The 115,343-nt window shown below is 40.3% G+C and carries 116 protein-coding genes and 1 pseudogene (1 of these 117 running past the window's edge); 68 read left to right on the top strand and 49 right to left on the bottom strand.

Features of this window, described 5'->3' with window-relative positions; genetic code table 11:
- Positions 1–1,100: the 5' portion of an ABC transporter ATP-binding protein/permease gene (locus tag KME09_20240; GenBank protein ID MBW4536272.1), read on the bottom strand. Its footprint begins 649 nt before the window's first position; only the first 1,100 of its 1,749 coding nucleotides appear in the window; the start codon lies at positions 1,098–1,100; its stop codon lies beyond the left edge, outside the window.
- An 82-nt stretch (positions 1,101–1,182) separates the two neighbouring features.
- Positions 1,183–2,325 (bottom strand): citrate synthase, encoded by a 1,143-nt coding sequence (locus tag KME09_20235; GenBank protein MBW4536271.1) that lies wholly within the window; start codon positions 2,323–2,325, stop codon positions 1,183–1,185.
- A 539-nt stretch (positions 2,326–2,864) separates the two neighbouring features.
- Between KME09_20235 and hemL the strand changes: the two genes are divergently transcribed.
- Entirely contained in the window at positions 2,865–4,166 is a 1,302-nt protein-coding gene (gene hemL, locus KME09_20230; protein MBW4536270.1) for a glutamate-1-semialdehyde 2,1-aminomutase, read from the top strand.
- Positions 4,167–4,212: 46 nt separating this feature from the next.
- Here the strand turns inward: hemL and KME09_20225 are convergent.
- Positions 4,213–5,181 (bottom strand): annotated as a pseudogene (locus tag KME09_20225) (trypsin-like serine protease).
- Positions 5,182–5,387: 206 nt separating this feature from the next.
- Between KME09_20225 and pdxH the strand changes: the two are divergent.
- From pdxH to KME09_20180, 9 genes are all read left to right on the top strand, one after another.
- The gene (pdxH, locus tag KME09_20220) at positions 5,388–6,035 is read left to right on the top strand and encodes a pyridoxamine 5'-phosphate oxidase (protein ID MBW4536269.1); all 648 of its coding nucleotides are present in this window, start codon (positions 5,388–5,390) and stop codon (positions 6,033–6,035) included.
- A gap of 281 nt (positions 6,036–6,316) precedes the next feature.
- A complete protein-coding gene (gene fetB / locus KME09_20215) occupies positions 6,317–7,093 on the top strand; it encodes an iron export ABC transporter permease subunit FetB (GenBank protein MBW4536268.1) in 777 nt (258 codons plus the stop codon).
- A gap of 101 nt (positions 7,094–7,194) precedes the next feature.
- Entirely contained in the window at positions 7,195–7,842 is a 648-nt protein-coding gene (tsaB, locus tag KME09_20210) for a tRNA (adenosine(37)-N6)-threonylcarbamoyltransferase complex dimerization subunit type 1 TsaB (protein MBW4536267.1), read from the top strand.
- Positions 7,843–7,944: 102 nt separating this feature from the next.
- Entirely contained in the window at positions 7,945–8,508 is a 564-nt protein-coding gene (locus tag KME09_20205; GenBank protein MBW4536266.1) for a hemerythrin HHE cation-binding protein, read from the top strand.
- Positions 8,509–8,979: 471 nt separating this feature from the next.
- Complete coding sequence (locus KME09_20200; GenBank protein MBW4536265.1) at positions 8,980–10,269, top strand: insulinase family protein; 1,290 nt, start codon at positions 8,980–8,982, stop codon at positions 10,267–10,269.
- 43 nt (positions 10,270–10,312) lie between these two features.
- Positions 10,313–10,603 (top strand): hypothetical protein, encoded by a 291-nt coding sequence (locus tag KME09_20195; GenBank protein MBW4536264.1) that lies wholly within the window; start codon positions 10,313–10,315, stop codon positions 10,601–10,603.
- 190 nt (positions 10,604–10,793) lie between these two features.
- Positions 10,794–11,228, top strand: a complete 435-nt coding sequence (locus KME09_20190; GenBank protein MBW4536263.1) for a hypothetical protein — start codon at positions 10,794–10,796, stop codon at positions 11,226–11,228.
- A gap of 119 nt (positions 11,229–11,347) precedes the next feature.
- On the top strand, positions 11,348–11,437 hold the full coding sequence (gene petN, locus KME09_20185) for a cytochrome b6-f complex subunit PetN (protein ID MBW4536262.1): 90 nt from the start codon (positions 11,348–11,350) through the stop codon (positions 11,435–11,437).
- A 2-nt stretch (positions 11,438–11,439) separates the two neighbouring features.
- The gene (locus KME09_20180) at positions 11,440–11,580 is read left to right on the top strand and encodes a hypothetical protein (protein MBW4536261.1); all 141 of its coding nucleotides are present in this window, start codon (positions 11,440–11,442) and stop codon (positions 11,578–11,580) included.
- A 281-nt stretch (positions 11,581–11,861) separates the two neighbouring features.
- Here the strand turns inward: KME09_20180 and KME09_20175 are convergent, their stop codons facing one another.
- The 5 genes from KME09_20175 to aspS form a co-directional block, all read right to left on the bottom strand.
- A complete protein-coding gene (locus KME09_20175) occupies positions 11,862–13,253 on the bottom strand; it encodes an anthranilate synthase component I (protein ID MBW4536260.1) in 1,392 nt (463 codons plus the stop codon).
- Between the two features lie 102 nt (positions 13,254–13,355).
- A complete protein-coding gene (locus tag KME09_20170; GenBank protein MBW4536259.1) occupies positions 13,356–14,315 on the bottom strand; it encodes an energy-coupling factor transporter transmembrane protein EcfT in 960 nt (319 codons plus the stop codon).
- A 63-nt stretch (positions 14,316–14,378) separates the two neighbouring features.
- Complete coding sequence (mltG, locus tag KME09_20165; protein ID MBW4536258.1) at positions 14,379–15,464, bottom strand: endolytic transglycosylase MltG; 1,086 nt, start codon at positions 15,462–15,464, stop codon at positions 14,379–14,381.
- Between the two features lie 146 nt (positions 15,465–15,610).
- Entirely contained in the window at positions 15,611–16,171 is a 561-nt protein-coding gene (locus KME09_20160; GenBank protein ID MBW4536257.1) for a DUF3727 domain-containing protein, read from the bottom strand.
- Positions 16,172–16,342: 171 nt separating this feature from the next.
- Positions 16,343–18,133 carry an aspartate--tRNA ligase gene (gene aspS / locus KME09_20155; GenBank protein MBW4536256.1) on the bottom strand — a complete coding sequence of 597 codons (1,791 nt, stop codon included), beginning with the start codon at positions 18,131–18,133 and terminating at the stop codon, positions 16,343–16,345.
- 260 nt (positions 18,134–18,393) lie between these two features.
- On the opposite strand from aspS, the gene KME09_20150 reads away from it, so the two are divergent.
- The 7 genes from KME09_20150 to KME09_20120 all read left to right on the top strand — a co-directional run bounded on the left by KME09_20150 (position 18,394) and on the right by KME09_20120 (position 25,889).
- Complete coding sequence (locus KME09_20150) at positions 18,394–18,960, top strand: YdcF family protein (GenBank protein MBW4536255.1); 567 nt, start codon at positions 18,394–18,396, stop codon at positions 18,958–18,960.
- A 78-nt stretch (positions 18,961–19,038) separates the two neighbouring features.
- Positions 19,039–19,614 carry a hypothetical protein gene (locus KME09_20145; GenBank protein MBW4536254.1) on the top strand — a complete coding sequence of 192 codons (576 nt, stop codon included), beginning with the start codon at positions 19,039–19,041 and terminating at the stop codon, positions 19,612–19,614.
- 94 nt (positions 19,615–19,708) lie between these two features.
- A complete protein-coding gene (locus KME09_20140) occupies positions 19,709–20,290 on the top strand; it encodes a pyridoxamine 5'-phosphate oxidase family protein (protein ID MBW4536253.1) in 582 nt (193 codons plus the stop codon).
- Between the two features lie 26 nt (positions 20,291–20,316).
- Complete coding sequence (locus KME09_20135) at positions 20,317–20,760, top strand: YraN family protein (protein MBW4536252.1); 444 nt, start codon at positions 20,317–20,319, stop codon at positions 20,758–20,760.
- A 796-nt stretch (positions 20,761–21,556) separates the two neighbouring features.
- Positions 21,557–22,057 (top strand): hypothetical protein, encoded by a 501-nt coding sequence (locus tag KME09_20130; protein ID MBW4536251.1) that lies wholly within the window; start codon positions 21,557–21,559, stop codon positions 22,055–22,057.
- A 740-nt stretch (positions 22,058–22,797) separates the two neighbouring features.
- Positions 22,798–24,648, top strand: a complete 1,851-nt coding sequence (gene ftsH3 / locus KME09_20125; GenBank protein MBW4536250.1) for an ATP-dependent zinc metalloprotease FtsH3 — start codon at positions 22,798–22,800, stop codon at positions 24,646–24,648.
- A gap of 239 nt (positions 24,649–24,887) precedes the next feature.
- Positions 24,888–25,889 carry a glycosyltransferase family 2 protein gene (locus KME09_20120; GenBank protein ID MBW4536249.1) on the top strand — a complete coding sequence of 334 codons (1,002 nt, stop codon included), beginning with the start codon at positions 24,888–24,890 and terminating at the stop codon, positions 25,887–25,889.
- A 369-nt stretch (positions 25,890–26,258) separates the two neighbouring features.
- Here KME09_20120 and KME09_20115 read toward each other — a convergent pair whose 3' ends face one another.
- Positions 26,259–27,218 carry a zinc-dependent alcohol dehydrogenase family protein gene (locus KME09_20115; GenBank protein MBW4536248.1) on the bottom strand — a complete coding sequence of 320 codons (960 nt, stop codon included), beginning with the start codon at positions 27,216–27,218 and terminating at the stop codon, positions 26,259–26,261.
- 196 nt (positions 27,219–27,414) lie between these two features.
- Between KME09_20115 and KME09_20110 the strand changes: the two genes are divergently transcribed.
- The gene (locus KME09_20110; GenBank protein MBW4536247.1) at positions 27,415–27,687 is read left to right on the top strand and encodes a helix-turn-helix transcriptional regulator; all 273 of its coding nucleotides are present in this window, start codon (positions 27,415–27,417) and stop codon (positions 27,685–27,687) included.
- Between the two features lie 122 nt (positions 27,688–27,809).
- On the opposite strand, the gene KME09_20105 is transcribed toward KME09_20110, so the two are convergent.
- Positions 27,810–28,262 carry a helix-turn-helix transcriptional regulator gene (locus KME09_20105; GenBank protein ID MBW4536246.1) on the bottom strand — a complete coding sequence of 151 codons (453 nt, stop codon included), beginning with the start codon at positions 28,260–28,262 and terminating at the stop codon, positions 27,810–27,812.
- A gap of 105 nt (positions 28,263–28,367) precedes the next feature.
- On the opposite strand from KME09_20105, the gene KME09_20100 reads away from it, so the two are divergent.
- From KME09_20100 to KME09_20065, 8 genes are all read left to right on the top strand, one after another.
- Positions 28,368–29,360 (top strand): zinc-dependent alcohol dehydrogenase family protein, encoded by a 993-nt coding sequence (locus KME09_20100; protein MBW4536245.1) that lies wholly within the window; start codon positions 28,368–28,370, stop codon positions 29,358–29,360.
- 118 nt (positions 29,361–29,478) lie between these two features.
- Positions 29,479–29,691, top strand: a complete 213-nt coding sequence (locus KME09_20095) for a hypothetical protein (protein ID MBW4536244.1) — start codon at positions 29,479–29,481, stop codon at positions 29,689–29,691.
- Entirely contained in the window at positions 29,676–30,089 is a 414-nt protein-coding gene (locus KME09_20090; GenBank protein MBW4536243.1) for a PIN domain-containing protein, read from the top strand. The genes KME09_20095 and KME09_20090 overlap by 16 nt, the downstream gene beginning before the upstream one ends.
- A 151-nt stretch (positions 30,090–30,240) precedes the next feature.
- Positions 30,241–31,746: a signal recognition particle-docking protein FtsY gene (ftsY, locus tag KME09_20085; protein ID MBW4536242.1), complete on the top strand. Its 1,506-nt coding sequence runs from the start codon at positions 30,241–30,243 to the stop codon at positions 31,744–31,746.
- Positions 31,747–31,975: 229 nt separating this feature from the next.
- Positions 31,976–33,406, top strand: coding sequence for a PP2C family protein-serine/threonine phosphatase (locus KME09_20080; GenBank protein MBW4536241.1), 1,431 nt, complete (start codon positions 31,976–31,978; stop codon positions 33,404–33,406).
- An 88-nt stretch (positions 33,407–33,494) separates the two neighbouring features.
- Entirely contained in the window at positions 33,495–33,713 is a 219-nt protein-coding gene (locus tag KME09_20075) for a hypothetical protein (protein ID MBW4536240.1), read from the top strand.
- A 98-nt stretch (positions 33,714–33,811) separates the two neighbouring features.
- Positions 33,812–35,200 carry an argininosuccinate lyase gene (argH, locus tag KME09_20070; GenBank protein ID MBW4536239.1) on the top strand — a complete coding sequence of 463 codons (1,389 nt, stop codon included), beginning with the start codon at positions 33,812–33,814 and terminating at the stop codon, positions 35,198–35,200.
- Between the two features lie 26 nt (positions 35,201–35,226).
- A complete protein-coding gene (locus KME09_20065; protein MBW4536238.1) occupies positions 35,227–35,682 on the top strand; it encodes an NUDIX hydrolase in 456 nt (151 codons plus the stop codon).
- Positions 35,683–35,757: 75 nt separating this feature from the next.
- On the opposite strand, the gene KME09_20060 is transcribed toward KME09_20065, so the two are convergent.
- Positions 35,758–36,117, bottom strand: coding sequence for a DUF1823 family protein (locus KME09_20060; GenBank protein ID MBW4536237.1), 360 nt, complete (start codon positions 36,115–36,117; stop codon positions 35,758–35,760).
- Between the two features lie 38 nt (positions 36,118–36,155).
- On the opposite strand from KME09_20060, the gene KME09_20055 reads away from it, so the two are divergent.
- Positions 36,156–37,055: a DMT family transporter gene (locus KME09_20055; protein MBW4536236.1), complete on the top strand. Its 900-nt coding sequence runs from the start codon at positions 36,156–36,158 to the stop codon at positions 37,053–37,055.
- Positions 37,056–37,088: 33 nt separating this feature from the next.
- Here KME09_20055 and KME09_20050 read toward each other — a convergent pair whose 3' ends face one another.
- Together KME09_20050 and KME09_20045 are read right to left on the bottom strand one after the other, a co-directional pair.
- Positions 37,089–37,310, bottom strand: a complete 222-nt coding sequence (locus KME09_20050) for a Nif11-like leader peptide family natural product precursor (GenBank protein ID MBW4536235.1) — start codon at positions 37,308–37,310, stop codon at positions 37,089–37,091.
- A 213-nt stretch (positions 37,311–37,523) separates the two neighbouring features.
- The gene (locus KME09_20045; protein ID MBW4536234.1) at positions 37,524–37,676 is read right to left on the bottom strand and encodes a metal-dependent hydrolase; all 153 of its coding nucleotides are present in this window, start codon (positions 37,674–37,676) and stop codon (positions 37,524–37,526) included.
- A 135-nt stretch (positions 37,677–37,811) separates the two neighbouring features.
- Between KME09_20045 and KME09_20040 the strand changes: the two genes are divergently transcribed.
- Positions 37,812–38,243 carry a GFA family protein gene (locus tag KME09_20040; GenBank protein MBW4536233.1) on the top strand — a complete coding sequence of 144 codons (432 nt, stop codon included), beginning with the start codon at positions 37,812–37,814 and terminating at the stop codon, positions 38,241–38,243.
- 166 nt (positions 38,244–38,409) lie between these two features.
- Positions 38,410–39,795: a transposase gene (locus KME09_20035; protein MBW4536232.1), complete on the top strand. Its 1,386-nt coding sequence runs from the start codon at positions 38,410–38,412 to the stop codon at positions 39,793–39,795.
- A gap of 57 nt (positions 39,796–39,852) precedes the next feature.
- On the opposite strand, the gene argF is transcribed toward KME09_20035, so the two are convergent.
- Positions 39,853–40,776 (bottom strand): ornithine carbamoyltransferase, encoded by a 924-nt coding sequence (gene argF / locus KME09_20030; protein MBW4536231.1) that lies wholly within the window; start codon positions 40,774–40,776, stop codon positions 39,853–39,855.
- A gap of 160 nt (positions 40,777–40,936) precedes the next feature.
- On the opposite strand from argF, the gene KME09_20025 reads away from it, so the two are divergent.
- On the top strand, positions 40,937–42,604 hold the full coding sequence (locus KME09_20025; protein MBW4536230.1) for an alpha/beta hydrolase: 1,668 nt from the start codon (positions 40,937–40,939) through the stop codon (positions 42,602–42,604).
- A gap of 55 nt (positions 42,605–42,659) precedes the next feature.
- Here KME09_20025 and psaK read toward each other — a convergent pair whose 3' ends face one another.
- Positions 42,660–42,932: a photosystem I reaction center subunit PsaK gene (gene psaK, locus KME09_20020; protein ID MBW4536229.1), complete on the bottom strand. Its 273-nt coding sequence runs from the start codon at positions 42,930–42,932 to the stop codon at positions 42,660–42,662.
- A 161-nt stretch (positions 42,933–43,093) separates the two neighbouring features.
- Between psaK and KME09_20015 the strand changes: the two genes are divergently transcribed.
- The 4 genes from KME09_20015 to fmt all read left to right on the top strand — a co-directional run bounded on the left by KME09_20015 (position 43,094) and on the right by fmt (position 48,179).
- Entirely contained in the window at positions 43,094–43,723 is a 630-nt protein-coding gene (locus KME09_20015) for a phosphoribosylanthranilate isomerase (GenBank protein ID MBW4536228.1), read from the top strand.
- 63 nt (positions 43,724–43,786) lie between these two features.
- Positions 43,787–45,049 carry a phosphoribosylamine--glycine ligase gene (gene purD / locus KME09_20010; protein ID MBW4536227.1) on the top strand — a complete coding sequence of 421 codons (1,263 nt, stop codon included), beginning with the start codon at positions 43,787–43,789 and terminating at the stop codon, positions 45,047–45,049.
- A gap of 105 nt (positions 45,050–45,154) precedes the next feature.
- Positions 45,155–47,143 carry a cell wall metabolism sensor histidine kinase WalK gene (locus KME09_20005; GenBank protein ID MBW4536226.1) on the top strand — a complete coding sequence of 663 codons (1,989 nt, stop codon included), beginning with the start codon at positions 45,155–45,157 and terminating at the stop codon, positions 47,141–47,143.
- 34 nt (positions 47,144–47,177) lie between these two features.
- Positions 47,178–48,179 carry a methionyl-tRNA formyltransferase gene (fmt, locus tag KME09_20000; protein ID MBW4536225.1) on the top strand — a complete coding sequence of 334 codons (1,002 nt, stop codon included), beginning with the start codon at positions 47,178–47,180 and terminating at the stop codon, positions 48,177–48,179.
- Between the two features lie 37 nt (positions 48,180–48,216).
- Here the strand turns inward: fmt and KME09_19995 are convergent, their stop codons facing one another.
- Positions 48,217–48,564 (bottom strand): cupin domain-containing protein, encoded by a 348-nt coding sequence (locus KME09_19995; GenBank protein ID MBW4536224.1) that lies wholly within the window; start codon positions 48,562–48,564, stop codon positions 48,217–48,219.
- 133 nt (positions 48,565–48,697) lie between these two features.
- On the bottom strand, positions 48,698–49,759 hold the full coding sequence (locus tag KME09_19990; protein ID MBW4536223.1) for an Mrp/NBP35 family ATP-binding protein: 1,062 nt from the start codon (positions 49,757–49,759) through the stop codon (positions 48,698–48,700).
- 120 nt (positions 49,760–49,879) lie between these two features.
- On the opposite strand from KME09_19990, the gene KME09_19985 reads away from it, so the two are divergent.
- Positions 49,880–50,176: a hypothetical protein gene (locus KME09_19985; protein ID MBW4536222.1), complete on the top strand. Its 297-nt coding sequence runs from the start codon at positions 49,880–49,882 to the stop codon at positions 50,174–50,176.
- Here the strand turns inward: KME09_19985 and KME09_19980 are convergent.
- Complete coding sequence (locus KME09_19980; protein MBW4536221.1) at positions 50,133–50,360, bottom strand: BrnA antitoxin family protein; 228 nt, start codon at positions 50,358–50,360, stop codon at positions 50,133–50,135. The two genes, KME09_19985 and KME09_19980, sit on opposite strands and share 44 nt — an antisense overlap.
- Positions 50,361–50,641: 281 nt before the next feature.
- Between KME09_19980 and dacB the strand changes: the two genes are divergently transcribed.
- The 5 genes from dacB to KME09_19955 all read left to right on the top strand — a co-directional run bounded on the left by dacB (position 50,642) and on the right by KME09_19955 (position 54,886).
- The gene (gene dacB, locus KME09_19975; GenBank protein ID MBW4536220.1) at positions 50,642–52,069 is read left to right on the top strand and encodes a D-alanyl-D-alanine carboxypeptidase/D-alanyl-D-alanine-endopeptidase; all 1,428 of its coding nucleotides are present in this window, start codon (positions 50,642–50,644) and stop codon (positions 52,067–52,069) included.
- A gap of 177 nt (positions 52,070–52,246) precedes the next feature.
- Positions 52,247–52,822: a hypothetical protein gene (locus KME09_19970; protein ID MBW4536219.1), complete on the top strand. Its 576-nt coding sequence runs from the start codon at positions 52,247–52,249 to the stop codon at positions 52,820–52,822.
- A gap of 79 nt (positions 52,823–52,901) precedes the next feature.
- Positions 52,902–53,672, top strand: a complete 771-nt coding sequence (locus KME09_19965; GenBank protein MBW4536218.1) for a pantothenate kinase — start codon at positions 52,902–52,904, stop codon at positions 53,670–53,672.
- Positions 53,673–53,817: 145 nt separating this feature from the next.
- On the top strand, positions 53,818–54,429 hold the full coding sequence (locus KME09_19960) for a chorismate lyase (protein ID MBW4536217.1): 612 nt from the start codon (positions 53,818–53,820) through the stop codon (positions 54,427–54,429).
- A gap of 121 nt (positions 54,430–54,550) precedes the next feature.
- The gene (locus KME09_19955) at positions 54,551–54,886 is read left to right on the top strand and encodes a hypothetical protein (GenBank protein MBW4536216.1); all 336 of its coding nucleotides are present in this window, start codon (positions 54,551–54,553) and stop codon (positions 54,884–54,886) included.
- Between the two features lie 226 nt (positions 54,887–55,112).
- Here KME09_19955 and KME09_19950 read toward each other — a convergent pair whose 3' ends face one another.
- The 3 genes from KME09_19950 to KME09_19940 form a co-directional block, all read right to left on the bottom strand.
- Complete coding sequence (locus KME09_19950; protein MBW4536215.1) at positions 55,113–55,511, bottom strand: hypothetical protein; 399 nt, start codon at positions 55,509–55,511, stop codon at positions 55,113–55,115.
- Positions 55,512–55,657: 146 nt separating this feature from the next.
- The gene (locus KME09_19945) at positions 55,658–57,085 is read right to left on the bottom strand and encodes a deoxyribodipyrimidine photo-lyase (GenBank protein MBW4536214.1); all 1,428 of its coding nucleotides are present in this window, start codon (positions 57,083–57,085) and stop codon (positions 55,658–55,660) included.
- Between the two features lie 200 nt (positions 57,086–57,285).
- Positions 57,286–57,654: a hypothetical protein gene (locus KME09_19940; GenBank protein MBW4536213.1), complete on the bottom strand. Its 369-nt coding sequence runs from the start codon at positions 57,652–57,654 to the stop codon at positions 57,286–57,288.
- A gap of 182 nt (positions 57,655–57,836) precedes the next feature.
- Between KME09_19940 and KME09_19935 the strand changes: the two genes are divergently transcribed.
- Genes KME09_19935 through KME09_19925 form a run of 3 tightly spaced genes read left to right on the top strand, consistent with a single transcriptional unit; the run spans position 57,837 to position 60,639 of the window.
- On the top strand, positions 57,837–58,820 hold the full coding sequence (locus KME09_19935; protein MBW4536212.1) for a stage II sporulation protein M: 984 nt from the start codon (positions 57,837–57,839) through the stop codon (positions 58,818–58,820).
- 22 nt (positions 58,821–58,842) lie between these two features.
- Positions 58,843–60,342, top strand: a complete 1,500-nt coding sequence (locus KME09_19930) for a hypothetical protein (GenBank protein ID MBW4536211.1) — start codon at positions 58,843–58,845, stop codon at positions 60,340–60,342.
- A gap of 27 nt (positions 60,343–60,369) precedes the next feature.
- The gene (locus KME09_19925; protein MBW4536210.1) at positions 60,370–60,639 is read left to right on the top strand and encodes a YciI family protein; all 270 of its coding nucleotides are present in this window, start codon (positions 60,370–60,372) and stop codon (positions 60,637–60,639) included.
- Between the two features lie 120 nt (positions 60,640–60,759).
- Here the strand turns inward: KME09_19925 and KME09_19920 are convergent, their stop codons facing one another.
- Positions 60,760–61,251 carry a hypothetical protein gene (locus KME09_19920; GenBank protein ID MBW4536209.1) on the bottom strand — a complete coding sequence of 164 codons (492 nt, stop codon included), beginning with the start codon at positions 61,249–61,251 and terminating at the stop codon, positions 60,760–60,762.
- Positions 61,252–61,378: 127 nt separating this feature from the next.
- On the opposite strand from KME09_19920, the gene KME09_19915 reads away from it, so the two are divergent.
- Entirely contained in the window at positions 61,379–62,287 is a 909-nt protein-coding gene (locus tag KME09_19915; GenBank protein ID MBW4536208.1) for an IS982 family transposase, read from the top strand.
- Here the strand turns inward: KME09_19915 and KME09_19910 are convergent.
- Positions 62,277–62,930 carry a hypothetical protein gene (locus tag KME09_19910; protein ID MBW4536207.1) on the bottom strand — a complete coding sequence of 218 codons (654 nt, stop codon included), beginning with the start codon at positions 62,928–62,930 and terminating at the stop codon, positions 62,277–62,279. The genes KME09_19915 and KME09_19910 overlap by 11 nt on opposite strands.
- Positions 62,931–63,057: 127 nt before the next feature.
- The gene (gene folD / locus KME09_19905) at positions 63,058–63,927 is read right to left on the bottom strand and encodes a bifunctional methylenetetrahydrofolate dehydrogenase/methenyltetrahydrofolate cyclohydrolase FolD (GenBank protein ID MBW4536206.1); all 870 of its coding nucleotides are present in this window, start codon (positions 63,925–63,927) and stop codon (positions 63,058–63,060) included.
- Positions 63,928–64,058: 131 nt separating this feature from the next.
- Here folD and KME09_19900 point away from each other — a divergent pair, with 131 nt between their 5' ends.
- From KME09_19900 to rpmF, 5 genes are all read left to right on the top strand, one after another.
- Positions 64,059–64,364, top strand: a complete 306-nt coding sequence (locus KME09_19900; protein ID MBW4536205.1) for a hypothetical protein — start codon at positions 64,059–64,061, stop codon at positions 64,362–64,364.
- Between the two features lie 94 nt (positions 64,365–64,458).
- A complete protein-coding gene (locus KME09_19895) occupies positions 64,459–64,908 on the top strand; it encodes an NUDIX hydrolase (protein ID MBW4536204.1) in 450 nt (149 codons plus the stop codon).
- A 299-nt stretch (positions 64,909–65,207) separates the two neighbouring features.
- Complete coding sequence (locus KME09_19890; GenBank protein ID MBW4536203.1) at positions 65,208–66,572, top strand: PDZ domain-containing protein; 1,365 nt, start codon at positions 65,208–65,210, stop codon at positions 66,570–66,572.
- 219 nt (positions 66,573–66,791) lie between these two features.
- Entirely contained in the window at positions 66,792–67,568 is a 777-nt protein-coding gene (locus tag KME09_19885; GenBank protein MBW4536202.1) for a hypothetical protein, read from the top strand.
- Positions 67,569–67,635: 67 nt separating this feature from the next.
- The gene (rpmF, locus tag KME09_19880; GenBank protein MBW4536201.1) at positions 67,636–67,812 is read left to right on the top strand and encodes a 50S ribosomal protein L32; all 177 of its coding nucleotides are present in this window, start codon (positions 67,636–67,638) and stop codon (positions 67,810–67,812) included.
- A gap of 117 nt (positions 67,813–67,929) precedes the next feature.
- On the opposite strand, the gene KME09_19875 is transcribed toward rpmF, so the two are convergent.
- Positions 67,930–68,868 carry a glutathione S-transferase family protein gene (locus tag KME09_19875; GenBank protein MBW4536200.1) on the bottom strand — a complete coding sequence of 313 codons (939 nt, stop codon included), beginning with the start codon at positions 68,866–68,868 and terminating at the stop codon, positions 67,930–67,932.
- A 338-nt stretch (positions 68,869–69,206) separates the two neighbouring features.
- Here KME09_19875 and KME09_19870 point away from each other — a divergent pair, with 338 nt between their 5' ends.
- The 3 genes from KME09_19870 (at position 69,207) to prfB (ending at position 71,244) form a co-directional block, all read left to right on the top strand.
- Positions 69,207–69,803, top strand: coding sequence for a sulfite oxidase-like oxidoreductase (locus KME09_19870; protein MBW4536199.1), 597 nt, complete (start codon positions 69,207–69,209; stop codon positions 69,801–69,803).
- A gap of 51 nt (positions 69,804–69,854) precedes the next feature.
- A complete protein-coding gene (locus KME09_19865; GenBank protein ID MBW4536198.1) occupies positions 69,855–70,085 on the top strand; it encodes a DUF3148 domain-containing protein in 231 nt (76 codons plus the stop codon).
- Positions 70,086–70,200: 115 nt separating this feature from the next.
- Positions 70,201–71,244, top strand: a complete 1,044-nt coding sequence (prfB, locus tag KME09_19860) for a peptide chain release factor 2 (protein ID MBW4536197.1) — start codon at positions 70,201–70,203, stop codon at positions 71,242–71,244.
- A 107-nt stretch (positions 71,245–71,351) separates the two neighbouring features.
- Here the strand turns inward: prfB and KME09_19855 are convergent, their stop codons facing one another.
- The 4 genes from KME09_19855 to grxC all read right to left on the bottom strand — a co-directional run bounded on the left by KME09_19855 (position 71,352) and on the right by grxC (position 73,206).
- Positions 71,352–71,825, bottom strand: coding sequence for a hypothetical protein (locus KME09_19855; GenBank protein MBW4536196.1), 474 nt, complete (start codon positions 71,823–71,825; stop codon positions 71,352–71,354).
- 406 nt (positions 71,826–72,231) lie between these two features.
- Complete coding sequence (locus KME09_19850; GenBank protein ID MBW4536195.1) at positions 72,232–72,528, bottom strand: DUF3593 domain-containing protein; 297 nt, start codon at positions 72,526–72,528, stop codon at positions 72,232–72,234.
- Entirely contained in the window at positions 72,521–72,898 is a 378-nt protein-coding gene (locus KME09_19845) for a DUF2499 domain-containing protein (protein MBW4536194.1), read from the bottom strand. The genes KME09_19850 and KME09_19845 overlap by 8 nt, the downstream gene beginning before the upstream one ends.
- Positions 72,899–72,951: 53 nt before the next feature.
- Positions 72,952–73,206, bottom strand: coding sequence for a glutaredoxin 3 (gene grxC, locus KME09_19840; protein ID MBW4536193.1), 255 nt, complete (start codon positions 73,204–73,206; stop codon positions 72,952–72,954).
- A 563-nt stretch (positions 73,207–73,769) separates the two neighbouring features.
- Between grxC and KME09_19835 the strand changes: the two genes are divergently transcribed.
- Both KME09_19835 and map read left to right on the top strand, forming a co-directional pair.
- A complete protein-coding gene (locus KME09_19835) occupies positions 73,770–77,939 on the top strand; it encodes a hypothetical protein (protein ID MBW4536192.1) in 4,170 nt (1,389 codons plus the stop codon).
- Between the two features lie 160 nt (positions 77,940–78,099).
- The gene (gene map, locus KME09_19830) at positions 78,100–78,876 is read left to right on the top strand and encodes a type I methionyl aminopeptidase (GenBank protein MBW4536191.1); all 777 of its coding nucleotides are present in this window, start codon (positions 78,100–78,102) and stop codon (positions 78,874–78,876) included.
- A gap of 7 nt (positions 78,877–78,883) precedes the next feature.
- On the opposite strand, the gene prmA is transcribed toward map, so the two are convergent.
- The 3 genes from prmA to KME09_19815 form a co-directional block, all read right to left on the bottom strand.
- Entirely contained in the window at positions 78,884–79,816 is a 933-nt protein-coding gene (prmA, locus tag KME09_19825; protein ID MBW4536190.1) for a 50S ribosomal protein L11 methyltransferase, read from the bottom strand.
- Positions 79,817–80,332: 516 nt separating this feature from the next.
- Positions 80,333–81,928, bottom strand: coding sequence for a phosphoglycerate dehydrogenase (gene serA / locus KME09_19820; protein MBW4536189.1), 1,596 nt, complete (start codon positions 81,926–81,928; stop codon positions 80,333–80,335).
- Between the two features lie 238 nt (positions 81,929–82,166).
- Complete coding sequence (locus KME09_19815; GenBank protein MBW4536188.1) at positions 82,167–83,705, bottom strand: hypothetical protein; 1,539 nt, start codon at positions 83,703–83,705, stop codon at positions 82,167–82,169.
- Positions 83,706–84,178: 473 nt separating this feature from the next.
- Here KME09_19815 and psaA point away from each other — a divergent pair, with 473 nt between their 5' ends.
- Positions 84,179–86,440, top strand: a complete 2,262-nt coding sequence (gene psaA / locus KME09_19810; protein MBW4536187.1) for a photosystem I core protein PsaA — start codon at positions 84,179–84,181, stop codon at positions 86,438–86,440.
- 311 nt (positions 86,441–86,751) lie between these two features.
- Positions 86,752–88,950, top strand: a complete 2,199-nt coding sequence (gene psaB, locus KME09_19805) for a photosystem I core protein PsaB (GenBank protein MBW4536186.1) — start codon at positions 86,752–86,754, stop codon at positions 88,948–88,950.
- 148 nt (positions 88,951–89,098) lie between these two features.
- Here psaB and KME09_19800 read toward each other — a convergent pair whose 3' ends face one another.
- The gene (locus KME09_19800) at positions 89,099–90,160 is read right to left on the bottom strand and encodes a mannose-1-phosphate guanylyltransferase (GenBank protein ID MBW4536185.1); all 1,062 of its coding nucleotides are present in this window, start codon (positions 90,158–90,160) and stop codon (positions 89,099–89,101) included.
- Between the two features lie 342 nt (positions 90,161–90,502).
- On the opposite strand from KME09_19800, the gene KME09_19795 reads away from it, so the two are divergent.
- Both KME09_19795 and KME09_19790 read left to right on the top strand, forming a co-directional pair.
- Positions 90,503–91,336: a LytR C-terminal domain-containing protein gene (locus KME09_19795; GenBank protein ID MBW4536184.1), complete on the top strand. Its 834-nt coding sequence runs from the start codon at positions 90,503–90,505 to the stop codon at positions 91,334–91,336.
- Between the two features lie 44 nt (positions 91,337–91,380).
- A complete protein-coding gene (locus tag KME09_19790) occupies positions 91,381–91,896 on the top strand; it encodes a pentapeptide repeat-containing protein (GenBank protein MBW4536183.1) in 516 nt (171 codons plus the stop codon).
- Positions 91,897–91,915: 19 nt separating this feature from the next.
- On the opposite strand, the gene KME09_19785 is transcribed toward KME09_19790, so the two are convergent.
- The 3 genes from KME09_19785 to KME09_19775 form a co-directional block, all read right to left on the bottom strand.
- Positions 91,916–92,695 (bottom strand): DUF4079 domain-containing protein, encoded by a 780-nt coding sequence (locus KME09_19785; GenBank protein ID MBW4536182.1) that lies wholly within the window; start codon positions 92,693–92,695, stop codon positions 91,916–91,918.
- A 648-nt stretch (positions 92,696–93,343) separates the two neighbouring features.
- Positions 93,344–93,586 (bottom strand): hypothetical protein, encoded by a 243-nt coding sequence (locus KME09_19780; GenBank protein ID MBW4536181.1) that lies wholly within the window; start codon positions 93,584–93,586, stop codon positions 93,344–93,346.
- A 56-nt stretch (positions 93,587–93,642) separates the two neighbouring features.
- On the bottom strand, positions 93,643–94,056 hold the full coding sequence (locus KME09_19775; GenBank protein MBW4536180.1) for a DUF4112 domain-containing protein: 414 nt from the start codon (positions 94,054–94,056) through the stop codon (positions 93,643–93,645).
- Positions 94,057–94,229: 173 nt separating this feature from the next.
- On the opposite strand from KME09_19775, the gene dxr reads away from it, so the two are divergent.
- The 3 genes from dxr to mutL all read left to right on the top strand — a co-directional run bounded on the left by dxr (position 94,230) and on the right by mutL (position 98,197).
- A complete protein-coding gene (gene dxr / locus KME09_19770) occupies positions 94,230–95,405 on the top strand; it encodes a 1-deoxy-D-xylulose-5-phosphate reductoisomerase (protein MBW4536179.1) in 1,176 nt (391 codons plus the stop codon).
- Positions 95,406–95,588: 183 nt separating this feature from the next.
- Positions 95,589–96,323: a molecular chaperone DnaJ gene (locus tag KME09_19765; GenBank protein ID MBW4536178.1), complete on the top strand. Its 735-nt coding sequence runs from the start codon at positions 95,589–95,591 to the stop codon at positions 96,321–96,323.
- A gap of 116 nt (positions 96,324–96,439) precedes the next feature.
- A complete protein-coding gene (gene mutL / locus KME09_19760) occupies positions 96,440–98,197 on the top strand; it encodes a DNA mismatch repair endonuclease MutL (protein MBW4536177.1) in 1,758 nt (585 codons plus the stop codon).
- Positions 98,198–98,253: 56 nt separating this feature from the next.
- Here mutL and KME09_19755 read toward each other — a convergent pair whose 3' ends face one another.
- The 3 genes from KME09_19755 to KME09_19745 are packed head-to-tail and all read right to left on the bottom strand — an operon-like array spanning position 98,254 to position 99,012.
- A complete protein-coding gene (locus KME09_19755; protein MBW4536176.1) occupies positions 98,254–98,646 on the bottom strand; it encodes a hypothetical protein in 393 nt (130 codons plus the stop codon).
- A 21-nt stretch (positions 98,647–98,667) separates the two neighbouring features.
- Positions 98,668–98,844, bottom strand: coding sequence for a hypothetical protein (locus KME09_19750; protein MBW4536175.1), 177 nt, complete (start codon positions 98,842–98,844; stop codon positions 98,668–98,670).
- On the bottom strand, positions 98,845–99,012 hold the full coding sequence (locus KME09_19745; GenBank protein ID MBW4536174.1) for a hypothetical protein: 168 nt from the start codon (positions 99,010–99,012) through the stop codon (positions 98,845–98,847).
- Between the two features lie 72 nt (positions 99,013–99,084).
- Between KME09_19745 and KME09_19740 the strand changes: the two genes are divergently transcribed.
- Together KME09_19740 and KME09_19735 are read left to right on the top strand one after the other, a co-directional pair.
- The gene (locus KME09_19740; GenBank protein MBW4536173.1) at positions 99,085–99,561 is read left to right on the top strand and encodes a hypothetical protein; all 477 of its coding nucleotides are present in this window, start codon (positions 99,085–99,087) and stop codon (positions 99,559–99,561) included.
- A gap of 179 nt (positions 99,562–99,740) precedes the next feature.
- Complete coding sequence (locus tag KME09_19735) at positions 99,741–100,589, top strand: universal stress protein (GenBank protein ID MBW4536172.1); 849 nt, start codon at positions 99,741–99,743, stop codon at positions 100,587–100,589.
- Positions 100,590–100,817: 228 nt separating this feature from the next.
- Here the strand turns inward: KME09_19735 and KME09_19730 are convergent, their stop codons facing one another.
- The 6 genes from KME09_19730 to KME09_19705 form a co-directional block, all read right to left on the bottom strand.
- Complete coding sequence (locus KME09_19730) at positions 100,818–101,003, bottom strand: PCP reductase family protein (protein ID MBW4536171.1); 186 nt, start codon at positions 101,001–101,003, stop codon at positions 100,818–100,820.
- A gap of 113 nt (positions 101,004–101,116) precedes the next feature.
- Positions 101,117–101,980 (bottom strand): flagellar motor protein, encoded by an 864-nt coding sequence (locus KME09_19725; protein ID MBW4536170.1) that lies wholly within the window; start codon positions 101,978–101,980, stop codon positions 101,117–101,119.
- 51 nt (positions 101,981–102,031) lie between these two features.
- On the bottom strand, positions 102,032–103,132 hold the full coding sequence (locus KME09_19720; protein MBW4536169.1) for a methyl-accepting chemotaxis protein: 1,101 nt from the start codon (positions 103,130–103,132) through the stop codon (positions 102,032–102,034).
- A gap of 122 nt (positions 103,133–103,254) precedes the next feature.
- The gene (gene ureC, locus KME09_19715; protein ID MBW4536168.1) at positions 103,255–104,967 is read right to left on the bottom strand and encodes an urease subunit alpha; all 1,713 of its coding nucleotides are present in this window, start codon (positions 104,965–104,967) and stop codon (positions 103,255–103,257) included.
- A 178-nt stretch (positions 104,968–105,145) separates the two neighbouring features.
- Entirely contained in the window at positions 105,146–105,847 is a 702-nt protein-coding gene (locus tag KME09_19710) for an urease accessory protein UreF (GenBank protein ID MBW4536167.1), read from the bottom strand.
- 148 nt (positions 105,848–105,995) lie between these two features.
- Positions 105,996–106,520, bottom strand: coding sequence for an urease accessory protein UreE (locus tag KME09_19705; GenBank protein ID MBW4536166.1), 525 nt, complete (start codon positions 106,518–106,520; stop codon positions 105,996–105,998).
- A gap of 90 nt (positions 106,521–106,610) precedes the next feature.
- Between KME09_19705 and KME09_19700 the strand changes: the two genes are divergently transcribed.
- Positions 106,611–107,762, top strand: coding sequence for a transposase (locus KME09_19700; GenBank protein MBW4536165.1), 1,152 nt, complete (start codon positions 106,611–106,613; stop codon positions 107,760–107,762).
- 43 nt (positions 107,763–107,805) lie between these two features.
- Here the strand turns inward: KME09_19700 and KME09_19695 are convergent, their stop codons facing one another.
- From KME09_19695 to ureA, 4 genes are read right to left on the bottom strand one after another with little or no spacing between them, the layout of a single operon-like run.
- Positions 107,806–108,648: an urease accessory protein UreD gene (locus KME09_19695; protein ID MBW4536164.1), complete on the bottom strand. Its 843-nt coding sequence runs from the start codon at positions 108,646–108,648 to the stop codon at positions 107,806–107,808.
- A complete protein-coding gene (ureG, locus tag KME09_19690) occupies positions 108,645–109,289 on the bottom strand; it encodes an urease accessory protein UreG (protein ID MBW4536163.1) in 645 nt (214 codons plus the stop codon). Before ureG ends, KME09_19695 begins: the two co-directional genes overlap by 4 nt.
- 3 nt (positions 109,290–109,292) lie before the next feature.
- On the bottom strand, positions 109,293–109,598 hold the full coding sequence (gene ureB / locus KME09_19685; GenBank protein ID MBW4536162.1) for an urease subunit beta: 306 nt from the start codon (positions 109,596–109,598) through the stop codon (positions 109,293–109,295).
- A 19-nt stretch (positions 109,599–109,617) separates the two neighbouring features.
- Positions 109,618–109,920 carry an urease subunit gamma gene (ureA, locus tag KME09_19680; GenBank protein MBW4536161.1) on the bottom strand — a complete coding sequence of 101 codons (303 nt, stop codon included), beginning with the start codon at positions 109,918–109,920 and terminating at the stop codon, positions 109,618–109,620.
- 451 nt (positions 109,921–110,371) lie between these two features.
- On the opposite strand from ureA, the gene urtA reads away from it, so the two are divergent.
- The 4 genes from urtA (at position 110,372) to urtD (ending at position 115,118) form a co-directional block, all read left to right on the top strand.
- Positions 110,372–111,688 (top strand): urea ABC transporter substrate-binding protein, encoded by a 1,317-nt coding sequence (gene urtA / locus KME09_19675; protein MBW4536160.1) that lies wholly within the window; start codon positions 110,372–110,374, stop codon positions 111,686–111,688.
- A gap of 256 nt (positions 111,689–111,944) precedes the next feature.
- Complete coding sequence (locus KME09_19670) at positions 111,945–113,105, top strand: branched-chain amino acid ABC transporter permease (GenBank protein MBW4536159.1); 1,161 nt, start codon at positions 111,945–111,947, stop codon at positions 113,103–113,105.
- Positions 113,106–113,198: 93 nt separating this feature from the next.
- A complete protein-coding gene (gene urtC / locus KME09_19665; GenBank protein ID MBW4536158.1) occupies positions 113,199–114,347 on the top strand; it encodes an urea ABC transporter permease subunit UrtC in 1,149 nt (382 codons plus the stop codon).
- A gap of 21 nt (positions 114,348–114,368) precedes the next feature.
- Complete coding sequence (gene urtD / locus KME09_19660; GenBank protein MBW4536157.1) at positions 114,369–115,118, top strand: urea ABC transporter ATP-binding protein UrtD; 750 nt, start codon at positions 114,369–114,371, stop codon at positions 115,116–115,118.
- The last annotated feature ends 225 nt before the right edge of the window (positions 115,119–115,343 follow it).

Here is a 115,343-nt window from a genome sequence, read left to right as displayed (position 1 = left end):
TCCCCAGGCTGGATCTCAAAGTTTAGATTGTAAAGCGCAGGAGTATTCGAGCCAGGATAAGTATAGGTTAAGTTGCGCGCCGTAATTGCACCCTTTATCTCTGTAGCAGGTAAAATAATCGCCTGAGCAGTATTCTTAATTTTAGGTTTGGCTTGAGTAACTGACTCCACCCGATCAATACTGATTTCTCCCTGTTGATAGGCGGTGATGGTAAAGCCAAGTAAGGCAGTGGGAAATACTAGTCGTTCCACAAATAAAACTAGAGCAATAAAATCCCCAACGGTTATTTGTCCAGATGCGATCGCTTTTGTCCCCACCCACAACAAAATTAACAAACTAATATAAGAAATACCTTCAATTACAGGAAATAGCAGATTTCTTACTTGAGCTAACTTGAGATTCGACTCTAACAATTGCTGATTTTTCTGACTAAAGGCGGCTCTTTCTTGATTCTCTTGAGCATAAATCCGAATTAACGCCATCCCGCTCATGTCTTCTTGAATTAGCTCACTAAGATCCGACAGCTTGACTTGAATCTCCTCTTGATAACGCCGTAATTTGCCACTAAATAGCTGTACAGTCAGCAACATGAGTGGATATACAGCGATCGCCAAGATAGTCAGCCGTACATTAATCTTGAGCATGACGGGTAAGGTAAAGGCGTAAGCAAAAATAATATTAATAAAGCTTAGTAGAGCAAATCCGACTAGACGACGAATATTATCGACATCGCTAGTAGCGCGATTGATTAAGTCTCCTGAAGTATTATTCGAGAAATATCCAGGCTCAATCGTGAGCAGGTGTTGAAAAATTCGCTGTTTGAGAACGAATTCCACCTGCCTGCCTACGCCAAAAATAGAGGTGCGGGAATACATCCGAAAACACCACATAATTGCTGACAATAATAGTAGCCAGAGTGCCGTACGTGAAAGCTGGTTAAAACTAAATTCCCCCTCTAACTGATCGATACTATCTTTGATCAAAAGGGGAATATAGACTCCCAGCAAGTTAACAATTAAAAGCGCGATCGTACCTAACAAAACCATTCGCCAATGGGGACGAAGGTAACTGCCTAATTTGCGTAATCGAGAATTTGCCATCTACAAATCTTAACAATTTTTTTACCGCTGACAAATACCTACTTAGACAGAAAATTGTCAAGTTGTATTGCACTCGATTCAACTAGCGCTCTTCCATTGCCACATACGCAATACTGTGTTCTCCCGTATAAATCTGCGTGGGACGAAAGATGCGGTTTACTGCCAACTGTTCTTTCCAGTGAGCTAGCCAGCCAGCCACGCGAGCGATCGCAAAAATAGGCGTAAATAAATCGCTAGGAATGCCTAATTTACTGTAGACTAGGCCAGAATAAAAATCAATATTGGGATAGATTCCCCGATGTCCCAACTTCGATTCAATCACCCGCTCTAATTCTAAAGCTAGATCGTAATAGCGATCGTGTCCTGTCTCGTCAAATAGTTCTACCGCCAACTCTTGCAGGATCTTAGCTCGGGGATCTTTTACTTTATAAACCCGATGTCCAAAACCCATGATTTTTTGTTTGTTAGCAATTAGATCGCTTACATAAGGCTCAACATTCTCGATTGAACCAATCTTTTCCAACATTAATAATACTTCTTCATTAGCTCCACCATGAAGTGGCCCTGCCAAAGTACCCACGGCTGAAGCCACTACTGCATAAGGATCGGTTAGAGTGGAGGCTGTGACCATAGCCGAAAAAGTTGAGGCATTGATGGTATGTTCTGCATGAAGTGTCAGACAAATATCAAAGATTCTCGCTTCTAAAGGATGAGGAACTCGCTCCGTCAACATATAGAGAAAGTTAGCTGCATAGTCCAGCTCGTCATTAGGCTGAACTGCATCATTACCCCGACGCATTTGATGAAATGCTGCCACCATTGTGGGAATTTTTGCCAGAATACGTACTACTGCCTTTCTAATATATTCAGGATCGTCTAAAGCACGACGAGCATAAAACAAGCCTAATGCCGCTGCTGAAGTTTGCAAAGCATCCATCGGATGTCCAGTTTCAGGAAAACACTTCATCATGTCCCGAATACGATACTTAACCCGACGGTGAAACAGAATATGAGTTTGAAAGTCTTGAAGCTGTTTGGCGCTAGGCAATTCTCCCCAAATCAATAGATATGCAGTTTCCAAAAAACTACTGCGCTTGGCCAATTCTTCAATTGTAATGCCGCGATACTCTAAAATCCCTTTTTGACCATCAACATAACTGATACTAGATTTAGTTACAGGTATGCCTTCTAGACCTGGCTTATATTCGCAAAATGTTGCCGTCATTTATTTTCCTGTAAAATTTTAAGATAATAATTTATGATTTATGTTTTGAAAATACCCTAAATCAAATCTCCATGAAGTGGTGAAAGTTACCGAAAATTGCTCTGGGCTAACCATTATAAGCATTCTTACTTCATTTATCTAGATACCAACTTACGTGATTAAGAGTCTTATATAGAGCAGTATACTATATGCTTACATGCTGTTTGTGAGTCACAGGCTGAAATAGAAGCTCTATTTAGTAGCTTTTTCGCAGTTAAAGAGCGCCCAAGAATTACTGTTACCATAACTGAGTCAACAGAAACCGTGATTTTTGAGCCACAACATCAGCAAAATCAGCAAAGTGAAAAATGCGATCGCTCGATGGATCAAATCAGCTCATAATGCAAAACAATTTAAAATTTCTAACAATCTGGTTCGCTGACTAGCTACGATCCGTAAGATAATAAAAGGCTATTGACATGATTACGTCTTTACAAAAACTCATATCTTTAAACTAGAGATATACATTTACACACTCACTTTAATTAAAGGAGACAATATTGGTTTCTACAACTTCCTTTAAAACGGCTAAATCAGAAGAAATTTTTAATGCTGCTCAAAAACTCATGCCTGGTGGCGTAAGTTCTCCAGTACGAGCGTTTAAATCAGTCGGCGGTCAACCGATTGTCTTCGATCATGTTAAAGGTGCTTATATCTGGGATGTCGATGGCAATCAGTATATCGATTATGTCGGAACTTGGGGGCCAGCGATCTGTGGACATGCTCACCCCGTAGTAATCGAAGCTTTACACGCAGCCTTAGAAAAAGGGACTAGCTTTGGTGCGCCTTGCGCTTTAGAAAACGTGCTAGCCGAGATGGTCATTGATGCTGTCCCTAGTATTGATGTAGTACGCTTTGTTAACTCGGGAACAGAAGCCTGTATGTCAGTGCTGCGCTTGATGCGAGCTTTCACAGGTAGAGAAAAGATTATCAAGTTTGAAGGCTGTTATCACGGTCACGCAGACATGTTTTTGGTTAAAGCAGGATCTGGGGTTGCTACTCTTGGCTTGCCAGATTCTCCAGGAGTCCCCAAATCGACTACTGCTAATACTTTAACTGCTCCCTATAATGATTTAGAGACAGTGAAACAGCTCTTTGCTGAAAATCCCGATCAGATTGCGGGGGTCATTTTAGAACCTGTAGTAGGTAATTCTGGCTTCGTTACTCCTGATGCTGGTTTCTTGGAAGGATTGCGGGAAATAACTCAAGAACAGGGTGCATTACTAGTCTTTGACGAAGTAATGACTGGTTTTCGGATTGCTTATGGTGGCGCACAAGCTAAATTTGGTGTAACTCCCGATCTCACAACTTTAGGTAAAGTAATTGGTGGTGGTTTACCTGTGGGTGCTTATGGTGGTCGTGCCGATATCATGTCTATGGTCGCCCCAGCAGGCCCAATGTATCAAGCAGGAACATTGTCTGGTAATCCTTTAGCCATGACGGCGGGGATTAAAACTTTAGAATTACTGAGCAAGCCAGGTACTTACGAACAGCTAGACCGCATTACCACTAAACTTTCTGAAGGTTTATTGGCCGTAGCCAAAGAAGCAGGACACGAAGTCACTGGCGGTAATATTAGCGCTATGTTTGGCATGTTCTTTACTGGTCAAGCAGTTCATAACTACGATGATGCCAAAACTGCCGACATGAAAAAATTTGCGCGTTTCCATCGCGGAATGTTAGAACAAGGTATTTATCTTGCACCTTCTCAGTTCGAGGCTGGCTTTACCTCTCTTGCCCATACTGATGAAGATGTCGATCGCACTTTAGCAGCTGCCAAAACTGTTTTAGAGGCAATTTAAACGGCAAAATTTTTGAGTCTGAAGTTATAAATTTTGAAGTAAATAATTAGGCGGGTCATCCCCGCCTTGTTGTAATTCCAACAAGCTAAACTATGTCCTCATCACTCAAAAAGTCGAGGGTTTTAGGGTTATCAAGTGATGAATAGACATAAATTGAACCATAACCAGAGACGGGAGTACCTAAGGGATCGGGATCGATAAATTCACTGGCAACTCCAACAACAGTAGGGCCTGCATCCGACTCGACTAGCAATGGGCCACCACTATCACCAGGGCCAATTCCTCCTTCCAAACGGATTGGTTTGGGCGAAGAGTCTGGCACAGGTGTAAATTCTGGGAAAGAGCCATCTAGATTAGGACTGGTTAATCCTTGATTATTATTTTGCTGATCGAAGGAGTAAGTGCTGTCATAGTCAAAGCGAATTAAGCCATCGTCAACGCTGTCAATAATATTTTCGGCTGCACGGCGTAAACCGTCACTATTGCCTGAAGTAGCAATTGGCTGTCCATAATCTCCATAGCCAATCAGAGTTCCTTTTTTACCGAGTAAAGATGTATCATCTGCTAGTTCAGGAACATTAGGTGAAACCGCAACTGGTTCAATGTCTGTAAAGTCTTCACTTAAAGTCAATATAGCTAGGTCATATCGCGGATTGGCAACATTTTCACTTTCATCAACGCTGCTGACTCGATTAGCTTTAGCGGCCTGCCAAGATGGATGTAAACTAACCCGCTCGATTTTCAAGCTGTGATCCGAACCTGCATCTAAATCATCCCCCAACTCAAACGAATACTTTGATAAGTCCTTAACATCAATTACGCCATTGAGGTCGGGATCGATCACATGAGCTGCTGTCAAAACTTTATTGGGAGCAACTAAAGTTCCTGTTCCAATGTTCAACTCTTTGGAATACGCTGTAGTTTTAGTTGTAATCTCTACTCTGCCAACTGGATCTATTGGCTTGGCTAGCTTAATCGAGTCTGATTCTTTAGCATTCTCATTAATTGCAACCACCTTGTATTACTCCTCTGATCCAGATCTTCATTACGTTTAGATTAAGGGGTAAATATATCATGCTTTACTTAAGTAGCCAAAAAACACCTTAAAAGTCAAAAGTATTCCCCTTCGAGAGCGATGCAAAGGACGACTTCTTCAACAATATTCAGGCAAAGAGTCTATTAATTGTTAAATTAATAACTGTTCTTTGTTGCTGAGAAAAAGTGGATTCATCGATCGCCGATTTAAGACAAAACTATACTCTGGCAGGATTAAGTGAAGCCGATCTAGACTCTAATCCGATCCATCAGTTCAACCTCTGGTTTGAGCAGGCTTTGGCAGCCGACTTAATTGAACCCAACGCCATGACTTTAGCCACTGCTACTGCTGATGGTAAGCCTAGTGCGAGGATTGTCTTGCTTAAGGGTGTCAGTGAGCGAGGTTTTGTATTCTATACCAATTACGACAGCCAAAAAGGACGGCAGTTAATCGCTAATCCCTATGCTGCTTTAGTATTTCTTTGGGATAAGCTGGAAAGACAGATTCGGATTGAGGGCAAAGTTGAGAAGTTATCATCAGCCGAGTCATTAGAATATTTTCATAGTCGCCCTAAAGCATCACAGCTTGGTGCTTGGACATCAAATCAAAGTCAGGTGATTGCTAACCGAGAAGTATTAGAGCAAAAGTTGGCTAGTTTACAAGCACAATATAGCGGTGAGGATACTATTCCCTTACCCGAACATTGGGGTGGATTTCGAGTTGTACCTAATCGGCTGGAGTTTTGGCAAGGTCGTCCCAGTCGTCTCCACGATCGCTTAGTATACGATCTACAAGCTGATGGTAATTGGTCAATCAGTCGATTATCTCCCTAAGGTAATGGGTAATGGGTAATGGGTAATGGAGTTTTAGCGGATTAAACTGCTTGCTACTTACTATAAAGTTATTTTTGAGAATCGGATTTAGTATTACGGCGTTGCTGAATCAGGGTATACCAATTTAAAAAGCTTATAGCTTATAGCTTATAGCCTATAGCTCCGAACAGTATTATTATCGGTTTCACACTTGTCTTAAACGAGTCGCTCTAAGAAGGAAACCTTCAAGACCGCGCTCGTTCGCTAAATCAGCAACGCCAGTATTACTTTGTCCATCAAGAATGAATGATTTAATTGTCTTAGATACGGTTGATTTGGTTTTATGTTTGGGCTTGATTGGTTTGGCGATCGCCTTATCTTTATGGCGTAAACTAGGCTTAGAAAAGCAGCTAGCCTATAGTGCAGGACGTTCTTTAGTGCAGCTCATCGCCATTGGCTATATTTTAGATCTGGTGTTTGCGATTGATAACTGGCTAGCGGTGTTGGGCATTTTAGGGATCATGATTGCTATTGCCTCAGTTGTCACCCGTAACCGTATCGATCAAAAGCTGAAGGGACTTCTATCGACGGTAATTTTAGCTTTAGTTGCCAGTAATGTTTTTACTTTAGCCTATGTAATTTTGTTGATCGTGCAGCCCGATCGATGGTACGAACCCCAGTATTTAATCCCCTTAGCTGGGATGCTATTTGGTAATGCGATGAATAGTGCATCCTTAGCGGGCGATCGCCTATTAAACTCAATTCAGCACAACCGTCTGGAAATTGAAACCCATCTCAGTTTAGGTGCTACGGCAAAACAAGCGATCGCTAGCTATCAACGAGAGGCAATTCGCACAGGCTTAATTCCTACTTTAAATAATATGGTGGTGATGGGCTTGGTTAGTCTGCCAGGAATGCTTACAGGACAAGTATTAGGGGGTAGTAATCCTCGCGATGCAGCTTCTTATCAGATCTTGATTTTATTTGCGATCGTTTTAGTTAATTTGATGACGACAATCTTAATTACTGAAGGAATTTACAAACGCTTTTTTAATCCGCGAGAACAATTAATTGGCTAGGTCAGATATTATTTAGTGAATTGATAACTTGATTCAATTAAACTCCACACTCTTTTTTAAAAGCTAAAAGCTAAAAGCTAATGGCTAAAAGCTAACAACCAATGAATTTAAACGCAGCCAATTCACACCTGACACATAATAAATATGCGATCGCTCTTCATACTAGTACACCACAATTGGGCATAGCTATTAATAATTATGCAGGGGACAGCCGTAGTCAAACCTGGGATTTAGGACGAGATTTAGCATCCCAACTACATCAACATCTAGCAGCAATGCTACTGCCTCAAACTTGGCAAGATTTAGCCTTTATCGCCGTAGCTAAAGGGCCAGGAGGCTTTACAGGAACTCGTGTCGGGGTTGTTACTGCCCGCACTATTGCCCAACAGCTAAACATTCCTTTATTTGGTATTTCCAACTTAGCAGCCATAGCCGCAGCCCAAAACTATCAAGGAGAAAATTTGTTAGCGGTTCAGATGGATGCTAGACGAGAGCAACTATTTGTCGGCATTTATCAGGTAACTGACTTAGGGCTTAAGACATATATGCAGGATACCTTAATGACTCCAGAAGTTTGGCAGAAAACTCTGGCAGATTTACCTGCCTATCAATTAATTACCGCTAGCGAACAGATTGCTGCTTCTGTGACTAATGTTTTGGATTTAGCCTATACAGATTGGCAGCAGGGAAAACAGCCCCACTGGTCAGAAATTATGCCTTATTACGGACAACATCCAGTCACTGGATAGAAATAGACTTCTTACCCTAGACGGAGGAGAGTTGAGGAATCTCGCGAGATCATGAAATAAGATACTCAATTTTATTTCAAATAACAACTAGATAAACGAACCATGACTACTCAAACAAATATAGCTACCAAACTTGGCGATCTCAAGCTGATTCAGAACGTTTTGATCGAATACGAACAGAAACTAATGGCACAGACAAATGATCAAACAATTCGCGAACGACTAGAAAAAATGTTGGAAAGCGATCGCCAGAACTTAAGCGATATTGATGAGACGATCGCCAAATTTGGTAATGCGGCTCAACCCCGCGACATTACCCAACAACACGCTGATAAAATCGGTCAAATGATGGATGGCTCAGAGTTAACAGAATATGATAAATTCTTTCAACTTGAGCTATTAAAACATCAGCAAAGCATGACTGGCTTAGTACTTCATAAAGCCGCTCAATCTCTCAACGATGAACTACAAGACGCAATGGAACCGTTGAATAAAGTCAACTTTGAAAACCGCGCTCATCAAGAAGTTCTTAAAGGCGTGCTTTACTTCGTTGGCACTAGAGAACTGACAGGACAAGAACCTGATATGGGTATTTGGGCAAGTGTCGAACAGGGCATTGCTGCCCTCAAGGGTGTGGTAAGTAGTGCCGCTAATGCTGTGAAATAACGGCAAAGATTTATCAAAAATGTAGTCTGTCAATTTTGAATTGAGGAGTTGAGGTTAGGTAATAAGTAATAGGTAATGGGTAATAGGTAAAAACCTTCGACTTCGTTGTCAAACAATTGTAGGTTATTCAGACTACATGCGGGCAAGCCCTTTGTGACTTTTGACTCCTATTCCTCAAAACAATCTTGACAATCAACTAGATGAACTCATGATTAAGATCGCTTTGCAAAGAGCGGTCTTTTTCTTTACTTTGTTGTTGGCGATCGCCAAGTAAGATCGAGTATGACTAACGACTTTAAATAAAGTGATTCCCCAAGTCCCCAAGTCCCCAAGTCCCCAAGTCCCCAAGTCCCCAAGTCTCCAAGTCCCCAAGTCCCTAAATTAAAACATTCTTCAACTCCTTTATCAGTAAATAATGATTAGAATAACTATAAGTTTTTTATATATTTGGTATAGCAAAAAGTACTTTTAATGACTTCTATTATTACGCAACAGCCTAAACTCAACGCCCCAACTATATGTAAACTCGATAATGGTTTAACTATTATTGCCGAACAGATGCCTGTTGAAGCAGTGAACCTCAATGTCTGGATTAATGTTGGTTCAGCTCAAGAAAGCAACGAAATCAACGGCATGGCGCATTTTTTAGAGCATATGGTGTTTAAAGGCACGCCTAATCTAAAAATTGGCGAATTTGAGCATTTAATCGAGAAAAGAGGTGCAGAAACCAATGCTGCTACTAGTCAGGACTATACTCATTACTATATAACCACTGCACCGCAAGATTTTGCTGAACTAGCACCCTTGCAGCTTGATGTAGTCTTAAACCCTAGCTTAGAAGACGAAGCTTTTGAACGGGAAAAACTAGTTGTTCTGGAGGAAATCCGTCGCTCAGAAGATAGTCCTAGTCGTCGTACTTTCTCTCGTTCGATGGAAACTTGTTTTGCCACCTTACCTTATCGTCGTCCTGTATTAGGCCCTGCATCTGTAATTGAAAATTTGCGATCGCCACAAATGCGCAATTTTCATGGTGCTTGGTATCAGCCTAATTCTATGACCGCAGCCGTCGTGGGTAATCTTCCTGTAGAACAGTTGATCGAGATTGTTACCAACAGCTTTGAACAGCATTATACTACCCGTGACGAGTATCTTAAAAATAGTACTCCTTCGGTCGCCCCAGAAGCGCCTTTTACAGAAATAGTCCGTCGCGAATATACCGATGAGAGTCTACAACAGGCACGGTTAATTATGACTTGGCGTGTTCCTGGCATGGAAAACCTCGATCAAACCTATGCTTTAGACATTTTGGCGGTAATTTTAGGACAGGGTAAAGTATCTCGCCTATTTAGAGAATTACGAGAAGAAAAAGGTCTGGTTAATCAGATTGGCGTGAGTAACATGACTCAAACCCATCAGGGAGTATTTTATATCTCTGCTGCCTTGCCAACAGAAAACATTGAGGCGGTAGAACAAGCGATCGCTCAACAAATCCGAGTCATTCAAAACGAACCTATTGTCGACCAAGATATAGACCGTATTCGTACTCAAGTAGCCAATCGTTTTGTGTTTGCTAATGAACGTCCCAGCGATCGCGCTAACCTCTATGGTTACTATTATTCCCAGCTACAGGATCTTGACCCAGCTTTAAATTATCCTCAACATATTCAAGCCGTTTCAGCTCAAGACTTACAAATAGCAGCCCAAAAATATCTTAATCCTGATGCCTATGGCGCGGTAATTATGAAACCTGGTAATTACTGATTACTGATTACTGATTACTTTACTGATTACTGATTACTAGAGCGTGTCATCAATTTTAAAAAAAGCGATCGCTAATCAGACAGCTACAGAAGACAAAAAATTTAACTTCATCTTCGCAGCAAATACATTTAATGATGTAGATACAGGAGATAGCCTAACCTATGGTGCTACATTAGCTGCTGGGTTAAGTTTGGTTAGTGATAAATTGAAAATCATGTTGGAGCAATTTGGTATTTCGTTCATCATTACAACGCATCCTTACATCTTTAGGACTACAATTTCTTTTTATACAACCATTGCAATGCTTCTTCCACTCCGTACCTCAACTATATAGTAATTCGCTTAAAAACTATCTTTGACCATAACATTACAGTTTTTCGATAATTCTCGATAGTAAATATATTTTATTAACTATTAAGTCAGATGCAGTGCATAAAAGTGCCAAATTAAATTCCGATATCTACTTGGAGAGCGAAAAAAGGCATACTAGTATTCATGGTTCGGGTAAATTATGAGAGGGAATTGTGCCTAGTTTAGTTACGGAAAGGATTGAATCTGTTAAGGCGGGACTGATCGGCGCGATCGCATTTACCCTGGCAGCATTAGTATTGTTGGTAGTTCAAGGTTTGGTGAGCGATTTGATCCTCAAATTGAATACTAATTTTGGGGTCATTAGCTGGATATCGGCGATTCAATTAGCTATTGGTGCAGTTAGTGGTTTTTTGTTTGGCGTAACCTATCGCTATATAATTCGCAGCGATCGCAATTCTCATCTTCAAGACGGTGCCGTACTTGCCTTTGGTTTAGTTAGAGGATTGGCTTTAGTTGAAAGAAACTTGGTTTTAGCTGAACTATTATCTTTAGCTGGTTTAGTTTTGCAAAGTATTGTCTGTTTTGCGATCGCTCGTTTAATTTTGGATTTGGCGATCGCTCGTAAGCTAATCAAACCCTTTATTTAACTATCTGAATACTGGCTACTCTAATTATGGGGTTTCACACCACAAAATACCGCTTAAGAAGTATGATAAGGTTTATAGTTGCCAAATTAAATAGATATTTCAAAACAAAGATACAAAGCATGGATATTTTAACTTTAGGCTGGGTAACAATCTTAGCTTTATTCTCCTGGTCGATCGCCATGGTTGTCTGGGGTCGTAACGGATTCTAGTCGTGGAAACTCAATTACTAAATACTCTGTTTCTAGTAGCCATAGGCATTCTAGGGCTACTAAGTTTAGGAGTTGGCTATCTTTCTGTTGTCCAGTGGCGCGATCGCCGTCGTCAAGGGCGAGATAAACGAGGCGGGCTTTAACAGTGTCCGAACATCGTTACCAAATTAATTAAAAGTAATATTTTTTGAGAGTGGGGATGCTATTTAATGGTGTCCCTATTTATTTAGAATGGAGCCAATACTTCTCGTTTAACAAATGCGGATTAATATATGAGGCTAGAAAAGTAACGAGTAACGAGTAACAAGTAACGCTACCTACTATTCACTACCTATATGCGAAGCGGTATCCTTTAGGACTACCTACTACTTAACTAATCAATAACAAAGCTTAAACGAGAAGTATTTAAAATGGATCTGGTTAGTCACGGTTTGAATTGCAAAGCTGCAATTTGCGCCTCGGCTTTATTTAAAGACTCGTACCATTCTTGTTCTGGCTCGCTATCGGCAACTATCCCCGCACCAACTTGTCCATATACTTGAGCGATATCACTATCAGGCGATTTGACATAGAGCAAAGTACGAATCAGAATATTGAGGTCTAAATTTCCTCGCTGGTCGAGATAGCCACAAGAACCATAGAATAAACTACGACGCACAGGTTCAAGCTCTTCGATTAGTTCCATACAGCGCACTTTAGGACAGCCTGTAATTGTTCCACCAGGGAAGACACCTCGGATCAAATCGACGGCATCGCGATCGCTATTTAAAATTCCTCTGACGTTACTGACTAAATGCATTACGTGGCTATAGCGTTCAATAACTAACAGCTCGTCTACTTCGACTGAACCCCACTGGCAAACTCGTCCTAAATCATTGCGTTCTAAATCGACGAGCATGATATGTTCGGCTCGTTCTTTGGTATTAGCAAGTAATTCTGCTGCCAAAGCGCGATCGCTTTGGCGATCTATTCCTCTTCTTCTCGTTCCCGCAATGGGTCTAGTTTGCGCTAAATTGCCCTCTAACTGCACTAATCGTTCAGGAGAACAGCTAATCACATCTCCCCAAGGCGATCGCCAATAACTAGCAAAAGGAGAAGGATTAATTTTCTGTAGCTCTTGATAAATTAACCAGCTATTGTTAGTTGTACTAGTTTGAAATCTCAAGGATAAATTAGTCTGAAAAATATCTCCTGCTTGTATGTGCTGTTTTGCTTGTTCGACTGCGTTTTGATACTGTTCTCGATCGGTTAAGAAAGTAATTGTGGATGTTGTTGGCGTGTTTGGCACAATTTCTGGAGCGGGTTGAAATGCAGCAAGTTTGGCGACCAAGTTTTCTAACTGCTCAAAATCACCAGCAGCCAGCCATAAAGTTTGAGCTACATGGTCTAATACAGCAAAACAATCTGGCTCATACCAATATGCTACGGGAAAGGGTAAAGTATCCTGCTTGAGTTCGGGTAATTTTTCAATCTCCCAAGCAAGATCGTAACCTAGCCAACCTAGCCAACCACCAGTAAAGGGTAAATGAGCCACCTGAGAATTATGACTAGTGGGTTGCTTTAGTAGCGATCGCAAGAAAGGTAGGATTTCACCAATTTTCGGAGTCCATAATTGAAATTTCTGCTCTTTAGTTCTAGGCGAGCCAGCACAAATTGAATAGCGTGATAACTGTGGTTGTTCTAAATCTGCAATTGTTCCTGGACTTTCGAGCAGAGTAGCAACTGGATCATCAAGAAATAAGGCAGTAAAAACTTCTGAAGCAGTACGATGATTAAGAGTTAGCGATCGCCATTGCCATATTTTTATCGGCTGCATTACTTCTTTGATCGGCATGAATGAGATTAAATAGCGATCGATTATTTTCCCAGTCTCCTAGTCTCTCAGTCAAGTCAGACTAGGTTGTTCAGCATTGTTTTTTCAGCTAGTTCCCCCAATAAACCACCGCGCACACCAAAAGGGAATTAAAATGCCTAAAGCGATCCAATCGCGCCATCTCAACTTCAATTGATGCCATTGAACTCGATGCTCGTTAGGACTAGTAAAACCGCGAACGTCCATTGCCGTAGCAATTTGTTCTGCTCTAAGTAGTAAATTTTCGAGCAATTTTTCGGAAACAATTAACCATAATTGTGTGCTACGACGCAATCCAAGTTTCTTCCAGTCGATCGCTCTGGTGCGAATTGAACGGACTAAATTCTGTACTTCTTCTAAGACTAAAGGAATAAAGCGCAGAGAAAGAGTCAAAGTTAAAGTAATTTCGGCAATGGGTAAATTTAAGCGACGCAGGGGACTCATGAGATCTTCTAAACCTGCGGTAATTTCTTCAGGAGCCGTGGTTAAAAGATACAAACTGGTACTGTAAATCAAAGTAAAAATTAGAGTAGATACCTTGACAGCTATGTCCAGAGAGCGACGAGTAATTGTCAGGCGAGGCAAAAAAGCGAATTTGGGTTGATCAAAGTAAACGAAGCGATAACTGCTAGCATTTGGCAATTGAGACTGACAGGCAGACGAAGGGGATACTTGATTAGGTTTATTACTAGAGGTTACTTCAGGATTAGCACAAAAAGGTGGCGTTCTTGGCTGATGCGTTACTGCTAAAGTATCGGGAGCAACGCTAGCAAACAAAAATAAGAAAGTACATAACAACAACAACCAGCCAATTTGCTTCCACCAGACGCGAAAGGGGATTCCCGCAACAATAGTCAACAGGATTAATGACCCTGCCAAGACGATACGCCACCAGGGATTACCTAACACAGGAGCAATCAAAAAGGTCATTAGCCAAGCTAATTTAACTCTAGGATCGACTTTGTGCAGCCAAGTTATAGGTTGTTCTAAATAAGAACCAATCGGAAGCGATCGCAATAAATCCATGTCTTTTGTCAGAGAAGAAAGGAAAACTAGGGATTAATTTAATCACCGATCACTGCTCGCTGCTCATTGATTTCTCTGGCGACGAATCTCTCTAGTTGCTGCTTCATGCTCACTTAACGTTTTGCTGAAGACATGAGTACCATCATAACGTGCGACAAAGAATAGGTAATCAGTGTTGTCGGGGTTTAAGGTAGCTTTAAGGCTCGCCAAACCAGGTGCAGCGATGGGAGTGGGAGTTAAGCCTGTATTCATATAGGTATTGTAGGGGGAGGGAGTGCCTACTTGAGAATAGGTTAAAGGTTGATCTGCCGTCTGTCTAATACCTAAACCATATTCTACCGTGGGGTCTGATTCTAGCTTAATTCCCTGATTTAGCCTCGCGGTAAAAACCCCCGCAATTAAAGAGCGCTCTGTGCCAATCACGGCTTCTTTCTCAACGATGCTGCTGAGGGTGACCCAATCTAACAGGCTCATATCTGGTTTTGCTGCTTCATAGACAGGTAAAGCAGTTTTCTCAAACCGAGTCAACATGGTATTGATGATTGCTTGAGGATCGTTGGTTAAGTCGCTAGATATTTTGTAGGTATCAGGATATAAAAATCCTTCTAAGATTGGTAAATTTTGGGGTAGCCAAGGATATTTGTCGTAGGGAATATTTTTGACTGCCTCGGCAAACTCGGCAGCGCTAAAATAGCCTTGTGACTCAAAGTATTTTCCCATCTGTCTGGTTGACCAACCTTCGGGAATAGTGAAGTCGATCTGCATAATTTTGCCAGACCAAATCTTAGCTGCAATATCAGTTAAGGGTTCTTCAGGAGACAATTGATAAGTGCCAGCTTTAAATCCGCCAGAGGAGTCGGCAGCTTGCTTGTATTTAGTCCAAAGTTTCCAAGCATTGAGAGATTTAACCAAACCAGCATCAGCTAACTGTTCGCCAATTTCATTGCCTGAAACTCCAGGTTTAACAGTAAACTGAACTTGCTTTGGTTTGCCTTCGCTGCTCGCCTCTACAGGAGCAATTGAACTATTCCAACTAGTCCAACCCAAAAGTGCAGTTGCACCGATCGCTATGGGTATAATTTTTATCGCCAAGCTTTTAGGAGATTTAGTGCGAGAAACTGGTTTTTTACGCTTTTTTTGAGCAGTCATTTTAAATAGATCTGGCTAGGTTAAATCATTAATCATTGGCTCTAAAAATAAAGCTGGGTCTTATCTTAGCCTGGTTTTTTAGAACTGTCTGTTTTATGCTAATTAATCCCTAAATATAGATAAAACTGACTGATTTTCGCAACCAACTATTCTTCTGACAGTAGTTCTTCAAGAATTGGCAATAGGTTTTCCTGATCTGGAGAAACCAATTCTAAATGGTTTTCTGCATCGTAGCGCGCAAAAAATAACAGCGGAGTTAAGGGTGTATAAATCCCGTATTTTTGCTCGGCATGAAAGAAATAACATAGAGACTGCAATTCCTCGTCAACGTCATCATCATCTTCACCACTATCAAGAGTCAACACCTGTTCCTCTTCAATGGGAGGTAACTCTCCCGTAGCAGTCAGAGTATAGGCTGTGTGGTGTAGATAGAGATTTTGTTCGGCTAATACCGCTTTGGCATTGTCAAATATTTTGGCGATCGCCTCTTCATCATCTAGCATTGCTGCTTCTACTTCATCTTCACTATCCTGGTTAATAGTCATGATAATGACAGGAATATCAACAGGTACTAATAGTAAATAGGTCAGTTGATCTACTTCCAAAGATTGCTCAATGTAGCAAGGAAGCGATCGCCCATCCTCATCAACAATGGTCAGAGTTTCCTCGTCATATTGTTCGTTATAGTTAAACCCAGATGACGGCATAATTTTTAGGTTATAAAAAATTTTTGCTAATCAATAAACCTTTCAATCGGCTCAAAGCCTCCTTAATCAGGCTGATTGATACGTTTATATTAGACTAAAGAATACCATTTTTTCAGTGGCAAAAGACTGATTTAGTTATAAAGTAGTAGTACTTACTACTTACATCAGCTTCTATTCTTTTTTGGGTTGATAAGTCGAAGCAATTTCCAGCTCTTTAAGTTGCTTTTTATCTACCGCAGCAGGGGCATTGGTTAAGGGACAGCTAGCCTGTTGAGTTTTGGGGAAGGCAATTACATCGCGAATTGATTCTTCTCCCGCCAGAAGCATGACCAAGCGATCTAAGCCAAAGGCAATTCCTCCATGGGGAGGTGTGCCATACTCAAAAGCCTCTAACAAGAAGCCAAATTTATTATCGGCTTCCTGATCGGATAAACCGATCGCTTTAAACACTTCTGCCTGAAGTTCTTTTTGATAGATTCTCAAGCTACCACCACCAATTTCGATCCCGTTGTATACCAAGTCATAAGCTTGCGCTCTAGCAGTAGTTAAATCGGCTCGATCTTCGGGATAAGGAGCGGTAAAAGGATGGTGAAGTGCTTCGTAGCGTTTCTCATCGGCATTCCATTCAAACATGGGGAATTCTGTGACCCAGATTAAATTAACCTGTTGGTTATCAATTAAGCCCATTTCTTGCGCAATAAATAAGCGGAGACGATCTAAAGACTTATTGACGGTATCAGTATCTCCTGCCCCAAACAAGAGTAAATGTCCTGGTTTTGCTCCAGTACGTCTGAGCAATTCCTGTTTTTGCTCTTCATTGAGATTATCTTTGATTGCCCCAATGGTGTCGATTTCGTTGTTTTCCCGCACGCGAATGTAGGCAATTCCTTTTGCCCCTGCGGTAACGGCTTCGTTAAAAATATCCCCCTTGGGTTTAATCCGCACATTCGAGATAGCATCATTGCCTCCAGGGATAGGTAACACTTTAACCTGTCCACCACTAGCGATCGCCCCTGAGAAGACTTGGAATCCCGAATCTTGTACAATATCGGAAACATCAACTAATTCCATGGCAAAGCGAGTATCGGGGCGATCTGTCCCGTAACGCGCCATCGCGTCAGCATATGTAATCCGGGGAAAAGGAGTTGATAATTCAATTCCCTTAACGGTTTTAAAAATACGGCTGATTAACCCTTCGTTGAGTTCAATAATTTCATCTTGAGAGAGAAAACTCATTTCCATGTCTAGCTGAGTAAACTCTGGCTGTCGATCGGCGCGCAAATCTTCATCGCGGAAGCAACGGGCAATTTGATAATAGCGATCGCAACCCGATACCATTAATAATTGCTTAAATAATTGGGGAGACTGAGGCAGGGCATACCAATTACCAGGATTTACTCTCGATGGCACCAAATAATCTCTTGCCCCTTCAGGGGTCGAACGAGTCAGGATCGGCGTTTCCACTTCAATAAAGTTTTGCTCGTCTTCTAAGAAACGGCGCATTGCCTTAACTACCTGGTGACGTAACTGGAGGTTTTTCGCCATGCGATCGCGTCTTAAGTCTAAATAACGATGTTTCAGCCGTAGCTTTTCACCAACAGTTTCTGTATCGGCAGTAGAAACCTGAAAAGGAAGCTGTTTACTAACGGCGTTGAGGACTTCAATTGATTCAGCATAAATTTCTACCTGTCCTGTCGGCAGATTATCGTTAAGAGATTCTGGGGGACGCTGACTAACTCGCCCCACGGCTTTAACTACATATTCACTACGCAAAGACTCCGCATCAGCATAAGATTTAAGGGTACGCTGGGGATCGCTGACAATCTGAACTGTGCCAGTGCGATCGCGCAAGTCAATAAATATAACTCCCCCGTGGTCACGACGACGATCGACCCAGCCAAAGATAGTAACAGTTTGATCTATATGTTCGGCTCGCAATTCGCCACAGTAATTTGTTCTCATGCCCAGTAGCTAAGTAATTAAGTAAGATACAGCGTCTCTAAGAGTAACAAAATCTGTCCCCTTCTTGTTTACTATTTAATCGTTTAATCCGATCGCTGGCTCAATTTTCGCTCATCTTATGCCGAAATAATTCTCTAGAGACGAGACATCTGAAAAAAATCTCCATACAATAGAGCGAGTTTATGCATAAAATTGTGCATCAGTGGCGATCGCCTCTTTTATAGTAGGGGCGAACGGCCGTTCGCCCCTACCTGCTACTTATGTTTTTACGTTTATCTCCAAAAACAGAACCCAATTTAACCAATCTCAATCGAGCCAGCAATTTTAAATACTTATTTTTGCTTTTTACTGTGGCAACATCCCTTTGTGTCGGATTCAAACCAGGTCATCAAATCACCTCTAATCCCGAAGCTTTATTGGTTTTGGGAGGACATGAAGAGCGAGAAAGATATGCAGCCCAATTAGCTCAGCAACACCCCGATCTGCCAATTTGGATTTCTTCTGGTAGTCCTCAAGCATATGCTCAAAAGATTTTTCATAATGCAGGGATCAAAAGCGATCGCCTTCATTTTGATTACAGAGCCAGCGATACCGTAACTAATTTTACGACCTTAGTAGATGAACTAAAAGCTCAGGGAATAGACAGCGTATATCTCATCACCTCAGAAAACCATATGCAACGAGCAAAAGTCATTGGCGACATAGTGCTTCGTAGTCGAGGAATAAACTTTCAAGCGATCTCTGTGCCTTCAAAAAACCCTCCTGAACCGATCGAAAAGACTGTGCGGGATGGAGCAAGAGCCTTTTTTTGGCTGATTACCGATTAGTAATTACTGATTCAGTATGGAGAACGACACCTTAAGCTACTATAAGTCTGATGTGAATTAGCTATCTAAACACCATAGATGAATACTCCTGGTCACTACATACTTAATCTAGCTTTACTAGGAAAAACAAGCTCTGCCACGGAGAATCTAGCGATCGCGATCGGCGCAATTTTACCTGATGTACCAATATTCATCTTTTATTTAGTTGCCAAATTTATTTATAAAATGCCCGAAGGCAAAATTTGGTCAGAGGCTTATTATGAACCTTTTTGCCAAAACACAGTGGCTTTGTTTCATTCGATTCCTTTGGCACTCATTGGAGCTGCTATTTGTTATCGTTTTGATTGGAAACCAGGGCTAATTTTGTTTGTTAGTATGGTCTGTCATTCTTTATTAGACCTTCCCGTACACCACGATGATGCCCATCGTCACTTTTTTCCTTTGAGCAACTATCGCTTGATTAGTCCATTTTCTTACTGGGATGTTAATCACTACGGCAGAATCGTTGCTTTTATTGAAATGGCATTAGTATTGGGAGTAAATCCACTGGTGCTTAGTTTGCTAAATTCCCCTTGGACAAAAGGAATTGTAATTGCGATCGATATGTTCTATCTATATGGTTATTTCCGTTCCTATTTATTTACTAATTACTAATTACTAATTACTGATTACTAATTGTTGATGGGCATCATTTAAGTATTCGGTATTTGTTTATTGCTCACTGCTCACTGCTCACTGCTCACTGTCTATGCTTGCTCCTTGGCGATCGCCACTTTCTAGTGCCATTCACCACAATCGTTCTAAACCCCATTCTCGTTATTTTCAGTTAGCTACTATTAACCCAGCAGGCTATCCAGCTAATCGTACTGTGGTTTTTCGCGGCTTTTTAGATGACGAGCAGAATCGGCTGAAAATTATTACTGATGTTCGTAGTGCCAAGATGCAAGATATTGAGCATCAACCCTTAGCTGAAATTTGTTGGTACTTTACTAAAACCCGCGAACAGTTTCGGATCTCAGGAAAGCTTCAGTTGGTTACTGTTCAATCAACAAATCTTGATTTACAACAAGCACGTAAGATAACTTGGCAGGATCTTTCTGACTCTGCGCGATCGCAATTTTCCTGGCCAGATCCCGCCCAACCTAGATCAGATAAATCGGCTTTTGAGATCGAGCTTACAGACGCAAATAACCCTCACGATAATTTTTGTTTATTATTATTGACTCCCCACAGAATCGACTATCTTCAATTAAAAGGAGATCCTCAGCAACGCTTTTTATATAATCTGCAAGAAGATCAAACCTGGACAACTCAAGCAGTTAATCCTTAATTTCAGCAATCAGTAATCAGTAACCAATGAAAAAAATCGGCACTTTGGGAGAACAGTTAATTGGTCGATGGTTACAGTTAGATAATTATGAGCTATTGGAGTATAACTGGCGTTGTCGCTGGGGAGAAATTGATTTAATTGCTCAGGATCGAACATCTGGGGCGATCGCCTTTGTCGAGGTTAAAACCCGCAGCGCCTATAATTGGGATGCAGATGGTTTACTGGCGATCGACGCTATTAAACAGCAAAAGTTAATTCAAACTGCATCTTTTTTCTTAAGTAAACATCCTTCCTTGGCTGAATTTCCCTGTCGCTTTGATGTAGGACTAGTCAGTTATCAACCCTGCGATCTTACCAAAAATGCCAACTCTGATTTGGCTCAAATTAATCATCTGGAAATTGGTCAAGCAATTACAATTGAGCGTCATCAACTAACCATTAAAGATTATTTAGCAGCAGCTTTTGATTAATTTCTCGGTTTTTTCCCAGAACGGACAATCAAAAATATCTTGAAACTTCCTGGTATTTTATCGGTATATTTTCTCAGTAATTGTACCCTGGTAAAAATACGCAATCGCCAACTTTGTTTCAACCAGAGACTAAGTATTATTACTTATTTGTTAAAATAGCTTGAATTAATTTTAGTTGACGAGGAAATTTATTTCTTAATCTTTAATTGAAAGCGATCGCTAATTACTCTATAACTATAAATAGAATTAGAATAGTTAAGAAATTAAATCTAAACAGCAGTGAAATTTTTGTCAAACAAGGTGTAAATAGCTTTGCTTTTATCAGAAATCCTCAAAACGTTTATCTGAGTAGACGATTTTACTAATAAAATAAAATACACAGCATTAACATCTGTCTAATTTGACTGAAAAGCTTAAAAAATAATTAAATTTGAGTTAATTTAGCTCAAATTTTAGTTTTACCCTGGTTTCAAAGGGATTATAAATTCAGTAATCATACGGATGAGTAAAATTTCGGAGATGAATACAATGTGACTGTCAAAGCTTTTGTTTAGTCTAAATAAAGTTTTGATTTGGTAAATTCTGACCTGGCGACTCTATCGACATTGGAAAAAATTGCCACAGACTCCAACAGATTAATAAACTTTTCTGGCTATCTGGCTGTAAAAAAAATCTTTTTGAATTTAAATAAATACTGTTTCAGCCAAAAGCGTCCCTGAGCAAATTCATTAGTCGCACTATCAAAAATTATCGGATTGATGTTCTCCCAAGCAATAACGAAAAAGCTGAGTTAATCATGAAAAAAATCACCTATCAAGCTGCCTTAAAAGACCTAATCTTGCTCGTCCCCACTGAAGAATATAGCAATCCTGAATTAGCCCAAAGTTTAATTGAATCAGGTGTTAATGAACCAATTATTTTTTCTACTGATGGCACAAAAAGTCGTTTTGGGATGAAAAAACTCAACGTCAAAGATGGACTCAAAAGACTTAACTTGGCAGCAAGTAATCCAGAAATTGGTGAGTTGGTTGCTCAAGTAGTACTAGTAGAAGATTCAATTACGGAATTAATGCCCCTAGCAACTACTACTTCTGGCAAAAAAACATCTGAAGTACACCTTGACCAAAAAACTTACAGCTGGAAAAACGAAAAACGCAATATTTCAGAACGCTGCACTGCAAAAGAGTTGGGAAGTAAATATGGGATTAGATTGCAGTATCTTAACACCGTCATTCAGGGTAAAGTCAAATGCAGCAGAGGTTGGAGTTTGGTTAGATCTGAAGCAGCGGTATCTTAAAGAGAGCAATTTCTCTAATTTCTTACTCGGTCGATCGTCCTGAAAAACCCAAAATTTATCAACTAAGTTTAGGTGTTAAAACCTTGACTCAAAGCAGTGTAACTTTTTCCCATAGCAATCACAATTGCTGGAACTACGCTGCTTTTTGCTTTTTAGAGGTGGAATCTAATACCATTTCTCAAAAGTAATAAGGGACTTAGTAGGTTGGGTAGAACGATAGTGAAACCCAACAAAATCTTTTGATCGTTGGGTTTCGTGCCTCAAACGCCACTTGCTATATCCGAATGTGTATCCGTGATAGACAACCGAGGACACCTCGGCGACGCGAAGGACGCGAGCTTGCGAGCTAATCCTTTAGGACTAGTCCTTTAGGGCAAGGCAGTGGCTCCCCCAACCTACAATTTGATTTTATCTCTCCACTTACTATTGAAAATTGCTATTAGAAATGGAATCTAAAGCCTTGCTGAAGTAGAAGCACGATCTTCAAACTGTTTTTCCAAAATATTTAGTCATTTTTTCCTGAGAAACGTTAACATAAGTTAACAACGTTTTAAAAAAACCAATAGCTTGTTAGTACTGCTTTGTCTTTACATATCTTAAACTATATCTAAATGGACTATGACGGGTCAAGGTATCTAGTCAGATGTAACCCCGCTAGTTTTGGGGTTTGACAAGGTGAGAATCGTTAAAATAAACAAACATATAAGATTTTTAATCTTCAGCTAAGGGAGGCTGTCTGAGTGAGCAAAGATAACAATAAAAAGTGGCGTAACGCAGGTCTATATGTCTTGCTAGCCATCGTGGTAGTTGCTTTAGGTACTGCCTTTTTAGATCAACAACCACAAACTAGTCAAAGTTGGCCTTACAGCAGACTAATTGACGAAGTTCAAAACAATAAAATCGAAACAGTAAAAATTAGTGCTGACCGTACTCAAGCGCAGGTAATTGACCGAGAAGGAACACCAATTAGAGTTAATTTACCCAACGATCCTCAGTTAATCGACATCCTCAGTGATAATGGTGTTGATATTGCTGTACTTCCTCAAGGAGATGAAGGATGGTTATTTAGAGCTTTAAGTAGTCTCTTGTTCCCGATTCTTTTATTAGTAGGATTATTCTTCTTGTTAAGAAGAGCGCAAAGTGGCCCAGGCTCTCAAGCCATGAATTTTGGTAAATCCAAAGCCAGAGTACAAATGGAACCCAAGAGTCAAGTAACCTTTGGTGATGTAGCGGGGATCGAACAGGCCAAGCTTGAGCTAACTGAAGTTGTTGATTTTCTCAAAAATGCCGATCGCTTTACTGCTATTGGTGCCAAAATTCCTAAAGGCGTGCTTTTGGTTGGCCCTCCAGGAACAGGTAAAACTTTGCTAGCAAAAGCTGTAGCTGGTGAAGCTGGAGTACCTTTCTTTAGTATTTCTGGTTCAGAATTTGTCGAGATGTTTGTCGGTGTGGGTGCGTCCCGTGTCCGTGACTTATTTGAACAGGCAAAAGCTAATGCTCCTTGTATCGTCTTTATCGATGAGATTGATGCAGTAGGTCGTCAACGTGGTGCTGGTCTTGGTGGAGGTAATGATGAGCGGGAACAAACTCTTAACCAACTATTAACTGAAATGGATGGTTTTGAGGGTAACACTGGTATTATCATCATCGCTGCTACCAACCGTCCTGATGTACTTGACTCGGCCTTAATGCGTCCTGGTCGTTTTGACCGTCAAGTAGTAGTAGATCGTCCTGATTACGCTGGTCGTCAAGAAATCCTTAATGTTCATGCTCGTGGTAAGACTCTGGCTAAAGACGTTGACCTAAACAAGATTGCTCGTCGTACCCCTGGCTTTACTGGTGCAGATTTAGCAAATTTGCTTAATGAAGCAGCGATCCTAGCTGCGCGTCGTAGCTTAACCGAAATCTCCATGGATGAAGTCAATGATGCGATCGATCGCGTTATGGCTGGCCCAGAGAAGAAAAACCGCGTGATGAGTGAAAAACGTAAAGAGCTTGTGGCCTATCATGAAGCTGGTCACGCTCTAGTTGGTGCTTTAATGCCCGACTATGACCCCGTACAAAAAATCAGCATTATCCCTCGCGGACGTGCTGGTGGTCTAACTTGGTTTACTCCTAGTGAAGATCGGATGGAGTCTGGCTTATATTCCCGTTCCTATCTCCAAAACCAAATGGCAGTTGCTTTAGGTGGACGTTTGGCAGAAGAGATTATCTACGGTGAAGAAGAAGTAACCACTGGTGCTTCAAATGACTTACAACAGGTAACCAGAGTAGCTCGTCAAATGGTAACTCGTTTTGGGATGAGCGATCGCTTAGGCCCTGTTGCCCTTGGTCGTCAGAATGGAAACGTCTTTATGGGTCGAGATATTGCCTCTGACCGTGATTTTTCCAACGAAACCGCAGCAGCGATCGATGAAGAAGTACGTAACTACGTCGATCAGGCCTACAGTCGCGCTAAGAAAGTATTGATGGAAAACCGCCACATCTTAGATAAATTAGCGGACATGCTAATTGAGAAAGAAACAGTGGAAGCAGATGAGTTACAAGATGTTCTAGCTAACAACGATGTGAAAATGGCATCTTTAGCATAAGTATTTGGTTACTCAATCAAATTACTAGTTTTTAAATAATTTAAACCTAGGCAGCACTCATAATATGGGTGTTGCCTATTTCTTTTTCAATCGGCAAAAAAAGCCTAGAGCTTACAGTCAATGTCAATATAGTGACAACAGATTTCTAATACTAGATAATATTTGTTCAATATCATCGAGGCTTAATCGGTCAAGGCAACTTTTACTTTGATTTGCTCAAATTACTAATATTTCTTTCTATGTCATCTCCTTTTTTAGAAAATCGCAGCTTATCTTCAGTATTAGATTCGACTCAGTTAGACTTGTCAGTAGTTGTGCCGATTTATAACGAAGCCGAAAGTATCGAAGCTTTAATACAGGCGATCGCTGATGCTGTAGCCACAACAAATTTGCATTACGAAATCATCTGTGTTGATGACGGTTCAAAAGATCGTTCTACCGATGTCTTGACCGATCTTGCTCGCAGCAGAACAGATCTCAAGGCGGTAATTCTACGTCGTAACTATGGGCAAACTCCAGCAATGGCAGCAGGATTTGAATTGGCTACAGGAAAAGTAATCGTGACTTTAGATGGCGACTTGCAAAACGATCCTGCGGATATTCCGCTGTTGTTGGGCAAACTGGAAGAAGGCTACGATCTGGTAAGTGGGTGGCGGATCAAAAGACAGGATGCAGCCTTGACTAGACTATTACCCTCAAAGATTGCCAATATCATTATTGCTAAGGTGACAGGGGTAAAACTACACGACTATGGTTGTTCCCTTAAAGCATACCGTGCCGAATTAATTGCCGACATGAACCTATATGGTGAACTGCACCGCTTTTTACCAGCCTTAGCCTATATCGAAGGTGCGCGTATTGCCGAAGTACCCGTAAGTCACCATGCCAGACGCTTTGGTCAAAGTAAATATGGTTTAGGTAGAACGATTCGAGTCGTGATGGACTTATTAACCGTTTACTTCATGAAGAAATTTCTCACTCGTCCAATGCACGTTTTTGGCTTAGGTGGGGTGATTGCGCTATTAACGGGGATAGCCATGGGAACATATCTCACGATTGTAAAACTATTCTTCAATCAAAATATCGGCGATCGCCCTTTATTGATCCTGGCTGTATTGCTAATTATTACGGGAGTCAATTTATTTTGCTTTGGCTTAGTAACCGAACTGTTAATGCGTACCTACCATGAATCCCAAAGAAGACCAATTTATCGTATCCGAGATGTTGTGGGTAAAAAGTAAACTTGGTTTGATATTCAAAATCTATGAGTTGATATATTAATTGAATGTACAGGAAAAGTTTCTGAGGTGAAATAATTTCTTGTACATGGGAGATCGCAGATGAACATAGTAATTATGATTGAAGAAGTCGAGTTCGTGACAAGTTAAAAGACTACGATGTTTGTCAACTGGCTTAAAGTTCTAAGCTTTTAAGATATTGTCGCTCAACTTTTCCTGCTTAAAGGGCGATCCGAAGGCTAGGCGGAGCCTAATCGCCTATAAGAGCAAATACATCCATCTTTAGTGTTAGTTTATTAACATGACACATCTGTAGTAGTTGACTAGCATCAGATTATCTTAACTTGTCACGAATGGGCAATTCCTAATAGTCTAACTTTTGGTAAAGTCCAGCACGATTTTCCCTTGCGTCCCTCCCCGCTCTAAACGCTGATGTGCTTGAATCACCCGATCCCAAGACAGCGTTGAATCAATGACGGGGCGAAGCTGAGTGCGCTCGATTAGCTTTGTCAAAGCATCTAATTTTGCTCGGTACTGTGGCGAGAAAACAAAATGGATAGTCAGATTCTTGCCCCATGCTTCTATGAGTGATTGTGGTGTTTCAGTGTCTACAATACTCACAAGCCTGCCGAATGGGCGAATAATTTCTGGGCTACGCTGGATTGTATGCCCACCGACCGTATCCAAAACTAAATCAACACCTAGCTCATCTGTTTCCTGAGAAATAACTTCCGCGTAATCTTCGTTTTTGTAATCAATGGCTCGATCTGCGCCCAGTTCTTTAACAAAATCGAAATTTTTAGAACTGCATGTTGTAAAAACATAGGCTCCCATCGCTTTTGCAAGTTGAATCGCAATAGAACCAACGCCACCAGCACCCGCATGAATTAGAACTGATTCCCCAACTTGAAGATTACCTCTCGTCACTAGACAGTCCCAAGCCGTTCCTCCTGCAAGAGGAAAACACGCTGCTTCAATGTGCGACAAGTTAGAAGGCTTAAGCGCAACAATCCCTGCGTCAGCAACATGATATTGAGCATAGCTGCCAGATTCTCCAAAAATCTGTGGCGAGTAATAAACTTCATTTCCTACCTCAAAGTCTGTCACTGACTCTCCAACTGTCTCAATAACCCCTGAAATGTCAACTCCGATAATTGCTGGTAATCGAACCAGGTCTTTGTAGTCACCACGGCGAGTCTGATAATCAACTGGATTGATCGATGTCGCACAAACCCGGACTAGAACCTGATTAGGTTTTGGTACTGGCTTGGGTACAGTTTGAATCTCAAAACTCTCAGCACCACCAAATGTCGTTAGTACGGCTGCTTTCATAATTTCCATCTCTATTAACCATCCTTTATAATCAACGGTAAAGGTATTTCGATACCACTCAATGTATAGTGGTTCTTTCTTGTCACGCAAGTCAGCACCATTTAGTAAGGTAGTTACTGTCTAGTCGCAAATGCAGTCATCACAACCCCATAGCTTGCCAAAAAAAATCTCTGCTTCTCAACCAACTGTGGCTCATATCGTGGAGCATACTCTTGGTTGTAAATGGATGCTGCAAGTTTTACGCTTAATTCGTCAAGGAATCAACCGCCCAGGAGCGATGACTCGTGCAACTGAGGGATTGACAACTAAGGTTTTGAATGAGCGATTAGTAGATCTCGTCAACTTTGGTATTGTCGAGAAAGTTGCTTATCCAGAAATTCCGCCCCGCGTGGAGTATAAGTTGACTGCCTTTGGCTCTCGGTTCGTTGAAATTCTGGATGTTATTGATGATTTAGAAGAATATAGATAGTAGCTTATGTGCAAGTTAAAGCGCAGCCCAACAAAGCAGACTCAAATCAATTCCATTCTCTAAAGTTAAGTGAGGTATAACCCTCGTCTCATAAGATTAATAATAAGTTTGTACAGCAAGCCTTACTTTTGTTGCCAAAAACTTTCAGACTGAGGGCGATTATCGTATTGCTCGACTGAAGCATGAACATCTGAAATATGTTGATATGCCCATTCTCCTAAAATAGCTAAAGGCTCAGCTAAGGACTCACCTAAAACAGTTAAAGAATAGTCTACTCTTGGGGGAATTGTTGAATATACCTCTCTTTGTATTAATCCGTTGCGCTCCAAATTACGGAGATTTTGGATCAGCATTTTAGACGATATTCCTGCTATTTGCTGTTTAAGCTCGCGATATCGCTTTTTACCCTGTGTTAAGGCATAAATAATCAAAATTGTCCATTTGTTAGCAATTTTATCTAATATTTGATGACCTTCACACTGAGTGTCAAAAATACCTCTGTTAGCAATTCGAGCCAAAGCAGGTTGCGGTAGATAATTAAGTTCAGTTTTTCTGGAGTTTAAACTAGAATTCATGGTGACTTACTAAAAGGTAACTGACACACTTTCAGGTAAATCCTTCCCAGTGCTTGCTACTAAATGGTACATAAGAAACATAACGTTTAAATAAAAATATTAGCCATGAAAGCATTTGTAATTGAACATTTTGGCGCACCAGATAGTTTCCACCTGGCAGATTTACCCAAGCCTGAATTATTACCTAATCATGTACTCATAAAAGTTGCAGCAACTAGTGTTAACCCAGTAGACACTAAAATACGTCGGGGTTTTATAGCTGATATTACTCCAGATTTTCCTGCTGTTTTGCATGGGGATGTAGCAGGAGTTATTGAAGCAGTAGGAAGTAAAGTCAATGCTTTTAAAGTTGGGGATGAAATATATGGCTGTGCCGGTGGAGTCAAAGGAACAGGCGGTGCTTTAGCAGAATATATGCTGGCGGATAGTAATTTAATTGCTCATAAGCCCAAATCTTTAACCATGGCACAAGCAGCAGCACTACCTTTAGTATCTATTACCGCCTGGGAAGGACTAATCGATCGCGCTCAAGTACAATCTGGTCAAAAGGTTTTAGTTTATGGCGGTACTGGAGGAGTCGGTCATCTGGGGGTACAGTTAGCAAAATGGGCTGGCGCAGAAGTATATGCTACCGTTTCCAGCCCAGCCAAAGCGGCGATCGCTCTTTCATTAGGCGCAGATGTGGCAATTAACTATACTGATACTGCGGTGGAGGAATTTGTCGCCCAATATACTGATGGTCAAGGCTTCGATCTGGTTTTCGACACTGTAGGCAACGATAATTTACAACATGCTTTCCAAGCAGTAAAGCTAAATGGCACAGTGATATCGACAGTTTCTACCTCCCAACAAGATTTAAGCCTGATGCACGCTAAAGGACTAACTTTGCATTTAGTTTATATGCTGTTGCCAATGCTGTCAGGAATTAACCGATCCCATCATGGCAAAATTTTAGTCAAACTAGCTGATTTAGTCGATCGAGGACAAATACGTCCACTTTTAGACGATAAAACTTTTAGCTTCTCTGAAGTTGCTGTTGCTCATGCTTATCTAGAATCGGGACAAGCGATCGGCAAAATTGTTTTGACTAATGATTAAGTAAGTAAAGAAGCTTTGCTATCAGCTTTAGAATTTTCAAAATTGGCAGCAGGAATACAAAAGAACATACCCCCAACCATATTTGTTGATGACCATAATTAAATGAATACTTAAAACCATGACAGAACTTTTACAACAAGCTTTAAAAAAGCTCTCTGACTTGCCAGCCGATAAACAAGAAACTATTGCTCGTTTGATACTCCAAAAAACCGAACAAGATGAAGCAAAAAGTAATGACGATAGCTTATTGCGCAAATCTATTGGTATGGGAACAAGCGGTAGAACAGATTTATCAAGCCAAACTAATGAACTACTATGGCAAGAGGACTAATAGCGGTAAAGAGCGGAATTATTGCTTTATTAGATCGAGACGATCGGTATCATCAAGCTGCTGTAACAGCGATCGAGGGACAAAAAATCTATATTCCTGTAACTGTATTGCCAGAAGTTGACTATCTAGCCACCAAATATTTAGGAGAAAGGGTTGCCAGAACTTTTTTAGAAGACATCGAGCAAGATAATTTTGCTCTACTGCCTTTTAAATTAATCGATCTAAAGAAAGCAACTCCTATTATGGCTCGTTATCAAGATTTACCTCTGGGCTTAGTTGATGCAAGTTTATTAGTCTTGGCAGAACGTTACTCGATCGACCAAATATTAACTTTAGACCGCAGACACTTTAATCTAATTCAATCGGATAAAGTGACATATTTCACTATCCTGCCCTGAAACGATCCCGACATTTTGTAAATTAAAGATTCAGAGTTTTGTACGAGAATAAATTTGTAGTGTAATTACCACTCGAACTGAGAATCGATCACAAAGCGAACCTTGGTATCATCTATAAAACTGATCAAAGTAGCCTCACTCCTCTTACACAATGTTTAATTGGTTTCGCCGTAACGAAAAAGCACAGCAGCCGTCTGAGACAACATTCCCTGAAACACAACCTGAAGTAACTACAGACTCTTCAGAATCGGCATCGACAGTAGCCGAACCAGATTATCTTGCTTTTGCTAAGGCTGCCTATAAAAATATTCAGGAACGTAAAGGTGAAGCCGAACAGAGAGTTGAGGAAGTAAAAGAACCTAGATCGGACGATATAGAAGAATCTGAATCTATTAATGAAGCAGAGACAGTAGAAGCTGATCTCAATGAGCTAGATGTAGCAGAATCCGCCCCAGAATCTACAGCAGCGCTAGAGGAAAAAATTGAGGGTGTAGAGGAAGTTGCAGCGGAAACTATTGAAGAAAATAAAACTGAGTTAGAAACTCCTCAAGCAAATGTTCCTGCTTGGATGCAGAAGTCTCAGGGATTAGCCAAGCTGAAAGAGACAGCTATTGAAACCCCCGTCGAAGAAGTTCCAGTACCAGAAACAGAATTAGACGAAGATTTTATTTGGTCATCTCAGGTACTGGCTAAAAGTGGTAGAACCGCTGAAGATATTTCGGAAGAGGAAATTAGTTGGCTGACGAAACTGCGTCAGGGACTAGGAAAAACTCGTATTGGTTTAGTTAATCAGCTTAAGGCAATTGTCGGCAAAGGCCCTTTAAATGAAGATGCGGTCATGTCGATTGAGAGTCTTTTATTACAGGCTGATGTAGGTATTGAAGCTACTGATTATATTATTGAAACCCTGCAACAAAAGTTAAAAAAAGAAGTTTTACCTCCAGATCAGGCGATCGCCTATCTGAAAACTATTCTCCAAGATATCCTTGACAAACCTCTAAAAAATCGACCAAATAGCGACTTTGTGCCAGAAAAAGATGAGTTTAATATTTGGCTGTTGACAGGGGTGAATGGTGCAGGTAAGACTACCACGATTGGTAAACTGGCAAACTTGGGTCAAAAGTCTGGCTATAGCTGTTTGATTGCTGCTGCGGATACTTTTCGTGCTGCTGCGGTACAGCAAGTTAAGGTTTGGGGAGAACGGACAAATACCCAGGTAATTGCTAATCCAGGACAGAATACCGACCCTGCTTCAGTGGTTTTTGATGCGATCGCTGCTGCCCAGGCAAAAAATATTGAGTTACTTTTAGTTGATACCGCAGGCAGACTGCAAAATAAACAAAATTTAATGACGGAATTAGCAAAAATCCGTCGAATTATTGATAAAAAAGCCCCCAACGCTAAAGTAGAATCTTTATTAGTTATAGATGCCACTTTGGGGCAAAATGGTTTGCGCCAAGCCCAAGTATTCTCTGAAGCAGCAAATCTTAGTGGTGTTGTTTTAACTAAACTCGATGGTAGTGCTAGAGGTGGTGTGGCTCTAGCGATCACACAGCAATTAAACTTACCAATCCGCTTTATTGGTGCAGGAGAAGGAATTGAGGATTTGCGACCATTTTCTAGCTATGAATTTGTCGAAGCTTTACTTAATGGTTAAACAAATTAAACAATTCAAGCTGTTTGTTTTCCTCAACTTAAGTGTTTTTACGATAAGTTTATTGGCGTAATAGCTATTTAGAGTTATCATAAATCAACCTAATATTTTCAGATCAATTTCTGAGAGATAGTGGTCATTAGATAATATAAAAGTTACTCTCATATTATCTGATTGAACATTTGAGTATTACTGTATTCAAAACCTATTTTTGACTAATGAACTAAAAAAAATGTCTAAATTTGTAGAGGCAATGACTGTCGTATCTTCTCATAGCCATCCCTCTCAAGAAAACAATAGTGTTGGTGAGTCTAGCGTACAAAATTCCAACCCGATTGTGGCGCTAAAAGAATTAGTGGCTAATCTCCAAAGGGAACAAAATAAAATCCAAGACCTGTTAAGCTCTTTAGGATTTGCCCTGCGTAGTTTTAGCAACCTTAATCAGTTTCTGGAATTGACTCCCCTCATGGCAGCCAGAGTTACTGATTGTATTGGTGGAGCATTGATTTTATATAAAGGCAGCAAAGTACATTTGGAGCAAATTCACTGCCAAGATAATAAGGTTGGTTTAGAAGTTAGTAACGTATTTGAACGGATAAATTATCAGATTAATCATCAGCAAACGATTAATGCTTCTGCTCAACTATCAGAAATTATCGATCAAAAAATGCGCCAAGAATTAGAATCCAAAGTGCATTTTTTTGGTACGCCAATTTTAGTGAAGAATATTGAACAAGGTCGTCTTTATGTATTTAGTATCGAGGCTGACTATAATTGGACTCCTACTCGCAGAAAACTAACTCAACTAGTAGCAGATCAGACCGCAGTGGCGATCGCCAATCACGAGTTAACGGTGGAGTTACGTTCCAAGGAAAGACAAGACCGTGAGCTAGAAATTGCTTCAGAAATCCAGCTGCGTCTACTTCCTAGTAAATGCCCCCAAATTAAAGGACTAACTATTGCCGCCAAGTGCGAAACTGCCAGTCGTGTGGGGGGAGATTATTATGATTTTATTCCCACCAACTACGATCGCCTTAAAAATAGTCAGCCTGAAATTGGCTCAGACGTACCCTGGAGTATCGTAATCGGCGATGTTATGGGGAAAGGTGTTCCCGCAGGTTTGATTATGACCATGACTAGGGGAATGTTACGCGCAGAAGTGCTGAATCGCCATTCTCCTGCTCAAATTATGCGTCATCTCAATCGTGTAATGTATGCTGATTTAGAAAACTCACACCGCTTCGTGAGTATGTTCTATTCTGAATACGATCCATTAAGACAAACTCTTTCTTTTACCAATGCTGCTCATAACCCTCCTTTACTCTGGCGTAAAGCTACTAACACGCTAGAAAAGCTTGATAGCTGGGGCATGTTAATTGGTCTGGATATGGAATCAGAGTATGAGGATGCTACGGTACAGCTTGCTCCTGGAGACACCATTATTTATTACACGGACGGATTTACCGACGCTGCCAATGAAAACGGCGATCGCTTTGATGAAGAAAATCTTTGTCTTTGTTTCAAGTGGGCTTGTCAGCATCTCGATACATCAGCAGAAATTCTCGATCATGTTTTTGGTCAAGTGAAGCAGTTTAGTGGTGCTAATAAAAGTCATGGTGACGATATGACTTCGATTGTGATGCAAATTCAAGCAATTGATTAATTAGATTAATTCTTTACTATTGGCTGGCGATTTCAGCAATCTGAGATTAGATTAGGTGCAAATCCTAACTATGAAAATTTTTAAGCTGATGGAAATTTTAGGCAACGATCAATTAATTCAGGTGATATTTGAACTGCATCATAATTACCTGTTACCTGTTTCTAATCTTTTAGCTCAAAATATCGAAGATCCCGATATTTTAGGTCAAATCCAGGATGCTTGGTATAACTTTATCGATTCAGGTCAAGTCTGGGCATTATTAATGGGTACATTTTTTGGTTACACCTTCAAAGGTTTTACTGGTTAAAACTAATAGTTATTTAAATTATTATTTTGGACTGTAGAGAGGAAACAATAGCTAATGACTTAAAATAATTGAGTCGTAATAATTGTTGATTTTATATTGTGAGCAAGCAAAAAACCTGGAGCGATCGCTTTGAATCGGCTCTAAATCCAGCGATCGCTATTTTTAATGCCAGTATTGGTTTCGATCTTGAATTAATTGAATATGATTTAACTGGTTCAATTGCCCATGCCAAAATGCTTGCTCAAACCAAAATTATTACCGATGAAGAAGCCCAACAGCTGGTAGCAGGCTTAGAACAAATTCGCCAGGAATATCAATCGGGTAACTTTAACCCTGGGGTAGAGGCTGAAGACGTTCATTTTGCTGTAGAAAGAAGATTAATTGAAATTGTCGGTGATGCAGGTAAAAAATTGCATACAGCGCGATCGCGTAACGATCAAGTAGGAACTGATATTAGGCTATATCTCAGAGCTGAAATCAGAGAAATTCAGCAGTATTTACGGCAGTTTCAAGCAGCATTACTCAATCACAGCGAGCAGCACTTGGAAACCCTAATTCCTGGCTATACTCATCTCCAAAGAGCGCAACCAATCAGTCTAGCTCATCATCTCTTGGCATATTTCCAGATGACCCAACGAGACTGGGAAAGGTTAGAAGATGTTTTCAAGCGGACGAATATTTCCCCTTTAGGCTGTGGTGCTTTAGCGGGAACGACTTTTCCCATCGATCGACAGTATACGGCAGATTTATTAGGCTTTGACCGTATCTACGAAAACAGTTTAGATGGAGTTAGCGATCGCGATTTTGCGATCGAATTTCTTTGTGCTGCCAGTCTGATCATGGTGCATTTAAGTCGCCTCAGTGAAGAGATGATTCTTTGGGCATCCCAAGAGTTTAGTTTTATTACCCTCAAAGACACCTGTGCTACGGGTTCAAGCATTATGCCCCAGAAAAAAAACCCTGATATTCCAGAATTAGTACGGGGGAAAACAGGTCGTGTATTTGGTCATCTCCAGGCTTTGCTGGTAATTATGAAAGGTTTACCTTTGGCATACAATAAGGATCTTCAGGAAGATAAAGAAGGAGTTTTTGATGCAGTGAAAACTGTTAAAGCCTGTCTGGAAGCGATGACTATTTTGCTCAATGAAGGAATTGAGTTCAAAACCCAAAGACTAGCAGAGGCTGTTGCTGAAGACTTTTCCAACGCCACCGATGTTGCCGATTATTTAGCATCTAAAGACGTTCCTTTTCGTGAGGCTTATAATTTGGTGGGTAAGGTGGTAAAAACCAGTATCGCTGCTGGAAAACTGCTGAAAGATCTGACTCTAGAAGAATGGCAACAACTGCATCCCGCCTTTGAAGCCGATATCTATGAAGCGATCGCCCCAAAACAGGTGGTTTCGGCTCGCAATAGTTATGGTGGAACAGGACTAGTTCAAGTGAGCCAAGCAATCGAACGAGCAAAGTCTCAATTAAATCTCAATTAAACATTACATACTTAATCTCTTTTCCTATGGGTCGTTCTTGGCGATTTATTTCTACGGTACTTGGTATTATCTTCCGTCATCCTGTTACGGGTACGACAATTATTCCTGTTTTGCCTGATGGTCGCATTGTGATGATTCAGCGTCGTGATTCAGGTCAGTGGGGTTTGCCTGGGGGAATGGTTGATTGGGGAGAAGATATCCCTCATGCTGCCAGCAGAGAATTAAAAGAAGAAACAGGCTTGAAACTGCTCAAAATCAAAAGTTTGCGGGGAATATATTCCGACCCTAAGCGCGATCCTCGTTTACATTCAATCTCAATTTTATTAGAGGTGGAAGCCGAGGGAGAATTAGAAGCTGAAGATAAGCTAGAAGTATTACAAGTAAAGGCTTTTGAACGCAAGGATTTACCTTTAGGAGATCTCTGTCATGACCACGATCGACAGTTACAAGATTACCTAAACGATCGAGTGGCGATCGCCTAGTTAGGAAGTAGGAAATAGGAAATAGGAAATAGGTAGTAGGTAGTAGGTAGTGGGTAGTAGGTAGTTAGCCTCTACCTATGTTTCTAGATAGTTTAAAAGCCAGTTAGCAGCGGTGGCGCGACGGGTTTGTCTGGGGCCAAATTCGCCCAATTTATAGCCTTTAAATCCTAGTTTGTCTTTCAGTAATTGTTTATTCTCTGGGGGAATAGAACGAGTCAGCTTAACAGTTGGAGGACGGTTGGCAATAAAGTCTGGTGGTTCGGGATATTGTTCGCCCCAGTCATCGACTACTCCTGTTAGATCCCAAGTTTGATTAATTTCATCGTAACGGTAGCCCAGATAATGCCAGACTAGCTGATTAACAATCGTATCGGCGATTTCTTCGTTGAGAATAGACCAGATTGTTTCAGTATTTAATGGAGGTAAGTTAGACATAAATCTAAGATATTTATTTATGGAATCGATGTTTAATGATTAAGCCTGCTCGATTGCAAATCTTGCTAGTGGTCGTAATTAGCATTATTGGAGTCTCTCTAGCTGCAATCTGGGTTCGCTTGGCGGTTGATACTGTTATGGTCGATAACCAGGTGGGTTTTAGTTTATTTTTAGCAGCTTCTCGGATGATCTTGGCTACGATAATTTTATTACCTACCTGGAAGAATCTAAAGTTAGATCGAGCAAAATCCGCTGCTTATTATTATGCGATCGCCGCAGGGTTATGTTTAGCAATTCATTTTGCCACCTGGATTACTTCTTTGGCTTATACTTCCATCGCTGCTTCTACGGTGTTGGTGACAACTAATCCGATTTGGGTAGGGTTGTTCTCTTGGTGGTGGTATGGAGAAAAGTTAAGTCTACAGGGCATAATCGGTATTGGCATTGCCTTGTTTGGTGGGGCGATCATGGCGATCGCTGATAGCAATATTGACGGTAGCTATAGTAATCCAATTTTGGGTGACGTGCTGGCTTTAATCGGTGCAGTGATGTCTAGTTTATATATGATCTTTGGTTCTCAGGCGCAGCGCAGGGGTTTAGATACGGGTAGCTATGTGGCGATCGCTTATTTTACGGCTGCACTATGTTTGTTTCCACTGCCGTTTTTATTTAAGGTTAGTTACCTCGGTTATCAGGGTAAAGTTTATCTATATGTATGCTTGATGGCGCTAATGTCTCAAATTATCGGTCATACTAGTCTTAACTGGTCAATGCGCTGGATTTCGCCGACTGTCATTAGTCTGAGTTTATTGTTTGAGCCAGTAATCGCTAGTTTAGTTGGAGCGATCGTCTTTGGGGAAGTTCCCTCAATTAATCTCTTACTAGGAGGTTGCATAATTTTAGGGGGAATAGGAGTATTTATCAAACAATCAGCCTGAAGAAGGGCTGTATGAAAAATGTACGGCGATCGCTTAATTCCCCCAGTACTCTCCAGGAAGATCCTTTTTTTTAACAGTAACCCTGCCAACTTTCTTACCTGACATTCTCAATAATTCATCACCTGAAAATTCAAAACCAAGCAAGAGTGCTATTTGTGCAACTTCATCTGCTGTTGATGAAGCAAGCACCTCATTTTTAAGTGCAGGTTCAGACTGCATTTTCTTTAAAAATGCTTCGAGTTGATCTAAAGCCATATTTTTCACTCCTATTCTCGCTATGCAGGTATTGCGAACTTGCTGATAAGACTTATAATAGACCATCTTAAATGCTCTACATTGAATATTCATGATCGCAAAATCTTAACCTCCACACTCCCAACTACATGCTGCTCCTTCAATAAAGCGATCGCTCTCTCCAACTCACAATAATTCAACTTCCAACTACTAATCGGAAAACAGATTTTACACTCAACGAAAGTGCAAGCTAATGGTTGAAGTTGTAGTGTCCAGATCGGGAAGTTGCGAACCAATGACGGCTAAACCCAAGGCTAGAGGGTTGGTAGTGCCGAGGATTAGGGGAGTTCCCGATAGGGCGATCGCGGAATGCGTAATTGACATCATAAGCGGTATTCATGGTTATCGGTGGTCAATTACCAGTCTTAAATTATTGTTGCGAACTGTCAGTAATTCGACTCACTAGCGGTATAAAGAACTCAGCAAAATCAATAGAACAGATACCCCGAAGGAAAAAGAAATATGTCTGAACTAAGTGTTGCCAAAGGTAGCTGCTTGTGTGGAGCGGTAAGCCTTTCTACAACCACCATGAACCCTCACGTTGCAGCTTGTCATTGTAATATGTGTCGTAAATGGGGTGGTGCAGCTTTGATGGCAGTTGAATGTAGCAGTGATGTTAGTTTCTCTGGTAAAGAAAATATCGGGATTTATCAATCTTCAGAATGGGCGGAACGAGGATTCTGTAACCAATGCGGTAGCCATTTATTTTATCGGTTCAAACAAAATAATCAATATTACATACCAGCAGGGATTTTTAATAATGAATCCTATTTTGTTCTAGAGCATCAGGTTTTTATCGACGAGAAACCTGAATATTACTCTTTTGCCAATGAAACTAAGAACATGACAGGGGCAGAGTTATTTGCACAGTTCGCCGCGACATCAAAAAACTAATAACTTTAACGTTTAATTCGTTGTTTTATTTAGATTGGAGTGAGCTAAAAGAAACTTGTAATACGACAGTTTTAGATCTGGGATTGTTTTATGAAATCCAATTTGATTCAATCCAAGCTGTTGACAGTTATAGCGGACAAGATTTTCATTTTTATAACAATACAGAATGGCTATAAACTATCGAACCCAAAAAATACTGCTAACTGGCAAGATTGACGACGAGCTAAAAGATTATCTCCTGTGGCAGTGTCATCATTCAAACAGCTTATACAACTGCGTTCTATGGTTCGTACGACAGTCTCATTTTGCTAGCTGTCCAACTTATGAGTATTTCGATAAAGACAATCTATTTAGAACCGCTTTTCAAGATCAACTCGTCAAAGCTAGTTATGCAGACTTGTGCAAACAGTTTAAGGACAATAAGCATTATGTTGCTTTAGGTGGTCAACAAGCGCAGCAAACTATTAAGTCGGTAGTGGAAGGAATAACTAGCTATAACAAACTAATTAGATGCTGGTGGAGTGGGGAGTTAAATCACAAACCAAGAATTCCTTATTACCGAACTTCAGGCGGATTGTATCAAGTTGCTTTTCCTGCCCAAGCTTTGACTTATGACAATATAACTGGACAGTGCAGGTTAGCGACGGCGAAGGAAAATAAGCCAGAGTTGTTTAACCCAGTATTAAGCATCAATGGTGGAGTTGAGTTCAAATCTGAACAACTATCTGAAGTGCGAATAGTGCCTAGTAATAATCAGCTATGGGCTGAATATGTTTACAAAGTCGAGACTCAAAAAGCAACAGGTTTAGATTATTCTCAAGGCATTAGTATCGACCCTGGTTTGACTAACTGGCTATCTGTACTCTCATCCAAAGGTAAAAGTTTTATTGTTTGCGGGAGGAAAATTAAATCAATTAATCAACGCTATAACAAAGCTGTCGCGCTGCATAAAAAGGGTAAGTCGGCTAAATACTGGGATGATTATCTAGCTGAGCTTACGCACAAACGTAACTGCCAAATGCGCGATGCCGTTAATAAAGCTGCTAGATTTGTAATTAACTACTGTCTTCAATACGGCATTGGCAATATTGTTTTTGGCTGGGGACAGGGTATCAAAACTAATGCCAATCTAGGCAAGCAAAATAATCAAAATTTTGTGCCTATCCCCACTTCTAAGTTAAAAAATCGAATCAAGGAACTAGCTGAATCAGTAGGGATTATTTTTACCGAAACTGAAGAAGCATATAGCTCTAAATCAAGTTTTCTCGACAATGATCTTGTACCGAAATATGGTGAAAAACCCAAGGGGTATAAGTTTTCAGGCAGAAGAGTGAAACGAGGCTTGTATCGTTCAGCCAAGGGAATTGTGATTAATGCAGATCTTAATGGTGCTGGTTCGATTTTAAGAAAAGTAGCCATACAGCTAGGGATTTCTTTAGCCGAGGTGGGTAAGGCAGCTTTGACACTGCCCAAGCGATATCATTTACACTTAATGCGTAGATCGTATCGTAAAAATGGAGAAACACGGCTTGACGCGAAGCTAATCCTTTAGGACAGCCTGTTTCGTAATATCATTTTAGAATCCTATGCGTTTCAACCATAGGAGATGTCAATAAATTAATCCTAATAAACTTGCCATTAATGCTTGCTGGGCGTGCATCCTATTTTCGGCTTGTTCCCAAACCCAAGAGCGATCGCTTTCTATGGCTTCAGCGGTAATCTCTTCCCCTCGGTGAGCAGGTAAACAATGCAGGATAATCGCTTCGGGGTCGGCGTGTGACAATAGCTGTGAATTGACTTGATAGGGCTGAAAGACGGGTATTCTTTGGTCGGCGAGGTCTTCTTGTCCCATGCTTGCCCAGACATCGGTATAGACCACCTGAGCATCTTCTACAGCGGCGATCGCATCTTGAGTAACTATAATCTCTGACCTATCTCCAGCAATTTTTTGCGCCTGTTGAACAATTTTGGGGTCGGGTTCATATCCTTGAGGAGCAGCAATTCTGACATTTAAACCAGTTAATGCGCCACCCAATAGTAGAGAGTTAGCCATGTTATTGCCGTCTCCTAAATAGGTTAGCGTCTTACCCTCTAGTGAGCCAAAACATTCTTGAACCGTCATTAAATCTGCCAAAATCTGACAGGGATGCTCTAAATCTGTGAGGGCGTTAATTATAGGGATTTGAGCATAGTTAGCAAAAGTTTCTAGATCTGCTTGAGCAAAGGTGCGAATTGCCAAAATATCGAGGTAGCGGTCTAGAACTCTGGCAGTATCTTCAATTGGTTCACCACGACCAACTTGGGTCACACTCGGATTGAGATCGATTACCTGTCCTCCCAGCTTATACATTGCCACGGTAAAAGAAACTCTGGTACGAGTTGAGGCTTTATAAAACAGTAAACCGAGAACTTTATTGCATTTAAGTTCTACTTCATGGCTTTTAAGCTGACGAGCAAGTTTTAATAAGCCGATAATTTCCGCTGGATTAAGATCGGCAGTGCCAAGCAAGTCTCTTCCTTTAAGCTGTTTCATATTGCCAAGTATTAATAGTGAGTGGAAGCATAAGCGAAGAGTTAATTTTAAAACCAAAGGTAGACTACAATCAATGCTTAATCATTAATTCATGAGATTAAATTAGGCTGAGAGAAAATGTTACAACTGGAATAGTTTGACTGTTTCCCTCGCAAATTCCATGAAGAATCCTACAGCTTTTTTCAACGGTAAAATTTCCTCTTATCTAGCTGTAGGAGTGTTGCAGCTTGGATGTTGTCTCGCTTTAGAAACATATTTAGACAAAAAAGCGATCGCAGCAGAAAATATTATTTTAAATTATGGAGTGCTAGAGTTTTCTGTCTCGGTTGATTCCCTGGAAACCTATGCTAAAACGGGTATAATCGATCCTAAATTAAAAAGTTATACTGATTTTCTGACTCCCGAACAGTTAGCAGAGTTTAAGGTTGGTCTAACTAGCAGTGCTGATTTTAGTCATTTAGCGATCGCCCAGTTTCTCTATTCATTTCAGGGCGAGAAAATACTTGAGCGTATGTCACAAGTCTTTAAAACTAAGGCTCGTCAACCAGGTTTTTATGCGCTGCGTTCGGCATTAATTTTGGCAGCAGCCGATCGGGATGGCGGGTTAACTCCGCTAAATGTAATCAAAAAGTTTCCGACCCAGACACTGCGGATTGATTCTCGACAAGGATTGGAAACCTTTAAAGATTTAAGTAAAGTAGTCCAAAGCAATGCTCTCTCCGTAGCAGCAGTAGAACAACAGGTAATTAAAGAACGCCAAGATCTGACTACAGTTGTACCCGAAGAAAGAAATCTCAACTTATTAAATCCTGGAGGCTATTCCTATCGCCAGCAGAGGCTGAGCATGAACGATATCCGTCGCGATCGCACTTTTCCTGTCGATCTATATTTACCAAAAATCCCAGGTAAGCAAAAGTTACCCTTAATCGTCATTTCCCACGGTTTAGGTAGCGATCTAACCACCTTCGCCTATTTAGCCAAACATCTGGCTTCTCACGGATTTGCCGTGGCGGTTCCCGAACATCCTGGCAGTAGCGCCAAGCAAATTGCAGCTTTGTTAAATGGTTTAGAAAGTGATGTAACTCCTCCTCAAGAACTAATCGATCGTCCGTTGGATATCAAATTTTTACTCGACCGAATTGCTGATAACTTTAGTAATCAAATTGATGTTGATAACGTTGGTGTGATCGGGCAATCCTTTGGTGGATATACTGCTTTGGCATTAGCAGGAGCAGAGATTAACTGGAATTCTCTCAACTATGATTGTCCTAATCTAGAAACCTCTTGGAATTTATCTTGGCTCATTCAATGCTTAGCACTACAAATTCCTTTGGTTGTCAATAAAGAAGAGCTTCAAGACGAGAGAATTAAAGCGGTAATTGCTATTAACCCTTTAGTTAGTTCTATTTTTGGCAAAGAAAGTTTGAGTAAAATTAAGCTGCCTGTGATGCTAATTTCTGGTAGTTCAGATCCCGTTACCCCAGCTTTGCCTGAGCAAATTATTCCTTTTACTTGGTTAACAACTCGTGAGAAATATCTCGTGCTGTTAAAAGGTGGCACTCATTTTTCTACTCTTGAGGAGTCTGCTGGCAGTATTCCCGTTCCCACCAAAGCGATCGGACCTAGCCCCAAAATTGCTCGTGATTATGTCCGACAGCTTAGTTTAGCTTTCTTTGGCGAATACATTACTCACCAAGAAGCCTATGGAAACTATCTCAATGCCGAATATGGAGCGGTTATGAGTAGAAAAAAATTTCCCCTCAGATTAATTGAATCTTTAAACCCCGATCTTTTAAAACTAAAATCTCAGGAAGAGGAACAGGAATAATTACTGATTAAGGCTCGTTACTCGTTACTCATTACTCATTACTCATTACTGATTGCTAAAGAACTCCCGCATTGCCCAAACCTAAAATAATCCCTGCTCCTAGTATGTGACCTAAACTGGTGGTTGCTAGTAACTCAGGCAGACCAAATTTATCCCATACTTCAGGCTTAGGCACGGGTAAACTTGGCCCTTGTCCAGAATTTTGAATCGCATAGCGACCAATAGCTATACAAAATAAGTTTGACATAATCATTACTAAAGCCACAGAAGGATTCCACTCAATAGTTGAAGGCGCGTGCTGAACTGCCAAAATCAAGTTAGATATCATCATAAATTTAGTTTCCCTTGCTGATTAAATATTTCTTTCGGCTATTTTTTGTTTATAGGAATTATAAAAATCTCTCTGTACAAAACGATGTTTCTTTTAAATAATTAACAGTAAGACAAACTTTTACAACCAAATTCTCTAATTAATCAGCTATAGAACCAATGCGAGTTAAAATATGCGGAATTACCCAGATTGAGCAGGGTAAAGCAATTGTTGAACTGGGAGCAGACAGTATTGGTTTTATCTGTGTCCCAGAATCTCCCCGATATGTAAGTGCCGATCGCTTGAGGGCGATCGCCGATACACTACCAAGTGAAACAGTTAAAATCGGTGTCTTTGCTAATCATGGTGTAACCGAAATTATTTCAGTAGTCCAACAGGCTCATTTATCGGCTGTTCAGCTACATGGCACAGAATCTCCCGAGTTTTGTCGGCAACTACGTCAGGCAATTAGACCAGAAATTGAGTTAATTAAAGCCTTTCGGCTCAAGTCGGCAGCATCTTTAGGCGAAACCTCTGCTTATCTAGATTGTGTAGATACTTTGTTGCTTGATGCTTATCATCCTCAAATGCTCGGCGGGACAGGTCACACTATTGATTGGCAAGATTTGCTTCAGTTTAAACCAGCTATTCCTTGGCTACTAGCGGGGGGATTAACTCCCGATAATATTAGCGAGGCTTTATCTCGTTTACAGCCTGATGGGATCGATCTTTCTAGCGGTGTCGAGCGATCGCCTGGGGATAAAGATTTAGCTAAAGTGGCTCAATTATTTGAGGCAATTAATAATTAATTTCGATTTTTTAATTATGAGTCGTGGGATAATTACAGCCTTGCAAAGTAATGAGCTTCAATTATGAAAGTACTAGTAGTCGGTAACGGTGGTAGAGAACACGCTCTAGCTTGGACATTACTACAGTCGGCTAACGTAGAACAAGTTATTTGTACTCCTGGCAATGGTGGTACAGCGACGATGAATAATTGTCTCAACTTAGCGATCGCCGTGGATGATTTTGCGGGTATTGCTCAAGCAGTGGCAGAATACCAGATTGCTCTAGTTGTGGTCGGGCCTGAAGTACCCTTGTCTTTGGGCATTGTCGATTATTTGAGAGAACGTCAGATTGCTGTTTTTGGGCCAACTCAGTCAGGGGCAAAAATTGAGTCGAGTAAGTCTTGGGCAAAAGAGATTATGACCCAGGCAAACATACCCACGGCTAAATCTCAAACCTTTACTGATGCAGAGGCAGCTAAAGTTTATATTGAGCAAGTTGGTGCGCCTATTGTGGTCAAAGCTGATGGTTTGGCTGCGGGGAAAGGAGTGATCGTGGCGATGAATAAGGAAGAAGCGATCGTCGCAGTAGTGGAGTTACTAGGTGACAACTCAGGTAAATTAGTAATTGAGGAATTTTTAACAGGTTCGGAAGTATCGGTGTTAGCCGTCACTGATGGTTTAACCATTCGTTCCCTATCTCCCGCCCAAGATCATAAACGCATCGGCGAAGGAGATACAGGCAAGAATACAGGGGGGATGGGAGCATATTCTCCCGTGCCTTTAGTGACGCAGGAATTGAGCTGGAGAATTGAACAAGAGATATTGCAGCCAACCTTAGCAGCTCTTCAGCAACAAGGAATTGATTATCGTGGTGTACTATATGCAGGTTTAATGATTACCCCTGCTGGTGAACCAAAAGTAATTGAATTTAACTGTCGTTTTGGCGATCCTGAAACCCAGGTGGTTTTACCTTTATTAGATACTCCTCTCGATGAAATTCTCCTCGCCTGTGTGGAACAAAAACTAGCACAACTGCCCCCTCTACAATGGAAATCTGGCAGCGCAGTCTGTGTTGTCGCTGCTTCTGGTGGTTATCCCGATGCTTATCAAAAGGGTAAAGCGATCGCTGGCATCCCACAAGCCGAACAACAAGGAGCGATCGTCTTTCAGGCAGGAACTAAACTGGAGCAAGCAGAAATAGTGACCGACGGCGGTAGAGTGCTGGGAATTACTGGGGTGGGAGATACTTTTGCCGAGGCAGTGGCGATCGCCTATGCTGCGTTAGAATCGATCGAGTTTGATGCTATGTATTACCGTCGGGATATCGGACACAGGTACAGATCATAGTCGTTGGTGAAAAAGCACGAATCATAATACTTAATCATCATTTTGTTTCACAATTGGTAAACTATAATTCAAGTAACTTAACATTTATTATCACTACCAAATCCCTTGTTAACTTTTATTACCAAAATCAAAGAAATTATTGCCCTCTGGTGGTCTGAGTTTACTCTCCAGACTAAGCTGATGGCTGCTGCCACCTTGGTTGTTTCCTTGATTATGAGTAGTTTAACCTTTTGGGCAGTAAACACGATTCAACTGCAATCTAATATCAACGATACTCGTTTTGGTAGTGACCTAAGCATCTTAATTGCTTCTAATGCTGCGCCTTTAGTGGCAGAAGATAATCTTCAAGGATTAGCTGATTTCTCGACTCGTTTTTATCGCAGCACCTCAAGTATTCGCTACATTATCTATGCCGATCAATCGGGCAATATCTTTTTTGGCATTCCCTATTCTCAAGCAGAAATTCAGAATGCTCTAACTATCGAACGCCGTATTTCCCTGCCAGAAGACTATGCCCAAAATAGCGATCTTCCTTTCATCCGTCAGCATCAGACTCCTAATGGTCAGGTAACGGATGTATTTGTGCCTTTGAGTCACAATGGAGAGTATTTAGGAGTATTGGCAGTCGGCATCAATCCCAATCCGACGATTGTAGCGTCTTCTAATCTGACGCGGGATGTAACTATTGCCGTATTTATTACCATTTGGGCAATGGTCATCTTGGGTAACGTATTTAATGCTTTGATGATCACCAGACCGATTAAAGAGCTTTTAGTGGGGGTCAAAAACATTGCAGCGAAAAACTTTAAGCAGAGAATCGATCTACCCCTCAGAGGAGAATTAGGAGAATTAATTTCTAGCTTTAATTTGATGGCGGAAAAGCTGGAAAACTATAACGAACAAAATGTTGAAGAACTAACTTCAGAAAAAGCCAAGTTAGAAACTCTGGTTTCGACTATTGCCGATGGCGCAGTGCTAATTGACCCTGAAATGCACATTATTTTGGTCAATCCCACGGCTAAAAGTATCTTTGGTTGGGGAGAAAATGCGATCGGTGATAATATTCTGCATCGCCTTCCCTCCGAGTTAACCACTAAGTTAACCAAGCCTCTGTATCAAATGATTGAGAGAAAAATTGAGGCTGCCAAAGAAGATTCTGGAGACCAGATCGAACAACATCATCTAGACCATGTAAGCGATCGCGATGAATTTCGGATTACCCTGCAAAAACCTGTCCCCAGAACAATCCGCGTATTATTAAGCCGAGTTTTAGACGGTGGTAACACGAACATCAAAGGTATTGCCATGACGGTTCAGGATATTACTCGTGAGGTGGAATTAAACGAAGCTAAAAGTCAGTTTATTAGTAATGTTTCCCACGAATTAAGAACGCCTCTATTTAATATCAAATCTTTTATTGAAACCCTCTCCGAATATGGTGAAGATCTAACTCATGTACAACGCCGAGAGTTTTTAGACACTGCCAACCATGAAACAGATCGCTTAACTCGTTTGGTTAATGACGTTTTAGACTTATCTCGTCTAGAGTCATCTCGCGCTTACGATCTGAGCGAAGTTTATCTCAGCCAACCTATAGAACAGACTTTAAGGACTTGTCAGTTAAACGCCAAGGATAAGGGGATTGAACTATATCAAGAAATCGAAAACGATCTTCCTCCTGTCTTGGGTAATTATGATTTGCTGCTACAAGTATTGACTAATTTAGTTGGTAATAGTCTCAAGTTTACTAATGCAGGAGGAAAAGTAACGGTTCGTGCTTATCAAACTAAAGCAGAATCAAATACTTTAAATCAATCTGCCGTCAAAATTGAAATAGTCGATACGGGAATCGGTATTTCAGCCGAAGATAAAGAAGCTATCTTTGAACGCTTTTTCCGCGTCGAGAATCGAGTTCATACCCTCGAAGGTACGGGATTAGGTCTTTCTATTGTGCGCAACATTATTGAAAAACATAATAGTAGAGTTTATATCGATAGTGAAGTAGGGGTAGGAACTAGTTTTTGGTTTGAACTGCCTATTTATCAAGCAGAAGTTGAACAGCCTGTAGAGGTAATGAGTAATGGTAATGGGTAATAGGTAATGGGTAATGGGTAATGGGTATTAATGTATGAAAATTGTTTTTTTTGGTACTCCGCAATTTGCTGTTCCTACTTTGAATAAGCTGCTGTCAGACTCGACAATTGAGGTGCTAGGTGTGGTGACACAGCCTGACAAAAGAAGGGGACGCGGTAATAAAACCCAGCCTTCCGCTGTTAAACAGGTGGCGCTAGAGCATCATTTACCTGTATGGCAACCTAAAAGAATTAAAAAAGATCGGGAAACTATCCGTAATCTTGTGGCTACGGAGGCGGATGCTTTTGTCGTTGTTGCCTATGGACAGATTTTATCTGGGGAGATACTTAAGCTGCCTAAGCTTGGCTGTGTCAACGTTCATGGTTCTCTGTTACCGAAATATCGTGGTGCTGCACCAATACAGTGGAGCATTGTAAATGGCGATCGCACTACCGGAATTACGACAATGTTGATGGATGTTGGCATGGATACGGGAGATATGCTGCTTAAAGCTGAAACAGAGATTAACTTACTCGATAATGTTCACGATTTAGCGATTACCCTAGCTAATCAGGGTGCAGACTTGCTGTTAGAAACTTTATTTAAACTAGAACAACAAGCTATAACTCCCACGCCTCAAGATCAGAACCAGGCTAGCTATGCTCGATTAATTGATAAAGCTGACTTTGCCCTTGATTGGTCAAAAAGTGCGATCGCGATTCACAATCAAGTTAGAGGTTTTTTCCCTAACTGTTACGCCACCTTAAACGATCAGAAACTAAAAATTAGCGCTACAGTCCCAATTACTCCAGACACAATTAATGATTTACCCACAGAATATGCCAGTATCAAGCAAGAGTATGACGAATTAGCTTCCCTTGCAGGTAAACCAGGAGAAATAGTCAAGAACGTTAAAAACCATGGTGCGATCGTGCAAACAGGTTCGGGGTTGTTACTGCTTAAACAAGTACAGCTTGCAGGAAAACGTCCTCAATCTGGATGGGACTTTGTTAACGGAATGCGTTTAGCGGTGGGAACTCAGATTGCCAATGGATAAAACCGTTGCTTGATCGCTAATCGAACCCGATCGAGAATTAGCCTGACGAATCATCTTTACCATCAACTCTGGCAGGGGGACTAGTAGCCTCAATGGCGGTGAACGCTTCAATGATTTTATAGGTGTGGGATATTCCCTGTGGCACGATCCAGGAATCACCAGGTTCTAATTTAACTACCTGTCCTTGTAGATGTAACTCGGCTTTTCCTTTAATGACATAGCCTACAGTTTCGTATTCTCTTGCTGCTTCAGGTTTTGGTTCTGCTGGTTGTTCGTTTTCCCAAAGACGCATGGCAAGGTTTTTTCCTGCGCTCAAATACTTTTGACCCATATCACCCGTTGGTGAACTGCTAGAGTTTACTTTTTTAACTTTGGTGTCGCTCATGAAAATATTTCTGCTAGATAATGCTCTGTAATATGTTTCACCTTAAAGCTTTCACACAGAGATTTGCTTCTACTAATAGATAGAAAAAATACTTAAGCAACTAAAAAGTAATTAAAAGTAATCAAAACATATTTTAGACCAAAGCAGCGATCGACACTTTAGCTGCAATTTGTTCCGCGATCGCCACTAGAGCTTTAGCCGATTCAGACTCAGGCGCGGCAACTACAATCGGCACCCCGTTATCACCTCCTTCTCTGAGGGCAATTTCTAGAGGAACACAGCCAAGCAAGGGAACTTCAAGCTCTTGAGCCGTTCTAACTCCACCACCTGAACCAAATAAGTCATAGCTTTTTTCTGGCATGTCAGGGGGAATAAAATAACTCATATTTTCGACAATTCCCAGTAGATTTACTCCTAACTGCTGAAACATTTTTAAACCACGACGAGCATCAATTAAGGATACAGTCTGGGGTGTCGTCACAATTACCGCTCCTGCCATCGGTACAGCCTGAGCCATGGTTAACTGAGCATCTCCCGTACCAGGAGGCATATCAACGACTAAGTAATCTAATTCCCCCCACTCCACCTGATAGAGAAACTGACGAATAATCCCGTTAAGCATTGGCCCTCGCCAAATTACAGGCTGATCTGGATCGATTAAAAATGCCATAGAAACAAGCTTTACGCCGTGATTAAAAGCAGGTTCGAGTATTTCGCCAGCTTTACCCTGTTTTACCGCAATTTTGGCATCAGACAAGCCCAACATATTGGGGGCATTTGGGCCATAAATATCTGCATCTAGCAAACCAACCTTAGAACCTTTGGCAGCTAAAGCAACAGCCACATTAACTGCTACAGAGCTTTTTCCCACTCCACCTTTGCCACTAGAGATAGCGATAATATTCTTGATTCCTGGTACAGAAGTGCGATCGGGCAAGGATTTTTGCTGAGGAGTTTCGGCAGTAACTTCTACCTCGACGGTTTCTACTCCTGGCAAGGTTTTAACTGCTGTCTGACAGTCTTCGACGATAAATTCGCGCAGGGGACACGAAGGAGTGGTTAATACTAAAGTAAAGCTAACTTTTCCCGCATCAACTACGACGTTGCGAATCATATTCAGTTCAACAAGACTCTTTTGTAGCTCTGGATCTTGTACGGGTCTTAATACTTCTAAAACTGATTTACTATCCAACATTATTATTATCCTCTAAAAAGCGATCGCCGTTTATGATCTAAACCTAGTATTGTTACCTATACTTAATTATCAGTGCAAAAGGGTAAGCTAATCAATTAACAATTGATAAATCGTCTTTAGATGCAATTAGTTTTTAGTTGGCTCAAGCTGCTGAGCTTGTCATGTTTTCTCTTGGGCAATCCTCTTTTCATCACCGCGACTTTGGCGCAGGGAGAATTAAGAGCAACTTTACCAAATGTAGCTCATCAGTCGAAACGGTTTTGCCAGCAAGATTTGTCCTTAGCTATAGAAAAGATAATTAATCGTCCTAACTTAGCGCGATCGCGTTGGGGAATTGAAATTCAAACTCTTACAGGGAAGTCTTTAAAATTATTCAACGAGTTAACTGTTCGAGTCGCTCAGCAATCCAGATCTTAATAATTGACTGGCGAGTTACACCCAATCTTTGTGCTTCATGATCGAGTGCCTTAACCATCCATGTCGGAAAATCAACGTTGACTCGTTTCTGCTGATGACCAGGACGTTGAACTTGGGTAAGATCCAATAACTCAGTGATCTCTTCTCCAGATTCGAATTTAGCATCAAATTCTGTTGCTTTCATAAATAGCTACCTCCAGCCCTATTTCATCGCAGATTTCAGCGATGATGCCGCAATGGTCAAAATCCTGTACTCTGATATTTATTAGGCTCTTCAATATTTTACAACCTTTTAAAATACAAAATTCTCCGCTCACACCTGTGAAATCTGGGATAAGATCTTTGCGCCTTCGCGTCTTTGCGCGAGTTTTATTAGTTGAAATTTTGCTTTCGTACATGAAATTAGTTTTTGCTTGCTTTCAAGGGTTGAGTTTATTGGCTTTATTCTCTATCAATCCCCTAATCATGTCGGCAACTTTAGCTTCAACAGGACAGTCAAAAATCGCTCTGGAAAAAGATATAGCCAAGCAGCCACAACGTTTTTGCCAGCAAGATTTAGCCAAAGGGATTGAACAGATAATTAATCGTCCTGAGTTAGTGCGATCGCGTTGGGGAATTGAAATTCAAACTCTTACAGGGAAGTCTTTATATAGTCTTGATGGGGATAAGTTTTTTAATCCTGCTTCGACGGCAAAACTACTAGTATCTGCTGCGGGGTTATTAGAATTGGGTGCAGATTATCGAATTAAGACACCAATTTATAGTCAGGGAAAGCCTCCCGTGTTGAACTCTCTACGGATTAAAGGACAAGGAGATCCCACTATATCGACTCAAAGCCTAAAAAATATAGTACATCAGTTGCAACTCAAAGGAGTGAGAAAAATTGAAAACTTAATTATTGACGATAGTTATTTTACTCCACCGACAATTAACCCAAGCTGGGAATGGGCAGATGTTCATAGTTATTTTGCCACGGCAGTTAACAGCACTATTCTCAACCAGAATACCGTTACTCTCACTTTGTTACCCCAGCAGATTGGACAGCCTGTAAAATTCTTTTGGGATGATGCGATCGCTGCTAATCAGTGGCGGGTGATTAACCACGCTACTACAGGAACAGATCTTGAATATGCCGTAGAAATCGATCGAGATCTGGGTCAACCACTATTAATGCTGCGCGGAAAGTTAGCAGTTAATGAACCTCCCGATGTTTGGAATTTAGCAGTAGTAGATCCTGCTCAATATTTCTTAGAATCACTACGTTTTCATCTCTTGCGCTCGGGTATTACTGTTACTAGAGGTACTGTAGTCGAACGAGAGAATCTAGATTTATTAGAGCCAGAACTAACGGCAATTTATGCTCCACCTTTGCAAAAAATATTAACTGAAATTAATCAAGAAAGTAATAATTTATATGCGGAGGCGCTAGGTAAGATATTAGCCCAAAAATTACAGGTAGAAACACCTATTAATGCTATTAACCAAAGTCTTAAACAGATAGGAATTAAGCCAGATGAATATATTTTAGTTGATGCTTCTGGTTTATCTCGCCAAAATTTAGTTACACCTCAAACACTAGTGAAAATTTTACGGCTAATGTCGCAAACAACAGAACCTAAAATAGCTCAAGCTTACCTTGATTCCTTAGCTACAGCGGGAATTGATGGGACGTTAAAAAACCGTTTTATTAACACTTCTGTACAAAATAATCTTTGGGCTAAAACAGGAACTTTGACGGAAGTGGGAGCATTAGCAGGATATCTACAAACTCAGTCAAACTCTACTTTGGTTTTTAGTATCCTAGTCAACAATTCTGAATTAGAAAACAAACAAATTCGCCAAGCGATTGATGAAATAGTGGTGATCGTAAGCCGTCTTGAGCAGTGTCACTAGTCACTGTAGAAATAATGTTCCCAGGATTAGATAAAGATATCAATAAAATTAAGACAAAATTATTAAAATACTGTGTTGTTGCATTAGTATTTCAGCTAACAAATAATTATTAAAATTAATTGATCTAAATTTAATTTTGGCTGAAAAGAAATCGCTTAACAAATAATTAAAAAGCAGATGAAAATTATTAAAATCAGTTCACAACTAAAATTTATCGTTACTAGTCTAGCGATCGCTACTAGTGTAACCTCTTGGCAACCCGTTATGGCTCAAAACGCTGAAGAAAAAGTGCCAGAAATAGGCTGGAATAGTAAATTAAGCAGCATGGGCATAGACAAAATGGAAAACATCGGTAAAATCTATCATTTTTACTGTCAAGCTGCTGCCGAAGACTTGATTCATACTCCTATATGGGGAACTGATACTTATACCTTAAACTCAGGAATTTGTAGCACTGCGGTTCATGCAGGCATGATCTCTGAAGCAGGTGGCACAATCCAAATCAAATTACTCCCAGGACAAGAATTTTATACGGGAAGTAAGAAAAATAAAATTAAGAGTGAAGATCATGCTAACACTATGCTTAGTTATACTTTTAAAGGTGAAGCACTAGTGAGTCAGGAAACAGCACAAGCAGAGCAAACTGCAACGCAGCAGCGTCGTCCCTCGATGATTGAAAGAGTAATGGTTGAAACTTTACAAACAGGGGTAGAGCGCTCAATTGAAAGAGCCATTACAGATTTTTTTAATTAGCTAAACAATTTACCCACATATATGCATAAAAAAGATTTTATGTCAAGATAAAAATGTTAAGTAGTATTTAAAAACTTAAGTGGAGAATGAATACAATTGGTTAGCATTAGCTGCTGGTAATTCTAGGTTGCACTGGGGATGGTTTAAAGATCATACTCTTATCGATACTTGGGATACATCTCACATCTTAAACACAGTTAGACCAAGGCAGTTACCGCAGTTGTTTTTTTCCCCTAATTTGATTAGGCAAGGTTTATTTGATGTTCCAGTATATCTCGCTTCAGTAGTAACTCATCAAACAGATTGCTGGCAAGATTATTATCAATTAAACTTGATTAGTTTACAAGATATCAAGTTAACTAATCTTTATCCCACCATCGGAATCGATCGCGCTTTAACAGTTTGGGGAGCGATCGCAACTTATCATCAAGCCTGTCTTGTAATTGATGGCGGAACAGCTTTAACTTTTACAGGAGTGGACGAACAGGGAAAACTAATTGGTGGCGCAATTTTACCAGGCTTGCGATCGCAGTTAGTCACCCTGAAGCAAAAAACCGCCGCCTTACCTGAAATAGAGCTTCCCGATCGTCTACCTCTTCGTTGGGCATTAGATACCGATATGGCGATCGCCAGCGGGATCTTATATACGGCGATTTCAGGCATCCATGACTATATTCTGGATTGGTTAGATCAGTTTCCTAGTAGCCAAGTAATTTTTACAGGCGGAGATGGGGAATTACTTTTACGTTCATTGCACCAGCAGTTTCCCGAACTTGCTACTAAAACTTTAGTTGATTCTCATTTGATTTTTAAGGGTATTAGGTTAGTTTACGCGCAAAAAAATCTGTAATAAATCTTAATAAATACTATCTTTAATTGAGCGATCGCTTGTCCACTAGCTACACGATCGCCAAAATTTTTTAGCTAAAGCAAGAAATTTTCCGCAAAGAACGTTACGATCTTTTATTAATAAGAATAAAGTTTTGTAACTAAACGTGACTGCAACTCAACCACTCAATCTGAACACTACCCCTGTTAGCTGGAACTCCCTCAAGCCTATTTGGTCGGGAGGAAAAGAAGCCATACAAGCAGGACTACCCCATGAACAGCTGTCTCCCACTTGGCAAATGCTCCTACTAGGTGATGGTTCCCCAACTCATTTGTTGCAGTTACTTACGGGAGAAAGAACCGAAGTAGACGTAATCGATATGTCTTTAATTGGCACAAAAGATGATGGTGCGCCAGCAGAAATTAAATTCATCACCGAACCCCGATTACGAAGACAGGTATGGCTACGCACTGCATCAGGTCAAAGATTAGCTTATGCTGCTTCTTGGTGGAACGGTAGTAATGTCGATGATTATCTCCAGAATCGTTCTTTACCTGTATGGCGGAGTCTTACGGATTTACACACAGAGCTATATCGAGATGTGCGCGGAATTTATTGTGGTCATTGTGCCGAATTAGAAACAGCATTTGGGCAAAAAGCACCATTTTGGGGTCGTCACTATCTATTTTGGCACGATCGCCAACCTTTAACCCTCATATACGAAGTCTTTTCTCCTTCTTTACAGAAATATCTAGGTCAAATGACTCAAAAAAACTGAGCAAATAAATCTAAAGTCTTTGTTAGTTATTCACTGGGTTTTAACATGTGGACTCTATACTTTCACCAAAGTACAAAAACACGATTGTGCTTTTGAAGATAAACTAAGAGGAATTTGAAACATGGGTTTTCTAAGCAAACTATTCGGTAAAAAAGAAGAAGAAAAAGCACAAAGTACAGGTAAAGTTGCCGTAGCAGCAGCATCAAAAGACAAAAGTATTGCCCCTGAAAAAGTTGGTTTAGATGGTCAGTTTGATGAAAGCGGTTTAGCTAAACGAGTAGCTCTAGCATTAGATCAAGCTGGAATTGACGATACCGTTGGTCTATGGGTTGCTCAAACAGGTAGCACTGTCGTTTTAAAATATAATCCTGACGCGGAAGGTGTTCTTGCTCAAGCAGAACAGGTAGCCAAGGGAGTAGAAGGTGCAACTGCGGTAAATACTGTACCTAATAGCTAGATTTAATTAACAATTTCAGCAAGAAAGGACTATGGTGTAGTGACATCTAGTCCTTTTTTAAGCCAGATAATTATCTATTGTTCAATAGCTCAATTAAATGGCGATTAGGCTCTGTCTATCCTGCGAGATCGCTGCTAGGGTATGATGAGATTAAAAATTGCCCTTAGGTTTAGTTTTAAGCAAAATATTCAGTAAATTTGCTGTTTAATTACTAGTTAAATAGCTGTTAATTAGTACTAGTATCATTAATATCATTCACATCATCATTAATCTCATTAATATTATTAGTAGTATCAATAGAACTGTCACTAGCGCTAGAACTATCACTATCGGTTGAACTGTCGCTATCAATAGAACTATCACTATCAATAGAACTATCACTATCATCGAGATTAGTTCCATCTATACTACCCGAATCTAAATTGCCATCGATAACGACTCCTTCTGGTTCATCAGTATTAATAGCGTTATTATCTGCTCCCCCATCAAGTTCATCAAGATTATTAGTGCTATTTTCACTTTCAACAGCACTATTAACACTGGCAGCACCGTCAGCAGCGTCAGCACCGTTGCTACCACTATTGCTTGAGCCTTCATCACTACAAGCAAAAAGTAGTATTGACATAAAAATTGCGATTAATAATTTACTCATAATGTTAGCGTTAAGTATTCCTTAAGTATTTTTGTGTAAGTTTGGTACTTGATACCTTACCAAACCGCGATTCAATTGACAAAATATTGGTCGCGATCGCGCTTTTAGCTTATCTAATGTTAATTTTTTTGTTGCTGGTACAATGCTTTAAACTTCCGTTGCTGTACTTTATGATCCACAATAGGCTCAGGATAACCTGTACCTGCTCTTTCTAAGGGTGGAATTTTACCTGTGACTAAGTACTCAGTATCCAGTGAGCTTATTTCTGGTACCCACTGACGAATATACTCTCCATCCTGGTCAAATTTAGCAGCTTGGGAGGCAGGATTAAAGATTCTTAAGGGTTTAGGATCCATCCCGCTAGATGCGCTCCACTGCCAACCGCCATTATTATTAGATAAATCACCATCGTAGAGTTTCTGTAAAAAATACTTTTCGCCCCAACGCCAGTCAATAATTAGATCTTTAGTCAGGAAACTAGCAACAATCATACGACAACGGTTGTGCATCCAGCCTATTTCGTTTAACTGGCGCATGGCTGCATCAACAATAGGATAGCCTGTTTTCCCCTCGCACCAGGCTTTAAATTTAGTTTCGTCGTTCTCCCAAGGAAAGTCTTTAAATTCGTCACGATATGCACCCTTAGCTAATTCAGGAAAGAAAAACATACAGTGCTGGTAAAATTCTCGCCAAGCTAATTCTTTTTGCCAGGTTGTGACACTCTCTTTAGCTTCATCACTCCGACAATTTTGAGCAACTTCTAGGGTTGCTTGCCAGACAGTACGAATGCCGATCGCCCCAAACTTGAGCGCAGCACTTAACTGGGATGTACCATCAATATAGGGAAAATTGCGTTCTTCATCGTAACAATAGATCGTGCGATCGCAAAATTCTGCCAGCTTTTCTTTAGCTGCGGTTTCTCCTGGAGCTACTAATAAAGGAGAATCCCATTCATAACCTAGATCCTTGGCAGAAGGCAAGGCGATCGCTCCTACTTTTTCGGCTGTTTTGATTTCAGTTTCCGATAACCCACTGAGCTGTTTAATTTCTTTTACTACCTCTGGTTTAGCTGCGCTGTTCCAGCTACGCCAAAATGGAGTGTAGACTTTGTAAGGTAAGGAAGACTTAGTTAAAATCTCTCTTGGAGCGTGTAATAGCTGATCCCAAAAGTTCTGGGTGTCAATTCCTAATTCGGCGATCGCTTCTTTAACCTGGCGATCGCGCTCTTGAGCATAAGGTTCAACATCTAAATTCCAGAAAACAGCTTTTGTCTGGAGTGCGCTAGCTAACTGGGGAATGACTTTAACAGGTTCACCCTGGATAATTAATAATTGACTACCAAGCTGTTGATAACTTGACTGCAATTCTTTTAAACAGCCAATCATATAGGTAACTCTAGCTGGTGCGATAGCATCACCATCCAAAATATTGGGATCTAAACAAAATAAACCAACTACCTTGTTACTTTGCTCTGCTGCGGTGCTTAAGCCTAGGTTATCAGAAATGCGTAAATCGCGACGATGCCAAAAAAGTATTAAATCGGACATGAATAATCAAATGCTTTTGCCTTGTATATTTTAGCGCCTTTTTTAGTTCAGATGAACTTGTTTTGTGCTATTAAGCAAACGTGAGTTCGATAATTTCTAGCAAGCCAACACTTGTATAATCGGATATTTATTACCATGCCACTGAAACAAGAAATTACTTAAGTCTTCACGCAATTTGTTGATTGACGCAGATGCTGGCTCTAAAGAACAGTATTGATTCGTAACTGCTGTTCGTACTCTGGATCAATCCAAGTGAGATCGTTGAGGGTAAGATTCATTTTGGTAAGAGCTTTAAAAAGAACTGCTGGGATGTTTTCTTGATTATGCCTTACACAAATTTCTGTGCCAGAAGAGGGAGAATTATCGTGACGAATTAAACCAATGCGATCGCCTGAAAGTAAAGATAAGACAGCAAAAACCAAATAATCCAAATCATCAAAACTTTGGCGAAATTCAAGCTTATTGGAGCCAATAATTTCAGCAGGCTCTTGCCTAATTATTGCTACTAAGTTTGTTTCAGAAATGCTATTTTCTAATCGAACTAGATTTTGACCTTTGATAACACTCATTGTAAAAAGCATTAATTTCATTAATTAAAATGCGATCGCTTTAACTCTTGTCTCGACGCGTCAGCTTATCCGAAGGTGTATACCGCAAGGGTACTAACTCCGTGTCGCCCTTTAGGGAATTCTTTAGAAAATCATTCAAGGTTTCCTTTTGCTATAACTGATCTAGTTTTAAGTGTAACAAGATGAATGTTCAACGTTGGATTGCCAGAAGAGAACCAAACTGGAAGCGTTTGGACGGGTTGCTACAGCAAGTAGAAAAGCAAGGGATTAAATCTTTATCTGCTACGGAAATTAAGGATTTAGCGAGCCTGTATCGTTCGGTTTCAGCAGATTTAGCTAGGGCGAGGACTAACAAAGTTGGCAATATTTTGACCCAAGATTTACAAAAGCTGACGGCTCGTGGTTATAACCAAATATATCAAGGTTCTCAGCGTCAGGAATGGCAACAGGTCAAGGAGTTTTATCTTTGGGGTTTTCCGCAGGTGGTACAGGATACCTGGGCTTATATTGCGATCGCCACAGTTATTTTTTTGCTCACGGCGATGATCGCCTGGTGGTATGGTTGGCGCGATCCGACTTTTATTGCCATTACTGTTCCTGACAGTATCATTAAAATTGTGGAAGAAGACGGAGAATTGTGGATGGGTTCGATAGTGGGTACTGAACCATTAGCTTCGAGCAATATTACCATTAATAATCTGTCGGTTGCTTTTGGCGCGATCGCTGGAGGTATTACCGCAGGACTCTATACTATATTTGTCATCGCCTTTAATGGCTTCTCTATCGGTGCGATCGCTACTTTAGTTGGCAAAAACAATTTGGCTTATCCTTTTTGGGCGTTTGTCTTTCCCCACGGTTCATTAGAATTACCCGCAATCTTTCTGGCTGGTGGTGCAGGATTATTAATCGGCAAAGCGATGATCTTTCCTGGTAAATATAACCGAATAGATGCTTTGAAAATCAATAGTAGCAAAGCAGCACAGCTATTATTAGGAATTATGCCGATGTTGATTATAGCTGGGACAATTGAGGGTTTCTTTTCTCCTAGTCCGATCGTTCCCAGTCTGATTAAGTATTTGCTAGGAACGGGTTTATTCTGTTTATTAGTTTTATATTGTTTACGTAAAAAGCCAATCATCCCATCGTCAATGCAATCATCAAATTAGTTTGAGAAATGTAGGAGTAATAATGAAAAATGGACATTATTTAAAGTATTTTGTGGCGATCGCCATTTGCTTGAGTTTACAGTTGTCAATTAAGGCACAAACTAAGACAGATAACTCTTTAGGTAATACTCGCCAGCAATTAACTTCAGCCTGGGAGAATGCAGTTTTAACTCGTAGTTTAGAGTCTACAACACCAGTAAACGCGATTAAATTTAGTCCTGATGGTCAATTACTCGCTAGCGTCGGCGCAAGTCAGATCACCCTCTGGAACATGAATACGGGAAAAATTCAGCGTGTTTTACCTGGACATTATGCTAGCGATATAAAACTAGAAATTGCCCCAACGGCGATCGCTTTTAGTCCTGACAGTCGTTTTTTGGCAACCTCCACTTGGAGTCAAGGGTTGCTACGTCCCGATCGAGGAATCATAGTACGTGACGTTACTACAGGAGAGGTAGTGTTAAACCTGGCCAAATCAGATGGCTGTCGGCAGATTCTATATGATGTATCTGGCAAGATTATCTATGGTGCTTGTGGTAATGGTATAACCGCCTGGAGTTTTCCTAACGGCAAAAAGTTATTTAGTTTTGCTTCCACATCTGTAGAGGCGATCGCTCTTAGTCCAGATGGTATTATGGCAACGGTAGGTGCTAATGTTTCAGACGGACAACAGACACAGCCAAACAATCAGATTCAGTTGTGGCAACTCAATTCTGCAAAACCTGAATTACTCAAAACCCTAGATGGTCAAGTTAATAATATTGCTCAACTAGAATTTACGCCCAATGGTCAACAATTAGTGAGCAGTAGTTACGACGGTAAAATAAATGTCTGGAATTGGCATCAAGGGACAATCTCCAGAAAAACTAACGCTCTTTATAGTAATAATGGGGTGTTTAGTCTTAGTGCCAATGGTCAACTAATCGCTGGCAATTTCCATTCTTCAACTATAAGTAGTTTGGTTACAGGATTACCCCTGAGAAATAGCCCTAAACTGGGACAAAAACAAAACAGCATCATGGCTTTTAGTCCGCATCAGCTTTTAGCCAGAGTAAATAATCATATAGATCGTAATTCTTTAATCGAGTTGTGGTCAGCAGATAATGCTCAACCCAAGCAACAGTCTAATATCAAAGATAATTACCGAGCTATTCCCGTCAGTAAATATTGGATCAATCAAGAACACGACCAAATAATTCAAATCTCCCAACCTGAACTTAATAAACCTGTTTCAATTGGCAAAGATCCCCAGGCGATCGCTTTATCGGCATTAGGCTTAAAGGAAGTGGCTGCATCAGCACAAGAAGTTGAGGTTGAATATGCTCCTGATAACCTGGCTACCGTAACTATTACTCAGACGAACTTAGCTGATGATTCTGTCGCAAGCAGGCGTTATTTGGTTGAATTTGCCCCTTACGGTGCAGCAACTGCTAAAAAATGGCAGATAGTTTGGGCTGGAGAACAGTTTAAATGTCAATTAGGACGGGGAAATCAAAACTGGAGTGCAGATTTATGTCAATAATAGTAAGGTTGTTCATCAAGTAAAACAATGTCCAAATACATTATGTGGGGTAGCTATTGCGAAAATGCTCTCGAAAAGCGCACTCCCTATCGTCAAGCACATTTAGCTGGTTTGAGTAGTCAGAAAGAACAGGGAATATTAGTTACTCTTGGCCCAACTAAAGATAATACCAAGGTCTTTGGCATCTACGAAGCAGAGTCACAAGATACCGTCCGTCAGTTAGTTGAATCAGATCCCTATTGGCAAAACGGCATCTGGACTGAATATGAAATCAAAGAATGGATTCAAGCCTTTTGAGCAATGAACAATTAACAATGAGCAATGAGTCCTAAAGGATTAGTTCGCAAGCTCACGTCACAGTGAGCAATTAACAATGAACGATTCAGTAATCAGTAATCTCAGGGGGTGACAACACACTCAAAAAGTTGAGAGAATAAGCTTTTTAGCTCTCATCCCCTGTCGGTAAAAAGGTAGTTTGTTGGGAGTCAGTATCATTAACTTGTCGAGCCAATGATGACACATTTGGAAATTTTCAATCCACAAACTTCCGTATAAACCTATCCAAAAATTGCTGTGTCTTTTATTTTTTCTCACCTTCTCTTGTAAGCGACAAATATATTCTTTGACTCCTTGGAAGGCAATTCTTTCTCCTTTTGTTATTGCACAAGTGTAGGCGATCGCTATTAGTAAAATTAGAGATAATAAACGATGATCTTTTCCTTGGCACTTCTCTAAATTATAACCACCCGACTTACAATCTTTGAACATTGCTTCAATGCCCATTCGTTTCTTATAAGCAGATATTGTTTGTTCTAAATTGGGCAAATTATTGATTAAATACCATCCTTCATTTTTTCTTTTATCTGATGTTGTTCTACTCCAATAACCAGCAATATTTACTCTAGCCATATTTGGTTGCTTAGTAAATTTTACTTGTTTTAACGTGAGTTCGACGAAAAATTCTGGAGCAAATAAAAGACTGAGACTTATGCTAAAAGTAGTATTTCAGCAGATGCGGACAAGTCCTTTCTCAGCCATGGAATTAAATTCTCGTCTCGATCTTACCGAAATTTTTTGTGATGTAGATGATTTTTATCGCAGTTTTGAACAATATTGTCATTCCATTCCTCAGTTAACTGCGATCGCTGGCGAAAAAAGATGCCGCTCGCGAATGAGTTTAAGTGAAGTAATGACGATTGTGATTGCCTTTCATGGCAGTGGTTACAGAACATTTAAAGAATTTTACACCTTACAGGTAAAACCTCATTGGCACAAAGCATTCCCAAAACTAGTTAGTTACAACCGTTTTGTCGAGTTAATGCCCTGGTCGATGATGTTACTGTGCTGTTTTCTACAAACTAGGAAAGGGGAAATTACAGGTATTAGCTTTATCGATTCAACTCCAATAGAAGTCTGTTGTCCCTGTCGTAGCTACTCTCACAAAGTCTTTGAAGGATTAGTCGGGTGGAGTAAGAACTCCATAGCTTGGCATTACGGATTTAAGCTCCATTTAATTATCAATGATCGGGGTGAACTCTTGGCTTTCAAATTGACCCCTGGAAATGTAGATGATCGTAAACCAGTACCAGACATGACTCAAGATCTAGTTGGCAAATTGTTTGGAGATCGAGGTTACATTTCTCAATCTCTTTTTGAACAGCTCTATAAGCAAGGATTACAGCTTATTACCAGACGTAAGAAAAATATGAAACAACAGCTAGTCAAGTTGATGGACAAAATTCTGTTACGAAAACGCTCTTTGATTGAAACTGTAAACGATCAATTGAAAAACATTTCTCAAATCGAACATTCAAGACATAGAAGTGTTTGGAATTTTATGGTTAATCTTTTCTCTGGCTTGATTGCATATACTTATTTGCCGAAAAAACCTTCTCTTGATTTGAAGCCTAAAGGATTGCCTGCTTTGCCATCAGCTATCTTTTAATTCTGTCGAACTCACGTTGTTTTAAATAAAATGATTTACCTGGTTTTAATCTTAGAGATAATATCTGCTGTGCTGCTCCTGTTGCTAGTTGAATATATTTATTACTTTTAGTTCTTAAAACGTATTGACAGTTTTGCTTTGATAGCCAATTTGCTAAATTAATATTACCAAATTCTCGGTCTCCAATTACTATTACTTGGTATCCCTTTAATAATCTCAAGACTGATTTAAGCAATCTTTTTTGCTCGGCAAGATTACTATTGCCGAGCTTAGGAAGTAATATCCAATTTAAAGGGATGGCTCTCTTATTTTTGATTAAGCTGACTACAAATAAATTTCTTTCTTGCCATCTTGTTCTATCGATCGCCAGATAGCAAATTTTCTTGCTGCTTTGATTGATTTTTAACCATTTTTTGATAATGGGAAACCAGATACATCCAGTTGTTAACTGTGGTAGAACTAAAAATCTTTGAATGTGACGGCGACGACTTTCATATTTGATTGGAATAGGTAGGATGGAAGCTAGTTTTTCTATTTGAATTGTTCTATAGCTTTGTAAGATTAGTACGATTATTCTCAAAGTTGCATATTGTCTTGGAGTTAATAACTGTGAAATACATTTGTGATAAAATTCTGGCAACATTTTTGATTAGGGAGTATTCTCAACTAGTTTGCTCCCTTTTTCTTACCATCTCACTGCTATATCCTACTGTTCATCTTCCATTCCAGTACCTTGTCACCCCGTGAGATCAGTAATCAATAATTAGTAATCATTTGTGAGCATAACTTTCTACCGTGTTACTCAATAACATGGCTACCGTCATCGGGCCAATTCCTCCAGGTACGGGGGTAATATAACTAGCTACTTGTGATACAGATTCAAAAGCCACATCGCCGACTAACTTTGATTTTCCCTGCGCCAGATCCACTCGGTTGATTCCTACATCAACGACAATTGCCTCTGGTTTAACCATCTCCTGAGTAATCATTTCTGGTTTACCGACGGCAGCGACAATAATATCTGCTGTTCGACAGACTGCACCAAGATCTGGAGTACGAGAATGAGCCATAGTTACAGTAGCATTTTGCTCTAACAACATTAAGGCGATCGGTTTGCCGACTAAAATACTCCTCCCAATCACCACAGCCTTCTTGCCTTCTAGGGGTAAATTATATTCATGTAAAAGCCTCATTACTCCAGCAGGAGTGCAGCTACGCAAGCCAGTTTCCCCACGGACTAGCTTACCCAAATTAACAGGATGCAAACCATCGGCATCTTTATCAGGATCGATACAGTGGAGTAGAGAGATCGAATCTAAGTGAGAAGGTAAGGGCAATTGAACCAAAATACCGTCTACGCGATCGTCTTGGTTTAAGCGTGCGATCGCCTGTTCTAATTCCTGTTGAGTTACATTTTCAGGAAAATGCTCTCCCAATGAAGCAATTCCTACCTTTTGACAAGCTTTTTCTTTATTGCGGACGTAGACGGCGCTGGCAGGGTTATTTCCCACCATTAATACCGCTAGTCCAGGGGGACGATTAATATTTGGCTCTAGCTGAGTTATTTGCTCTTTTAGCTCTAGCTGAATTTTTTGGGCTAAGGCTTTACCGTCGAGTAGACAAGGGTTGGCAGCAGACATAGGTAATTTTAATAATTCAAAAAAGTTAAGCTGGAGGTCGATCGCTGGTAGACAAATAACTCATGTTAATTTCTCACTCAAGGTTTAGATCGTTTTTCGTCAGACTCAAGCAAATTAGCCTTGGGGTTACATTGCTAGCAAGCTTAGTCGGTTGTCGAACTCCTGTAATTACGATCAAAGAATCACCTGAAAAAGTTGGTAAAACGGTTTATCTGACGGGAAAAGTAGTTCGTCTAGCTCCGTTTTTAGGCAATGCAGCCTATCAAATTGAAGACGCTACGGGAAAAATTTGGGTGGTGACAACTCAAATTCCTCAGTCAAATCAACAGATTAACATTAAAGGCAAGGTTGAGTATCAAAGCTTACCCATAGCTGAACAAGAATTAGGTGACTTTTATCTAGTTGAGCTAGAGCGATTGTCTTCTATTCCAGAATAAATTATGAGAACGCACTTTTAAACTAACCATAAAGTAAAGTTGCCCTCTGTGTTGCTAAATTAACTAAATTAAAGAGAAAAATTAGCTAAATTTTATGAATTATGTTTCCCAAACTCAGTTAATCTCCGTGGCAATCGCAATTATTTATCAAGATGGTAAATATCTAATGCAGTTGCGCGATGATATTCCTACCATTGCTTATCCAGGAGTTTGGGGTTTTTTTGGTGGTCATATCGAACCAGGCGAAGAACCAGAAATTGCCCTCAAAAGAGAATTAATAGAAGAAATTAATTATTCCGCTCCCGTTTTAACTAAGTTTTGTTCTAATCAGATAGGTAACTATATTCGCCATATATTTTCTTGTCCCTTGACAATCCCCGTGTCAGAATTAGTCCTGAATGAAGGCTGGGATCTTAAGTTATTGACTCCAGAAGAGATTCATCAGGGATTTGCCTATTCCCCTAAAGCGATCGCTAATAAACCCTTGGGAGATGTTCATCGTCAAATCATGCTCGATTTTATCGCTTCAACAATTCAATGTTAAGGATAATGTACTACAGGTTTAAGTCGGTTATAACCGCAAAATATTATACATAATAGAAGAGATAGACTTTTGTACTATGAAGATCGATCTAAAGTCGCTAACGAACTGGTTTGGCAAACCCTGACTAATTATTAATCTTATTTTTAGCAAATTTCCCCCCTATTACTAGAATTACTTTTAAAATAAGTAAAAATCTAAGTAAAAACCAAATTGTCATCAATTGTCTAGCTTGCTCGTGAAATATCTACCTCATCTATTTCTAGCGGTTTCACTGTAATTACCTTTTATAACTATTGCTCATGAATTATTCTTCTGGACGTTTTAGTGCTATTTCTCAATTACTCAATGTCAAAAACTACTTCTCAGGAACGATTAAGCTTTTGACAGCAATGGCGCTCACATCCACAATGTTTTCTCAAAGTACTTCCCCCGCTTCAGCAACCCTAGAAGATAGCCCGAAAAATGTTGTCGATGAGGTTTGGCAAATTGTTAGCGGGGAGTTTGTCGATCCTGATTTTAATCACACTGATTGGCAGGTGAAGCGACAAGAATTACTCAAGGCAAACTACACCGATCAAAAATCTGCCTATCAAGCAATTCGCAAATCTCTGGAAAGTTTAGGAGACCCCTATACTAGATTTCTCGATCCACAAGAATATGCAGATTTAACTAGTCAAACTTCAGGAGAGCTATCAGGGATCGGCATTCAGCTAGGAATTAGTCAAAAAACCAAGAAACTTACGGTAATTGAGCCAATTCCTAATTCTCCCGCAATCGAAGCGGGATTAAAGGCGGGAGATCATATTGTCAGTATTGATGGTAAACCCACCGAGTCAATGACCTTAGAACAGGCTTCGGCGCAAATTAAAGGAGAACTGGGTACAAAAGTTAAGCTGAAAATCGCCCGTGAAAACAAACCTGAATTTGAAGTAGCGATCGCCAGAGCGCAAATTGAGTTACCTTCGGTAAGCTATACCCTTAATCAAGAGCAAGGCTCTAAAGTGGGATATATCAAGCTAGATGAATTTAGCTCCCATGCTGCCGAACAAATGCAAAAAGCGATCGCCGATCTCAGCAAAAAAGACGCTTCTGGCTTTATCTTAGACCTACGGGGCAATCCAGGGGGTTTATTGTTCTCGGGTGTCGAAATTGCGCGGATGTGGATGTCTCAAGGAGCGATCGTTTCTACCATTGACCGCAAAGGGGGCAATGAACAATTTTCCGCTAATGGTCAGGCGTTAACCGACTTACCCTTGGTAGTTTTGGTTGATGGCTATTCTGCTAGTGCCAGTGAGATTCTAACAGGGGCGTTAAAAGAGAATAATCGAGCGAAAGTAGTTGGCAGTCGTACCTATGGAAAAGGAACTGTGCAATCAGTTCACTCCCTCTCTGATGGCTCAGGTTTAGCGGTAACGATCGCTCATTATTATCCACCTAGCGGGGTTGATATCAACAAAAAAGGGATTGCACCCGATATTAGGGTTGACTTAAGCCGTCAAGATCAAATTAATCTCAGCACGAATCCAGCTTTAGTGGCAACGCCAGCCGATCCTCAATACGCCAAAGCAGTGGCAACACTCAAACAGGAATCAATTAAGACTGAAGGTACACCAGAGCCTTTGAGTAATAGCCAGGCTAAACCAAACCAGTTAAAGACTAACTAAGTATCAGCTAGAAAGTAGCTAATTTTGAGGTAGTGCCAAAGTCAGCTAAGGCGATCTGAGCTGGTGGTGTATTTTGCTGCTCTTTTGGGCAAATTAATTTATAGTCATTCTCCTGAACTTTCGATTAAATCATTTGATTAAGATTTACATTGTTATTAGATAGTTTCGCCAGGAAATGACTGTACAACTTAATTGGCAGTTTTGGCTGACTAAATCCTCATGACAACAGCAGACATAGCATCCGTAGTTAATTCAGCAAGCAAGACTCAATCGATTGAAGAAATATCTCTGGTCATTGCTGCCCAGGATTTAATTCCAACAATGATAAGTCAAGATTTTCTCAAATTTAGCGGCATTATTCCCCAAGATTGGGAATTAGCTAAACCACCAATAGTAAATCCTAATTTTGCTCAATTAAATTTTATTAACGGTGTGGGCATTACTGCTCAACCGCGCACGATTAGCCTGAGTGAATCTCTTCATAACAAACAGTGGCAGGACATAACAATTAATCGGGTGGCAGAAAAATACCTGGAGAAATTGCCTCATGCTGAATATATGGGCTTAAGCTTTAGTCCCAAAATATTGCTTCCTTTTCCTAATGCCCCTCAAGCAGTGCGTCAATATATCACTGAATCTTTGCTTGGTTCAGGTGGCTGGAAATATATTGGCAACGCCCCCCTACAGGCTGGGATCAATCTGATGTATCAACTGGAAAGATGCCAAATGACGATTAGTATTTCTGAGGCGAAATTACAGAAACCCCAAGAAACTCCCATAGCAGCGGTTTTATTTTCAGGTAACTTTAATTACAACGTGAATTTAAACCAAGCACAATCTAGTAAGATAACTCAGATGACTAACTTTCTGAATTACTGGAGAACAGACTTAGAAGAGTTTAGAGAGATTGTTAACCAAAAGTTTTTAGACTCGACTGAAGCTGATGAAACCCAGTTTGTTGGAGCAATGAGCTTATTTCCTGGTCAAATGCTCTAGCTTTTTGGAACAGAACCATTACAATAGTAAGGTTGTCTTTCTAAATTAATTAAATTAAGTAATAATTATGGCAGTTCCCAAGAAGAAAACTTCTAAATCGAAACGTGATAGTCGTAAAGCGGTTTGGAAGCGTAAAGCAGCAGTAGAAGCTCAAAAAGCTTTGTCTTTAGGCAAATCAGTTTTATCTGGACGTTCCAATAGTTTTGTCTATCCTCAAGATGATGAAGAGGATAACGAAGAATAGATTTTGCTGTGCCAACGTTGACAGGTAAATCGATAAAATAATGGGTGTGTTTCCTTGTAGATTCGCACTCAATTTTTATGGCAATTTTATGCTTAACCTGGCATAAATAGAGATTTGTTAAGTAAACTCGATCGCTGGCCCGTAGGGAACTATACCACTAGGATTAATGTGGGGATGGCTTTGATAATAATGCAGCTTGATATGTTCAAGATTGCAGGTAGCTTTCACTTCAGGATGCTGATAAATTTTCTTGACATAATTCCACAAATTCGGATAGTCCCAAATGTGACGCAGATTGCACTTGAAATGTACATAATAAACTGCATCAAAACGAAAGAGGGTAGTAAACAGACAAATATCTGCTTCGGTTAAACTGTCTCCACACAAATAATCTTGTTTTGCTAGGATTTCTTCCCAGTAATCTAAAGCGACAAATAACTTTTTGACCGACTCTTCATAAGCCTCTTGGGATTTGGCAAATCCAGCTTTATAGACTCCATTATTAATGGGATCGTAGATATCGTCGATCGCCCGATCTATTTTCTCTTGCAATTGCTCGGGATATAGATTGATTTGGTTTTGAGCTATGTCTCCAAACTGGGTATCAAACATGCGAATAATTTCGCGAGACTCATTGTTAACAATAGATGCAGTTTGCTTATCCCATAAAATTGGTACTGTCACCCTACCAGTATATTTAGCATCGGCGATCGCATATACTTCCCTTAAATACCGAGCATGATTAACCGTATCGGGAACTGTTCCAGGAAAGTCGGAAAATGACCAACCATCTTCCGCCATCAGGGGATCGACTACGGAAATGCTTATTGCCTCAGTTAACCCTTTCAACTGAAGCATAATTAAAGTGCGATGCGCCCAAGGACAGGCATAGGAGACATAAAGATGATAGCGATTGGCAACAGCAGGAAAACCACTCGATCCATCAGCAGTAATGTGATTGCGGAAGGTAGTCGGATTACGAAGGAAACGTCCTGATCGATCTTGTTTGTACTCTTCGTTAGTCCATTTTCCCTCGACCATCATTCCTGTAGCCATAGTTTTCCCAATATTAATTACTATGAATTATTTAAACAATTTGGTTTCACTTTTACTATCCTTCTCAAGCTAGATTTTGGTATAGCAGTCGAAGTAAAGGTTAGGACAATAAAAACTTTATCTCGCGCAAAGGCGCAAAGACGCAAAGGGACTAGGAGATGTCTTAATCTATTGTTCGATGGCTATAACTGCTGAGTTAGCTATTCAAAAAATCAAATTCCGCAAAACAATTTTTAATCAAGCCATTTTAAAGTTTAATTCACAGTAGAGGTACAGCTATTGTTAATCTAAGAGTATTAAATACTCCTCTTTGTTTTTAATGTCGATGATTATAAGTTATGCCGAGAAAATTTTTTGAGAAACCAGAACCCGCTCAAAGCGATCGCGTTCCTCCTGGTCAATATTTAGCCAAGGGTTTTCCTGTGCTTTCCTATGGCGAAACTCCCCAGGTGAGTCAGGAGCAGTGGCTACTTAAAGTATGGGGACTAGTAAAAGATAAATCTTTTGACTGGTCAGATTTGATGAACTTGCCCCAGCAAGAATTTACCGCCGATTTTCACTGTGTAACTCGCTGGTCGAAGCTAGACGTTACCTGGATAGGAGTTAAAATTACTGACTTATTTAATACGCTGGAGATAGACCCCAAGGCGACTCATGTTCTACAACATTGTTACGGTGGCTATACGACCAACTTAAGTTTAGAAGACTTTGCTCGACCAGAAAACTTTTTGGCTCATACTCTAAACGGCGAACCTTTACCTGCCGATCATGGTGGTCTTTTACGCTCGGTTGTGCCTCATCTCTACGCCTGGAAAAGTGCCAAGTGGATTAACGGGATTGAGTTTCTAGACCACGATGAAGCAGGATTTTGGGAACGAAATGGCTACCATATGCGAGGCGAACCTTGGGCAGAACAACGATATGCGGGACGGTGATTTTGCTCTAGCTTTTTTACTCTTGACACCATAAATTTTGCTTAGGTACTAATGGATAATGAGTTGATGAATTTTAAGGTAGGCGATCGCGTTAAGATTATAGCCCTACCTACTTATGTTAAAACTGCCGAACCAATGCCCATGTTGCGATCGCCTGATGTTTTAGCCATTGGCGAAGCAGGCACTATTTTAGATCGTCGCCCTGGGGGTTATTATGGAATCCGTTTTGTTCAAGGAGCTTTTTTATTGGAAGGTCAATACCTTAACTTAATTGAAAATTAATAACTTAATATTTAATAATTAAATAGCTAACAGTAACTAATTCCTATCATGGAAGTATCCGAATTAAAGCGCACTATCGAAGCGATCGCCTTACGCCTGAGTAAAACTCAGGAATATCTTTGACCCTCCTGCAATTACGGCTAAAATTCAAGATTTAGAGCAAAGAGCAGCACAGCCTCAATTTTGGGACGATCAAACTACAGCACAGCAAGTTTTACAAGAATTAAATGATTTAAAGTCTAGTTTAGAGCAGTATCAACGCTGGCAAAATATCTTAGAAGACGCTAAGGCGATCGCTGAATTATTAGAATTAGAATTAGATGAATCCCTGGCTACAGAGGCTCAAACTAGCCTAGAACAGTTAAACCAAGAGTTAGAACTATGGGATCTCCAGCAGCTTTTATCTGGCACTTATGACACCAAAGGCGCAGTATTAACTATTAATGCTGGTGCTGGGGGGACTGATGCTCAAGATTGGGCAGAAATGTTGCTGCGAATGTACACCCGCTGGGCAGAGAAAGAAGGCTACAAAGTGCGTTTAGCCGAGTCTTCCGCTGGAGATGAAGCAGGAATTAAATCCGCTACTTTAGAAATTGAAGGACGTTATGCCTATGGCTATTTAAAAGGGGAAAAAGGTACTCACCGCCTCGTTAGAATTTCTCCTTATAATGCCAACGGTAAGCGACAAACTAGCTTTGCTGGGGTGGAAGTGATGCCCAATTTAGGCGATGAAGCACTAAAGTTAGAAATTCCCGACAAAGATTTAGAAATCAAAACCTCTCGTTCTGGTGGCGCTGGAGGGCAAAATGTAAATAAAGTCGAAACAGCGGTGCAAATCGTTCATCTACCGACTAAAATTGCTGTGCGTTGTACGGAAGAGCGATCGCAATTGCAAAATAAAGAACGCGCCTTAGCTCTTTTAAAAGCCAAACTACTGATTATTGCGGAAGAACAACGAGCGCAGGAAATTGCCGAAATTCGCGGTGATATTGTCGAAGCTGCTTGGGGAAATCAAATTCGTAACTATGTTTTTCATCCCTATCAAATGGTCAAGGATTTACGCACTGAAACTGAGACAACTGATATTAACGACGTAATGGATGGCAATTTGAATTTTTTAATTGAAGCCTATCTGAGACAAGAAAATCAGTTGATGTAAAAATAAATAGCTCTACAAAACCATAGAAACTGGAATGTAAAGCTATTAAAAATTGATATTTTGATTTATTTTCAGTTGTGTATATTTGCTTCCAAACCAATTATATTTTAAATTAAATTGTCTGTTTTACTGTTCAGATTATCACTATTTAGACTAGATGTATTTATCTCTAAACTTATCAATTCGCTATTCAAACAATTCATCAAAACAATGTTGGTAGAAGGAGAAAGATAGTTAATCATAGTATTATATGAATCTCTTTGATTTTCATATTGTTTTGACAACTCGTCGCTCTCATTAACATTCTTATTATATTGGGAGACGGTGCTAGTATCTCCAGAGTTAAAATATAAATTGTTCTGACTATTTAGTTGGCTTAGGTTTTCGCTGTAAATTTCTAGCTTCGATTGTAGGGAGTAAATATTTTGGGGTATATCTACAGAATCTTTTTCTTTAACTGTAATAGCTGAGTCTTTACACAAATCGGGCGCTGCATTTACTGGCATCATAGATATCATTAATGTAGGGAAGATAAACAGAGTGCTTGATAATATCTTGACGGCAAAATTAGAGTTTTTCATAGTCGATGATCAAATAAGTTATTCGATCATATTTTCGACATTTGCTTTTGAAAACGGCACGATCTAAATCAATGTTACTGGTGATTTTATTCCAAGCTGATATAACTCTGATGGTTTTAGAGGATGTCTGACTAAATTGAGACGCGATCGCTAATCGTTTCCAACTAATTAAGTAGGTAGGCAAAATAATTGATCAAACCCCTACCCTTAGAGCTATTTGTTACTCGTCCTAAAGGACGACGCGAAGCTAGTCCTTTAGGATAAGCTTCGCAAATGCCGTGGTATACCGCTCCGCATATTACTCGTTACTCGTTACTCGTTACTTGTTACTTGTTACTTGTTACTTGTTACTCCCTAACCTCATTTCCAATTTAATTACACCCACCTACTTAGCTGCTACCCAACATCACTTGTTTAACTTATTTTTCTGCTCAATAATTGCCTGACGAAAGCCTAAAACTACGAGAATATTCGACAAAGTTAAAAATAGTTCTGCACTACCATGTAGCCAATCTACATTCGCCAATTCTTTTCCATAATGTACTTGAGCATAAATTCCCGCAGGAATTGTCACCGCCACAAAAATCAACAGCACATAAAAACCAACTAAAGCTAAACGAGGTGTTTTGCCTGAGCGAGTCATAAACCACAAGAAACCCAGATAGGGAAACAAAGAAATAGCAAACAAGCTTTCTTTATTCATGTTCAACTACCTGTGTCTCATGCTGTGCTGACTTTGACGAAGTCAGAGGAAGCTCCGTCGTTCCAAGGCGGAGTCTCTCTGACCCATTACGCCAGATTCCCCAGGCTGCAATACATACGGTAAAATTTCCCACCACCGTCATTGCTGCTTGAAAAATCACAAGCCAGTCTAAAGATTGGGTATTGTCAAAAAAGTGCCAGGTACAGGCACACATAGCACTAACTAAAGCTGGTAACATCGCAAAAGATAAGTTATACCAAGAGCGATCGCCTGTAACTTTTCCATACTGCCAAATATAATAAATCGCAGCAACCCATTCCAGGACGCTAGAGACATGAACTACCCAAGTAGGAATTGATAATGCGTGCATTAATTACTGATTACTGATACTAATCTGCTTCTATTTTACTAAAGTAAGCTTTTCTACAGTAGAGCTTCTAATTCTCCTTTGCTTTCTAGAGCATAAAGATCATCACATCCGCCAATATGGCGATCGTCAATAAAAATTTGTGGCAGGGTCGATCTGCCATTAGCTCTAGATCTCATTTTGTCTCTAGCATCTTCATCACCATCAATACAATATTCTGTATACTCAACTCTTTTTTGGTCTAATAGTCCTTTTGCTTGGATACAAAACGGACAACGACTCCAAGTATATATTTCGACTTTTGCTGCCATAACTAAATGCAAGTATTAAGTTTTATTACAATCTTACCATCTTAAACTGATTTGTCTCGCTCAATAATTGCTGGAAATATAGTTGTTACGTCGCGATCAAAAATGATCGGCGTTTGTTTATACTTTCCAAAAAAATTGAAATATTAATGTAACAAATTAGCATCAAAATAAACTTAAAAACCATCAATTTTGACTAGCAACTGGTCACTGTATGTTTTCCTGTGTAAATAAAAAATTTGTCAAGTTTTGATCACAAGTGCGATCATCTGTAGTTACATACTGGACAGTCAAATGGCAAACTGTTACTTTTGAGCGGGTATTTGGGAACTCTTAAACATAAGGCTAAGGAAGTTCTCGTATTTCAGAATTCATTAACCCTTGGTTGCGGTGCTTACCAAAGTAAGATGGCTTTTGGCGGCGGCTTTTGAGTAAGAGTACTCTTACTCAAAACGCGCCTTGTAAGAAGATTCTTACCCAGAACGCGCCGTAAAGTAGTTGAAATCATCTACTAGCCTGAAAACATAACTTCTTTCATAAGTTAACTTATATTGAATTTACATAAAATGAAATCAGCCAAAGTTGTTAATAAAATTCTGCTAATTTCCCTTGCTTTTGGTAGCGTAAGCGTACTTGCTGGAATGTTCGCAGGGGAAAGTCTGAAAAAAGCCCTGATCGGTGTAGGTGCGACTACTTCCGTAGCTAGCGTTGCTGGAATATTAGTAACTAGCAGCAAAAAGAAATCTGATGAAAATCAAGAAGAAAAGCAATTAGATCATCGAGTAACAGAACTTGATAGTCAAGAAGGAATATTAGATCAATCTGTTACTTACCAAACAGATGAAATGCAGATAGTAGAAACTGATGTTAGTTCATTGCCAACAGAACAAAATCAGTTATGGGATGATCCTGCTGCCGATCTAAATAATGAAAAACAGGAGCTTGAGACAAAATATGAATCTGATGAACAAAATACCTTTGGTTTAGAAGATCATAAAGAAGATTTAGAAATAAAAAATGATTATTTAAACTCAAAATTTGAAAACCTCACTGTTGAAAATGAAATATTAGAACAGGTAATTGCTCCAATTGAAGAACAATCTTTTCAAGAAACTTCACTAGAGTCAGAGACATTTAACAATAGTGTAGAAGAAATAGAAGAGATTACAGAAAATCTAACAGCGGATATCAATCCTTTTGCTAATTCAGCAGATTTATCTGAATTTAATCAGAGCGAAGAAATCTCTGCTCTAGAAATGGCGGACAAATTAATTGGAACATTCGAGCCGACTGAACTAGATACGAGTCAAGACGTTCCTAATGAAGATTCTGATGAGCTATTCATGGAAGATTCCGATTTAGAAGAAGAGCCAGCAGAAGAATTAGGCTTCGATGATAAATCAGCGATCGCTCACGACGAAGAATTGGGCTTTGAATCAGAGTCGATGGACTTTGAAGCTATGCCAATGGCTGATGATGATGCTGATGAGCCAATAGCAGAGTTATCGATGGAAGATGAGCAATCTGCTGCCGAATTTAGTTTTGATGAACAATCTGAATCAGCGATCGCTCCTGAATTAGAATCCAATCCAGAATTAAGCTTTGAATCCAATGAAGAAATGGACTTTGAAGCTATGCCAATGGCTGATGATGATGCTGATGAGCCGATAGCAGAGTTATCGATGGAAGATGAGCAATCTGCTGCCGAATTTAGTTTTGATGAACAAGATGAATCGGCGATCGCTGCTGACGAAGAATTAAGCTTTAGTGAATCCGAGTCAATGGACTTTGAAGCTATGCCAATGGCTGATGATGATGCTGATGAGCCGATCGCAGAGTTACCGATGGAAGATGAGCAATCTGCGGAATTTAGTTTTGACGAGCAAGATGAATCAGCGATCGCCACTGAATTAGAATCCAATCCAGAATTCAGCTTTGAATCAGAGTCGATGGACTTTGAAGCTATGCCAATGGCTGATGATGATGCTGATGAGCCAATAGCAGAGTTATTAATGGAAGATGAGCAATCTGCGGAATTCAGTTTTGATGAGCAAGATGAATCAGCGAGCGCCACTGAATTAGAATCCAATCCAGAATTAAGCTTTGAATCCAATGAAGAAATGGACTTTGAAGCTATGCCGATGGAAGATGAGCAATCTGCGGCTGAATTTAATTTCGACGAGCAAGATGAATCAGCGAGCGCTCCTGACGAAGAATTAAGCTTTAGTGAATCCGAGTCAATGGACTTTGAAGCGATGTCAATGGCTGATGATGCTGATGAGCCGATCGCAGAGTTAGCGATGGAAGATGAGCAATCTGCGGAATTTAGTTTTGACGAGCAAGATGAATCAGCGAGCGCTCCTGAATTAGAATCCAATCCAGAATTCAGCTTTGAATCCAATGAAGAAATGGACTTTGAAGCTATGCCGATGGAAGATGAGCAATCGGCTGCTGAATTTAGTTTTGATGAGCAAGATGAATCAGCGAGCGCTCACGACGAAGAATTGGGCTTTGAATCCGAGTCGATGGACTTTGAAGCTATGCCAATGGCTGATGATGATGTTGATGAGCCAATCGCAGAGTTACCGATGGAAGATGAGCAATCTGCTGCCGAATTTAGTTTCGATGAACAATCTGAATCAGCGATCGCTCCTGACGAAGAATTGAGCTTTGAATCCGAGTCAATGGACTTTGAAGCTATGCCGATGGAAGATGAGCAATCGGCTGAATTTAGTTTTGATGAACAATCTGAATCAGCGATCGCTCCTGAATTAGAATCCAATCCAGAATTAAGCTTTGAATCCAATGAAGAAATGGACTTTGAAGCTATGCCAATGGCTGATGATGATGTTGATGAGCCAATAGCAGAGTTACCGATGGAAGATGAGCCATCGGCTGAATTTAGTTTTGATGAACAAGATGAATCAGCGAGCGCTCACGACGAAGAATTGGGCTTGAGTGAATCAGAGTCGATGGACTTTGAAGCTATGCCTGTGGCTGATGATATTGATGAGCCGATAGCAGAGTTACCGATGGAAGATGAGCCATCTGCTGCTGAATTTAGTTTCGACGAACAATCTGAATCAGCGATCGCCACTGAATTAGAATCCAATCCAGAATTCAGCTTTGAATCCAATGAAGAAATGGACTTTGAAGCTATGCCAGTGGAAGATAATACTGCTGATGAGCCAATAGCAGAGTTATTAATGGAAGATGAGCAATCTGCGGAATTCAGTTTTGATGAGCAAGATGAATCAGCGATCGCCACTGAATTAGAATCCAATCCAGAATTAAGCTTTGAATCCAATGAAGAAATGGACTTTGAAGCTATGCCTGTGGAAGATGAGCAATCGGCTGAATTTAGTTTTGATGAACAAGATGAATCAGCGAGCGCTCACGACGAAGAATTGGGCTTTGAATCCGAGTCAATGGACTTTGAAGCTATGCCAACGGATGATGAAGCTGATGAGCTGATCGCAGAGTTACCGATGGAAGATGAGCAATCTGCGGAATTTAGTTTTGACGATGAATCAGCGATCGCTCCTGAATTAGAATCCAATCCAGAATTCAGCTTTGAATCCGAGTCGATGGACTTTGAAGCTATGCCTATGGCTGATGATGCTGATGAGTCGATCGCAGAATTATTAATGGAAGATGAGCAATTGGCTGAATTTAGTTTCGATGAGCAAGATGAATCAGCGATCGCTTCTGAATTAGAGTCTAATCAAGAATTAAGCTTCGATGATGAATCGGAAATTAGTTCAGAATCTGATGACATGGACTTTGAAGCTATGTCAATGGCTGATACTGCTGATGATGAACCGATGGCAGAACTGGTAATGGAGGATGAATCTTCTGCTGAATTTAGTTTTGATGAGCAATCGGCGATGAGTTCGGAGTCAGAGGAAATAGACTTTGAAGCTATACCGATGGCTGATTCTGATTTTGATAATTTTATGGGAGAGTTGGTGGTTGATGATCAATCGGCGATCGCCACTGAATTAGAATCCAATCAAGAATTAGGCTTTGATGCTCAATCGGAAATTAGTTCAGAATCCGATGAGATGGACTTTGAAGCTATGTTAATGGTAGATGATGAGTCTGATCGATCTGCTGTTGAATTTAGCTTTGAAGATTCATCAGCGATCGCTTCTAAAGCAGATGAATTCATGGGTCAATTTATTGACGAAGACGATTCTGTTGAAGAGATGAGTTCTGAATCAGATGAATTCAGTTTTAATGTTGTAGAAAGTCTAAACTTGGACGCAGAAGCATTTGAAGCTTCTGAATCCGATGAGTTTATGAAAGAATTGGTTGATGATAATGAATTGGCATTTGAGTCAGAAGAAGATGTTGCGATCGCTGATAATTACGACTCTGATGAATTTATGGCTGCTTTTAGCGATGCGGATAAGTCTCCCCAAGAGTTTAGCTTTGAAGAAACTTCAACTGACGACTCTGAGTTTAATGAGCTGATGGGAGCATTTTCTGATGATAGTCAATCCTCAGATGATGAATTAAATGCTGATTCGGATGCATTTAAGGTGAAATTTGAAGACGATGAAGAAAATTATGATTTGGATGAATTAGATTCTCTTGATGCTATTGATAAAAAGCTAGACGAGTTAACCGAAATATCGGATGATTCTTTAGGAGAATTGAATGATTTATTAGGTTCAATTCAAGATAATACTTCTGTCAAAGAAGAACTTAATGAAATTAATCGGGAAAAATAAGATGAACGGTTAACGATATTTTTGTTCAGACAAATTGACTAAAGGCCTAGATATTAATCTAGGCTTTTTTTTGACAAATATTTTAAATCGAGATTCCCAGTTCAAGAATTGATAAACTAGGCAGTATAGATAGCGAGAATCAGGTACAGCAAAAATAGCAATGGGAACAGAACAGATCACTTATCTCTCCAGTCGGGAAATTGAAAAAATGCGTCGAGCAGGAGCTTTAGCTGCGGAATTGTTAGATTTTTTAGAACCGATGATTAAACCTGGAGTGAGTACTTTAGAAATCAATGATGCTGCCGAACAATGGACGCAAGAAAAAGGAGCAGTTAGCGCTCCTTTAGGATATGGCCCAAAAGAAAATCCGTTTCCTGGCTCTCTTTGTACCAGCGTTAATGAAGTAATTTGCCACGGCATCCCCAATGCTAAGCAAATCTTAAAAGACGGCGATATTATTAATATTGATGTGACGCCGATTGTCGATGGCTATCACGGAGATACTTCTAAAACCTTTTTTGTTGGGACTCCTTCACCAACAGCGCGAAAACTGGTGGAAGTTACAGAGGAGTGTTTAAGAAGGGGAATTGCTGCTGTCAAACCAGGTGCCAGAATTAATGATATTGGCGCAGCAATCCAAGAGTATGCCGAACAACAGGGTTTTTCTGTCGTTAGAGACTTTGTTGGACACGGAGTAAGCCATATCTTTCATACTGCTCCTCAAATCCCTCATTATTATGATCCCAGGCAAAAGAAAAAGATTAAGCCAGGTATGGTGTTTACCATTGAACCAATGATTAATGAAGGAACATGGGAAGCTGTTATGCTTGACGATGGTTGGACTGCGATTACTAAAGATAAGAAACTCTCAGCTCAGTTTGAACATACTATTGCCGTAACTAAGGATGGGGTGAATATTCTGACCCAAGCTATTTGAAGCAGTATTAGTATTCCGAGCGTCGAATATTGAAACAGCACCAATCTTTACGCTTCCATAATGCTGCTACTGTCCATCCTTGTTGCTCGACAACATCGGCAATTTGATCGGCTTGAGTTAAAAGAATACCACTGAGAACTGCCCAGCTTTTTTCATGCGTAATTTGATTAAACTGGGGAAATAATTCAACGATAATATCAGCAAGAATATTACAAATAATGCCATCAAAAATTTCATTTTCGGCGATTAGCTGTTCAACACTGCCATCACGGACAATGACGCTTTCGCGGCTAATTTCATTTAGTTGACAATTGCTGCGACAAGTTTTGGTAGCTAAAGCATCGGTATCTAAGGCGTAAACTTTTTTAGCGCCAAGCAAAACCGAACCCAAAGCTAAAATACCCGAACCACAACCAATATCGGCTATAGTCTGATGTTGGGGATTTGCAGATAGTCTCATTTCTAGTGATTCCAAACATAGCTGAGTTGTTGGGTGAGTACCTGTGCCAAAGGCTGCACCAGGATCGAGACGTAAGACTAAGCGATCGCTTTTTTCTGGGGGAGTTTCCCAAGCAGGATAAATTAAAAAGCGATCGCCAATTTCCATCGGTTGCCAATAGTCTTTCCAACCACTTGCCCAATCTTCTTCATCGATCAATTGCCATTGAGCTTCGGGAACAGCTACCTCTAATAATTTGGCATCTTGTTCTAACCACAGCGAGAGAGCCGCTAAATCCAATAATTGAGTGTCGATTTCAGGAATATAACTTTTGATTATAATCTGTTTGTCAGTAGATTCAAAGTCAAGACTTGGCTCATCATTCAAAACTTTGACTTTGATCGCTGTTCCCGAACAGCCAAATTTTTCAAGTCGCCAAAAGACAGATTCTTCGAGAACTGGCTCGCATTTTACAACGATCTCCCACCAACGATTAGACATGAATTTTATAGGTTATGAGCTATATGAGAATTATCTTAGTTGAACCGCAAGAACTTAATCTTAATCCACCTCTAACGATGGTTGCTTTAGTTCTATGCTACAAATTTCCATAGTTTCAAGCTAAGTGAGTTTATCTTCAGGTGCAGCAATAATGATACTTGTGACTACGATTATTTTGAATACCAAATTAACTATTTAGTTTAGTTTAATTATTAATTAAGTAATCAGGTATTGAAACACATATCCTCTATGCTGTATGTCAATATTTTAGCTTTATCTACATATTTGCTTGGTTCTTTGGTAATAGTTTTCCCAATCTGCTCACAAAACTTAGCTTTCTAATTTATCTAAACGTTAATATATTTAAACTTTAAAACTTACTTGAAGTACAAAGCCACTGGAAAATCCACTAACTTTAAACTTTCCCAGCAATTATTTAGACTCAAGTTTAACGATATTTGACTTGCTGCTCGACGAAATGACATTAGCACCATTTAATCGAGCAAACTTTAAGTTTTAAACTGAGAGTTTAACCGTATAAGCATCTCTTATACCGTCTACTTTAATAATCTCTTGTAAGATTCCTTCTGGCAGAGGATCGTCTAAGCTGAGTACCATAACAGCTTCACCTCGAACAATTTTGCGTCCTACTTGCATACTGGCAATGTTAACGTTATAGCTACCCAGTAAAGAGCCAATTTTACCGATCAATCCTGGCATATCTCGGTGCAAGGTAAACAACATATTGTCATTCGGTGGAACATTAATGGGAAACTCGTCTAAATTAGTGATTCTGATTTCGCCTTCACTTAATAAAGCTCCTGTAACAGAGTGTTTACCGTTAGCTCCCTGAGCCTCAATGTGTAGTGAACCACCAGAATAATCACGAGTCGAACTATCTTTAGTTTCAATTACTCTAATGCCTCGCTCTTGGGCTTCAATAGCTGCATTAACGTAGTTTACCCGTTCTCTTAAAGCTTGAGAAAGTAATCCTTTTAAAGCAGCAACAATGATTGGCTGACTATCGTTATTAGCTAACTCTCCCTGTAAACGGATATTTAACTCATCAATTCGACCTCCAGCTAACTGACTAGCCATTGTACCTAATGTCTCTGCTAATCTTAGGTATGGTCTAAGTTTTTGCATAACATCTGGATTTAGACCTGGAATGTTAACCGCAGAACGAGCAGGAAGCCCTAATAAAACATCTCTAATTTGCTCTGCTACATCAATTGCCACATTAACCTGTGCCTCAGCCGTAGAAGCTCCTAAATGGGGAGTTAAGACTAGATTAGAACCGACTTGTGTTAGAGGTGATTCTTCTAATGGCTCACTGCTATAAACATCTAGTGCTGCACCGCCAATTTTTCCTGCTTGAAGTGCCTCTGCCAGAGCAGCTTCATCAATAATGCCACCGCGAGCGCAGTTAATAATTCTAACGTGAGGCTTCATTTTGGCTAAAGCTTCAGCATTAATTAAATTAGCGGTTTCGGGAGTTTTAGGAATATGTAGCGTAATGTAATCTGACTCTTTAAATAACAAGTCCAAATCTACTAAACTACAGCCTAATCTTTCTGCTCGTTCCGTAGACACAAAGGGATCGTATGCCAGTAACTTCATTTCCATTGCTCTGGCTACTTTGGCAACATGGGCGCCAATTTTACCTAAACCAACTACACCTAAAGTTTTTTTATAAACTTCGTTCCCCACGAACTTTTTCCGTTCCCACTTGCCATTTTTAACGGATTGGTTAGCATCAGGAATCTGACGCGAGAGAGAAAGCATCATCGCCAAAGCGTGTTCCGCAGCAGCAATTGTGTTCCCTTCTGGAGAGTTAACCACGACAATACCGTTGCGGGTAGCAGCTTTAACATCAATGTTATCTACGCCAACTCCTGCTCGCCCGATAATTTTTAGGTTTTTACCAGCCTCAATCACTTCTGCTGTAACTTGAGTACCCGATCGCAGCATTAAAGCATCATATTCGGGAATTATTTTGATTAGCTCTGCTAAAGGCAGCTTGGTTTTTACATCTACCTCTGCTACTTGAGAGATGATATCAATACCAACTTGATCAATAGGATCGGAGACGAGAACTTTTGCCATAGTCATGAATTGTTGTCTAATTCCCTAGAATCTTGTGGTGTTACCTATAAGCTCGGTTTTTAAAGCGAAAATCAGCGTATTTGCCAGTTTTCACCATATCTTTAAATTGGCTCTAGGTTCAATGTCTTACATTAAGTGCAGTAAATTATTCTAAAGGGAAATGGAACCCTTATTATTTATTCGTTAACAAGATTTTCAGTTTGTTAAAACTTGCTAATTTAATTTAAGTAACTTAGATCAAAAGTTAAACTTCACTGGGTAATTGTCTAGCTAATGCTTCTATTGTTTGACGTACCCCAACTAAGATTTTTTTCCACCACAAGAATTTTGTTGAAGTCGATTCTGACTCTGATGAATTGTCATCAGTTTGAGCAGTAGGAATAGCGATCGCTATATCTGATTTAATGTCTGATTCAGCAATCTCAATTGACTTTGATTGAGGAACAATAATCTCGGCTACTGTCTCTTCTGGGGAATTTGACTCGGTAATGAGAATCTTACTTGCGCTAGTCTTAGGTTTAACCTGATTAGATTCCAAGATAGCAGCAGCTTTTGAATCTAAATCCAATGAATCACTATCTGTTTTAGTTTTGACGCTCGTATCAGTATCAGTGATGGTTTCTGTTTCAGCGTCAGATACTTCATTTAAAACCTTAGTCTGGGGATTACTAGGCTCAGTAGGAGATTCTGTTGGGGAAATTCTTTGTGCTTGGGTAGTGCTAATTTCTGATTCTTTTGGCTGATTAGCTTGATTCGTAATCTCAGGTGCTACTTCTGGTGATTGTTCAGGAATAGTTTCTAACTCACTGGGAATAATTTCAGGTTTAGCGCTATCTTCCAAATCAATAATTTCTGGAGTTCCTTCAGGCTGTATATAATAGCTCTGCTTCACTATCGATTGAGCCTCATCAAAAGATATTTTATTGCTGACTAATTGGGCTAGGTTGTCTTGTTGTTGTGGATTATAGGTAAACACTCTAACAGTGTTATTAAAAGCGTTTTCGATCGTATTTCCCAACTCATCGACTAGCTCTAGCTGAATCCAATTTTCGCCTGGTTCAAATCCAGTTAAATAGTAAGGCTGCCAATCTTCAATGAGCAAACTTGTACCATTAATGGTTGCTTTAACCAGCAATTTTTGCCGATCAGGATTATTTTCAGCAATCGCCGAATCAGGATTATTTAGATAAAAATCTAGCAGCACTGGTTCTGCGCCATAAGTTCCATTAGGACTGTTGTAAGTCAGTAGTGGCAAGTCAGCATTAGGTCGATTGGCATTAGTTTCAGTCAAAACATTAAAAGTAGTTTGAGCATAAGCACCCTCATTTTTAAAGCTTTCTCCCCAAGGACTTACGGCAAATACTCTAATGGTATGAGTTCCAGGCGCAAGATTTTTAATAATTATTGGTTCATCCACAGCGTAGATTGACTGAAATGGTTCGTTATCAACAATTAAGTTTAAATGATTACCCAGGTGCAATCGATCATCTTGAAATACAGGTAAATCTTCTACTGCTAATTTGATGGCAACATCTGTTTGGTTAAAAGTTTTTCCTGCTCTAGGAGCTGCAATTCTTACCTGTGGACTGTATTGTTCGAGTTCTTGATTCAACTGTCTAATGATTTTTGGCGCTGTTACTTCAGCTAAATTGCTGTTGCTAGTTGCCAAGTCAATAGTTTCAGCAGAGCGATCGCCAGTTGTATAATTGTCCAGCTTAAGCTGCTCACAGCCGAGCAAACAACTAAGCACCAAAATAATAATGATTGTTTTAACAGTTTTCATTCAGTATCTACCGATAAAGTTATTTATAAAAAGCTGGTTTTTCTGGACTGACCAACGGTTAGGCAAGCTCTGCCGTAAAACGACAGGGATCCTGACCCGAATTAATTCTCTCTTACATAAATTAAATCAGGATCTAGAGAATTTAGACTCCATGACTGACATTGCCTTTTGTAAAGATAGGTTTTGTTTTGTATACTTTTGCCGAGAAACTGTGGCGCTGCAAACCCTTTTGGAACAATAATCACGCCCATTTAAAATTTTGTTAAGCTTTACTGGGTTTGCTGAGTTCTAAGTCATATGATCATATACAGTAATGCCTGTAGCTTGAAACAAAAAACCTATTAAGGGAGAGCAAGCTAAGGTTGTACAAAAAGCAGTGATTTTTTTGATCTCTCTTTTTACACAATGAAAACCTGTTCTTCAGAATAGGAAAATTTAAATCTAAAATCTATTGCCCTGAGAGGAGAATCCTCATGACAATTAGTCCTCAAAAAGACGAGGCGAAAGTCAAGGTAACAGTTGATGTCGATCCAGTCCCAACTTCTTTCGAGAAATGGGGCAAGCCAGGTCATTTTGACCGAACTTTAGCCAGGGGGCCTAAAACAACCGCTTGGATTTGGAATCTTCACGCTGATGCTCATGATTTTGACAGTCATACCAGTGACTTAGAAGATATTTCGCGAAAAATATTTAGTGCGCATTTTGGTCATCTAGCAGTGGTTTTTGTTTGGCTAAGCGGAATGTATTTCCACGGAGCTCGCTTTTCCAACTATGAAGCTTGGCTTCTAGACCCTACTACAATCAAACCTAGCGCCCAAGTAGTTTGGCCCATTGTTGGTCAAGGTATCCTTAATGCCGATGTCGGTGGTGGTTTCCACGGAATCCAAATCACATCGGGATTCTTTTATCTATGGAGAGCTTCCGGATTTACTAACAGCTTCCAGTTGTACTGCACAGCTATTGGTGGATTAGTAATGGCAGCTTTGATGATCTTTGCTGGCTGGTTCCATTACCACAAGCGAGCGCCCAAGTTGGAATGGTTCCAAAACGTGGAATCAATGATGAACCATCATTTAGCTGGTTTATTAGGCTTAGGTTGTCTTGGCTGGGCTGGACACCAAATTCACGTATCTCTACCAATTAATAAACTGTTAGATGCGGGAGTTGCTCCAGCAGATATTCCTCTGCCTCACGAGTTCATCCTAGACAGTGCCAAGATGGCGGAATTATACCCAAGTTTTGCAGAAGGGCTGCGACCTTTCTTCACCCTCAACTGGGGCGTATATTCTGACTTTTTGACTTTCAAAGGTGGTTTGAACCCTGTAACTGGAGGTTTGTGGTTATCTGATACTGCACATCATCATTTGGCTCTTGCTGTACTGTTTATTATTGCTGGTCATATGTACCGTACCAACTTTGGTATTGGTCATAGTATGAAAGAAATTTTAGACGGTCATAAAGGAGATCCTTTATTGTTTGGTGGAGAAGGTCACAGAGGTCTTTATGAGATCTTGACAACTTCTTGGCACGCTCAATTGGCAGTTAACTTAGCAATGCTTGGTTCTCTGACAATTATCGTGGCGCAACATATGTACGCCATGCCTCCATATCCTTACATGGCGATCGACTATGCGACTCAGATATCGCTGTTTACACATCACATGTGGATTGGTGCCTTCTTAATTGTTGGAGCAGGAGCGCACGCCGCGATCTATATGGTGCGCGATTATGATCCAGCTAAGAATGTAAATAACGTGGTTGACCGCGTACTTCGTGTTCGCGATGCAATTATTTCACACCTTAACTGGGTTTGTATCTTCCTAGGCTTCCATAGCTTTGGTCTGTACATTCATAACGACACCATGAGAGCCTTGGGTCGTCCCCAAGATATGTTCTCGGATACGGCGATTCAACTCCAGCCAATCTTTGCTCAGTGGGTGCAAAACATTCATACTTTGGCGCCAGGAAATACTGCTCCTACAGCGATCGAGCCAGCAAGCTATGCTTTTGGTGGCGGTATCGTAGCGGTTGGTGGCAAGGTAGCAATGATGCCCATTGCGTTAGGTACGGCTGACTTTATGGTTCACCATATTCACGCTTTTACCATCCATGTAACGGCCCTAATTCTCTTGAAAGGTGTTCTCTACGCTCGTAGCTCTCGCCTGATTCCAGATAAAGCTAATTTAGGTTTCCGCTTCCCTTGTGATGGCCCTGGTCGTGGTGGTACTTGCCAAGTATCAGCTTGGGATCATGTGTTCTTAGGCTTATTCTGGATGTACAACTCAATTTCTGTAGTAATTTTCCACTTTAGTTGGAAAATGCAGTCAGATGTTTGGGGAACGGTATCTCCTGACGGCACGGTATCTCACATTACCGCTGGTAATTTTGCCCAAAGTGCGATTTGTATTAACGGTTGGTTGCGTGACTTCTTGTGGGCTCAGGCTTCTCAAGTTATTAACACCTACGGTTCGGCTCTATCTGCTTATGGGATTATGTTCCTAGCAGGTCACTTCGTATTCGCCTTCAGCTTAATGTTCCTCTTTAGTGGACGTGGTTATTGGCAAGAATTGATTGAGTCCATCGTTTGGGCGCACAACAAACTAAAAGTAGCTCCAGCTATTCAACCTCGCGCTTTGAGTATTACTCAAGGTCGTGCAGTAGGTGTAGCTCACTACTTATTAGGAGGAATTGTTACCACCTGGGCATTCTTCTTAGCTAGAACGCTATCGTTGTAGCTGTTTCAAAAGTAATGTCAATCTTGCAAGATAGTTAAATCTCTCTTGTGAGATTGGCAAAACCAACAATTGCGATCTTGAACTTCGGTTCAGAAGCGATCGCAAGTAAAGAAATCCAACGGTAGTTAGTTACTAAAATTTAAACTTAAATTGAGACTAGCAAGCTGAATCAGCAACCGTGTTTTAACAAAATTACTATCTAGCAATATTAACTATTGACGGTAGTAGCGAAAAGCCAGAAATGAGTAGCAAATAAGTAATTATATTTAGCTCATTTTCAACCTTTACAGGAGAATTCTACCCATAAACTTATGGCAACTAAATTTCCCAAATTTAGCCAGGATCTCGCCCAAGATCCGACTACTCGTCGGCTCTGGTACGGAATTGCCACTGCTCATGACTTTGAGCTGCATGATGGTATGACTGAGGAAAATCTTTACCAAAAGATTTTCGCCTCTCACTTTGGTCACATTGCCATTATCTTCTTGTGGACTTCCGGTACCCTGTTCCATGTAGCTTGGCAAGGTAACTTTGAACAGTGGATTAAAGATCCTTTAAATACAAGTCCCATCGCTCACGCGATTTGGGATCCTCACTTCGGATCGGCAGCAATTGATGCCTTCACTCAAGGTGGAGCTTCTAACCCAGTAAACATTGCCTACTCTGGGGTTTATCACTGGTTTTACACCATTGGTATGACTAGTAACCAGGAATTATATCAAGGGTCAATCTTCTTATTACTCTTGTCATCTATCTTCTTGTTTGCTGGTTGGTTGCATTTACAGCCAAAATTCCGTCCTAGCTTGGCTTGGTTCAAAAATGCTGAGTCTCGCCTCAATCACCACTTAGCTGGTTTATTTGGGGTAAGTTCTTTAGCTTGGACTGGACACCTAGTTCACGTTGCTATCCCCGAATCTCGCGGACAGCACGTAGGTTGGGATAACTTTCTTTCCACTCCTCCTCATCCCGCTGGTTTAGGGCCATTCTTTAGCCTTAACTGGGGTGTATATGCTCAGAACCCTGATACTGCTGGTCATGTATTTGGTACTTCTGAAGGAGCAGGAACAGCTATCTTGACTTTCCTAGGTGGTTTTCATCCCCAAACGGAGTCTCTCTGGTTGACAGATATTGCTCATCACCACTTGGCGATCGCAGTTATCTTCATCATTGCAGGACATATGTACCGTACTAATTTCGGTATTGGTCATAGCATTAGAGAGATTCTTGACACTCATAAGCCTCCTCAAGGCGGTTTGGGCGAAGGACACAGAGGAATATATGACACCTTGAATAACTCCCTCCACTTCCAGTTAGCTTTGGCTCTGGCTAGTTTAGGTACAGTTACTTCCTTGGTTGCACAACACATGTATTCTTTACCCTCCTATGCATTTATTGCGAGGGACTATACAACTCAGGCAGCTTTATATACTCACCATCAATATATTGCTGGATTCTTGATGGTTGGTGCGTTTGCTCATGGTGCAATCTTCCTAGTTCGAGATTACGATCCTGAAGCAAATAAAAATAACGTACTATCAAGAGCTTTGCAGCACAAAGAAGCGATTATTTCCCACTTAAGTTGGGTGTCTCTCTTCCTTGGCTTCCACACTTTGAGTTTGTACGTACACAATGACGTAGTGGTCGCTTTTGGCACTCCTGAAAAGCAAATCTTGATCGAGCCTGTGTTTGCACAGTTTGTTCAAGCTGCTTCTGGAAAAGCTCTTTATGGCTTCGACGTCTTGCTTTCCAATCCTGATAGTGTGACTCAAACTGGTGCAGCTTGGTTGCCTGGTTGGTTAGACGCAATCAATAGTGGCACAAATTCCTTGTTCCTGACCATTGGGCCTGGAGATTTCTTGGTTCACCATGCGATCGCTTTAGGATTACACACCACAGTTTTAATCTTGGTCAAAGGTGCTTTAGATGCCCGTGGTTCCAAGCTAATGCCAGACAAGAAAGACTTCGGTTTTGCTTTCCCTTGTGATGGCCCTGGTCGTGGCGGTACTTGCGATATCTCAGCTTGGGATTCCTTCTACCTAGCTATGTTCTGGATGCTTAATACCTTGGGCTGGTTAACCTTCTACTGGCACTGGAAACATCTTGGTGTTTGGCAGGGCAACGTTGCTCAGTTCAACGAAAACTCAACCTATCTGATGGGTTGGTTCCGCGATTATCTCTGGGCAAACTCGGCTCAATTGATCAACGGCTATAACCCATATGGGGTGAATAACCTTTCTGTTTGGGCTTGGATGTTCCTCTTTGGACACCTAGTTTGGGCGACTGGTTTTATGTTCTTGATCTCTTGGCGTGGTTATTGGCAAGAGTTGATCGAAACTATTGTCTGGGCGCACGAGCGTACTCCTTTAGCGAACCTAGTTCGTTGGAAAGACAAGCCTGTTGCTATGTCCATCGTTCAAGGTCGTGTGGTTGGTCTAGCTCACTTTACGGTGGGTTATATACTGACCTATGCCGCCTTCCTGATTGCCTCTACTGCTGGTAAATTTGGTTAGCAATAATCAAGACTCACTAGATAGTAGATAGTCAAAAATATATCCCTCGCCTTCGGGCGGGGGATTTTTGATCTTGAGATATAAAAACAAATAATGTTTAGCTCTTGTTTAAAACACAAAAAACACAACTACTAATTTCTATAAAAGTCTATAAAAGATGCTTCAATTCTGCATGATTATGCAAGGACTTGACTATCTCTTTGATATCCTGAGTATGATTTTTATCGACTACGAGTGTTACCTTGCCATCACGGACAATTACCACATCCTTTAGACCAATAGTCACAATTACTTCATCGCGATCGCTGGCGTAAATTATGGCATCTTGAGTATTTTTGCTAATATGAGTGCCTAACTCTACATTATCCTGGTCACCCTTTAGTAATCGCTCTACTCCATTCCAATCACCTAAATCGTCCCAGCCAAAATTAGCAGGTAAAACATAGGCTAGCTGTGTTTTTTCCATTAGTGCATAATCAATGCTTTCCTTTTCTAGTTCGGCATAAGCATCACGACCTTTTTCTGCTAGAGAATGCAGCAGCTGAGGCGCATATTTAGCTAATTCGGCTAAGACAACTTTTGCCTGGAAAATAAACATACCGCTATTCCAGCTAAAATTCCCTGTTTCAATAAATGACTTGGCGGTAGCTTGGTCTGGTTTCTCGGTAAAGCGGATTACTTGATATACGGGTAGTTGATTAAAATATCCCTGTTTCTCTCCTTGTTCGATGTAGCCATAGCCAGTTGCAGGCTGATTTGGGGTAATACCTAAAGTTACAATGGATGGCTTAAAAAGCGCCTGTTGGACAGCAGCATTTAAAGTTTTGTTGTAGGCAGCAACATCCCCAATCCAATGATCTGAGGGAAAAAACCCTACCACAACATCCTCACCATATTTTTTAGCTACTTCCAAAGTTGCCCAAGCTACCGCAGCAGCAGTATCTCGACCTTGAGGCTCAACTAAAATATTCGATTTAGGCAAATTTGGTAGTTGCTCCTGCACTCCCTCAGCAATAATTTCCGAGGTAATTACCCAAAGATTTTCCCATCCTCCCGCCAAGTCTAGAAGACGATCTGCGGTAGACTGCAATAGACTCCTACCACTACCATCTAGACAAAGAAACTGTTTTGGTCTTTTAAGACGGCTCACTGGCCAAAAACGCTCTCCTTTGCCACCAGCTAGAATAATTGGGATTAATTTTAGTTCCATTTGCTTTTTCGATAATAGAAGTAGGACATTAAAAACAATATTAAGTAAACTTACTCAAGAAATTTCAATTAGTAAAGTCGATCAAGCACTTTTTTCAAAGCAATAGTTATAAATTACGGTGGTAATATGTAACCTAGAATTTTGCTCAATGTGACCAAATTTAAATCTAAGCAATTCTGGCAATAAATGCAGAATATATCCATAATTTTCTTAGAACAAGCATGAGATTCAATCAGTTTTTTATATTCCAAATAAGTTAAATTTAAGATCTTTTAAAAAATCAATAAGGTACTTAACTAATATTCAATTAATAATCACAGTATAAAAATCCAAATAATTTGCATGAATCAGAAGCGATCGCCTAATAGCAAAATATCCTCCTGCCAAAGGGAAAACGACACTGTAGCCGAAGAAAACAATCAAGTTGAGTTAGATCAATTGCGCTCAGGCCTTAGCGAAGGCGATCTCGTTAGCGAACAATCATCAAACCCTCATCAGATTAACTCATTTCAGCAATTTTTGTGGTTTTGGTGGCGACATTCATCCTGGTCATATTTTAATCAAGGTCTTTTTTGGGGAGGATTAGTTAGTTTAACCTCAATTTCGTCGGCGATTGGTGGTGCTGCCTTAACTAACATCGATCTAGTCGAACAACAAGTAGCTCAAAGACTTCAGGGGAATGCTTCACCATTAACTTCGGTTGAGGAGCAAACTTTGATTAAAGAGCTAAAACCAGATCCTCTACGTGTAAATTTACTACCAGAATATACACCTAGTAAAGCGATTAAAAATAATCAGCAACTGGCAACATCTACGATAGCTCGACCAAAGCCATTATCTAGCGATCAAACTAGCTTGCTGGCAAGACAACATCCTGTTCAGGACAATTTAGTGGCGGTGCAGAATACTACCAATAATCCTGAATTAGGTAGGCAAGTTGTCGCTTATTTAAGACAGCGAAATTTTCGCCATGTTTATTTAGTGAAACACATCCCGCTAAAATTAAAACAAACCAACATTGTGTCAAATTATGGTCAAGTAGAAACAGCCAATTATCTGAAAAATATTTTAGGATTTGGTAACTTAGAAGCAAAATCGACCCTACAACAACCAAAATTAGTCCTTCAGCTAGGAGAAGATGCGCTTTTATCTACTAACTATCGTTTTGACCGCTAATCATCAAATCAACATCGATCATATTAATTTACTCTGATTTGTTTATGCTCTTATCTCAACTAAGACGGCGTTTTTTTGGCATTTTATTGCTTGTGGCGATCGCGATTATTTGGGTATTATTAGATGCCACTCCCGCGATCGCTCAAGACAATGCGGTTAACTATACCTATAGTGAAATACGACAACAAGATTTTTCTCACAAGAATTTAGTCGGTGGTGTGTTTGCCGCAGCAGATGCCAGAGGCGCTAACTTTGAAGGTTCGGATGTGAGTAATTCGATTTTAACTAAAGGGATTTTTATTAATACCAACCTCAAAGACTCAAACTTTACTAGCTCGTTGATGGATCGAGTTTCTTTTGAAAATTCTGATTTAACTAACGCCATTTTTCAGGATGCAGTCGCCACCAGCACCATTTTTGAGGGGGCAAATATTACAGGCGCAGACTTTACAGGAGCAATTTTAGACCGCTATCAGATTTATTTAATGTGTAAAAGAGCTGAAGGAACTAATCCTGTTACTGGGGTGGAAACTAGATCTAGTCTAGGTTGTCGAGATTAACTAGCAAAAAATTAGTAGGCTACATCTGGGGAGCGCGGTTAATAGACTGAGATAGTTTGACAGGAATTACCATTTCTACCGCAGCTTTTTTGGGCTTTGGTTTACCTACAGGCGGAATTTCTAATAAATCTCTTGCTCCCGTAATGCCTTGACCAATAAAAAGGAGTAGTGCCAAGCAATTTAGAACAATATGGAGATTGCGGATCGTCATGCTGCGATAAATATCATCTACAATGGCGATCGCTAAAATCATCAAGAGAGAAACAGCTATCCCCAGATAATAGTGTGACCAATACCATTCATCTGATAGTCGCCATACTCCATCTTGTTGCCCGATAACCACTAAACCCATTCCTGTGAGGGTGGCAAAAATACCTCGCCAAAGCTTAGGTCTAGCACGCAATAATAGAATCAGAGAGGCGATCGTGGCTATAAATATTAAGATAATTAAAACTGCTTGAGGATTATTTTTAGTCCAAAGACTTTTTTGGATAAAACTTTTATAAACAATGGAATAGGCTAACGCAATCAAAGATGCGACGACGACGCTAGTCGCTAACCAGCGACCGAATTTAACATGCTCTCTACCTACCAGTGCAGGAATTTTATTTTTATCTTGTTTGACAGCTAAACGACGCTGACGGGTTTGCCAAGCAAAGTTGGTGACAATTCCCACCAGCGGAAAAACAAAGATGATGACTAATGCAGGATGAATCAAAGCGACTAAATCCTCATTCCCTAATTTAGAAAAGGCTAAGTACTGCTGCGAGGTAATTAAACTCCAGATATGTGAATTCATGGCATCTACAAAAGAAAGTAGGAAGTAGGAAGTAGGAAATAAGAAGTAGTATTTAAAAGATATCCTAACGTTGTTACGCAGGGCTATAATCAAATCTTTGTGGCTTCTTTCGATTTGTGTAACGTATTGGTAATCATTCCTGTGGGAAATGAAGAAGCTATGATTCCAGGGGTAATTCAAGATCTACAAAACTTAGATCTAATACCATTTCTCAAAAGTAATAAGAGACTTGGTAGTAAAGCGTCTAGACTAAAATGCTGGGTTAATAAAATCTTAAAATGTTAGTCTACATTCAATAGGCGCAATATTTTAACCCAACAAATTAATGTGGACGCGCTCTTTTGGTTGGGTAGAACCAAGCGTGAAACCCAACAAAATCGTATGTTTTTTATTTGGAATGACTATAACTAAAATTCGGCTACTAGAGCATGGTAGTAGCGATCGCCACAGAAGTATTATTTGAACCTCAGATAAATTATCAACATAATTGTTGATGTGGTTTACCGTCTATTCCCGAAGAGATTGAATAGATTTTGTTTGGCGATGAAGATGGCAGTGACGATCTAAGCTATCTACCTAAGTTTAATCATAGGCGATCGCCGTACTGCACCTAAATAAATTACCGTAGCTTGTTAAGTTGACCATTGATTAAAGTTCGTCAACTGTGTCTGGTGAAATTTCTATTACTTGACGATTCTCTTTAGCTACCTGCTGATCTGTAATCAGATCTTCAAGTTCGTCGATCTTTACACCAATCTGTTGACAGGCTTCTTGCAGATTTTCAATAAACAGATCTACATTTTGTTCATATCCTGATAGAGCAGCAGCGACACCTACTCCTTGTTTAGCATTGGCTTTAGCGCAGTCAATTAGTTCTATTCCTTGAAGCATTTTTGTCTAAATAATGTAAATATAATGCTTAAGTTTTACACATCTATTCGCTGCTCTCATCCTGCTAACGATTGATCGTAGGCAATCGACGCTGAGGCATCTTTTTGGATTTCTTTAAGCTCATCTGTCTGAGCCAGGTGTTGTTCTAAAATATCAAGATTGCGGATATTTGCTTTAAAATAAGCATCAAAAAGATCGCCAAAGATGGGAACAAAACCAACTGTAGTTTCTATGGCAATATTCTTAATCATTTGGTTGACTTTAGACTTTTCTAAGCCAAAACTAGTGGCAAGATAAATCATGTAGGCAGAAATTGCTGCTCCAACTAAGTCTCCTCCTCCTGGAATTAAACCTAAAATTGGGTCTAAACCAATGCGAAACTTAGTTCCAGGAATACCAATTGCCGTATCTAATAGTTTGGCAATCTTACGAATTCGGCGGAGCTTCTCTAACTGTTGTATTTTATTCATCTATGTCATCAAAAAGTTTAGCTAGCTTACTTGTTTAGGATACGACATAATCCTAAAGCGATCGCTTTAAGGGCGTAATCTCTCGTCAGAGGTATTTAAAGATTAAAAAAATCTTAACGATGTCCCGCTCAAGAATTTATAGTAAGAGCAGATCTTTATATATATCAAGCACCATGAAAGCAATTACTATTTTGGGTTCGACTGGCTCTATTGGAACACAAACTCTCGACATTGTTACCCATCATCCCGAACAGTTTCGAGTAGTGGGTTTAGCAGCAGGAAATAATGTTAACCTCTTGGCAGAGCAAATTCTTACTTTTAAACCCGAAATAGTAGCCTTGGGCAATGAAAGTAAACTGCCTGAATTACAAGCGGCAATCGCATCTAGTCCTTGCCAACCCCAAATTTTAGTTGGTCAAGAAGGTATCTGCGAAGTTGCTCGTTATGGTGATGCCCAGAGCGTCGTTACGGGTATTGTTGGCTGTGCTGGCTTGTTACCTACTATTGCGGCGATTGAAGCGGGAAAAGATATTGCCCTGGCGAATAAAGAAACTCTGATTGCTGGTGCGCCTGTGGTGCTGCCATTAGTGAAAAAACATGGTGTTAAACTGCTGCCTGCTGACTCAGAACACTCAGCCATTTTTCAGTGTCTCCAAGGTGTTCCTGATGGCGGATTAAAACGGATTATACTCACGGCTTCTGGTGGTTCATTTCGCGATCTGAGCGTAGAGCAACTTAGCTCCGTGACAGTACAAGATGCCCTCAAGCATCCTAATTGGTCAATGGGACAAAAAATTACCATTGATTCGGCTACCTTAATGAACAAAGGATTAGAAGTCATTGAGGCTCATTATCTGTTCAATCTTGACTATGACCACATCGATATTGTGATTCACCCTCAAAGCATTATCCACTCTTTAATTGAAGTACAAGATACATCAGTATTGGCACAACTAGGCTGGCCTGATATGCGTTTACCTCTACTCTATGCCTTATCTTGGCCTGAGCGTATTTACACTGATTGGGAGCAATTAGACTTAGTTAAGGCGGGGGATCTTACTTTCCGTGAACCCGACCATCAAAAGTATCCCTGTATGCAGCTTGCCTACGCTGCGGGACGAGCAGGAGGATTAATGCCTGCGGTGTTAAATGCAGCAAATGAACAAGTAGTGGCGCTGTTTTTAAGCGAAAAGATTGGCTTTTTAGATATTCCACGATTAATTGAAACTGTTTGCGATCGCTTTACTAGTCAAAATACCCTTAAACCCAGTCTCGATGATATTTTAGCAGCAGATCGATGGGCAAGACAGGCGGTGTTGGATGCTCAATTAATCAAGTTAAATAAATAGTAAAGATATCTTAGGCAATTGTTTTGTTTGTATTAAGTTACTCCATACTTACTGATAATAGAATTATAAACTGTAGGCAATAACTGGTAAATTAAAACTGTTTCAGTTTTTAATTGAGTTTGTGTTGGCTGGCTAGATTTAGCTGCTCCTAAATTACATTTATATTTGCTATTTAATTAGAATATGGATATTGACGAAACTATGGCTCAAATCAGGTCTCAACTAGAGCAAATTGAGCGTAATGAGCAAGAAAATCAACGCGAACAGGCTGAGGTTACCGAACTCATTTTGAATTTAGAAACTGAGCTAAAACAGTTACAAAGACGACGTAATGAATTAGATGAAGAGGCATTGAAACTTTATACTCAAGCAGAAGAATTAAGACCTAAGCTCAATAAGTTAGAACGTATTTCTAACTTGTCTAAAGATTTTCTAGAGCTACATCATGAGTGTCAGGACAATCAGGATTTATTGAGTACTTTATATTCTTCTATTTCTACCGAATCAGTTGAGGATACTAATCAAGCTCTGCTAAATTCACCACTGTTTAAACAAACATCGACCGAGCCAACACAGTCGAAAACGATCGCTCAAGATTACTCTCAATACTCGATTACCATCGACGAGATTAAGCAGGCTTTACCTAATGCCGAAAAAGTTTATCAAAAGCTGGTAGCTAACTATTTAGAAGAATATAAAACCTATCAAAACTACATCGTTGATGGTTTAGACGTAATTTGGTATGCTGTGGCGTTTATTGCTTTTGGCCGCCCATCCTACCGTAAAATGGGCTTTAAATATCATCCTGATTTGGACGGTTCAGAACGAGCAATGCAGTTAGTCAATACTGCTTGGTCTGTTTCTCAAAGATATTTAAAAAATTCAGCCGAGAGTAACAACACTATGAACAGTCTTTAAGTAAAGTAGGAAACTGATGTCCAAAAACGTTACGATTAAAAACGTTTAAATGTAAGGAGTTTTCCATAGCTAAGCAGCTCAGAAGCTCAAAGCTAAGAAGCTAAGAAGCTCAAAATATGGCATCAGAGATACAAACCCTACCAGACAATGTAATAGATTTAATTGCTGCGGGAGAAGTGATCGATTCGATCGCCGCTGTAATTAGAGAGTTGGTAGAAAATTCTCTAGATGCGGCAGCTACGAGAATCACCGTTACTTTCAATCCCGAATTGTGGCAGGTTCAGGTGATTGACAACGGCAAGGGAATGCTGCTGAGCGATCTTCGTGTCTGCGTTCAACCCCACAGCACTAGTAAAATTAGAACTCAGAAGGATCTCTGGCAAATTACCAGCTTAGGTTTTCGAGGAGAAGCTCTGCACAGTATTGCTCAAGTGGCAGATTTAACTATTTGTAGCCGCGCCAGTCAAGCAGATTTAGGTTGGCAAGTTACTTATCATGAGGCTCAACCAAAGCAAGAATCAATCATGGCGATCGCTACTGGTACTATTGTCACCGTCTCAAATTTGTTTGCCAAGATTCCTGTCCGTCGTCGTGCTTTACCGCCTATATCCCAGCAGCTTAAAGCAATTCAGAAACTAATTCAAAAAATTGCTCTGTGTCATCCTCAAGTCACTTGGCAAATTAAGCAGCAAGATAGTCTGTGGTTTAAGATTAGTCCTGGCACTACCGCCAAAGATATTTTGCCTCAATTCTTGAATAAAGTAAATCAGAGCGATTTATACCAGCTTCAAGTTGAGGTGGCAACCCCTAACTTAACTAAGCAGCTTGTACCATCTTTGGATCGAGATAGTGAATCATTAGCGAGCGATCGCCATTATTTATCCACTACTGATAAGTCGCAAATTGAATTGGTAATGGGTTTGCCAGATCGCTGTCACCGCCATCGAGCAGATTGGGTCAAAGTATCGGTGAATCATCGTTTTGTGCGATCGCCAGAATTAGAACAGACAATTCTCAATAGTCTGGCAAAAACTCTCCCCCGCGATCGCTTTCCTGTTTGCCTCTTAAATCTTCAAACTTCTCCTAATCAGGTAGATTGGAATCGTCATCCTGCCAAATCAGAAATATATTTGCATTCCCTTGACTACTGGCAAAATGAAGTAACTCAGGTAATCGCTCAAGCCTTAAAACTTAATACCAATAGTCTGACTGCTGCTATGGGCGATCGCCGAATTGGTAAAATGCTCAAGGTGGCAGAAGCCTCATCCAAAAAATATTATATAGACCGTGAGCTAGCCCAGACAAAAGATACAACCTCTACTCAAATAAATTCCCTACAACTGACAGCCGTTGCTCAAGTAAATAAAACCTATATTGTTGCGGAACATTCATCAGGAGTCTGGCTAATCGAGCAACATATTGCCCACGAGCGAGTCCTATACGAACAGCTACAGGACTGTTGGGAACTAGTACCTTTGAAAACCTCGATTACTTTAGAATATCTCAAGCCACAACAGCTAGAACAGCTAGAGAAATTAAACATCGATGTTGAACTATTTGGCGATAATATCTGGGCAGTTCGTAACGCGCCTAAAATCCTGGTAGAACGAGCAGATTGTGCCGATGCCTTAGTTGAATTAAGTTGGGGTGGAGATTTACGTTCAGCACAGGTAGCCACCGCCTGTCGGAGTGCGATTCGCAATGGTACGACTCTGAGTTTAGAAGAAATGCAGCATCTACTCAATCTTTGGCAAGCAACCCGTAATCCTCGTACCTGTCCCCACGGCAGACCAATTTATCTTTCTTTAGAAGAATCTAGTCTGTCTCGCTTTTTCCGTCGCCATTGGGTCATTGGTAAGAGTCATGGCATTTAATCACTAGAGCGATCGCGATCGCTATTAGCGTCAAAACCATTCTATTCCCTTATATATTACTTTTGGCATTCAAGCACACCATCGATATTGTCAATAGTTGTTTTACAATCCTCGAACCTTGATAACTGTGTTGGATTATAACTGCTGTCTCTTCTTTTACAGACGGCAAATAAGGTATCACTTTTTACCTCTATGCTTGAACAACTGTTGGTATATCTTCCTGGTGGAATCTCGCTTGCCGGGGTTTTGCCTACAGGAGAGAGGTTGAGAACTAAGCCAATGATTAGCACAAATAATCCGACGGGAATAGCCCATCTTCGTTGCTCTGATGAAACTTCAATTACTCCTCCAATCTTTACCACAAATGCTAAAACAATGATAAACAATCCAACTAAGATAAGTATGGTAGGTATTGGCGTATCTTTTATTGCTGTAAGGAAGTCCCCCATCAGTCCTCCATGTCTGCATATTCACCCTATGTGAAATGTTATCCAGAAAGTTTCTAGATATGATATGCCCGATCTAGGCTGCACTACCTTAATTTCTAATGTATCTACAGCAAACTGATCGTTAAGATATGCGATCGCCCTACCCAAATCACAATAACTAAACGTAATATTACTTTCAAACAACTTAGCCGTAACCATCTAATTCGGTTCAACAGGAATCTTCACATTTTCAGGAAAATTTACCGTTAGTTCTCCATTCAAATTAATCTTAGCCCCAGGATAAGACTGTTGTAATTCTTCTAGTTGGGCGATCGCTTGTGTTTCTTCTTTATCCATTTGCGCGATCAAAGTAATCACTTTGATCACGATGTTAAATATTCAATGTCGCTCTAAGATAATAATATTTACCATATTTACTTAATTAACCCAAAATATCAGATGAATACTCCTGAAACCGATGTTAAAGACCGTAGCTTTGGCGCTTTAATTTATTTATTTCCCTTAGTCTATTCTCTACCCTTCGGCATTATCCTCTTGTCTCAATTTCCCTGGTTGGCTCAATTTTTCTCCCCTGTCATTGCTCTATATAGCGTTACTAACAGTCTTCCCTTTGCTAGTTTAATTATCTTTTTTGGCTTGTGGTTAGGAGTAGTGAGAAATGACAACATGAGCTATTTTTTGCGTTTTAATGGTATGCAGGCAATTTTAATCAACATTTTACAGATTTTATTTAGTTTGATTATGGGAGTTCTTGTTCCTGCTTTTGGCGCTCAAAGTTTAATTAGCGAAACTCTCAGTAATACGATTTTTATGGGTAGTGTTGCTGCTTGTTTTTTCTGTATGATTTTTTCTGTGCAGGGTAAATATGCTGAAATACCAGGTATTTCTGATGCAGCTTCTTCCCAAATTCGCTAAATCATAGTTGATTAAGCGCTAAATTCAGCGATCGCCTGTGCTAAAAAGCGATCGCCAATCTTATAACATTTCAATACTCGATCTTAGTCATTAAGTTTTATAAGTCTGCATAATCTTGAGGGTCATGATTAGCAGTAACCTAGATACATCGGGTATTAAATCAAAATGTAATTTTACAAATGATTAACAAAATTCTATATGCTGATTCTGGAGCGGAGAATGCTCAAGATATGCTCAAAATACTATTGGAGCTTCCCGCCACTAAGAATGCTCAGGTATCAATTTTAAAGGTGATTTCGCCCAAAACCACTCAAGAAGAGTCGGCAGCACAAGAAAATGCTAAAACAAAAATTGACGAATTGGTCGCCAAGCTAGGTATAAATTGCGATGAGGCTAGTTGCAAAGTTGAGGAAGGAGAACCCAAAACTACTGTGCTAAAAGTGGCGCAAGAAGTAGATGCCGATCTAATTATTATGGGTTCGCGGGGATTAGGTAAATTACAGTCGATTCTCAGTAACTCTGTGAGTCAATATGTATTTCAACTGACCGATCGCTCAATGTTGCTGGTAAAAGACGATATCTATGTCAAAAAACTCAAGCGGGTTATGGTGGCACTTGATAAATCTCCTGCTGCCAACTATGCTTTAGACCTTACCCTCTCTTTATTACAGGGGTATCAAGATGCAGAAATCTTTCTTACTAGGGTCAATCCAGATTTAGATCCTAATTTAAATCTATCTCAAGAGGACATGGAAAGTAATCCGATCTTAGCTCCAGCGATCGCCAAAGTTAAACGGATGGGTTTACAATATCGTTGCTTGGTAACAGGTGGTAGACCTGCACAGAAGATCTGTAGCCTAGCTGAAGCCAGAAATATCGACTTGTTAGTTTTGGGTTCACCCGAACGTCGCCCTTCGGTTGCCAAAAGTTTACCTGATATTGAACGTTTACTTGGTAGTTCTTTATCAGACTATATTCGGATTAAAGCGCCTTGTCCTGTACTTTTAGCCAGACAAGAATATTCATAACATTTAATAGCATCTAATAGTATCCCAAAAAAATGCCTTCCATTGCTGGGGGCATTTCTCTTTTCAATGAGCAGTGAACATTGAACAATTTATAACGAAGTAGTAGGGTGGGGTGTGCCTCGCCCTACGGATTTTAATTATTTCAACCCAACAAGTTAAAGTTGATGTGCTAGTAGGTTGTTAAGTTTGAATTAATGGATTGAGACAGGTAGAGTAAGTAAATTTTAATTACTGTCCAAACTTTTCTCTAGTCTGTTCGACAATTTCGGCTGTTACTTGTTCTAATCCTGCTGCACGGGTGATTGCTTCTATTTTTTGCCGTGCTTGAGGGCGAGCAAAGAAAGGAATCATTTTTAACTTAGCATGAGCTTGAGGTGTCCAATACAGGTCATCAGTCAAATTTAAGTCCCTCATTGTTGCCCTCTTAGATTGTGTAGGATTACCTTCAATTGTAGATTGAGAATTTTATTCAAATTCACTTAGCTTAGACAAAGTTAATAGACTATCTGTTCATTGTTCATTGTTCATTATTCATTGCTGACTGTTTCAGCTTTTCCTAAAGGAGAAAAACGAATTTCAATTCGGCGACGGTTAGCATTAGGGTTGCGGTTGGCAGGAGCAAAGTCTCCTGATGGTAACTGTAGTTGCGCTGCGGAATAAGCTCGAAACTGAACCCCTTCCAGTCTGCCTGTTTGCTCTTGCACTGTTTGTAATTGCTTAACTACTTCCAAGGCACGCATTAAACCTAAATCTGCATTAGAACCAGCTTTGAGGCTTTCTACGGGAAGTGTTCCTTGGGCAACTTCTTCTAATTGTTGATCTAAATTACCATTACTAAAATTAATCTGACCATCCGTGTGACCAATAATTTCTACTACATAGAGACTGCGCTGTTGACTAATTTTTTCAATGCGATCGACTAAATCCAGCGTAATATATTTTTTCAAATCATTGGGCAGAATTGCGCTACCTGAATCAAATTGAAATCCGCCTGAATCTTGAATTACCACTACGGGAGGTGCAGATTTCAAGCGTTTTATTTCTGACTGTAAAATATCTACGCGACTACGACTTTGTTCATTGCTACTTAGCAGCAATTGTCTCAACTCAGCGGAGGCTTGATTAAGCTGGCGCACATCAGCAGTACTATCTCCTAGTTCGTTTTCTAGGGTAGCTATTTCTCGCTGTAACAACTGCACTTGTCTTTCTGTATCGCTCAAATTTTGCTCGCTTTCTTCTGCGGCATATTTTAAAAACAGTGATTTAAATAAAGCTAATAACAAAAATAAACTAATAATCATGAAGGCATTAGCCATCAAATCGGTAAAAGATGGCCAAACATTTAAACTTTCTACGACCTCATAGCTACGTGGCTTACGTTTTTTAGACATAACATTTGATTACTGATTACTGATTACTGATTACTGATTACTGATTACTGATTACTGATTTTTTATCTGAGTTAGTAATTTTGATAGCTCTTGCTGAATTTCTTTTAAACCTGATTGCTCAATCATATTTTTTTCTTGATTGAGGTTGACTAAAGCTTCATATTGTTGCTCTATATTATTTACTTTTTGATTTAGTTCTAAGAATTTTTTAGTCAGCTTTTGCATGGAAAGAAAGCTATGTGCAAAAGATTGAGTTGAATTTTGTAATACTAAAGAAGATTGAGAAAATTGATTTTGCGCGATCGCCAAATTATTGGTTGCCGAAGCCAGTTTTTCGGGAAATTGGCTATTATCTAAAACGTTAGCAGCATCTTGAAAAGTTTCGGCGCTCTTGTGAATTTTAATAAAAGCTTTGGTCATGGATTCTTCAATCGTATCACCCAATTTATGCACCATGCCATCAAAGTCTCGGCTAAATTGACTAATAGCTTCTTCTAAGGAACTAACAGGCTGAATTCTAGGTAAGAAAATATTATCAATATAGTCTTCAACATAGCTAAGTAAACTAGCTTTGACCACGTTGGTATTCCAAAATAAATTGATTACTGTTAAAAGAGAACTACAGGCGATCGCCACTAAACTTGTCGTAAAAGCTACTCCCATTCCTTGTAAAGGGCGATTTAATTCTGCTACTAAATTCCTAACATCATTAATATCAATCTGGGTGACAGTTTGACTCAAACTAGACAAGTTCAGGGTAATACCTAAAAATGTCCCTAATAAACCAAATGAAAGTAATAAATTGGGTAGAATACGACAAAAATTATCGATAAAATTACAGTTCAAAGCTAATCCGAGAAAATAAAACTTTTCGTGACTATAAGCTCCTTCAATCACCGCTGAAGTATTTAATCGATCTGGATTAAGGTTACTATCAGCCAATCTTTGCTCTAATCTAGTAATCATTTTGGGTGTAGATTCTTGCTTGACTCCCCCTAGCAATCTTCGTGCATTGCCTGCTAAATACTTTAAATGCCGATATAAACAGAAACGCAGCATAATAGCGATAATTGTTGGCAAAATTACCAAAATAATTGCTAAGAAAATTAAATAACCAGGAATTAAACTAAGAATAGTAAATATTTGCTGCATAGTTTTAAATGATGCGAAGTTGCTTCAAGATTAAAATCTGGAATAACTAGTTTTTATAGAGTTTTGATTGTGACATTAATCGTCACTGAATGGCGAGGAAATATTGATAGTATTACAGAAAGTTAAAAGAGAAAATAACGCTGGGTCATGGGTAAACTTTTGGCGGGTTCACAGGTTAGTAGTTCTCCATCTGCTCTGACTTCATAGGTTTCGGGATTTACCTCGATTTCAGGAGTAGCATCATTTAATTTCATGTCTGCTTTACTTAGCTGTCGAGTATTGCTGACAGCGACGGCAGAAGTTTTCAGACCAAACTGTTCGGGGATTCCCAGATCTAAAGCTACTTGAGAAATAAAAGTTAGAGAAGTCGAGGCAGTAGCACCACCAAAACTACCAAACATCGGACGCATATATACTGGTTGAGGTGTTGGAATACTCGCATTGGGATCCCCCATCTGCGCCCAAGCGATCGCACCTCCTTTAATGACGATTTCTGGCTTAACTCCAAACATGGCGGGTTTCCACAGGCAAATATCCGCCAGCTTACCTACTTCTAAAGAACCAACCTGTTGGGCGATACCGTGCATAATTGCAGGATTAATCGTGTATTTGGCAATATAGCGTTTAGCTCGAAAGTTATCAGCAACTTCAGGAGTAGGAGAAGATAAAACACCTCGCTGGATCTTCATTTTGTGGGCAGTTTGCCAGGTACGAATGATCGTTTCGCCGACTCTACCCATCGCTTGAGAATCTGAGGAGATCGCACTAAATGCGCCTAGATCGTGGAGAATATCTTCAGCGGCGATCGTTTCTTGACGAATACGGGATTCCGCAAACGCCACATCTTCAGGAATGTTTTGATCGAGATGATGGCAAACCATCAACATATCTAAATGTTCTTCTAGGGTGTTGACTGTAAAAGGTCTGGTGGGATTGGTAGAAGAAGGTAAAACATTGCTTAAACTACAGACTTTAATAATGTCGGGAGCGTGTCCTCCCCCTGCACCTTCTGTATGGTAGGTATGAATCACGCGGTCTTTAAAGGCTGCAATGGTATTTTCCACAAAGCCTGCTTCGTTAAGGGTGTCAGTGTGAATTGCCACCTGCACATCATACTCATCAGCAACGCTCAGGCAAGTATCGATCGCTGCGGGAGTAGTACCCCAATCTTCATGGAGCTTTAACCCCATCGCCCCAGCCTTAATCTGTTCTACGAGACCCTCTGGCTTACTGCTATTACCCTTACCCAGAAAGCCTAAATTCATCGGAAAAGCATCCGCAGCCAGGAGCATTATCCTGAGATTCCAAGCTCCAGGGGTACAGGTAGTTGCGTTAGTCCCCGTCGCTGGGCCAGTACCACCGCCAATCATCGTGGTTATGCCAGAGGCGATCGCTGTAGAGATCTGCTGGGGACAAATAAAGTGAATATGACTATCGATTCCCCCCGCCGTCACAATATGTCCTTCTCCTGCCACAATTTCAGTAGCAGCACCAATGATAATATCAACACTGTCTTGAATATAAGGATTACCTGCCTTACCGATCGCCTGAATCCGACCATCCTTGATGCCAATATCAGCCTTAACTACACCCCACCAATCCAAGATTAGGGCGTTGGTAATAACCAAATCAACAGCACCATCTTGACGAGATAAGGGAGATTGCCCCATGCCATCGCGAATCACCTTCCCGCCACCAAACTTAACTTCGTCGCCATAAGTCGTGTAGTCTCGTTCAACTTCAATCAATAATTCCGTATCTGCCAAACGAACGCGATCGCCTACTGTCGGGCCAAAGGTATTGGCATATGCTCGCCGATCCATAAAATAACTCATAGCTTTTATTTCCCTAATTAATTACTAACTGATTGATGTTACGCATTTGTTAATCTTTTCTTTTGAGACTCTTTTTATAGGGACTTGCCCTAAAGGACTAGCTTCGCGTCGGGGAATTAATCCTACCTACTACCTATTACCTATTACCTATTACCTATTACCTATTACCTACGTAACGTCAGTTACTAAATAATCGTTGTTCTAGGTCTGTATGTTGCATTTGAGCCATGTCAATCGATGGCGTACTCGACCACATCTGCGACAAATCCATTCCTGATGCAGTAAGCCATACCTGCTCCATTACTGGTGATAGCTGGAGTAAAACCTGTTGTGCCTGCAAGTGTCCTAAAACACTCAAGCGAATCGCTGCACTTAAAATACTAGTGACCAAACCGTGCAAAAAAGCCAGGACAGCATTTTGCGCTTGTAAACCAGCTATAGCCGAGACAGCACCAAAGATAACAGGATGTAGACAGTGCATTTTTCCTTGGGACACTTCTTGATTAATCATTTCTAAGCGTTCGTCTTGCCAGGTAACACTAGCCACCATCAACAAAGCCCTGCCACTCTGTCGTTGGGTTTCTCGATACTTGGCGATCGCAGTTTGCACGAATAGTTGATGCTCGATCTGTCTAAGAGCTGCTATATCTTCTTTCTGATTAATATTGCGATGACTATGAATTAAAGCGACGACATCGGTTGTGCCAATTTTATTAAGCAACAGTAACTGTAAAAAAATCTGTAATTCCACCATGGACTGAACTTTTCCCTGTTGTACTAGGCTTTCTAATCCATGGGAAAGAGTAAAAGAACCAGTGGGAAAAAAAGAATCCGCTAGCTGCATTAGAGCAAGCTGCTGGGCAATGGGGGAGAGAAGCATAGAAGTTAAAGATTGAATAGTTTAGTTGGTAGGGAATTGGGGGATTAGGGAAGCTTTACAGCAGTTTTCAATTGAGTAGACGCATTAATTTATCGAAGTAATGGGTAATGGGTAATGGGTAATGGGTAACTGAAATTCGCTGTAATTTTTAATGGTGATGGGATTGAGGGGCAAAGTCTAAGGAATTGGGCGATCGCATTTCATAATTAATGGTTAAACCAGGAATTTGCAGTTGCTTAATGGTTTGCTCCACAATGGCTAAATCGACGGGTAAATCTGCTCCTGGCTGAAGATATATTTTTTGATTGGCAATGGTGATGGGATAGTGATGGTTGCCCAAAACATGACCCAAGCGGACTAGCTCTGTTGCCGAGGCTGTTAGAGGTAGCTCAAAACTTAGCACCAGCGATTTTTGTTCTGGTAGATGAATCACTACTAACTGTTCGGCTTCAGTCTTAAATACATCTGATGCTCGTATTGACCAGTCACGACTTTTAATAATGCCGACGGTGAATCCTGAAGTCGATCGCACCTGAATTCTTCCTTTGTGGCGATCGCTCTGACTGAGAAATACATCCAGACAAGATGCTTGTTGACGAGCCTGGGTAACTTTTGCTGCCAGACTGGAATCTTCTGTCAGATTACCTAAATAGGTTTGCGCGAGTTCGATCATCGTTTAATAAATGGGTCTGGAAAACCCCGCCCTTTAAGGCGATTCAAAAGTTTATATTTCTGAGTAGATCTGTTGACTTAAAATACAGTTATGACTCAGACAATAACTGTATCTTGCAAGATTGAAGTTCCCCCAGATATCACTCCAGAAATAGATGAGACACTGGAGCAGTTTGCTGATGCTTGTAACCGCATTTTGGATACAGCCATGACGGAAGGTGTAACCAACAAAACAAAGCTGCACCACTTGGTATACAAGCCAGTTAGAGTAGCTACGGACTTGAAGGCTAACCATGTCTGTCAGGCAATAACTCGCGTAGTTGGCAATTTGAAAGCGAACTACAAGATTAAGCAGTTTCGAGCTTCTAGCATTCTTCTTGATGCTCGGACATTCAGGTACGAGGAAGAGGATCAGATTGTAGGCATCACTTTGATTACTGGCAGGAAAAAGTTTAATCTGGCTATCGGTAACTACCAAAGAGGACTGCTTAAAGGTCACATTCCCACATCTGCCACTTTGGTCAAACGCAAGAATGGAGATTACTACATCCAGATATGCGTTAATATCCCGACTCAACCAACAGGTAAAACTCCGAAAACCATTGGGGTTGACCTTGGAAGACGTTCGATAGCTGCTACTAGTACGGGAAGAACCTGGAGTGGTCAGCAACTTAATCAAGTTAGAGACAGATATAGTCGAGTCAGAGCTAACGTTCAAGCTAAACGCACTAAGTCGTCCAAAAGATTGCTTAGAAGGCTCTCTGGTAGAGAACGTCGGTTTCAATCGTGGCTGAATCACAATATAAGCAAACAGCTTGTGACAGAAGCGAAAGGGAACAATGCAGCATTGGTATTTGAGGATTTGACAAACATTAGGGAGTCTCTCAACCGTAAACCTCGCAGTAAGAAAGAAAGACGCAAAACTAACAACTGGGCTTTTTATCAGTTGAAGCAATACGTTTCCTATAAAGCTGCTATTGCAGGTGTTCAAGTTCTTTCTGTTCCCGCAGCCTATACTAGTCAGACCTGCGCCAGATGCCATCACGTCCATCCCGAAAAAGGCAAATCCTATCGGAGTGGAGAGCGGTTTAATTGTGGCAACTGTGGTTGGAAACATAATGCTGACATCAATGCAGGGTTAATAATTTCTCAATTGGGGTTGGTTGTAACTCAACCCGAAAGCTCGGTAATGGATTGTATTTTGAATGGACAGTTAAGTCTTTTTCCGATCAACCATCACTAGGGCTAAAGCTCCGTCCTTCGCCAGAAGGAGTGAGGTTACGTCGTCACTTGGGAATATAGGGTAAGCACGGGCGATCGCTTAAGTAGCGGACGCAGTTTAAGACATAATTAATATATTTTTTAATGCGCCAGGCTTTAAAAGCCATAACGCGAATCAACAAACCCCTATTTTTAGGCAAGAGGGAGGTGGCAACAATTAGCTCTTTACAATCGGTAGCAGTGAGGTTGGCAATTTTTTGCTTTAGTGCTGCTAAATCTGTCTGAGGCTGGATCATGATTAAATTTGCCAGGATCGGCTCGGCAATAAATAAATCATGCTGCTTGAAAGGATTATCCTTGCCTACTAGGCGTATAGCATCCCGAAACCAGAGTTCTCCTTGGTGAGAATAAATTTCCAAACAATTATGATAATGACGAAAATCATAATACTCTCCCCTTGCTAATCTGCCAGGAATTAGGATCTCGCTCCAAAACAGTGCTGCTTGAGGATGAAGAGTAATTTGGGTAGTTTGTTCAAAGGCAGCATCCGCAAATAAAATTACTGGTTCGGGGACTACCTCTAAACTCGCTCCTACGCCAACAGCAATCTTCCAACTAGTTGTCGCCTTAGTCTCAGTCTTGGGCATAGCATGAACCTTGGTTGCCGCCTGGTCAGTAAAATACATACTGGTATCCGCTTCCAGATTTAAAGCTAAACTAAACCGATCTTGAGCAAGTAAACCAGGAGAAGTATTGATCAGATAAAGATAAGCACAATTAGGCTCAACCCCATCCAGGCGAAAAATACCAGACATCCTTAAAGGATAGGTCGTATACTGATGCGCAATGGTGGTTTGACCCAGGCGATCGCACTGGAGTCTTAGTTCTAGGGTGTCCCTCTCCCTCATAGGTTAGCTCCCAATGGCGAAGAATGATTAAATAGAAGCTGTTCTTGAATAAAATCAACCACTTCATTCAAACCTGCACCAGTTTTACAATTAGTGTAGGCGATCGCTTTGCCGTTACGGTGTTGGGGTGCTTCTTGACGGATTAGATCTAAGTCAGCACCGACATAGGGAGCAAGATCGATTTTATTAATAACGACTAAATCTGCCTGAACAAAACCAGGGCCATTCTTACGGGGAATATCATCTCCTGCACCCACATCAATCACAAAAATATAAGAGTCAACCAGATCGTAGCTAAAGGTAGAAGCGAGATTGTCTCCCCCGCTTTCAATCAAGATCAGGTCTAGCTGGGGATGCAGTATTTCTAAATCCTGTATTGCTAGAAGATTCATAGTGGGATCTTCTCTAATAGCCGTGTGAGGACAACTCCCAGTTTCTACGCCTATGATGCGATCTTGAGGCAAAAAACCTTTTCTTTTAAGACGATCTGCATCTTCGGTAGTCAAAAGGTCATTAGTTACTACTGCAATTTCTATTCCCTGCTGGGTCAATATGGGTACTAAACATTCTATTAAAGCAGTTTTACCACTACCAACAGGCCCACCTATTCCTAACCTAGCAACGTTTTTTTTTGTTTGCACCTGCTAAACTTTTCCTTCTACTAAACCATTAAAACCATATATTTCTCGGCTACCAGCGATCGCCACTAAATTAACTGTCTTCTCGTCCCCTGGTTCAAATCTGACTGCCGTACCTGCGGGAATATCTAGTCGCATTCCTTTCGTTCCTTCTCGCTCAAACTCCAAAGCAGAATTCACCTCATAAAAATGAAAATGTGAGCCGATTTGAATTGGGCGATCGCCTGTATTAGCTACGACGATTTCTCGGGTTTCTCTACCTGCATTTAACTCAATTGTCCCTGGCTGGGTAATTATCTCACCTGGAATCATTGTGATTACTGCTCATTGCTCATTGAATCGGGTTGTGGACTGTTACTAGTTTTGTCCCATCGGGAAAGGTAGCTTCTACCTGAACTTCGTGGATCATTTCGGGGATGCCTGTCATAACTTCATCTCGATTCAAGATAGTTTTGCCATAGCTCATCAGTTCGGCAACGGTTCTACCTTCTCTAGCACCTTCTAAAATGGCTGCTGAAATAAAGGCGATCGCTTCAGGATAGTTTAATTTCAGACCTTTATCTTTACGCCTTTCAGCTAAAAGTCCAACTGTAAAGATCGTAAGTTTATCCTGTTCTTGAGGTGATAGCTGCATGTAATATTTTTTTACTCAATCTAAGGTCAAGATCTAACAATTAATCACGCTGTAGTAACTAATAATTCTAAATAATTCTAAGATTTTGATCGCAAATTGATTATCAATTTTTGTTGCACCATTCTTATTTTCAATCGCAAGTCTATGATGATCTTTAACCTATGCTTAATATCGCTTCACAATATTAATCTTAAGAGTTTTTAAGCAATTAACCTCAATTACTGACTATCTATAGTTTATTTTGAAATATAACTTTTACTAGATGTGTAAAATGGATTTTCTTTTTGTATATTTGCTTGCTTTTTTTTTTGTATTGCAGAGTACAATTTCTTTTCAAGCAGAAATATTTTGAGTTATGAGTTATCAGATAATTCTAGCCACGCCATTATCTCTAAAAACTAAGCCATTACGTTCAATTAAACCGAATTAATAAATAAAGAAAAAGAAGCACATGTCAAACTTAGGAAGACGTAAATTTTTACTCTATGGATCTACAGGAGTACTGGCTAGCTTATTGCTAAAGGGTTGTGCCAGTGAAGAAGGCAGTGGCGATACAGCTGCCGATCCCGCTGCCGATCCTGCCACTGATGCCAAACCCGTTGCTGATGCAGACGGAATCAAAGTTGGTATTCTGCACTCTTTAAGCGGAACTATGGCAATTAGTGAAACCACCGTAGTTGATGCTGAAATGCTGGCAATTGATGAAATTAATGCTGCGGGAGGAGTTTTAGGCAAACAAATTGTGCCAATTCAGGAAGATGGTGCGTCAGACTGGCCCACCTTTGCCGAAAAAGCAGCCAAACTAATCGATCAGGATCAAGTGGTTACTGTTTTTGGCTGTTGGACTTCCGCTAGCCGTAAAGCGGTGTTGCCCGTATTTGAGTCCAAAAAGCATATGCTCTGGTATCCCGTTCAATATGAGGGACAGGAATGTTCAAATAATGTTTTTTACACGGGTGCCGCGCCCAACCAACAGATTGAGCCTGCGGTAGACTGGCTACTAAAAAATAAAGGTAAAGAGTTTTTCTTGGTTGGTTCAGATTATGTCTTTCCTCGTACTGCTAATACTATTATTAAAGAGCAATTGGCAGCTAAAGGAGGGAAAACTGCTGGAGAAGACTATCTACCATTAGGAGATACTGAAGTTACGCCCATCATCGCTAAAATCAAAGCTGCATTGCCCAACGGTGGAGTAATCTTTAACAGCCTAAACGGTGACACTAACGTTTCCTTCTTCAAACAAATGCAGGGTGCAGGATTAACTCCAGACAAGTATCCTGTCATGTCGGTTAGCGTAGCCGAAGAAGAAGTAAGACAAATTGGGTCTGAATATCTTCAAGGACATTACGCTTCTTGGAACTACTATCAAACTGTAGCAAGTCCTGTCAACGATAAGTTTGTCAAAGCTTTTAAGGCAAAATATGGTGAAGATCGCGTAACCAGTGATCCGATGGAAGCTGCCTACATCATGGTTTACCTTTGGAAACAGGCGGTCGAAAAAGCGGGTACTACCGATCTAGAACCCGTGCGTAAAGCAGCAGTAGGTCAAGTATTTGATGCGCCAGGAGGCAAGGTGACCATGCAGCCTAATCACCATATTTCCAAAACGGTGCGGATTGGGGAAGTGAGAGAGGATGGGCTATTTGATGTCGTCTGGTCTACAGAAGGGCCTCTAGAACCTGTCCCCTGGAATCAATATGTCAAAGAAACTAAAGGTTTTGCCTGCGATTGGACAGATCCCAATAAGGGTGGAAAGTACAAAGTTTAGACTGCTTGTCAATTTGAATTGTATGGTATTTTTTTAAGTACTTTATTAGTTCAAATTTGACAGATTTGTTGAGTATGCAGATTTACTATTTTAACTAAAGGCTAAAAGCTAATAGCTGCTAATCTTTGGCTACTTTTTTGCTTATTTAAAAAAAGCTTTAAGCTCTAAGCTCTAAGCTTTAAGCCTTGTTTAATTCCTCCGCTTCGCGGATTTAATTTTTCTCAAGAGAATTCCCCAAACTATCAAGAGAGAGAATGTGTCTACATTATTAGAAGGTTTATTTAACGGTCTGAGTATTGGTTCGGTATTGCTGATTGCTGCTTTAGGCTTGGCAATTGTCTTTGGACTGATGGGAGTTATTAACCTAGCTCATGGTGAATTAATCATGCTGGGTGCTTATGCTACTTTTGTGGTGCAAAATATTTTTAAACCCCTGGGGGAACCTTGGTTTAGCCTGTATATTGTCGTGGCAATTCCCGTTGCCTTTATCGTTTCGGCAATTATGGGCATAATTCTCGAAAGGGGCGCGATTCGCTTTCTTTATGGCAGACCACTAGAAACCCTACTGGCAACCTGGGGAGTTAGTCTAATTTTGCAGCAGTTTGTCAGAAGCGTTAGCTGGCTGTTGTTTATCTCCCTCGGCATTTTTTGCCTGCTATTTTTCGGCGGAATGGAGATAGTTAAACGTAGGGAGGACTGGGCAAGACTCAAGCATAAAGCTTTGAGTTTATTGTTGGTTTTGTCTGGGGGAATTGCGATCGCTTTTTACTATTTACTTAACAAAAATACTGCTTTAACTAAAGCCTGGTTTAGTGCCAGAAACGTCGATGTCACCGCTCCTGACTGGCTACGAGGCGGTACGGACGCTTTAGGTTTTCAAATCCCTTATGTACGCTTGTTTATTATTGGCTTGACGCTTCTTTGTTTGCTTGGGGTGTACTGGTTTTTACAACGTTCAACCTGGGGCTTAAAAATTCGTGCCGTCACCCAAAATCGGACGATGAGTTCCTGCTTGGGCATCCCCACAGATAAAGTAGATGCTCTTACTTTCGCTTTGGGTTCGGGATTAGCTGGAATTGCTGGATGCGCCGTTAGTTTATTAGGTTCAGTGGGGCCAAACACAGGACAAAACTATATTGTCGATACCTTTATGGTGGTTGTAGTTGGTGGCGTAGGCAACCTTTTAGGGACAGTAATTGCCGCGATGGGGATTGGAATTCTTAATTATCTAATTGGTTCGGGAACTTTAGCATTACTATTAACTAACATGAAAGCGCCTCAATCATTACTTGACTTTTGGTTCTTTTTTGCGACTAGCAGTATGGCGAAAGTAATGGTATTTGCCTTAATTATTATTTTCTTGCAGATTAAACCTGCGGGATTATTTCCGCAAAAAGGCAGAACTGCTGAACTTTGAGCAATGAACAATGAGCAGTAATTAGTAATTATTCCTAAAGGATAAGCTTCGCAAATAATCAGTAATTAGTAATTAGTGAGCAATGAAATAGGTATGCAAATTAAACAAAAAAAGCGTCGCCATAAATTAATTGAGACTATTGTAATTACAGCTTTAATTGTAATCATGGCGGTTATTCTGCCTAGTGTCATACCAGCTTTTCGTTTACGTCTGATTGGTCGCTTTTTATCTTTAGCAATTGTTGCCTTGGGTATCGATCTTATCTGGGGTTATACAGGATTATTAAGCTTAGGTCATGGTATCTTCTTTGCTTTAGGTGGTTATGCTCTGGCAATGCACCTCAATTTGCAAATACCTGAAGGTAAATTACCAGAATTTCTGACGCTGTATGGAGTGAAAGAATTACCCTGGGTTTGGCAGCCTTTTTATTCTTTCCCTTTTACTGTATTAGCCCTGGTGATTATTCCAGGAATTGTCGCAGGCTTGATTGGTTATTTAGTATTTCGTAATCGGATCAAAGGGGTCTACTTTTCGATTTTAACTCAGGCTGCATTATTAGTTTTTTATAACTTTTTTAATGGTCAGCAAGAATTGATTAATGGTACAAACGGATTGAAAACAGATACCGAGAAAATCTTCGGTGTCCTAGCTAGTTCCCCTGGCGCACAGCGTACTTTTTATATTATTACCGTTATTGCTTTGGTTTTAGTTTATCTTCTTTGCCGTTGGTTAACTAGCGGACGTTTCGGCAAATTACTGATGGCAATTCGCGATGATGAAACTAGGGTGAGATTTTCAGGTTATGACCCGACAGGATATAAAGTTTTAGTCTTTGCTATTTCTGGAGCGATCGCAGGAATAGCAGGAGCATTATATACTGTCCAAACAGGCATTATTAACCCAAGTATTATGCAGGTGGCTTTCTCGATTGAGATGGTAATTTGGGTTGCAGTTGGGGGAAGAGGTACTTTAATTGGAGCTATTCTAGGTACGATGTTAGTCCGCCTAGCCCAGACATTTTTGAGCGAAAGTTTTCCCGAAATCTGGTTATTTTTTCAAGGGGCATTATTCTTAATCGTAGTGACAGTCTTGCCTGATGGGATAATTGGCTGGTTTAGAAATAATGGTTGGTTAAAGATGCGATCGCTTTTGGGCGGTAATCAGCCTTTGGTTACTTATCCTAGCTTACTAGAAGATCCCGAAGTACAGCGGGAGAAAGATGAAGTAAGAGGTAATAAGTAATAATTTAATCAATATTTGATAATGAGCAAGATTTTAGAGATAGAAGATCTAACAGTTAGCTTTGATGGTTTTAAGGCTCTTAACCAGCTAAATTTTAGTATGAATACGGGAGAATTAAGAGTCATCATTGGCCCTAATGGAGCAGGCAAAACTACCTTTTTAGACGTAATTACAGGCAAAGTTCAGCCAACTAAAGGGCGAGTTTTATTTAAAGGGAAAGATCTTAAAAAAATACCCGAATATAAAATAGCTCGGATGGGTATTGGGAGGAAGTTCCAGACTCCTAGGGTATATTTAAATTTAACTGTACGGGAAAACCTAGATTTAGTTTGCAACCAGAATAAAAATGTCGTGGCGACTTTGTTTGGTCATGCTAACAGTGGTGAGCAAAGGACGGTTGCAGGATTATTAGAAACCATTGGTTTAGATGCTAAAGCTAATCTTTTGGCTAATTTACTCTCTCATGGTGAGAAGCAACGATTAGAAATTGGCATGTTAGTAGCGCAATCTCCAGATTTACTCCTGGTAGATGAACCCGCAGCTGGATTAACGGACGAAGAAACCGAAAACGTGGGGGCTTTAATACTTTCCCTAGCCGAAAGTCATTCAATTATTGCGATCGAACACGATATGGAATTTGTGCGTCAAATTGCCAATGATAAAGTAACAGTATTACATCAGGGTGCATTGCTTTGTGAAGGAAAAATGAGTGAGGTACAAAACGATCCCAGGGTAATTGAGGTTTATTTAGGAGAGGAAATAAGTTGCTAGCAACTGGTAGTGGGTAGTGGGTAAAAAACTCATTACTATTTCTCAAAGCTTAGAGCCTATAGCTGAAGATTGATTGACTCTAAGCGTAGTACCTTACCTTATCCCTCTTATGTCACTCTCCGAGAATTAAAATAAAAGAATCAAAACTATAAGTAGCTAAAAGCCAGATAGAGCAATGGATGTAGAATTACAAATTCTCAAACATTTAAAGAGAGATGCTCAACC

The organism is Pleurocapsa minor HA4230-MV1 (assembly GCA_019359095.1).
Taxonomy (GTDB): Bacteria; Cyanobacteriota; Cyanobacteriia; order Cyanobacteriales; family Xenococcaceae; genus Waterburya; species Waterburya minor.
This window is presented reverse-complemented; position numbering and strand designations above follow the sequence as displayed.

Excerpts from the sequence above, each read along its gene's own strand:
- KME09_20235 (MBW4536271.1), bottom strand. The coding sequence starts at position 2,325 with ATGACGGCAACATTTTGCGAATATAAGCCAGGTCTAGAAGGCATACCT.
- fetB (MBW4536268.1), top strand. The coding sequence starts at position 6,317 with ATGAATGATTTAATTGTCTTAGATACGGTTGATTTGGTTTTATGTTTG.
- tsaB (MBW4536267.1), top strand. The coding sequence starts at position 7,195 with ATGAATTTAAACGCAGCCAATTCACACCTGACACATAATAAATATGCG.
- KME09_20205 (MBW4536266.1), top strand. The coding sequence starts at position 7,945 with ATGACTACTCAAACAAATATAGCTACCAAACTTGGCGATCTCAAGCTG.
- KME09_20200 (MBW4536265.1), top strand. The coding sequence starts at position 8,980 with ATGACTTCTATTATTACGCAACAGCCTAAACTCAACGCCCCAACTATA.
- petN (MBW4536262.1), top strand. The coding sequence starts at position 11,348 with ATGGATATTTTAACTTTAGGCTGGGTAACAATCTTAGCTTTATTCTCC.
- KME09_20175 (MBW4536260.1), bottom strand. The coding sequence starts at position 13,253 with ATGCAGCCGATAAAAATATGGCAATGGCGATCGCTAACTCTTAATCAT.
- KME09_20170 (MBW4536259.1), bottom strand. The coding sequence starts at position 14,315 with ATGGATTTATTGCGATCGCTTCCGATTGGTTCTTATTTAGAACAACCT.
- mltG (MBW4536258.1), bottom strand. The coding sequence starts at position 15,464 with ATGACTGCTCAAAAAAAGCGTAAAAAACCAGTTTCTCGCACTAAATCT.
- KME09_20160 (MBW4536257.1), bottom strand. The coding sequence starts at position 16,171 with ATGCCGTCATCTGGGTTTAACTATAACGAACAATATGACGAGGAAACT.
- aspS (MBW4536256.1), bottom strand. The coding sequence starts at position 18,133 with ATGAGAACAAATTACTGTGGCGAATTGCGAGCCGAACATATAGATCAA.
- KME09_20150 (MBW4536255.1), top strand. The coding sequence starts at position 18,394 with ATGTTTTTACGTTTATCTCCAAAAACAGAACCCAATTTAACCAATCTC.
- KME09_20145 (MBW4536254.1), top strand. The coding sequence starts at position 19,039 with ATGAATACTCCTGGTCACTACATACTTAATCTAGCTTTACTAGGAAAA.
- KME09_20140 (MBW4536253.1), top strand. The coding sequence starts at position 19,709 with ATGCTTGCTCCTTGGCGATCGCCACTTTCTAGTGCCATTCACCACAAT.
- KME09_20135 (MBW4536252.1), top strand. The coding sequence starts at position 20,317 with ATGAAAAAAATCGGCACTTTGGGAGAACAGTTAATTGGTCGATGGTTA.
- KME09_20130 (MBW4536251.1), top strand. The coding sequence starts at position 21,557 with ATGAAAAAAATCACCTATCAAGCTGCCTTAAAAGACCTAATCTTGCTC.
- KME09_20120 (MBW4536249.1), top strand. The coding sequence starts at position 24,888 with ATGTCATCTCCTTTTTTAGAAAATCGCAGCTTATCTTCAGTATTAGAT.
- KME09_20115 (MBW4536248.1), bottom strand. The coding sequence starts at position 27,218 with ATGAAAGCAGCCGTACTAACGACATTTGGTGGTGCTGAGAGTTTTGAG.
- KME09_20105 (MBW4536246.1), bottom strand. The coding sequence starts at position 28,262 with ATGAATTCTAGTTTAAACTCCAGAAAAACTGAACTTAATTATCTACCG.
- KME09_20100 (MBW4536245.1), top strand. The coding sequence starts at position 28,368 with ATGAAAGCATTTGTAATTGAACATTTTGGCGCACCAGATAGTTTCCAC.
- KME09_20095 (MBW4536244.1), top strand. The coding sequence starts at position 29,479 with ATGACAGAACTTTTACAACAAGCTTTAAAAAAGCTCTCTGACTTGCCA.
- KME09_20090 (MBW4536243.1), top strand. The coding sequence starts at position 29,676 with ATGGCAAGAGGACTAATAGCGGTAAAGAGCGGAATTATTGCTTTATTA.
- ftsY (MBW4536242.1), top strand. The coding sequence starts at position 30,241 with ATGTTTAATTGGTTTCGCCGTAACGAAAAAGCACAGCAGCCGTCTGAG.
- KME09_20080 (MBW4536241.1), top strand. The coding sequence starts at position 31,976 with ATGTCTAAATTTGTAGAGGCAATGACTGTCGTATCTTCTCATAGCCAT.
- KME09_20075 (MBW4536240.1), top strand. The coding sequence starts at position 33,495 with ATGGAAATTTTAGGCAACGATCAATTAATTCAGGTGATATTTGAACTG.
- KME09_20065 (MBW4536238.1), top strand. The coding sequence starts at position 35,227 with ATGGGTCGTTCTTGGCGATTTATTTCTACGGTACTTGGTATTATCTTC.
- KME09_20060 (MBW4536237.1), bottom strand. The coding sequence starts at position 36,117 with ATGTCTAACTTACCTCCATTAAATACTGAAACAATCTGGTCTATTCTC.
- KME09_20050 (MBW4536235.1), bottom strand. The coding sequence starts at position 37,310 with ATGGCTTTAGATCAACTCGAAGCATTTTTAAAGAAAATGCAGTCTGAA.
- KME09_20045 (MBW4536234.1), bottom strand. The coding sequence starts at position 37,676 with ATGATGTCAATTACGCATTCCGCGATCGCCCTATCGGGAACTCCCCTA.
- KME09_20040 (MBW4536233.1), top strand. The coding sequence starts at position 37,812 with ATGTCTGAACTAAGTGTTGCCAAAGGTAGCTGCTTGTGTGGAGCGGTA.
- KME09_20035 (MBW4536232.1), top strand. The coding sequence starts at position 38,410 with ATGGCTATAAACTATCGAACCCAAAAAATACTGCTAACTGGCAAGATT.
- argF (MBW4536231.1), bottom strand. The coding sequence starts at position 40,776 with ATGAAACAGCTTAAAGGAAGAGACTTGCTTGGCACTGCCGATCTTAAT.
- KME09_20025 (MBW4536230.1), top strand. The coding sequence starts at position 40,937 with ATGAAGAATCCTACAGCTTTTTTCAACGGTAAAATTTCCTCTTATCTA.
- psaK (MBW4536229.1), bottom strand. The coding sequence starts at position 42,932 with ATGATATCTAACTTGATTTTGGCAGTTCAGCACGCGCCTTCAACTATT.
- KME09_20015 (MBW4536228.1), top strand. The coding sequence starts at position 43,094 with ATGCGAGTTAAAATATGCGGAATTACCCAGATTGAGCAGGGTAAAGCA.
- purD (MBW4536227.1), top strand. The coding sequence starts at position 43,787 with ATGAAAGTACTAGTAGTCGGTAACGGTGGTAGAGAACACGCTCTAGCT.
- fmt (MBW4536225.1), top strand. The coding sequence starts at position 47,178 with ATGAAAATTGTTTTTTTTGGTACTCCGCAATTTGCTGTTCCTACTTTG.
- KME09_19995 (MBW4536224.1), bottom strand. The coding sequence starts at position 48,564 with ATGAGCGACACCAAAGTTAAAAAAGTAAACTCTAGCAGTTCACCAACG.
- KME09_19990 (MBW4536223.1), bottom strand. The coding sequence starts at position 49,759 with ATGTTGGATAGTAAATCAGTTTTAGAAGTATTAAGACCCGTACAAGAT.
- KME09_19985 (MBW4536222.1), top strand. The coding sequence starts at position 49,880 with ATGCAATTAGTTTTTAGTTGGCTCAAGCTGCTGAGCTTGTCATGTTTT.
- KME09_19980 (MBW4536221.1), bottom strand. The coding sequence starts at position 50,360 with ATGAAAGCAACAGAATTTGATGCTAAATTCGAATCTGGAGAAGAGATC.
- dacB (MBW4536220.1), top strand. The coding sequence starts at position 50,642 with ATGTCGGCAACTTTAGCTTCAACAGGACAGTCAAAAATCGCTCTGGAA.
- KME09_19970 (MBW4536219.1), top strand. The coding sequence starts at position 52,247 with ATGAAAATTATTAAAATCAGTTCACAACTAAAATTTATCGTTACTAGT.
- KME09_19955 (MBW4536216.1), top strand. The coding sequence starts at position 54,551 with ATGGGTTTTCTAAGCAAACTATTCGGTAAAAAAGAAGAAGAAAAAGCA.
- KME09_19950 (MBW4536215.1), bottom strand. The coding sequence starts at position 55,511 with ATGTCAATACTACTTTTTGCTTGTAGTGATGAAGGCTCAAGCAATAGT.
- KME09_19945 (MBW4536214.1), bottom strand. The coding sequence starts at position 57,085 with ATGTCCGATTTAATACTTTTTTGGCATCGTCGCGATTTACGCATTTCT.
- KME09_19940 (MBW4536213.1), bottom strand. The coding sequence starts at position 57,654 with ATGAGTGTTATCAAAGGTCAAAATCTAGTTCGATTAGAAAATAGCATT.
- KME09_19935 (MBW4536212.1), top strand. The coding sequence starts at position 57,837 with ATGAATGTTCAACGTTGGATTGCCAGAAGAGAACCAAACTGGAAGCGT.
- KME09_19930 (MBW4536211.1), top strand. The coding sequence starts at position 58,843 with ATGAAAAATGGACATTATTTAAAGTATTTTGTGGCGATCGCCATTTGC.
- KME09_19925 (MBW4536210.1), top strand. The coding sequence starts at position 60,370 with ATGTCCAAATACATTATGTGGGGTAGCTATTGCGAAAATGCTCTCGAA.
- KME09_19920 (MBW4536209.1), bottom strand. The coding sequence starts at position 61,251 with ATGGCTAGAGTAAATATTGCTGGTTATTGGAGTAGAACAACATCAGAT.
- KME09_19915 (MBW4536208.1), top strand. The coding sequence starts at position 61,379 with ATGGAATTAAATTCTCGTCTCGATCTTACCGAAATTTTTTGTGATGTA.
- KME09_19910 (MBW4536207.1), bottom strand. The coding sequence starts at position 62,930 with ATGTTGCCAGAATTTTATCACAAATGTATTTCACAGTTATTAACTCCA.
- folD (MBW4536206.1), bottom strand. The coding sequence starts at position 63,927 with ATGTCTGCTGCCAACCCTTGTCTACTCGACGGTAAAGCCTTAGCCCAA.
- KME09_19895 (MBW4536204.1), top strand. The coding sequence starts at position 64,459 with ATGAATTATGTTTCCCAAACTCAGTTAATCTCCGTGGCAATCGCAATT.
- KME09_19890 (MBW4536203.1), top strand. The coding sequence starts at position 65,208 with ATGAATTATTCTTCTGGACGTTTTAGTGCTATTTCTCAATTACTCAAT.
- KME09_19885 (MBW4536202.1), top strand. The coding sequence starts at position 66,792 with ATGACAACAGCAGACATAGCATCCGTAGTTAATTCAGCAAGCAAGACT.
- rpmF (MBW4536201.1), top strand. The coding sequence starts at position 67,636 with ATGGCAGTTCCCAAGAAGAAAACTTCTAAATCGAAACGTGATAGTCGT.
- KME09_19875 (MBW4536200.1), bottom strand. The coding sequence starts at position 68,868 with ATGGCTACAGGAATGATGGTCGAGGGAAAATGGACTAACGAAGAGTAC.
- KME09_19870 (MBW4536199.1), top strand. The coding sequence starts at position 69,207 with ATGCCGAGAAAATTTTTTGAGAAACCAGAACCCGCTCAAAGCGATCGC.
- KME09_19865 (MBW4536198.1), top strand. The coding sequence starts at position 69,855 with ATGGATAATGAGTTGATGAATTTTAAGGTAGGCGATCGCGTTAAGATT.
- KME09_19855 (MBW4536196.1), bottom strand. The coding sequence starts at position 71,825 with ATGAAAAACTCTAATTTTGCCGTCAAGATATTATCAAGCACTCTGTTT.
- KME09_19850 (MBW4536195.1), bottom strand. The coding sequence starts at position 72,528 with ATGAATAAAGAAAGCTTGTTTGCTATTTCTTTGTTTCCCTATCTGGGT.
- KME09_19845 (MBW4536194.1), bottom strand. The coding sequence starts at position 72,898 with ATGCACGCATTATCAATTCCTACTTGGGTAGTTCATGTCTCTAGCGTC.
- grxC (MBW4536193.1), bottom strand. The coding sequence starts at position 73,206 with ATGGCAGCAAAAGTCGAAATATATACTTGGAGTCGTTGTCCGTTTTGT.
- KME09_19835 (MBW4536192.1), top strand. The coding sequence starts at position 73,770 with ATGAAATCAGCCAAAGTTGTTAATAAAATTCTGCTAATTTCCCTTGCT.
- map (MBW4536191.1), top strand. The coding sequence starts at position 78,100 with ATGGGAACAGAACAGATCACTTATCTCTCCAGTCGGGAAATTGAAAAA.
- prmA (MBW4536190.1), bottom strand. The coding sequence starts at position 79,816 with ATGTCTAATCGTTGGTGGGAGATCGTTGTAAAATGCGAGCCAGTTCTC.
- serA (MBW4536189.1), bottom strand. The coding sequence starts at position 81,928 with ATGACTATGGCAAAAGTTCTCGTCTCCGATCCTATTGATCAAGTTGGT.
- KME09_19815 (MBW4536188.1), bottom strand. The coding sequence starts at position 83,705 with ATGAAAACTGTTAAAACAATCATTATTATTTTGGTGCTTAGTTGTTTG.
- psaA (MBW4536187.1), top strand. The coding sequence starts at position 84,179 with ATGACAATTAGTCCTCAAAAAGACGAGGCGAAAGTCAAGGTAACAGTT.
- psaB (MBW4536186.1), top strand. The coding sequence starts at position 86,752 with ATGGCAACTAAATTTCCCAAATTTAGCCAGGATCTCGCCCAAGATCCG.
- KME09_19800 (MBW4536185.1), bottom strand. The coding sequence starts at position 90,160 with ATGGAACTAAAATTAATCCCAATTATTCTAGCTGGTGGCAAAGGAGAG.
- KME09_19795 (MBW4536184.1), top strand. The coding sequence starts at position 90,503 with ATGAATCAGAAGCGATCGCCTAATAGCAAAATATCCTCCTGCCAAAGG.
- KME09_19790 (MBW4536183.1), top strand. The coding sequence starts at position 91,381 with ATGCTCTTATCTCAACTAAGACGGCGTTTTTTTGGCATTTTATTGCTT.
- KME09_19785 (MBW4536182.1), bottom strand. The coding sequence starts at position 92,695 with ATGAATTCACATATCTGGAGTTTAATTACCTCGCAGCAGTACTTAGCC.
- KME09_19780 (MBW4536181.1), bottom strand. The coding sequence starts at position 93,586 with ATGCTTCAAGGAATAGAACTAATTGACTGCGCTAAAGCCAATGCTAAA.
- KME09_19775 (MBW4536180.1), bottom strand. The coding sequence starts at position 94,056 with ATGAATAAAATACAACAGTTAGAGAAGCTCCGCCGAATTCGTAAGATT.
- dxr (MBW4536179.1), top strand. The coding sequence starts at position 94,230 with ATGAAAGCAATTACTATTTTGGGTTCGACTGGCTCTATTGGAACACAA.
- KME09_19765 (MBW4536178.1), top strand. The coding sequence starts at position 95,589 with ATGGATATTGACGAAACTATGGCTCAAATCAGGTCTCAACTAGAGCAA.
- mutL (MBW4536177.1), top strand. The coding sequence starts at position 96,440 with ATGGCATCAGAGATACAAACCCTACCAGACAATGTAATAGATTTAATT.
- KME09_19755 (MBW4536176.1), bottom strand. The coding sequence starts at position 98,646 with ATGGGGGACTTCCTTACAGCAATAAAAGATACGCCAATACCTACCATA.
- KME09_19750 (MBW4536175.1), bottom strand. The coding sequence starts at position 98,844 with ATGGTTACGGCTAAGTTGTTTGAAAGTAATATTACGTTTAGTTATTGT.
- KME09_19740 (MBW4536173.1), top strand. The coding sequence starts at position 99,085 with ATGAATACTCCTGAAACCGATGTTAAAGACCGTAGCTTTGGCGCTTTA.
- KME09_19735 (MBW4536172.1), top strand. The coding sequence starts at position 99,741 with ATGATTAACAAAATTCTATATGCTGATTCTGGAGCGGAGAATGCTCAA.
- KME09_19730 (MBW4536171.1), bottom strand. The coding sequence starts at position 101,003 with ATGAGGGACTTAAATTTGACTGATGACCTGTATTGGACACCTCAAGCT.
- KME09_19725 (MBW4536170.1), bottom strand. The coding sequence starts at position 101,980 with ATGTCTAAAAAACGTAAGCCACGTAGCTATGAGGTCGTAGAAAGTTTA.
- KME09_19720 (MBW4536169.1), bottom strand. The coding sequence starts at position 103,132 with ATGCAGCAAATATTTACTATTCTTAGTTTAATTCCTGGTTATTTAATT.
- ureC (MBW4536168.1), bottom strand. The coding sequence starts at position 104,967 with ATGAGTTATTTTATGGATCGGCGAGCATATGCCAATACCTTTGGCCCG.
- KME09_19710 (MBW4536167.1), bottom strand. The coding sequence starts at position 105,847 with ATGCTTCTCTCCCCCATTGCCCAGCAGCTTGCTCTAATGCAGCTAGCG.
- KME09_19705 (MBW4536166.1), bottom strand. The coding sequence starts at position 106,520 with ATGATCGAACTCGCGCAAACCTATTTAGGTAATCTGACAGAAGATTCC.
- KME09_19700 (MBW4536165.1), top strand. The coding sequence starts at position 106,611 with ATGACTCAGACAATAACTGTATCTTGCAAGATTGAAGTTCCCCCAGAT.
- KME09_19695 (MBW4536164.1), bottom strand. The coding sequence starts at position 108,648 with ATGAGGGAGAGGGACACCCTAGAACTAAGACTCCAGTGCGATCGCCTG.
- ureB (MBW4536162.1), bottom strand. The coding sequence starts at position 109,598 with ATGATTCCAGGTGAGATAATTACCCAGCCAGGGACAATTGAGTTAAAT.
- ureA (MBW4536161.1), bottom strand. The coding sequence starts at position 109,920 with ATGCAGCTATCACCTCAAGAACAGGATAAACTTACGATCTTTACAGTT.
- urtA (MBW4536160.1), top strand. The coding sequence starts at position 110,372 with ATGTCAAACTTAGGAAGACGTAAATTTTTACTCTATGGATCTACAGGA.
- urtC (MBW4536158.1), top strand. The coding sequence starts at position 113,199 with ATGCAAATTAAACAAAAAAAGCGTCGCCATAAATTAATTGAGACTATT.
- urtD (MBW4536157.1), top strand. The coding sequence starts at position 114,369 with ATGAGCAAGATTTTAGAGATAGAAGATCTAACAGTTAGCTTTGATGGT.